General features: G+C 64.1%; 100 protein-coding genes and 1 pseudogene (1 of these 101 running past the window's edge). 44 read left to right on the top strand and 57 right to left on the bottom strand.

Translation table 11 applies throughout. The annotated features are described in order from the left end of the window. The 11 genes from YH64_RS00510 to YH64_RS00460 all read left to right on the top strand — a co-directional run. On the top strand, nucleotides 1–531 hold the end of the coding sequence (locus YH64_RS00510; RefSeq protein WP_046802577.1) for a polyhydroxyalkanoate depolymerase. 696 nt of this gene lie to the left of the window's left edge; 531 of the gene's 1,227 nt are visible here — the last part of the coding sequence; the start codon falls outside the window, past its left edge; the stop codon is at nucleotides 529–531. A gap of 112 nt (nucleotides 532–643) precedes the next feature. Beyond that, nucleotides 644–1,288, top strand: a complete 645-nt coding sequence (gene rsxB, locus YH64_RS00505) for an electron transport complex subunit RsxB (protein ID WP_046802576.1) — start codon at nucleotides 644–646, stop codon at nucleotides 1,286–1,288. Further along, entirely contained in the window at nucleotides 1,285–1,920 is a 636-nt protein-coding gene (nth, locus tag YH64_RS00500; RefSeq protein ID WP_046802575.1) for an endonuclease III, read from the top strand. The genes rsxB and nth overlap by 4 nt, the downstream gene beginning before the upstream one ends. 341 nt (nucleotides 1,921–2,261) lie before the next feature. Next, a complete protein-coding gene (locus tag YH64_RS00495) occupies nucleotides 2,262–3,035 on the top strand; it encodes an ABC transporter ATP-binding protein (protein WP_046802574.1) in 774 nt (257 codons plus the stop codon). After that, nucleotides 3,032–3,742 (top strand): ABC transporter ATP-binding protein, encoded by a 711-nt coding sequence (locus YH64_RS00490; RefSeq protein WP_006223796.1) that lies wholly within the window; start codon nucleotides 3,032–3,034, stop codon nucleotides 3,740–3,742. Before YH64_RS00495 ends, YH64_RS00490 begins: the two co-directional genes overlap by 4 nt. Nucleotides 3,743–3,803: 61 nt before the next feature. Continuing rightward, on the top strand, nucleotides 3,804–5,018 hold the full coding sequence (locus tag YH64_RS00485) for an ABC transporter substrate-binding protein (protein ID WP_046802573.1): 1,215 nt from the start codon (nucleotides 3,804–3,806) through the stop codon (nucleotides 5,016–5,018). 96 nt (nucleotides 5,019–5,114) lie between these two features. Continuing rightward, nucleotides 5,115–6,002, top strand: coding sequence for a branched-chain amino acid ABC transporter permease (locus tag YH64_RS00480; protein ID WP_046802572.1), 888 nt, complete (start codon nucleotides 5,115–5,117; stop codon nucleotides 6,000–6,002). Continuing rightward, on the top strand, nucleotides 5,999–6,982 hold the full coding sequence (locus YH64_RS00475) for a branched-chain amino acid ABC transporter permease (protein WP_046802571.1): 984 nt from the start codon (nucleotides 5,999–6,001) through the stop codon (nucleotides 6,980–6,982). The genes YH64_RS00480 and YH64_RS00475 overlap by 4 nt, the downstream gene beginning before the upstream one ends. Nucleotides 6,983–7,094: 112 nt before the next feature. Further along, nucleotides 7,095–8,138, top strand: a complete 1,044-nt coding sequence (locus YH64_RS00470) for an ABC transporter substrate-binding protein (protein WP_046802570.1) — start codon at nucleotides 7,095–7,097, stop codon at nucleotides 8,136–8,138. An 86-nt stretch (nucleotides 8,139–8,224) separates the two neighbouring features. Further along, on the top strand, nucleotides 8,225–9,070 hold the full coding sequence (locus tag YH64_RS00465) for a branched-chain amino acid aminotransferase (protein WP_046802569.1): 846 nt from the start codon (nucleotides 8,225–8,227) through the stop codon (nucleotides 9,068–9,070). 104 nt (nucleotides 9,071–9,174) lie between these two features. Beyond that, the gene (locus tag YH64_RS00460; protein ID WP_143215221.1) at nucleotides 9,175–11,331 is read left to right on the top strand and encodes a phosphocholine-specific phospholipase C; all 2,157 of its coding nucleotides are present in this window, start codon (nucleotides 9,175–9,177) and stop codon (nucleotides 11,329–11,331) included. A gap of 95 nt (nucleotides 11,332–11,426) precedes the next feature. Here YH64_RS00460 and YH64_RS00455 read toward each other — a convergent pair whose 3' ends face one another. The 5 genes from YH64_RS00455 to YH64_RS00435 form a co-directional block, all read right to left on the bottom strand. Next, on the bottom strand, nucleotides 11,427–12,188 hold the full coding sequence (locus YH64_RS00455) for an ABC transporter ATP-binding protein (protein WP_046802568.1): 762 nt from the start codon (nucleotides 12,186–12,188) through the stop codon (nucleotides 11,427–11,429). Further along, complete coding sequence (locus YH64_RS00450) at nucleotides 12,185–14,023, bottom strand: ATP-binding cassette domain-containing protein (RefSeq protein ID WP_052945917.1); 1,839 nt, start codon at nucleotides 14,021–14,023, stop codon at nucleotides 12,185–12,187. Before YH64_RS00450 ends, YH64_RS00455 begins: the two co-directional genes overlap by 4 nt. A 5-nt stretch (nucleotides 14,024–14,028) precedes the next feature. Continuing rightward, entirely contained in the window at nucleotides 14,029–15,066 is a 1,038-nt protein-coding gene (locus tag YH64_RS00445) for a branched-chain amino acid ABC transporter permease (protein WP_046802567.1), read from the bottom strand. A 166-nt stretch (nucleotides 15,067–15,232) separates the two neighbouring features. Further along, nucleotides 15,233–16,396, bottom strand: coding sequence for an ABC transporter substrate-binding protein (locus YH64_RS00440; RefSeq protein WP_046802566.1), 1,164 nt, complete (start codon nucleotides 16,394–16,396; stop codon nucleotides 15,233–15,235). 309 nt (nucleotides 16,397–16,705) lie between these two features. Next, a complete protein-coding gene (locus YH64_RS00435; RefSeq protein WP_104142990.1) occupies nucleotides 16,706–17,263 on the bottom strand; it encodes a biotin transporter BioY in 558 nt (185 codons plus the stop codon). Between YH64_RS00435 and YH64_RS30730 the strand changes: the two genes are divergently transcribed. Continuing rightward, entirely contained in the window at nucleotides 17,175–17,366 is a 192-nt protein-coding gene (locus YH64_RS30730; protein WP_143215200.1) for a pentapeptide repeat-containing protein, read from the top strand. The two genes, YH64_RS00435 and YH64_RS30730, sit on opposite strands and share 89 nt — an antisense overlap. On the opposite strand, the gene YH64_RS00425 is transcribed toward YH64_RS30730, so the two are convergent. Next, nucleotides 17,344–17,940, bottom strand: coding sequence for an energy-coupling factor transporter transmembrane protein EcfT (locus tag YH64_RS00425; protein WP_046802564.1), 597 nt, complete (start codon nucleotides 17,938–17,940; stop codon nucleotides 17,344–17,346). The two genes, YH64_RS30730 and YH64_RS00425, sit on opposite strands and share 23 nt — an antisense overlap. After that, nucleotides 17,937–18,614 (bottom strand): energy-coupling factor ABC transporter ATP-binding protein, encoded by a 678-nt coding sequence (locus YH64_RS00420; RefSeq protein ID WP_046802563.1) that lies wholly within the window; start codon nucleotides 18,612–18,614, stop codon nucleotides 17,937–17,939. Before YH64_RS00420 ends, YH64_RS00425 begins: the two co-directional genes overlap by 4 nt. Before the next feature lie 52 nt (nucleotides 18,615–18,666). Between YH64_RS00420 and msrB the strand changes: the two genes are divergently transcribed. From msrB to YH64_RS00400, 4 genes are all read left to right on the top strand, one after another. Then, on the top strand, nucleotides 18,667–19,065 hold the full coding sequence (msrB, locus tag YH64_RS00415) for a peptide-methionine (R)-S-oxide reductase MsrB (RefSeq protein WP_046802562.1): 399 nt from the start codon (nucleotides 18,667–18,669) through the stop codon (nucleotides 19,063–19,065). Then, nucleotides 19,066–19,641, top strand: a complete 576-nt coding sequence (locus tag YH64_RS00410) for a septation protein A (protein ID WP_046802561.1) — start codon at nucleotides 19,066–19,068, stop codon at nucleotides 19,639–19,641. It abuts the gene before it with no gap. An 81-nt stretch (nucleotides 19,642–19,722) separates the two neighbouring features. Beyond that, nucleotides 19,723–19,992, top strand: a complete 270-nt coding sequence (locus YH64_RS00405) for a BolA family transcriptional regulator (RefSeq protein WP_046802560.1) — start codon at nucleotides 19,723–19,725, stop codon at nucleotides 19,990–19,992. A gap of 17 nt (nucleotides 19,993–20,009) precedes the next feature. Next, nucleotides 20,010–20,786 carry a peptidylprolyl isomerase gene (locus tag YH64_RS00400; RefSeq protein WP_046802559.1) on the top strand — a complete coding sequence of 259 codons (777 nt, stop codon included), beginning with the start codon at nucleotides 20,010–20,012 and terminating at the stop codon, nucleotides 20,784–20,786. Nucleotides 20,787–20,860: 74 nt separating this feature from the next. Here the strand turns inward: YH64_RS00400 and ligA are convergent, their stop codons facing one another. Genes ligA through smc form a run of 3 tightly spaced genes read right to left on the bottom strand, consistent with a single transcriptional unit; the run spans nucleotide 20,861 to nucleotide 27,623 of the window. Next, a complete protein-coding gene (gene ligA, locus YH64_RS00395) occupies nucleotides 20,861–22,963 on the bottom strand; it encodes an NAD-dependent DNA ligase LigA (RefSeq protein ID WP_046802558.1) in 2,103 nt (700 codons plus the stop codon). Further along, the gene (locus YH64_RS00390) at nucleotides 22,964–24,043 is read right to left on the bottom strand and encodes a cell division protein ZipA C-terminal FtsZ-binding domain-containing protein (RefSeq protein ID WP_046802557.1); all 1,080 of its coding nucleotides are present in this window, start codon (nucleotides 24,041–24,043) and stop codon (nucleotides 22,964–22,966) included. A 46-nt stretch (nucleotides 24,044–24,089) separates the two neighbouring features. Continuing rightward, a complete protein-coding gene (smc, locus tag YH64_RS00385) occupies nucleotides 24,090–27,623 on the bottom strand; it encodes a chromosome segregation protein SMC (RefSeq protein ID WP_046802556.1) in 3,534 nt (1,177 codons plus the stop codon). 263 nt (nucleotides 27,624–27,886) lie between these two features. On the opposite strand from smc, the gene lplT reads away from it, so the two are divergent. Next, the gene (lplT, locus tag YH64_RS00380; protein WP_046802555.1) at nucleotides 27,887–29,203 is read left to right on the top strand and encodes a lysophospholipid transporter LplT; all 1,317 of its coding nucleotides are present in this window, start codon (nucleotides 27,887–27,889) and stop codon (nucleotides 29,201–29,203) included. A 152-nt stretch (nucleotides 29,204–29,355) separates the two neighbouring features. Here lplT and YH64_RS00375 read toward each other — a convergent pair whose 3' ends face one another. Both YH64_RS00375 and YH64_RS00370 read right to left on the bottom strand, forming a co-directional pair. After that, nucleotides 29,356–30,399, bottom strand: coding sequence for a uracil-DNA glycosylase (locus tag YH64_RS00375; RefSeq protein WP_046802554.1), 1,044 nt, complete (start codon nucleotides 30,397–30,399; stop codon nucleotides 29,356–29,358). Next, nucleotides 30,396–31,790 carry a bifunctional tRNA (adenosine(37)-N6)-threonylcarbamoyltransferase complex dimerization subunit type 1 TsaB/ribosomal protein alanine acetyltransferase RimI gene (locus tag YH64_RS00370; RefSeq protein WP_046802553.1) on the bottom strand — a complete coding sequence of 465 codons (1,395 nt, stop codon included), beginning with the start codon at nucleotides 31,788–31,790 and terminating at the stop codon, nucleotides 30,396–30,398. Before YH64_RS00370 ends, YH64_RS00375 begins: the two co-directional genes overlap by 4 nt. A 130-nt stretch (nucleotides 31,791–31,920) precedes the next feature. On the opposite strand from YH64_RS00370, the gene ompR reads away from it, so the two are divergent. The 4 genes from ompR (at nucleotide 31,921) to YH64_RS00350 (ending at nucleotide 35,285) form a co-directional block, all read left to right on the top strand. Next, nucleotides 31,921–32,655 (top strand): two-component system response regulator OmpR, encoded by a 735-nt coding sequence (ompR, locus tag YH64_RS00365; RefSeq protein WP_003813882.1) that lies wholly within the window; start codon nucleotides 31,921–31,923, stop codon nucleotides 32,653–32,655. A 34-nt stretch (nucleotides 32,656–32,689) separates the two neighbouring features. Beyond that, nucleotides 32,690–34,084, top strand: coding sequence for an ATP-binding protein (locus YH64_RS00360; protein WP_006217983.1), 1,395 nt, complete (start codon nucleotides 32,690–32,692; stop codon nucleotides 34,082–34,084). Nucleotides 34,085–34,143: 59 nt separating this feature from the next. Beyond that, complete coding sequence (locus YH64_RS00355) at nucleotides 34,144–34,692, top strand: peroxiredoxin (RefSeq protein WP_006217982.1); 549 nt, start codon at nucleotides 34,144–34,146, stop codon at nucleotides 34,690–34,692. Nucleotides 34,693–34,766: 74 nt separating this feature from the next. Further along, the gene (locus YH64_RS00350) at nucleotides 34,767–35,285 is read left to right on the top strand and encodes a carboxymuconolactone decarboxylase family protein (RefSeq protein ID WP_006223770.1); all 519 of its coding nucleotides are present in this window, start codon (nucleotides 34,767–34,769) and stop codon (nucleotides 35,283–35,285) included. 98 nt (nucleotides 35,286–35,383) lie between these two features. On the opposite strand, the gene YH64_RS00345 is transcribed toward YH64_RS00350, so the two are convergent. The 3 genes from YH64_RS00345 to ispD form a co-directional block, all read right to left on the bottom strand. Next, nucleotides 35,384–37,450: a DUF4344 domain-containing metallopeptidase gene (locus tag YH64_RS00345; RefSeq protein WP_255444051.1), complete on the bottom strand. Its 2,067-nt coding sequence runs from the start codon at nucleotides 37,448–37,450 to the stop codon at nucleotides 35,384–35,386. A gap of 205 nt (nucleotides 37,451–37,655) precedes the next feature. Next, nucleotides 37,656–38,147, bottom strand: a complete 492-nt coding sequence (ispF, locus tag YH64_RS00340; protein ID WP_046802551.1) for a 2-C-methyl-D-erythritol 2,4-cyclodiphosphate synthase — start codon at nucleotides 38,145–38,147, stop codon at nucleotides 37,656–37,658. Continuing rightward, nucleotides 38,144–38,827, bottom strand: a complete 684-nt coding sequence (gene ispD / locus YH64_RS00335; RefSeq protein WP_046802550.1) for a 2-C-methyl-D-erythritol 4-phosphate cytidylyltransferase — start codon at nucleotides 38,825–38,827, stop codon at nucleotides 38,144–38,146. The genes ispF and ispD overlap by 4 nt, the downstream gene beginning before the upstream one ends. A 29-nt stretch (nucleotides 38,828–38,856) precedes the next feature. Between ispD and mfd the strand changes: the two genes are divergently transcribed. Together mfd and serB are read left to right on the top strand one after the other, a co-directional pair. After that, entirely contained in the window at nucleotides 38,857–42,339 is a 3,483-nt protein-coding gene (gene mfd / locus YH64_RS00330) for a transcription-repair coupling factor (protein WP_185975316.1), read from the top strand. A 24-nt stretch (nucleotides 42,340–42,363) separates the two neighbouring features. Next, nucleotides 42,364–43,221 carry a phosphoserine phosphatase SerB gene (gene serB / locus YH64_RS00325; RefSeq protein WP_046802549.1) on the top strand — a complete coding sequence of 286 codons (858 nt, stop codon included), beginning with the start codon at nucleotides 42,364–42,366 and terminating at the stop codon, nucleotides 43,219–43,221. A 112-nt stretch (nucleotides 43,222–43,333) separates the two neighbouring features. Here the strand turns inward: serB and YH64_RS00320 are convergent, their stop codons facing one another. The 17 genes from YH64_RS00320 to YH64_RS00240 all read right to left on the bottom strand — a co-directional run bounded on the left by YH64_RS00320 (nucleotide 43,334) and on the right by YH64_RS00240 (nucleotide 62,334). Then, complete coding sequence (locus YH64_RS00320; protein ID WP_046802548.1) at nucleotides 43,334–45,610, bottom strand: TonB-dependent siderophore receptor; 2,277 nt, start codon at nucleotides 45,608–45,610, stop codon at nucleotides 43,334–43,336. 261 nt (nucleotides 45,611–45,871) lie between these two features. After that, nucleotides 45,872–46,201 (bottom strand): DUF2818 family protein, encoded by a 330-nt coding sequence (locus YH64_RS00315; protein WP_046802547.1) that lies wholly within the window; start codon nucleotides 46,199–46,201, stop codon nucleotides 45,872–45,874. Between the two features lie 13 nt (nucleotides 46,202–46,214). Then, on the bottom strand, nucleotides 46,215–47,699 hold the full coding sequence (gene nuoN, locus YH64_RS00310) for an NADH-quinone oxidoreductase subunit NuoN (RefSeq protein WP_046802546.1): 1,485 nt from the start codon (nucleotides 47,697–47,699) through the stop codon (nucleotides 46,215–46,217). 9 nt (nucleotides 47,700–47,708) lie between these two features. After that, a complete protein-coding gene (locus YH64_RS00305; protein WP_046802545.1) occupies nucleotides 47,709–49,211 on the bottom strand; it encodes an NADH-quinone oxidoreductase subunit M in 1,503 nt (500 codons plus the stop codon). Beyond that, nucleotides 49,208–51,250 carry an NADH-quinone oxidoreductase subunit L gene (gene nuoL, locus YH64_RS00300; RefSeq protein WP_046802544.1) on the bottom strand — a complete coding sequence of 681 codons (2,043 nt, stop codon included), beginning with the start codon at nucleotides 51,248–51,250 and terminating at the stop codon, nucleotides 49,208–49,210. The genes YH64_RS00305 and nuoL overlap by 4 nt, the downstream gene beginning before the upstream one ends. Before the next feature lie 17 nt (nucleotides 51,251–51,267). Next, entirely contained in the window at nucleotides 51,268–51,576 is a 309-nt protein-coding gene (gene nuoK, locus YH64_RS00295; RefSeq protein ID WP_006217969.1) for an NADH-quinone oxidoreductase subunit NuoK, read from the bottom strand. Continuing rightward, entirely contained in the window at nucleotides 51,573–52,229 is a 657-nt protein-coding gene (locus tag YH64_RS00290) for an NADH-quinone oxidoreductase subunit J (RefSeq protein WP_120154225.1), read from the bottom strand. Before YH64_RS00290 ends, nuoK begins: the two co-directional genes overlap by 4 nt. Nucleotides 52,230–52,246: 17 nt before the next feature. Beyond that, a complete protein-coding gene (nuoI, locus tag YH64_RS00285) occupies nucleotides 52,247–52,735 on the bottom strand; it encodes an NADH-quinone oxidoreductase subunit NuoI (protein WP_006217967.1) in 489 nt (162 codons plus the stop codon). A gap of 21 nt (nucleotides 52,736–52,756) precedes the next feature. Then, a complete protein-coding gene (gene nuoH, locus YH64_RS00280) occupies nucleotides 52,757–53,830 on the bottom strand; it encodes an NADH-quinone oxidoreductase subunit NuoH (RefSeq protein ID WP_046802542.1) in 1,074 nt (357 codons plus the stop codon). Beyond that, entirely contained in the window at nucleotides 53,830–56,157 is a 2,328-nt protein-coding gene (gene nuoG / locus YH64_RS00275) for an NADH-quinone oxidoreductase subunit NuoG (RefSeq protein ID WP_046802541.1), read from the bottom strand. Before nuoG ends, nuoH begins: the two co-directional genes overlap by 1 nt. A gap of 15 nt (nucleotides 56,158–56,172) precedes the next feature. Further along, on the bottom strand, nucleotides 56,173–57,540 hold the full coding sequence (gene nuoF, locus YH64_RS00270; protein ID WP_046802540.1) for an NADH-quinone oxidoreductase subunit NuoF: 1,368 nt from the start codon (nucleotides 57,538–57,540) through the stop codon (nucleotides 56,173–56,175). After that, a complete protein-coding gene (nuoE, locus tag YH64_RS00265; RefSeq protein WP_006217963.1) occupies nucleotides 57,537–58,031 on the bottom strand; it encodes an NADH-quinone oxidoreductase subunit NuoE in 495 nt (164 codons plus the stop codon). Before nuoE ends, nuoF begins: the two co-directional genes overlap by 4 nt. 47 nt (nucleotides 58,032–58,078) lie before the next feature. Further along, nucleotides 58,079–59,335: an NADH-quinone oxidoreductase subunit D gene (locus YH64_RS00260; RefSeq protein ID WP_046802539.1), complete on the bottom strand. Its 1,257-nt coding sequence runs from the start codon at nucleotides 59,333–59,335 to the stop codon at nucleotides 58,079–58,081. A gap of 3 nt (nucleotides 59,336–59,338) precedes the next feature. After that, on the bottom strand, nucleotides 59,339–59,965 hold the full coding sequence (locus tag YH64_RS00255; RefSeq protein ID WP_046802538.1) for an NADH-quinone oxidoreductase subunit C: 627 nt from the start codon (nucleotides 59,963–59,965) through the stop codon (nucleotides 59,339–59,341). A 75-nt stretch (nucleotides 59,966–60,040) separates the two neighbouring features. After that, a complete protein-coding gene (locus YH64_RS00250) occupies nucleotides 60,041–60,517 on the bottom strand; it encodes an NADH-quinone oxidoreductase subunit B family protein (RefSeq protein ID WP_006217960.1) in 477 nt (158 codons plus the stop codon). Between the two features lie 43 nt (nucleotides 60,518–60,560). Further along, on the bottom strand, nucleotides 60,561–60,920 hold the full coding sequence (locus tag YH64_RS00245; protein WP_006217959.1) for an NADH-quinone oxidoreductase subunit A: 360 nt from the start codon (nucleotides 60,918–60,920) through the stop codon (nucleotides 60,561–60,563). A 298-nt stretch (nucleotides 60,921–61,218) separates the two neighbouring features. Then, a complete protein-coding gene (locus YH64_RS00240) occupies nucleotides 61,219–62,334 on the bottom strand; it encodes a porin (protein ID WP_046802537.1) in 1,116 nt (371 codons plus the stop codon). A 472-nt stretch (nucleotides 62,335–62,806) separates the two neighbouring features. On the opposite strand from YH64_RS00240, the gene YH64_RS00235 reads away from it, so the two are divergent. The 3 genes and pseudogenes from YH64_RS00235 to YH64_RS00225 all read left to right on the top strand — a co-directional run. Then, complete coding sequence (locus tag YH64_RS00235) at nucleotides 62,807–63,439, top strand: TetR/AcrR family transcriptional regulator (protein WP_046802536.1); 633 nt, start codon at nucleotides 62,807–62,809, stop codon at nucleotides 63,437–63,439. Next, nucleotides 63,436–63,879 (top strand): PaaI family thioesterase, encoded by a 444-nt coding sequence (locus tag YH64_RS00230; RefSeq protein WP_046802535.1) that lies wholly within the window; start codon nucleotides 63,436–63,438, stop codon nucleotides 63,877–63,879. The genes YH64_RS00235 and YH64_RS00230 overlap by 4 nt, the downstream gene beginning before the upstream one ends. Beyond that, nucleotides 63,876–64,245: pseudogene (locus YH64_RS00225) on the top strand (NAD(P)-binding domain-containing protein); the annotation flags it as partial. The gene YH64_RS00230 and the pseudogene YH64_RS00225, both read left to right, overlap by 4 nt. Before the next feature lie 137 nt (nucleotides 64,246–64,382). Here YH64_RS00225 and YH64_RS00215 read toward each other — a convergent pair. The 12 genes from YH64_RS00215 to YH64_RS00160 all read right to left on the bottom strand — a co-directional run bounded on the left by YH64_RS00215 (nucleotide 64,383) and on the right by YH64_RS00160 (nucleotide 81,033). Further along, nucleotides 64,383–65,147 carry a phosphatase PAP2 family protein gene (locus tag YH64_RS00215; RefSeq protein ID WP_046802534.1) on the bottom strand — a complete coding sequence of 255 codons (765 nt, stop codon included), beginning with the start codon at nucleotides 65,145–65,147 and terminating at the stop codon, nucleotides 64,383–64,385. A gap of 7 nt (nucleotides 65,148–65,154) precedes the next feature. Then, nucleotides 65,155–65,955: a metallophosphoesterase gene (locus YH64_RS00210; protein WP_046802533.1), complete on the bottom strand. Its 801-nt coding sequence runs from the start codon at nucleotides 65,953–65,955 to the stop codon at nucleotides 65,155–65,157. After that, nucleotides 65,952–66,926, bottom strand: a complete 975-nt coding sequence (locus YH64_RS00205; RefSeq protein ID WP_046802850.1) for a diacylglycerol kinase family protein — start codon at nucleotides 66,924–66,926, stop codon at nucleotides 65,952–65,954. Before YH64_RS00205 ends, YH64_RS00210 begins: the two co-directional genes overlap by 4 nt. 98 nt (nucleotides 66,927–67,024) lie before the next feature. Next, nucleotides 67,025–68,824, bottom strand: a complete 1,800-nt coding sequence (locus YH64_RS00200) for a gamma-glutamyltransferase family protein (RefSeq protein ID WP_046802532.1) — start codon at nucleotides 68,822–68,824, stop codon at nucleotides 67,025–67,027. Nucleotides 68,825–68,908: 84 nt separating this feature from the next. Continuing rightward, nucleotides 68,909–70,411 carry an ABC transporter substrate-binding protein gene (locus YH64_RS00195; protein WP_046802531.1) on the bottom strand — a complete coding sequence of 501 codons (1,503 nt, stop codon included), beginning with the start codon at nucleotides 70,409–70,411 and terminating at the stop codon, nucleotides 68,909–68,911. A 129-nt stretch (nucleotides 70,412–70,540) separates the two neighbouring features. Continuing rightward, nucleotides 70,541–71,437, bottom strand: coding sequence for a LysR family transcriptional regulator (locus YH64_RS00190; RefSeq protein WP_046802530.1), 897 nt, complete (start codon nucleotides 71,435–71,437; stop codon nucleotides 70,541–70,543). Next, nucleotides 71,418–72,113 carry a metalloregulator ArsR/SmtB family transcription factor gene (locus YH64_RS00185; protein ID WP_046802529.1) on the bottom strand — a complete coding sequence of 232 codons (696 nt, stop codon included), beginning with the start codon at nucleotides 72,111–72,113 and terminating at the stop codon, nucleotides 71,418–71,420. The genes YH64_RS00190 and YH64_RS00185 overlap by 20 nt, the downstream gene beginning before the upstream one ends. Nucleotides 72,114–72,268: 155 nt before the next feature. Next, entirely contained in the window at nucleotides 72,269–73,795 is a 1,527-nt protein-coding gene (locus tag YH64_RS00180) for an efflux transporter outer membrane subunit (protein WP_082134314.1), read from the bottom strand. Nucleotides 73,796–73,805: 10 nt separating this feature from the next. Then, complete coding sequence (locus tag YH64_RS00175; protein WP_046802528.1) at nucleotides 73,806–76,907, bottom strand: MexW/MexI family multidrug efflux RND transporter permease subunit; 3,102 nt, start codon at nucleotides 76,905–76,907, stop codon at nucleotides 73,806–73,808. Then, nucleotides 76,904–78,031 carry an efflux RND transporter periplasmic adaptor subunit gene (locus tag YH64_RS00170; RefSeq protein ID WP_046802527.1) on the bottom strand — a complete coding sequence of 376 codons (1,128 nt, stop codon included), beginning with the start codon at nucleotides 78,029–78,031 and terminating at the stop codon, nucleotides 76,904–76,906. The genes YH64_RS00175 and YH64_RS00170 overlap by 4 nt, the downstream gene beginning before the upstream one ends. Before the next feature lie 201 nt (nucleotides 78,032–78,232). Further along, nucleotides 78,233–80,203 carry a choline BCCT transporter BetT gene (locus YH64_RS00165; RefSeq protein WP_046802526.1) on the bottom strand — a complete coding sequence of 657 codons (1,971 nt, stop codon included), beginning with the start codon at nucleotides 80,201–80,203 and terminating at the stop codon, nucleotides 78,233–78,235. A gap of 161 nt (nucleotides 80,204–80,364) precedes the next feature. Beyond that, the gene (locus YH64_RS00160) at nucleotides 80,365–81,033 is read right to left on the bottom strand and encodes a TetR/AcrR family transcriptional regulator (RefSeq protein WP_046802525.1); all 669 of its coding nucleotides are present in this window, start codon (nucleotides 81,031–81,033) and stop codon (nucleotides 80,365–80,367) included. A gap of 193 nt (nucleotides 81,034–81,226) precedes the next feature. Between YH64_RS00160 and YH64_RS00155 the strand changes: the two genes are divergently transcribed. The 5 genes from YH64_RS00155 (at nucleotide 81,227) to YH64_RS00135 (ending at nucleotide 90,119) form a co-directional block, all read left to right on the top strand. Further along, complete coding sequence (locus YH64_RS00155) at nucleotides 81,227–82,354, top strand: efflux RND transporter periplasmic adaptor subunit (RefSeq protein ID WP_046802524.1); 1,128 nt, start codon at nucleotides 81,227–81,229, stop codon at nucleotides 82,352–82,354. After that, nucleotides 82,351–85,515 carry an efflux RND transporter permease subunit gene (locus YH64_RS00150; RefSeq protein ID WP_046802523.1) on the top strand — a complete coding sequence of 1,055 codons (3,165 nt, stop codon included), beginning with the start codon at nucleotides 82,351–82,353 and terminating at the stop codon, nucleotides 85,513–85,515. Before YH64_RS00155 ends, YH64_RS00150 begins: the two co-directional genes overlap by 4 nt. Beyond that, on the top strand, nucleotides 85,515–87,050 hold the full coding sequence (locus tag YH64_RS00145) for an efflux transporter outer membrane subunit (protein ID WP_255444047.1): 1,536 nt from the start codon (nucleotides 85,515–85,517) through the stop codon (nucleotides 87,048–87,050). The genes YH64_RS00150 and YH64_RS00145 overlap by 1 nt, the downstream gene beginning before the upstream one ends. A 325-nt stretch (nucleotides 87,051–87,375) precedes the next feature. After that, nucleotides 87,376–88,512, top strand: coding sequence for a C45 family peptidase (locus tag YH64_RS00140; RefSeq protein WP_046802522.1), 1,137 nt, complete (start codon nucleotides 87,376–87,378; stop codon nucleotides 88,510–88,512). 35 nt (nucleotides 88,513–88,547) lie between these two features. Further along, nucleotides 88,548–90,119, top strand: a complete 1,572-nt coding sequence (locus YH64_RS00135; protein ID WP_046802521.1) for an ABC transporter substrate-binding protein — start codon at nucleotides 88,548–88,550, stop codon at nucleotides 90,117–90,119. A 100-nt stretch (nucleotides 90,120–90,219) separates the two neighbouring features. Here the strand turns inward: YH64_RS00135 and YH64_RS00130 are convergent, their stop codons facing one another. From YH64_RS00130 to YH64_RS00090, 9 genes are all read right to left on the bottom strand, one after another. Next, a complete protein-coding gene (locus YH64_RS00130; protein ID WP_046802520.1) occupies nucleotides 90,220–91,782 on the bottom strand; it encodes an ABC transporter substrate-binding protein in 1,563 nt (520 codons plus the stop codon). Nucleotides 91,783–91,984: 202 nt separating this feature from the next. After that, a complete protein-coding gene (locus YH64_RS00125) occupies nucleotides 91,985–92,605 on the bottom strand; it encodes a GntR family transcriptional regulator (protein ID WP_046802519.1) in 621 nt (206 codons plus the stop codon). A gap of 83 nt (nucleotides 92,606–92,688) precedes the next feature. Then, nucleotides 92,689–94,344 (bottom strand): ABC transporter ATP-binding protein, encoded by a 1,656-nt coding sequence (locus YH64_RS00120; RefSeq protein ID WP_046802518.1) that lies wholly within the window; start codon nucleotides 94,342–94,344, stop codon nucleotides 92,689–92,691. Continuing rightward, on the bottom strand, nucleotides 94,341–95,177 hold the full coding sequence (locus YH64_RS00115) for an ABC transporter permease (protein ID WP_046802517.1): 837 nt from the start codon (nucleotides 95,175–95,177) through the stop codon (nucleotides 94,341–94,343). The genes YH64_RS00120 and YH64_RS00115 overlap by 4 nt, the downstream gene beginning before the upstream one ends. Next, nucleotides 95,174–96,118, bottom strand: coding sequence for an ABC transporter permease (locus YH64_RS00110; protein ID WP_046802516.1), 945 nt, complete (start codon nucleotides 96,116–96,118; stop codon nucleotides 95,174–95,176). Before YH64_RS00110 ends, YH64_RS00115 begins: the two co-directional genes overlap by 4 nt. A 61-nt stretch (nucleotides 96,119–96,179) precedes the next feature. After that, nucleotides 96,180–97,049 carry a hydrolase gene (locus tag YH64_RS00105; RefSeq protein WP_046802515.1) on the bottom strand — a complete coding sequence of 290 codons (870 nt, stop codon included), beginning with the start codon at nucleotides 97,047–97,049 and terminating at the stop codon, nucleotides 96,180–96,182. 289 nt (nucleotides 97,050–97,338) lie between these two features. Next, a complete protein-coding gene (locus YH64_RS00100; protein WP_046802514.1) occupies nucleotides 97,339–98,256 on the bottom strand; it encodes a DUF808 domain-containing protein in 918 nt (305 codons plus the stop codon). 113 nt (nucleotides 98,257–98,369) lie between these two features. Continuing rightward, nucleotides 98,370–98,627, bottom strand: a complete 258-nt coding sequence (locus YH64_RS00095; protein WP_046802513.1) for a hypothetical protein — start codon at nucleotides 98,625–98,627, stop codon at nucleotides 98,370–98,372. Nucleotides 98,628–98,667: 40 nt separating this feature from the next. After that, nucleotides 98,668–98,871, bottom strand: a complete 204-nt coding sequence (locus tag YH64_RS00090; protein WP_006217928.1) for a cold-shock protein — start codon at nucleotides 98,869–98,871, stop codon at nucleotides 98,668–98,670. A gap of 478 nt (nucleotides 98,872–99,349) precedes the next feature. Between YH64_RS00090 and YH64_RS00085 the strand changes: the two genes are divergently transcribed. Beyond that, nucleotides 99,350–99,796, top strand: a complete 447-nt coding sequence (locus tag YH64_RS00085; RefSeq protein WP_046802512.1) for a hypothetical protein — start codon at nucleotides 99,350–99,352, stop codon at nucleotides 99,794–99,796. 38 nt (nucleotides 99,797–99,834) lie between these two features. On the opposite strand, the gene YH64_RS00080 is transcribed toward YH64_RS00085, so the two are convergent. Then, nucleotides 99,835–100,176 (bottom strand): hypothetical protein, encoded by a 342-nt coding sequence (locus YH64_RS00080; protein ID WP_046802511.1) that lies wholly within the window; start codon nucleotides 100,174–100,176, stop codon nucleotides 99,835–99,837. Nucleotides 100,177–100,295: 119 nt separating this feature from the next. On the opposite strand from YH64_RS00080, the gene YH64_RS00075 reads away from it, so the two are divergent. Then, nucleotides 100,296–100,478 carry a type II toxin-antitoxin system HicA family toxin gene (locus YH64_RS00075; protein WP_046802847.1) on the top strand — a complete coding sequence of 61 codons (183 nt, stop codon included), beginning with the start codon at nucleotides 100,296–100,298 and terminating at the stop codon, nucleotides 100,476–100,478. Nucleotides 100,479–100,537: 59 nt separating this feature from the next. Beyond that, the gene (locus YH64_RS00070) at nucleotides 100,538–100,930 is read left to right on the top strand and encodes a type II toxin-antitoxin system HicB family antitoxin (RefSeq protein WP_046802510.1); all 393 of its coding nucleotides are present in this window, start codon (nucleotides 100,538–100,540) and stop codon (nucleotides 100,928–100,930) included. A gap of 72 nt (nucleotides 100,931–101,002) precedes the next feature. Here the strand turns inward: YH64_RS00070 and YH64_RS00065 are convergent, their stop codons facing one another. Then, nucleotides 101,003–101,743 (bottom strand): SDR family oxidoreductase, encoded by a 741-nt coding sequence (locus YH64_RS00065; protein WP_046802509.1) that lies wholly within the window; start codon nucleotides 101,741–101,743, stop codon nucleotides 101,003–101,005. Nucleotides 101,744–101,779: 36 nt separating this feature from the next. Next, the gene (locus tag YH64_RS00060) at nucleotides 101,780–103,168 is read right to left on the bottom strand and encodes a CitMHS family transporter (RefSeq protein ID WP_255444075.1); all 1,389 of its coding nucleotides are present in this window, start codon (nucleotides 103,166–103,168) and stop codon (nucleotides 101,780–101,782) included. 142 nt (nucleotides 103,169–103,310) lie between these two features. On the opposite strand from YH64_RS00060, the gene YH64_RS00055 reads away from it, so the two are divergent. The 7 genes from YH64_RS00055 to YH64_RS00025 all read left to right on the top strand — a co-directional run bounded on the left by YH64_RS00055 (nucleotide 103,311) and on the right by YH64_RS00025 (nucleotide 110,826). Then, nucleotides 103,311–104,015, top strand: a complete 705-nt coding sequence (locus YH64_RS00055; RefSeq protein WP_046802507.1) for a response regulator transcription factor — start codon at nucleotides 103,311–103,313, stop codon at nucleotides 104,013–104,015. A gap of 2 nt (nucleotides 104,016–104,017) precedes the next feature. After that, entirely contained in the window at nucleotides 104,018–105,553 is a 1,536-nt protein-coding gene (locus YH64_RS00050; protein WP_052945916.1) for a sensor histidine kinase, read from the top strand. Next, nucleotides 105,546–106,643 (top strand): ABC transporter substrate-binding protein, encoded by a 1,098-nt coding sequence (locus tag YH64_RS00045; RefSeq protein WP_046802506.1) that lies wholly within the window; start codon nucleotides 105,546–105,548, stop codon nucleotides 106,641–106,643. Before YH64_RS00050 ends, YH64_RS00045 begins: the two co-directional genes overlap by 8 nt. Nucleotides 106,644–106,981: 338 nt before the next feature. After that, nucleotides 106,982–108,067, top strand: coding sequence for a LuxR C-terminal-related transcriptional regulator (locus YH64_RS00040; protein WP_046802505.1), 1,086 nt, complete (start codon nucleotides 106,982–106,984; stop codon nucleotides 108,065–108,067). A gap of 141 nt (nucleotides 108,068–108,208) precedes the next feature. After that, a complete protein-coding gene (locus YH64_RS00035) occupies nucleotides 108,209–108,529 on the top strand; it encodes a hypothetical protein (protein ID WP_046802504.1) in 321 nt (106 codons plus the stop codon). 175 nt (nucleotides 108,530–108,704) lie between these two features. Beyond that, a complete protein-coding gene (locus tag YH64_RS00030) occupies nucleotides 108,705–109,775 on the top strand; it encodes a YjgN family protein (RefSeq protein ID WP_082134313.1) in 1,071 nt (356 codons plus the stop codon). Nucleotides 109,776–109,827: 52 nt separating this feature from the next. After that, the gene (locus tag YH64_RS00025) at nucleotides 109,828–110,826 is read left to right on the top strand and encodes a M48 family metallopeptidase (RefSeq protein ID WP_052945914.1); all 999 of its coding nucleotides are present in this window, start codon (nucleotides 109,828–109,830) and stop codon (nucleotides 110,824–110,826) included. A gap of 3 nt (nucleotides 110,827–110,829) precedes the next feature. Here the strand turns inward: YH64_RS00025 and YH64_RS00020 are convergent, their stop codons facing one another. Further along, nucleotides 110,830–111,885, bottom strand: a complete 1,056-nt coding sequence (locus YH64_RS00020) for a hypothetical protein (RefSeq protein ID WP_046802502.1) — start codon at nucleotides 111,883–111,885, stop codon at nucleotides 110,830–110,832. Between the two features lie 247 nt (nucleotides 111,886–112,132). Here YH64_RS00020 and hxsB point away from each other — a divergent pair, with 247 nt between their 5' ends. The 3 genes from hxsB to hxsA form a co-directional block, all read left to right on the top strand. Further along, on the top strand, nucleotides 112,133–113,584 hold the full coding sequence (gene hxsB, locus YH64_RS00015; RefSeq protein ID WP_046802501.1) for a His-Xaa-Ser system radical SAM maturase HxsB: 1,452 nt from the start codon (nucleotides 112,133–112,135) through the stop codon (nucleotides 113,582–113,584). After that, on the top strand, nucleotides 113,581–114,708 hold the full coding sequence (hxsC, locus tag YH64_RS00010; RefSeq protein WP_221935886.1) for a His-Xaa-Ser system radical SAM maturase HxsC: 1,128 nt from the start codon (nucleotides 113,581–113,583) through the stop codon (nucleotides 114,706–114,708). Before hxsB ends, hxsC begins: the two co-directional genes overlap by 4 nt. Continuing rightward, on the top strand, nucleotides 114,705–115,343 hold a 639-nt coding region (gene hxsA, locus YH64_RS00005), incomplete at its 3' end, for a His-Xaa-Ser repeat protein HxsA (RefSeq protein ID WP_143215198.1). The genes hxsC and hxsA, both read left to right, overlap by 4 nt.

Below are 115,343 nucleotides of genomic sequence, written 5' to 3'. Positions count from 1 at the left end.
CAGGTGATCCACCCGGTGCCGCCGCGCTATCCGGGGGCCGGCCGCAAGGTCTACCCCGGCTTCCTGCAGCACGCCGGGTTCATGGCCATGAACCCCGATCGCCACATGAAGTCGCACTACGAGTTCTACCTGGACCTGCTGCGTGGCGATGACAGCGACGCCGAAGCGCATCGCCGCTTCTACGACGAATACAACGCCGTGCTGGACATGCCGGCCGAGTTCTACCTGGACACGATCAAGATGGTGTTCCAGGACTTCGCCTTGCCCAGCGGCACCTGGGAAGTGGACGGCCAGACCGTGCGCCCCGCCGATATCAAAAAGGTTGCCCTTTTCACCATCGAAGGCGAGCTTGACGATATTTCGGGCCAGGGCCAGACGCGCGCCGCCATCAAGCTGTGCAAGAACATTCCGGCCGAGCGCAAGTCACATTACACGGCGCCCAATTGCGGCCATTACGGCATTTTCTCGGGCCGCCGCTGGCGCGAAATGATCTGTCCTAAAATTGCCGAGTTCATCCGGCAATCGGCTTGACGACGGCAAGGCGCCGTCCTGCAACTGACGCGCGGGCCTGGCCCGCGCCTTCTCAAGCCTGATCCGTATTCCACGGGGCCCGAGTGGCCCCTTTTTCTTTTATTGGCCTTACATGTCCTGTCGTTCACTTGCCGACCGCATCGACGCCTTATTGCCGCAGACGCAATGCACCAAGTGCGGCTACGACGGCTGCCGGCCCTACGCCGACGCCATCGCGCAAGGCTCGGCGCCCATCAACCGCTGCCCACCGGGTGGCGACGACGGCATTGCCGAGCTGTCCGAACTGCTGCAAACCCCTGCCCTGCCGCTGGACCTTGAGCGCGGCGAACCCGGCCCGCTGCTGGTCGCGCGCATCGACGAGTCGCACTGCATCGGCTGTACGCTGTGCATCCAGGCCTGTCCCGTGGATGCCATCGTGGGCGCCAACAAGCACATGCACACCGTGCTGGCCGATTGGTGCACCGGCTGCGACCTGTGCGTGGCGCCTTGCCCGGTGGACTGCATTCAGATGGTGCCCGCCGGCCGCGCATGGACAAATGCCGACGCCGACATCAGCCGCCAACGGCATCGCAGCCATCTGGCGCGCGCCGAGCGCCTGGCCGCTGATAACGCGCGGCTGATGGCGCCGGAAGCGCCCGCCGCCACCAGCGCGCAGCCAGCCCCCGAGGACGACGCGCAAAGCCAGGACCGCAAGCGCTCCGCCATTGAATCCGCGCTGGCCCGCGCCCGGGCCCGCCGCAATCCAACGCAGTCATGAACGCAGCCAAACGCCGTGAGATCTTCGCCCGCCTGCAAGCGGCCAACCCCAACCCGACCACCGAACTGGAATACGACACGCCGTTCCAATTGTTGATTGCGGTGCTGTTGTCGGCGCAAGCGACCGACAAGTCGGTGAACATCGCCACGCGCAAGTTCTTTCCGCATTACGGCACGCCGCAAGCCTTGCTGGCGCTGGGCGAAGAAGGCCTGTCCGACTACATCAAGACCATCGGCCTGTATCGCACCAAAGCCAAGAACACGATTGCCACCTGTCGAATCTTGCTGGAGCATCACGGGGGCCAGGTGCCCACCACGCGCGAGGCGCTGGAATCACTGCCCGGCGTGGGCCGCAAGACGGCCAACGTGGTGCTCAACACCGCGTTCGGCCAGCCCACGATGGCGGTGGATACGCACATCTTCCGCGTGTCAAATCGCACCGGTATCGCGCCCGGAAAGAACGTGCTGGAAGTTGAAGAAAAGCTCGTCAAATTCATCCCGCGCGAATATATCCAGGACGCGCACCATTGGTTGATTCTGCATGGCCGCTACATCTGCGTGGCGCGCAAACCGAAATGCCCGCAATGCGGTATTTCGGACCTGTGCGAATTCAAGCAAAAGACGCCGGCCTGATGCGGCGCCGGGCGGTGCCGCCATGGGCGCCGCCTTCCCACGATTGCATGACGCGTTGATAACAATCAAAGCAAATTTGCTGCAACGCATTGCGTCGTAAAAAGGGTTTTCCCGCCTTGCGCGGCGTGTATTGTCGGCCTGCCGACAATTGCCCTTTCCGCACTGCAAAACCTATGTAAAACCCTCATGGAATTTTAATAAAGAGGTCCGCATACTCGCCGGCAACTCATCGGAAAACTACGAAAGATCCTTAGGATGTTCGATAGGTTTTCCGCCCTTCGGGGGCTTGGCGCAATGACGGCAGGCAGAGACCATATAAATACAACGCTGGTGCAGCGGACATGGATGACACAATCCTGGAGACAAAAGGCCTCACCAAGGAGTTCCGCGGATTCGTCGCGGTCAATGGGGTCGATTTGCGTATCAAGCGAGGCCAGATTCATGCCTTGATCGGGCCTAACGGCGCGGGCAAGACGACATGCTTCAACCTGCTTACCAAGTTCTTATCCCCCACGTCGGGAACCATCAAGTTCAACGGCATCGACATCACCGGCGAGCGCCCCGCGCAGATCGCCCGGCGCGGTGTGATCCGTTCGTTCCAGATATCGGCGGTGTTTCCTCACCTGACCGTGCTGGAGAACGTGCGCATCGGCTTGCAGCGCAAGACCGGGCTGTCGTTTCACTTCTGGCAAAGCGATAAGCGGCTGGCGTCCTTGAACGAGCCGGCGCGCGCGCTGCTCGAACAGGTGGACCTGGGCGCCTTCGCGGACGAGACCACGGTGAACCTGCCGTATGGCCGCAAGCGCGCGCTGGAAATCGCCACCACGCTGGCCATGGAACCCGAGCTGATGCTGTTGGACGAACCCACGCAGGGCATGGGCCACGAAGACGTCGACCGCGTCACTCAACTGATCAAACGCGTCAGCGCCGGCCGCACGATTCTGATGGTGGAACACAACATGAATGTCGTGTCCTCCATCGCCAACACCATCACCGTGCTGGCGCGCGGGTCGGTGCTGGCCGAAGGCACGTACGCCGAAGTCTCGCGCCATCCCGCCGTGATGCAAGCCTATATGGGCACCACCGACGGCGAACTCCAAGGAGCGCACGCATGAGCACCCCGGCACTTGAAATCTCGGGCTTGCAAGCCTGGTACGGGGAATCGCATATCCTGCACGGCGTGGATATGCGCGTGGGGCAAGGCGAAGTCGTCACGCTGCTGGGCCGCAACGGCGCCGGCCGCACGACTACGCTGCGGGCCATCCTGGGCCTGACCGGATCACGCAAGGGTTCGGTGCGCATACACGGCACCGAAGCCATCGACCTGCCGACCTACAAGATCGCGCACCTGGGCGTGGGTTACTGCCCCGAAGAGCGCGGAATTTTCGCCAGCCTGTCCTGCGAAGAAAACCTGCTGCTGCCGCCCGTCGTGGGCTCGCTGGGCGGGGGGATGTCGCTGGCCGAAATCTACGACATGTTCCCCAACCTGCAAGAGCGCCGGAATTCGCCGGGCACGCGCTTGTCGGGCGGTGAACAACAGATGCTGGCGGTGGCGCGCATCCTGCGCACCGGCGCCAACCTGCTGCTGCTGGACGAGATCTCGGAAGGCCTGGCCCCTGTCATCGTGCAGGCGCTGGCCCGCATGATCACGACGCTCAAGCAACGTGGCTACACCATCGTCATGGTGGAACAAAATTTCCGTTTCGCCGCGCCCTTGGCCGATCGCTTCTATGTGATGGAGCACGGTCAGATCGTCGAGCATTTCGAAGCCGCGGAACTTTCAGAAAAACAGGACACGCTCAACGAACTGTTGGGCGTCTAAAACAACCTGTCATCCGCCGGAACCCCGGCAACACAACACCGTAGGGAAGAGGAGTCATCCCATGAAGCTGCACACCATCACTGCTGCACTGGCCATGGCGGGCCTGGGATTTGCAGGGGCAACCGCCCACGCGCAAGGTATCTCCGACGATGTCATCCGCATCGGCTTCATCACCGACATGTCGGGCGTGTATTCCGACATCGACGGCAAGGCCGGTCTGGACGCGATCCGCATGGCGATCGAAGACGCCGGCGGCAGCATCAACGGCAAGAAGATCGAAGTGGTCTCGGCCGACCACCAGAACAAGGCCGACGTTGCCTCGGCGCGCGCACGCGAATGGTTCGACCAGCAGAAGGTCGACGTCATCGTCGCGGGCACCAATTCGGCCACCAGCCTGGCCATGGCGGCCGTGGCCGCTGAAAAGAAGAAGCCGTTCATCGCGGTGGGCGCGGGCGCGTCCGACCTGACGAACGCGCAATGTTCGCCCTACACCGTGCACTACGCCTACGACACCGTGGCGCTGGCGCGCGGTACCGGCTCGGCGGTGGTGAAGGACGGCGGCAAGAGCTGGTTCTTCCTGACGGCCGACTATGCCTTCGGCCACGCGCTGGAACGCGACACGATGGCGGTGGTGAAAGCCGCCGGCGGCGAGATCAAGGGCCAGGTGCGCGCACCGCTGGGCGCGTCTGACTTCTCGTCCTTCCTGTTGCAAGCGCAGGCGTCCAAGGCCCAGATCCTGGGCATGGCCAACGCCGGCGGCGACACCATCAACACCATCAAGGCCGCCAATGAATTCGGCGTGACCAAGACGATGAAGATGGCCGGGCTGCTGGTGTTCATCAACGACGTGCACTCGCTGGGCCTGCAAGCCACCCAAGGCATGTACCTGACCGACGGCTGGTACTGGGACCAATCCGACGCCTCGCGCTCCTGGTCCAAGAAGTTTGAAGCCAAGGTGGGCCGCAAGCCGTCGATGCTGCAAGCCGGTGACTACTCGTCGCTGTCGTTCTACCTGAACGCCGTCAAGGCCACCGGCACCGACGACGCCGACACCGTCATCAAGTGGATGAAGTCGAACAAGATCAACGACTTCTTCACCCAGGGCGGCTATGTGCGCGAAGACGGCCGCATGGTCCACGACATGTACCTGATGCAAGTGAAGACCCCGGCCGAATCCAAGGGCCCGTGGGACTACTACAAGGTCGTGGCCACGCTGCCCGGCGACGAGGTCTACACCAAGTTGTCCGAATCCACCTGCAAGCTGGTCAAGAAGTAATTCCGGCTCATGTGACCCCAGGGTGCGGCCCGGCGCGGGCCGTGGCCGCACCTTGAATTCGCTCACTTTTATCCGTACGCGCAGGATTTTCACAAGATGACTGACCTTTTCGGCATCCCTATACAGGCCTTGTTTGGCCAGCTATTACTGGGCCTGGTCAACGGTTCCTTCTATGCCATGTTGTCGCTCGGGCTTGCCGTTATCTTCGGGCTGCTGAACGTCATCAACTTCGCGCACGGCGCGCTCTACATGCTGGGCGCGTTCATCGCCTGGATGGGGCTGTCGTACCTGGGGTTGAACTACTGGGTCATGCTGATCCTGGCGCCGCTGGTCGTTGGGCTGTTCGGCATATTGATCGAAAAATTACTGCTCAAGCATCTGTACAAGCTTGATCACCTTTATGGGCTGCTGCTGACCTTCGGCCTGACGCTGTTGATCGAAGGCCTGTTCCGCAGCTTCTACGGCGTGTCGGGGCAACCCTATCCCACGCCCGATGCGCTGCGTGGCGCGACCAACCTGGGCTTCATGATTCTGCCCAACTATCGCGGCTGGGTAGTGGCGGCGTCGGTCGTGGTCTGCCTGGCAACCTGGTTCGTGATCGAACGCACCCGCCTGGGCGCTTTGCTGCGTGCCGGCACCGAAAATCCGCGCCTGGTCGAAGCCTTCGGCGTGAATGTGCCGCGCATGATTACGCTGACCTACGGCTTCGGCGTGGCGCTGGCCGGGTTTGCAGGCGTACTGGCCGCGCCGGTTTTGCAGATATCGCCGTTGATGGGGTCCAACCTCATCATTGTCGTGTTCGCCGTGGTCGTTATCGGCGGCATGGGGTCCATCATGGGCGCCATCGTCACCGGTCTGGGCCTGGGTGTGATTGAAGGACTGACCAAGGTGTTCTGGCCCGAAGCGTCCAGCACCGTGGTGTTCATCATCATGGCCATTGTTCTGTTGATCCGCCCGGCCGGGCTGTTCGGAAAAGAAAAATGAATCGTCAATTCCTGGGCTATGCGGTATTGGCCGTCGTGGTGGCCGCTCTTCCCTTTCTGGGGGTGTACCCGATCTTCGTCATGAAGATCATGTGCTACGCGCTGTTTGCCTGCGCATTCAACCTGCTGCTGGGCTTTACCGGACTCTTGTCGTTCGGGCACGCCGCCTTTCTGGGCAGCGCGGCCTACGCGGCCGGGCACGCGATGAAAGTCTGGGGCTTTCCCACCGAAATCGGCTTGCTGTTCGGGGTGGGCGTGGCGGCGCTGCTGGGGCTGGCGATGGGAGCCATCGCCATTCGCCGCAGCGGCATTTACTTCGCCATGATCACGCTGGCGCTGGCGCAGATGGTGTTCTTCTTCTTCCTGCAGGCCAAGTTCACGGGCGGTGAAGACGGCCTGCAAAGCGTGCCGCGCGGCACCTTGCTTGGAATGCTGGACTTGTCCAAGGACATCAACCTGTACTACGTGGTGATGGCCATTTTCGTCCTGGGTTACTTCATCATCTGGCGCACGGTGAACTCTCCATTCGGACAAGTGCTGCAAGCGCTGCGCGAGAACGAGCCACGCGCCATTTCGCTGGGCTATGACGTCGACCGCTTCAAGCTGCTGGCCTTCGTGCTGTCGGCCGCATTGGCCGGGCTGGCCGGGGCGACCAAGACGCTGGTGTTCGTATCGGCCACCCTGTCGGATGCCACCTGGCAGATGTCGGGGCTGGTCATCCTGATGACGCTCATCGGCGGCTTGGGCACCTTGACCGGACCGATCCTGGGCGCCTTCATCGTGGTGCTGCTGGAAAACAAGGTGGGCGACTTCGGCCAGATGATGGCCAACCTGACCGGCGTGGAATGGTTCCTGCGCCTGGGGGAATCGGTGACCATCGTGATCGGCCTGATCTTCGTTATCTGCGTGCTGGCGTTCCGGCGCGGCATCGTTGGCGAGGTCGGCGCGTTCATCGACAAGCGCCGCGCTGCCCGGGCCTGAATCCCGGCGGTGGGTTCTTCCTTCGGGGCCGCATCACGCGGCCCCGATTGCATTGGGCGTCGGCGCCGTGGCCCGTACAATAAAACGCACCCAACCCCACAGGTGCCTGACCATGCGCAATCTGCATCCGCTCGCCCCCGTTCTTGGCGCAATCTCGCTGGCCGCCGCGCTGGCCTCATCCATCATTGCCCCCGCTGCCAACGCCGCCCCCGACTCTGCCCCATCGGCCACTTGCGAAGTCGACCGCCCCATCCGCTTCAGCGGCTTGAACTGGGAGTCCAACCTGGTGCTGGCCGGCATTGAACGCTACGTGCTGGAACACGGTTATGGCTGCAAGACCACCGTCGAAATCGGCGAAACGCTACCCATGCTGGCCGCCCTGCAACGCGGCGATGTGGACGTCACGCCGGAAGTCTGGCCCGGCCAGATCGAAGGGGCCTGGAAAAAGGCCTTGGCCAGCGGCAAGGTGCTGGGCGTGGGCCACGTGTACGACGCGGGCGAAGGCTGGTACGTGCCGCGCTATACGGCCGAACGCCACCCGGACCTGAAGGCGGCATCCGACTTGGCGCGCTTCAAGGACGTCTTTGCCGACCCCGAAGACCCCGGCCGCGGCCGCATCTACGGGTGCCCGGCGGGCTGGGCCTGCGGCACGCTGAACGACAACCTGCTGCGCGCGCTGAAGCTGGACAAGGACTACGCGCTGTTCGCGCCCGGCTCGGGCGCCGCGCAAAAGGCGGCCATCGTGTCGGCCTACAAGCGCAAGCGCGACATCGTCTTCTATTACTGGACGCCCACCTCGCTGGTCGGTGCGCTGGACCTGGTCAAGCTGCAACTGCCCGCGTTCGACCAAGCCGCCTACACCTGCATGACGGACCCCAAGTGCACCAACCCCGTGGCCACCGAATTCAAGCCCAACCCGGTGGTGACCGGCGTTAACGCGGCCTTTGCCAAACAGGCGCCGAAGGTCACTGAATTCCTGACCAAGCTGACCGTGCCGGACGACGCCATCAACGCCACGCTGGGCTGGCTGGAAACCGAGGGCAAGGAACCCGAGGACGCGGCGCGCTATTTCCTGAAGCAGTACGGACCCGTGTGGCAGCAATGGGTGCCGGCCGACGTGGCCGAGCGCGTGCAGGCGTCTCTCGCGCGCGAATAAACGCCCGGTCGCGGCCGGCTCCTCATGTATCCTGACGTTTCGGCGCCGCTGCCGCGCCACCCCAATTCGAGTAAAGGAAGATAGACATGGACGCCCTGTATTGGCACAACGGTCACTGGACCACCGACAACCCCAAACTGCTGGGCCCGGCCGACCACGCCTTCTGGATGGCCAGCATGGTGTTTGACGGCGCCCGCGCGTTTCGCGGCCTGACGCCCGACCTGGACCTGCACTGCCAGCGCGTCGTGCGGTCGGCCGAAAAAATGCTGATGAAGCCCCAGATCAGCTGGGAAGAGATCCAGAAGCTGTGCCTGGAAGCCGTATCCCGGTTCCCGGCCGGCACCGAGCTCTACATCAAGCCGATGTTCTACTGCGCCGACGGTTTCCTCTTGCCTGACGCCGACAAGACGCAGTTCGTGCTGCACGTGTTCAAGGTGCCCATGCCCGGCGAGCAAGGCTTTTCGGCCTGCTTTTCCAGCTACGCCCGCTCTTGGCCGAACATGGCGCCCACCGACGCCAAGGCGTCCTGCCTGTATCCGAACGGCCAGCGCGCCATTCGCGAAGCCGCCGACAAGGGCTTTGACAACGCCATCATGCTGGACGGCGCGGGCAACATCGCTGAATTCGCCACCAGCAACCTGTGGATCGCCAAGGACGGCGTCGTGTCCACGCCGGTGGACAACGGCACCTTCCTGAACGGCATCACGCGCCGCCGCGTGCTGGCGCTGCTGAAGGCCGATGGCGTTGACGTGCAGGAACGCAGCCTGACCCGCGCCGACATCGAAGCCGCCGACGAAGTGTTCTCGTCCGGCAACTACGGCAAGGTCGTCCACGTGAACCGCGTCGAAGACCGTGCGCTGGAATACGGCCCCATGGCCCGCCGCGCGCACAAGCTGTACATGGACTACGCGGAAAGCACCGGCAGCAAATAAGCTCGCGCACATCTGGCGCCATCGCCATCGCCGTTGCCGTCAGCCAGATAAAAGGAAAGGCGCGTAGGCTATCGGGCTTCGGACCGTAAGGTGAGCCAATGCCCATACACAGCAGACGCGATTTCCTGCGCAATAGCGCGGCCCTTGCCGGGGCCGGCAGCGCCCTGGCCATGTTTCCCGCCGCGATCCGGCGCGCCCTGGCCATTCCGGCCAACCAGCGCACGGGCACGATCCACGATGTTGAACACATCGTGATCTTCATGCAGGAAAACCGGTCGTTCGACCACTACTTCGGCGCGCTTGCCGGCGTGCGCGGGTTTGGCGACCGTTTTCCGATTCCAGTGCCGGACAGCCCCGACTATCGGCATCGCACGGTCTGGGCGCAATACAACGACAAGCCCGACGAGGGCGCTCCGCGCACGGTGCTGCCCTATCGGCTGAATACGCAGGAAGCCTTCGAAACCGTGCGCGTAGCCAGCACGCCGCACACCTGGTCCAACGCGCAAGACGCCTGGGATGCCGGCCGCATGGGCCGCTGGCCCGCCGCCAAGAAAAACCATTCCATGGCGTACTACGAAGCGGCCGACATGCCGTTCCAGTACGCCATGGCGCGCGCCTTCACCGTTTGCGACGCCTATCACTGCTCGTTCACGGGCGGCACCAACACCAACCGGCTGTTTGTGTGGACAGGCACCAATGACGGCGCGGGGCGCGGCAACGGCCCGGCGTTGGGCAACGTCTATAACAAGCTGACGGGCGGGGACCCCGCCGGCGCCTACACCTGGACCACTTACCCGGAACGGCTCGAAGCGGCCGGTGTCAGTTGGCGCATCTACCAGGACATGGCCGACAACTATTCCCTGAACCCCACCGCCGGCTTCAAGGCGTATCGCGACGCCTATCACGGCGTGCCGGGATCGCTGGCCGCGCTGAAGGACAAGGCGCTGACCACTCGCGGCCTGGACCTGCTGCGCCAGGACGTGCTGGACGGAACGTTGCCGCAGGTGTCCTGGATCTGCGCCACCAAGGCCGGGTCCGAGCATCCCAGCCCGTCCAGCCCGGCGCAGGGCGCGGACTACACGGCGCGCGTGCTGGACGCGCTGACCGCCAACCCGGACGTCTGGAGCAAGACCGTCCTGTTGCTGATGTTCGACGAGAACGACGGCTTCTTCGACCACATGCCGCCCCCTGCCCCGCCATCGCGCGATGCCGGCGGCGCGCTGGCCGGTGCGTCCACGGTGGACACGCAGGGCGAATACCACGAGCACATCACGGGCGTGGAAAAGGACGACACCTCGGCGCACCTGCACGGCGTGTATGGGCTGGGGCCGCGCGTGCCGATGTACGTGCTGTCGCCGTGGACCAAGGGCGGCTGGGTCAACTCGCAGGTGTTCGACCACACCTCGGTGCTGCGCTTTGTTGAACAGCGCTTTGGCGTGGCCGAGCCGAACATTTCCGCATGGCGCCGGGCCGTGTGCGGCGACCTGACGTCCATTTTCGATTTCGCTACACCGAACAACAACGACGAGCTGCTGCGCGCCTTGCCGCCCACCGCCGAGCGCGCGGGGCAGGCATCCGCGCTGGCCGGCACGGTGGTCCCACCGGCGCCTGCGCAGCCCTCGCCGGCTCGCCAGCCGCCCGGCACGCGGCCGTCGCGCGCCCTGCCCTATGCGCTTCAGACTCACGCGCGTATCGATGGCGAAAGCGTCACCCTGGAATTCGACAATATCGGGATGGCGGGCGCGGTGCTGCACGTCTATGACCGCCTGCGCCTGGACGACGGGCCGCGTCGGTACACGGTGCAAGCGGGCAAGCGCCTGCAAGGTCGATGGCTGGCGGCGGAAGGCGACCGCCGCTACGACTTGTGGGTGTTGGGGCCTAACGGTTTCCACCGCCACTGCACGGGCCGCGCCGCGCCGAATGCGCCGCCCCCGCTGGAGGTCACGGCTGCCTACGCGGGAGCAGGTGCGGTGTTGCAGGTGTCGGTGCGCAACGCAGGCGCCGCGCCACGGGCATTTCGCATCGAAGCGAATGCCTATGATTTCCCGCGCAAGACGAGCGCCAACTTGGCGGCAGGCGAATCGGTCAGCCTGTCCTGGGACATGGGGGCAAGCGGGGGCTGGTACGACATTACGGTGCATGACGAAGACGATCCGTCTTTTACGCGCCGATTGGCGGGCCGCATCGAAACGGGTGCCCCGTCCACATCCGATCCCGCCATGGGGCAGGCGTTGATTCTGCATTGGAAGCCGGCGGCCTGACGGCGCGGTGCGGCGCGGTGCGGGACAAGCCCGCGCGCAAAAAAAACCGGGCGCCAGCCTGAGCCGGCGCCCGGTTTCATGTCGGCACAGGCCGACTATTCTTTCTCGGCGCCCTTGCCCAGGCCCAGATAACTTTCAATGACCTTCGGGTCGCCCGCCAGTTCACGTGCCGGGCCGTGCAGAATGACCTCGCCCGTTTCCAGCACGTAACCGTAGTCGGCCACTTGCAGCGCCGCGCGGGCGTTTTGTTCGACCAGCAAAATCGCCACGCCCGTTTCCCGCAAGCGCGCGATGATGTGGAAGATCTCGCGCACGATACGGGGCGCCAGGCCCAGGCTGGGCTCGTCCAGCATCAGCAGGTTGGGTTTGGCCATCAGTGCGCGGCCCACGGCCAGCATCTGACGTTCACCGCCCGACAGGGTGCCGGCCTGCTGGCCACGCCGCTCGCGCAGGCGCGGAAACAGGTCGAACACTTCGTTCAGCGTGTCGCGCCAACCGGCTTCGCGGGCGCGGTAACGACGGAAGCCGCCCAGCAGCAGGTTGTCTTCAACGGACATGGTGCCGAATAGTTCGCGACGCTCGGGCACCAGCGACATGCCGGCCGCCACGCGCTTTTCGACTTGCCAGCCGGACACATCGGCGCCCGCATAGTGCACGGTGCCGGCGGCATGGCCGGTGTGCGGCAGCGACCCCATCATCGCGTTCAGCATGGTGGACTTGCCCGCGCCGTTGGCGCCGATCACGGTCACGATGCTGCCGGCGGGCACGGTCAGCGACGCGCCGACCAATGCGCCAACCTTGCCATAACGGGCCGACAGATTGCTGACTTCCAGCACGGGCGATTGCGTCGCGCTCATTGCACACCTCCTGCCGAAACCGGCTTGGCCTGATCCGCTTCGGGCAGGTCGTCATCGATGCCGCCCAGATAGGCTTCCAGCACCGCCGGGTTCTTTTGCACGTCGGCCGGCACGCCTTCGGCCAGCTTGGTGCCGAAATCCATCACCACCAGGTGGTTGGTCAGGCGCATCACAAAATCCATATCGTGTTCGACCAGCAAAATGCTCATGCCTTCCGAGCGCAGTTGCTCCAGCACGCGCGCCAGGTCTTGTTTTTCCTTGTAGCGCAGGCCGGCGGCCGGCTCGTCCAGCAGCAGCAAGACCGGGTCGGACGCCAGCGCCCGCGCAATTTCCAGAATGCGTTGCTGGCCCAGCGCCAGGTTGCCCGCCTGTTCGTACAGGTATTCGCCCAGTCCCACGCGCTTGATCTGTTCGGCGGCTTCGTGCAGCAGCTGCGCTTCGCGGGCACGGTCCGAATGCAAGGCGCCGGCCAGCACGCCCACGTCAGAACGCAGGTGCGCGCCCAAGGCCACGTTCTCCAGCACCGTCATGCCCGGCAGCAATTGCACGTGCTGGAACGTGCGCCCCACGCCCAGCTTGGCGATCTCGCGCGCGGAACGATTGTCGATGCGCTGGCCCATGAACGTGACCTTGCCACGGGTCACGGGCAGCACGCCGCTGATCAGGTTGAACGTGGTGCTCTTGCCGGCGCCGTTGGGGCCGATCAGACCCATGATTTCGCCGGAACGGACCTTGAACGTAATGTCATTGACGGCAACCAGACCACCGAATTCCTTGCGGATGGCATCCACTTCCAACACCACCTGCCCGGCTTCAGGACGCATGCGGGTCGGCAGCGCTGGCGCCGGCGCGGGCGGCGCCAGATTGCGGCGCGAACCGTCCGCGCCGGTGATGCGGCTCCACCAGGTAGCCAGGATGGGCCAGAGGCCGTTGCGGGCGTATTGCAGCATCAGGATCAGCAGCACGCCAAAGACGATCATTTCAAAGTTGGCGTTGGTGTCCAGCAGCTTGGGCAGCCAATTTTGCAATTGGTCCTTCAGCACCAGGATGACGCCCGAGCCCAGCAAGGCGCCCCACACGTAGCCCGCACCACCGACCACCGCCATGAACAGGTATTCAATGCCGTAGTTCACGCCGAACGGGCTGGGGCTGACGGCGCGCTGCATGTGCGCGTAGAGCCAGCCCGAAATGCAGGCCAGCAAGGCCGCCCAGACGAAGATCACGACCTTGTACGCCGCCGTGTTCACGCCCATGGATTCGGCCATGCCCGCGCCGCTTTTCAGCGCCCGGATGGCACGGCCCGGCCGCGAATTGAGCAGGTTGCGGGTAGCCCACAACGCCAGCAGCACGAAGATCCAGATCAAGTAATAAATGTTGCGACCGCTGGCCAGCGACACGCCGAAGATGCTGATGGGTTCGATGCCGGCAATGCCGTCATGCTTGCCCAGCCAGTCGATATTGCCGAACAGGAAATACAGCGACAGGCCCCACGCGATGGTGCCCAGCGGCAGGTAGTGCCCCGACAGGCGCAACGTGATCGCGCCCAGCAGGTAGGCCACCACGGCGGTCAGCACCAGGCCTGCGGGCAAGGCCAGCCACGGCGACACGTCGTACTGCGTCGTCAGGAAAGCGGTGGTGTAGGCACCCAGGCCCACGAACGCGGCCTGGCCGAACGAAGTCAGCCCGCCCACGCCGGTCAGCAGCACCAGGCCCAGCACGACCAGGCTGGCAAGGCCGATGTAGTTAAGTTGCGTCACCCAGAATTCGGGCGTGACCGGCACCAAGGGCAGGCCCGCCAGGACGACGATGAAGACGGCAAGCAAAATGCGGTTCATGGCGTTTATTCCTCTTCGTCCACGTGATGGGTGCTGAACGAACGCCAGACCAGAACCGGGATAATCAAGGTAAAGACGATCACTTCTTTATAGGCGCTGGCCCAGAAGGACGAGAAAGATTCCAGCACGCCGACCAGCAGCGATCCGGCGGCGGCCACGGGGTAGCTGGCCAGGCCGCCGATGATGGCGCCCACGAAGCCCTTTAGTCCGATCAGGAAGCCGGTGTCGTAATAAACGGTGGTGATCGGGGCGATCAACATGCCGGACATGGCGCCGATGGCCGTGGCCAACGTGAAGGTCAGGCTGCCGGACATGGTGGTGCTGATGCCGACCAGGCGCGCGCCGCGGCGGTTCACGGCGGTGGCGCGCAACGCGCGGCCGTACAAGGTCTTGCCGAAGAACAACCACAGGGCGGCGATCAGCAATGCGCAGGTGGCGACAACGAACAGGCTTTGCGCGGACCAGGTCATGAAGCCCAGGTCGACTTGCCCGCTGACGAACGCCGGGGTGCGCCAGCCTTCGGCGCCAAAGAACACCAGCGCCAGGCCGGTCAGCGCGAAGTGCACCGCGACAGATACGATCAGCAGCACCAGCACGGTGGCTTCGGCCAAGGGTTGATAGACGATGCGATAGACCATGGGACCCATCGGGATCACCAGCAGCAGCGTCAGCAGCATGTTCAGCCACAACGAGTTGTCGGGGCCGATGTAGCTTTGGGTCACCCAGAACAGCGCCAGCGGCAGGACGATGCAGGTGACCAGCGTTTTGGGCAGGCCAGCGAAACTGCGGGTGCGCAAGGCGCGCACCAGTTCCATCGCCAGGCACAGGGCGCCCAGCAGCGGCAGCAGGTAGGCGGTGCCCGGCATCTTGCCGTCGACCAGCATGGCCAGGGTCAAGGCGCCGAACGCCACGAACTCACCCTGGGGAATGAAAATGACGCGCGTAACGGCAAACACCAGCACCAGCGCCATGCCCAGCAGGGCATAGATGGCGCCGTTGACGATACCGTCTTGCAGCAGGATCAGCGCAATTGAGGAATCCATCTAACAACCTTATTGATTCTTGGTGTTCCGGCCCCGCCCGGGACACTGATACGACACACCGGCCGGAAAGGCCGGTGCGAAGCATTGCTCGGGTGCCGCAAGACACACGCCAGCGGTTGGCGCGGCCTTGCAAGACACATCCGTGGATCGGGCAATCCGAAGGGAATTACAGGCCGGGCTGATAGACCCACTTGCCGCCTTCAACCTTGACGATGACGCGCGAACGCTCGTCAAAGCCGGCGTGGTCGGTGGGCGACATGTTGAACACGCCTTGCGAGGCGGCCAGGTCCTTCACGTTTTCCAGCGCATCGCGCATGGCGGCGCGGAACTCCGGCGTGCCGGGCTTGGCGCCCGTCTTCAGCGCCACGGGCACCGCGGCCACGACCAATTGGCCGGCGTCCCACATGTGGCCGCCAAACGTGTTGGTGGAGTTGGCGCCGTTGGCCTTCTCGTAGGTTTCAACATAAGCCAGGGCCGACTTCTTGACCGGGTTGGAATCGGGCAACTGGGCGGCGACCAGCAGCGGGCCGGCCGGCAGGAACATGCCGTCGCAGTCCTTGCCGCAAACGCGCAGCACGTCGTTGTTGGCGGCGCCGTGGGTTTGGTAGATGGTGCCGCCGTAGTTGCGGGCCTTCAGTTCCTTTTGCGGCAGCGCAGACGGGGTGCCGGCGCCGGCGATCAGGATGGCGTCCGGCTTGGCGCCGACCAGCTTGAGCACCTGACCCGTCACGCTGGTGTCGGTACGGCTGTATTTTTCGATGGCGACAATTTCAATGCCCTTGGCCTTGGCGGCCTTTTGCATCACGTCCAGCCAGCCGTCGCCGTAGGCGTCGGCAAAGCCGATGAAGCCCAGGGTCTTGACCTTGGACTTGGCCATGGCGTCGGCCAGGGCGCCGGCCATCAGCGCGTCGTTTTGCGGGGTCTTGAACACCCAGCGGCGCTTGTCGTCCACGGGTTCCACGATCTTGGCGCTGGCGGCCACGCTGATCATCGGCACCTTGGCTTCAGCGGCCACGTCGACCATGGCCAACGAGCCCGGCGTGACCGACGTGCCGATCAGCACGTCGACCTTGTCGTCGGTAGCCAGCTTGCGCGAGTTCTTCACGGCTTGCGTGGTGTCGGTGGCGTCATCCAGCACGATCCATTCGATCTTCTGGCCGGCCACTTCCTTGGGCAGCAATGCCACGGTATTGCGTTCGGGGATACCCAGCGACGCAGCGGGGCCGGTGCTGGACACCGTGACGCCGACCTTGACCTGCGCGCTTGCCAGGAGCGGCACGGCCAGGGCGAAAGCGGCAGCCGCCGCGGACAAGCCGAAGTGCTTGCGCATATTTTTTGTCTCCTGTGGTGGCTCTTATGTGCCTCGATCGAGGCGAAGCGAGCCTAGTTAAAGTTATACAGAAAAAAATATTATAGGGTTAAAACAGTATCAGATGACGTCACGCAACTACGGTAAATCCCTGATGTGCTATGGAAACCTTGTTTCAGCAAACGCATTCGTTAATGGCGAACTTGATGGCGAACTTGTACTAGAAAATCTTTCGGCGCGTCAGTTGGGGGATTCCCTTGTAATGGGCAGCATGCCCCAAAGCGCATCGCCAGCTGGTTACCTTACTGTCACGCCGCACTGACAAATCTGTCAGCGGCCCAACATCGGCCACACCCTTTCCACGCGCGAAGCCACCCAGGCGGCGATCACGACTTTGATCAGGTCGCCCGGCAGGAACACCGCCACGGCGGCGGCCGCCTTGGGCAGACCCATCTTGGTCACCGAGGCCAGCCACGGCACGCCAAACGCATAGACGACCACAATGCCGCCCACCCCGCAGGCCACGACATACGCGCCCAGCTTCGCCCAGTCGCGGTGGGCTCGGCCCACCAGCGTGCGGGTCAGCCAGCCGATGACAAATGCGCCCACCACCATGCCCACCAGAAAGCCGCCCGTGGGCCCCATGAACGCGCCCAATCCGCCACGACCGCCCGGCAGCACCGGCAGGCCGATCGCCGCCAGCAGCAGGTAAAGCAGGCAGGCCAGCGCGCCACGCACGGGGCCCAGCATGGCGCCCGCCAGCATGACGCCCAGCGTCTGCAAGGTGATCGGCACCGGAATGCCGGGCAGTGGTATCGGCGGGATCAGGCTCAGGACGACGATCAGCGCGGCAAACAGCGCAATCAGCACAGTGTTATGGGATTTCATGGCATTACCTATTGGGTGGGGTGGGTGCGCCCGGCTGAGGGGCGCCCGGCTGAGGGGCGCCCGGCTCAGGGGCGCCCGGCTCAGGGGCTGCGCGCGTCGATAGCTTCGGCCACTTCCTGGGCGCGCTTTAATGTCAGCACGATCAAGGGCACGATCAGGGCAACCGGATGGGCGCCCAGCCCCCGCGCCGCCTGGGCCTCGCGGATGTCTTGGAAATTGCGCCAGATTTCAGGCACGAACCGCAAGGTCAGCGCCAGTGCCAGCGCCACTTTGCCGGCGTCGACCAGCCCGATCCGCTCAAACGGCGTCAACGCCCGTTCGCAGACGGCGATCAGGTCCGACGTGCGCGTGGCCAGCGTGACGGCCAGCGCCAGCCCCACCATCGCGCCCACTCGCAGCACGACGGCCAGGGCGTCGATCAGCCCCTGGAATACGCCCGTGAACAGCGCCACGGCCAGCAGCACCCACAGCAGCCCGCGCACCTGGCGCCAGACGGCGGCGGCCGACACGCCCGTGGACCAGACCAGAATGGCCGAAACGGTAAACGCCGCGCCCAGCCACCGCGGGTCGCGCAGCATGAACAGCCCCGCCCCGGCGGCCACCAGCGCCACCAGCTTTACCCAGGCAGGCAGCCGGTGCAGTGGACTGCGGCCGGCGACGTAAAGAGGTTCGATCATGCGCAGTGCTCCCGGTACCAGCGCAAGGCCGGCGCGGGCGTGTCGTCGGCGGCAATGACACCATCGCGCACGACCAGCACCCGGTCAAAATCGTCCAGCAGGTCCAGGTCGTGGCTGACGACCACGGCATCATGGGGCAGCGCGGCAATCGCGTCTCGGACCCGGTTGCGGTTGCGCAGGTCCAGCTGTGTGGTGGGTTCGTCAAAGACGACCAGCGCCGGCGCCATGACCAGCACGGCCGCCAACGCCACCAGTTGGCGTTCGCCGCCCGACAGCGTGTGGCTGCTGCGGTCGGCCAGATGCCCGACCCCCAGCGCATTCAATTGGGCGTCGATGCGCGATTCACGCAGCGCCTTGTCCGGTTCCAGCCGCTTCAGCCCAAAGGCCAGGTCTTCGCGCACGATCGGGAAAACAATCTGGTTTTCGGGGTTCTGGAACACAAAGCCCACACGGCGGCGCACGGCTTTCAAATCGTACCGAGTGTCCAGCCCATCCACCCGAACACTGCCCGACGATGGCAGCACCAGCCCGTTCAGCAGGCGCGCAAGCGTGCTCTTGCCGGCGCCGTTGGGCCCGACGATGCCGATGCGGCGCTCGGCCAGCGTCGCGCTCACCCCGCGCAACACTTCCGCCTGGGGCGTGGCCACTACCGCCTGGTCAAACTCGATTAACATGGGGCGGGATTATGCCCGAACCATTTCGGGCATCGGGACTCCAAGAGCTGATATGGAAAAAGTACGCAAATCCGACGCCGAATGGCGCGCACAACTTTCCCCCGAAGAATACGTGGTCACCCGCGAAAAGGGTACCGAACGCGCATTCACCGGGCGTTACTGGAATACGACCACGCCGGGCATTTACCGCTGTGTGGGCTGTGGCACGGCCCTGTTCGCATCCGACACCAAATTCGACGCGGGCTGTGGCTGGCCCAGCTACTTCCAGCCGCTGGACCCCGAACTGGTGCGCGAAGAGCGCGACGTCAGCCACGGCATGGTCCGCACCGAAGTCCTGTGCAACGTATGCGATTCGCACCTGGGCCACGTCTTCCCCGACGGCCCGCCGCCCACCGGGCTGCGCTATTGCATCAATTCCCTGTCGATGACGTTTGAACCCATAGAAGACTGAATGAAGAAGTTTCTGTTCGACCTGTTTCCGCTGTTCCTGTTCTTCATTGCTTATCGGTACACGGACATCTTCATCGCCACGGGCGTCGCCATGGCGGCGGCCGTGCTGCAGATCGTGTGGCTCAAGCTCACGGGCCGCGCCACCGAGGCCATGCACTGGATCAACCTGACGGTCATCCTGGTCTTCGGCGGCGCCACCATCTGGTTGCACAGCGATGTCTTCATCAAGTGGAAGCCCACCGTGCTGTATTGGCTGTTTGGCGGTGCGCTGCTGATTTCCCGCTGGGTGTTCGGGCGCAATCTGATTCGTCGGCTGATGGAAAAGCAGATTCAACTGCCCGACGCCGCCTGGGACAAGCTGAACCTGGTCTGGGCAGCCTTCTTCCTGGTCGCCGGCGCGCTGAACCTGTATGTGGCGTTCTCCGGTCATTTCACCGAATCGCAATGGGTCAGCTTCAAGGCATTCGGCCTGATGGGCTTGATGGTCGTCTTCGTGATCGGCCAGTCGGTATGGCTGGGCAAGCATATCCAGACCGACGACACCGCCGGTTCCGGCACGCCGCCGGGCAAGCCCTGACGCGCCAGCCGGCCCGACCACACGGTCCAATCATAGGCGCGCCCACCCTCGTGGGCGCGTCGGAACTTTCATCAAGCCGCCATGTCCGACAACACCGATCGCATCACCCTGATCCGAGAGCGCCTGGCCGCCCTGGAACCTGTAACGCTGGACATCCTGGACGACTCGCATTTGCATGCCGGCCACGAAGGCAGTAAAAACGGCGCCGGCCACTATCGCGTCCATATCGTAGCGCCTTGCTTCACGGGGCTCTCCGCCGTGGCGCGACATAGGCTGGTGTATCATCATTTGCAAGATTTGATCCCCTATCCGATTCATGCGCTTGCGCTAGATGCCCAGGCTCCCAAATAGAAAGTAAAAGGATATTCATGAAACGCATCGTCATGCTGGCTGCGGCCTGCGTCATCGCCGTGCCCGCTTTCGCGCAAAACGTGGCCACCGTCAACGGTAAGGCCATTCCGCAAAAGAATTTGGATCAATTCGTCAAGCTGCTGGTCAGCCAGGGCGCGACCGATTCGCCGCAATTGCGCGAACAGGTCAAGCAAGAAATGATTAACCGCCAGATCTTCGTGCAAGCCGCCGAATCCAGCGGCATCGCCAAGCAAGCCGACGTTCAAACCGAAATCGAACTGGCCCGCCAGGGCATCCTGGTTCGCGCCCTGATGGCCGACTACCTGGCCAAGAACCCGGTTTCGGACGCCAAGGTCACCGCCGAATACGAGAAGATCAAGAAGGAACAAGCCGGCAAGATGGAATACAAGGTCCGTCATATCCTCGTCGAAGACGAGAAGACGGCCAATGACCTGTTGGCCCAGATCAAGAGCAACAAGAGCAAGTTCGACGATCTGGCCAAGAAGAACTCGAAGGACCCCGGCAGCGCCGAAAAGGGTGGCGATCTGGGTTGGGCTCCCCCGACCAACTACGTCCAGCCGTTCGCGCAAGCCGTGACTCAGTTGAAGAAGGGCGAACTGGTCGACAAGCCGGTCCAAACCCAATTCGGCTGGCACATCATCAAGGTTGAGGACACCCGCCCGGTGGAATTCCCGCCGCTGGATCAAGTGCGTCCGCAACTGGAAGAAATGCTGCGCCAGCAAACCCTGGCCGACTACCAGAAGCAACTGCGCGACAAGGCCAAGATTCAGTAAGCCTGCCCTGCGCCAAAATCAAAACTGCCCGCTATCGCGGGCAGTTTTTTTTGGGGCAGGACATTCCCTTTGGGCTAGGACATTCCCAATAGGGCTTTCAACGCATCTTCATCCAACACGGTCACGCCCAGTTCCTGCGCCTTGGTGAGTTTGCTGCCAGCCTCTTCGCCGGCCACCAGATAAGCGGTTTTCTTGGAGACCGAACCGCTGACCTTGCCGCCCGCGGCCTGGATGTGCATTGACGCTTCCTCGCGCGTCCAGTTGGGCAGGGTGCCGGTCAACACGAAAGTCTTGCCCGCCAGCGTCGTGCCTTGCGGCGCGGCGTCGGCCACAGGGTTGACCCCCTGCGCCTTCAATTGCTCGATGACGTCCCGGTTGTGCTGCTCGGCAAAGAAGCGGCGGATGGATGCCGCCACCACGGGGCCCACGTCCGGCACGGACGACAAGGCGTCTTCATCAGCGTCCATGATGGCGTCGATGCTGCCGAAATGCCGTGCCACGTCGCGCGCGGTGGTTTCACCCACGTGACGAATACCCAGCGCAAACAACAGGCGGTTCAAGCCCGGGGCGCGCGCCTTGTCGATGGCCGCCACCAGGTTATCGGCCGACTTCTGGCCCATGCGATCCAGGCCCACCAGCTCGAGCGGGCGCAGGCTGTACAGATCGGCCAAAGTCTTGACCCGGCCGCTGTCGACCAACTGGTCCACCAACTTTTCGCCCAGCCCTTCGATGTCCAGCGCCTTGCGGCTGGCCGCATGCCACAGCGTCTGCTTGCGCTGCGCGGCGCAGAACAGGCCGCCCGTACAGCGCGCAATGGTCTCGTCTTCCAGCCGTTCAATGGCCGAGCCGCAGACCGGGCAGGCCGTGGGCATGACGAATTCCTGGGCGTCGTCGGGCCGCTTTTCAAGCACAGGGCCCAGCACTTCGGGGATCACATCGCCCGCGCGGCGCACGATGACGGTGTCACCCTTGCGCACGTCCTTGCGGCGGATTTCGTCTTCGTTGTGCAGCGTCGCGTTGGTGACGGTCACGCCGCCCACGAACACGGGCTTCAGGCGTGCCACGGGCGTGATCGCGCCCGTGCGCCCAACCTGGACTTCAATATCCAGCAGCGTGGTGGTGGCTTCTTCGGCGGCAAATTTGTGCGCCAGCGCGAAGCGCGGCGCGCGCGCCACGAAGCCCAGCACTTTCTGCGCGGGCAGCGAATCTACTTTGTAGACCACGCCGTCGATGTCGTAAGGCAGGCCGGCACGCAGCTCGCCCACCTTGGCATAAAAGGCCATCAAGCCTTCGGCGCCCGTCGCGCGATGGTTGTGCTTCAAGTTGACCGGCAGGCCCAGCTCGTGCAGCCACGCCAACATGGCGCCATGCGACGCTTCGGGCAGTTGCGAGGCCTGACCGGCGCCGGCCGTGGCCTCGTCGAACAAGCCGCTTTGCTTGCCGGGCAGGCCCTGCACTTCGCCCCAGCCATACGCAAAGAAGCGCAGCGGCCGCTTGGCGGTGATGCGCGGGTCCAGCTGACGCAGGCTGCCGGCGGCGGCATTACGCGGGTTGACGAAGATCTTTTCGTCACGCTTGGCCTGCGCAGCGTTCAACTTTTCAAAGTCGGCGCGATTCATCAGCACCTCGCCGCGCACTTCCAGCACTTTCGGGGCGGACCCTTTCAGTTGCAGCGGAATGGCCTTGATGGTGCGGATGTTGGAGGTGACATCTTCGCCCGTCTGGCCGTCGCCGCGCGTGGCGGCCTGCACCAGACGGCCGTCCTCGTAACGCAGGCTGATCGCCAGCCCGTCCAACTTGAGCTCACAGAAATAATCGGCTTGCTGCGCCGGCCCCAGCAGGCCCGCGCCGCGCAACGTGTCCGTGACACGGCGGTCGAACGCCACCACTTCTTCTTCGGCAAAGGCGTTGTTCAGCGACAGCATCGGCACGGCATGGCGCACGCTGCCAAAGGAGGAGACAGGCGCCGCGCCCACGCGTTGCGTGGGCGATTCCGGGGTGATCAGTTCGGGATGCTCGGCCTCTAGGGCTTCAAGCTGCCGCATCAGCCCGTCGTACTCGGCATCCGAGACGGAGGGCTCGTCGTAGACGTAATAGCGGACGTTGTGCTGTTCCAGCTCGGCGCGCAGGCGCGCCGCGGTTTCCGCCGGGTTGACTTCACCAGACGCGCGGCTCATTTACGCAAACACCCGTTGAGCACGCTCGCTTCCGGCGGGCAGGCCCGCTTGTTCAAGCTGTTCGAACAGCACTTGGAGGCGTTCGTCGATAACCGTTTCGGAACCATCCGCCAGCGGCTTGCCCTGGTCATCGACCAGCTCGGCGCGCAGGCGGGCGGCCAGGTCGCGGCCCACGTCGACCATGCGGCCAAAGGCACGCGTATCGGCCGGCGCACAAGGCACGTCCAGCAGCAGGTACAGGCGTTCGACGCCACCCATGCCGGCGTCGAAGGCGGCGCCATCGGCGCGCGACAGCGTGAAGCGGGTCACGCCGTTTTCGGCGGGCCACGCCAGGCGATTGCCATCCGCCACGAAGCCCGTGTCGCGGGCCACGGACAGCACTTCGGCGGCAGGCTGGGCCGCGCCCAGCAGCAGCGTCAGGCCAACCTGGATATCCAGCGCGGCGCAGGTGTCGTCCAGGCGGGCGCCCTGCTCCAGCACGGCTTGCTGGTCGGGGCCTTCGATGGTGGCGTCGAAACGTTCGGCCATGTCCTGGGCGCGAGCCCAGGCTTGCGACCATTCAATGGCAGTCAGGGGGCCGCTGCGATTGGCCAGCAGCACCGCCAGTTGCATCGACGCATACGATTCGCCGGCATGCACGCGGGCACGATGGCGGCGCTGGTCGGTCTCGGCGAATACGCGCATCGGCTTGCGGCCTACGTGGCGCAGGCTTTGCATGTAAGGCAGCAGGTCGGCGCCACGCACGGGTTCGGCAAAATTGATTTCGATGACCACTTCGCAGGCGGGATCGGGTTCTTCCGTGTCGTCGGCGTCGCTACCCGGGTCCACCGGCGCGGGCTGGCCGGGTTGCGCGCGCGGCGCATCGCCGCCCATGCCGGGCTCGCGACGGCTCGCGCCCGCGGCAGTCGCCGATGCGGCTGCGCCGGCAGTGCCGGCGCCCAGCAACGGATCCTGTTCAGACGTGGGGAAATGGCTTTGCATCTTGCGCCGGACGCGCCGGTCCTGCCACCAGTTGAATCCCAACACCAGCAGTATCAGCAAGACGCCCAGGGCTATCAGCCCGATCTGCAAATCACTCATGTGTACATCCCGCGCCAGGAGGGCGGCGCCTTTCTAAATATGGGGTTTATGCCGCTTCGGAGGCCATCATTTGCACGGCCGAATCTATGTCTACCGCAACGATACGCGAAACCCCTTGCTCTTGCATGGTTACGCCGATCAGCTGCTTGGCCATCTGCATGGCGATCTTGTTGTGCGAAATAAATAGGAATTGGGTTTGCTCGCTCATGTTGGCGACCAGGTTTGCGTAGCGTTCGGTGTTGGCGTCGTCCAGCGGCGCGTCCACCTCGTCCAGCAGGCAGAACGGCGCCGGGTTCAGCTTGAACAACGCGAACACCAGCGCGGTCGCGGTCAGCGCTTTTTCGCCGCCGGACAAGAGGTGAATCGTGCTGTTGCGCTTGCCGGGCGGCTGGGCCATGACCTGCACGCCCGCGTCGAGAATTTCCTCGCCCGTCATGCTGAGCTTGGCTTCGCCCCCACCAAACAGCTTGGGGAACAGCTCGCCAAAGTGGCCGTTCACGATGTTGAAGGTTTCTTGCAGCAGCTCGCGCGTTTCGCGGTCGATCTTGCGGATCGCGTCTTCCAGGGTTTCGATGGCGGTCATCAAATCCTGGTGCTGGGAATCCAGGAAACCCTTGCGTTCGCGCGACGTGTTCAATTCGTCCAGCGCCGCCAGGTTGACCGAGCCCAACGATTCAATCTGGCGCGAGATCCTGCCCACTTCCTGTTGCAGCCAGCTGGCGCGGCGCCATTCTTCGGGGCGGGTGGCCAGGTCCTGGGCCAGCGCCTCGCGGTCGACTTCGCGGGCGTTCAGCTGTTCGGTGAACTGCTCTTCGGCCAAGCGCGCGGCCTGCTCTTGCAGCTGCAATTCCATGATGCGCGCACGGCGCGGTTCCAGCGTCTGTTCCTGCTGTTGCCGGTCTTCATCGGCGCCGCGCAACAGAGCGGCCAGGTTTTCCATTTCCTGGCGCGCGCGCGACAGCGCTTCTTCGCGCTCGGCACGGGCTTCCAGGGCATCTTGCAACCCGGCCTGCGACGCGGACGCGTCCAGCTCGGCCAGATCGCCCATCAGTTGTTCAAGCTCGACCGTGCCGCGCTGGCTTTGGTCGGCGGCCAATTGCTGGTTGCGTTGCAGGTCGGTAATGCGGACCTGAATGCCGCGTTCGGCAAATTCGGCTTCTTGCGCGGCACGCTCAAGCTCGCGCAGGCGCGTACGGGCGGCTTCGGCCTGGGCGGCCAGCGTTTCGCCGTCCATTTCAGCGTCGGCAAAGCGGGATTGGTGCTCGGCCAGTTCTTCGTCCAGCGTCTCGAAGCGGGCTTCGGCTTCTTCGCGGGTGGCGCGCAGGTCTTCTTCCTGGACCTTGATTTCTTCCAGATCCTGGCGCAGGCGCGAGGCCCGTTCGCCGGATTGCTCGGCCTGCTGTTGCAGCCGGGAATGTTCAAGCTGGATGTCGTGCACGCGGCGCGTGACCTCGGCCACGCGCGTGCGCGCCGGGGCGATGGCCTGCGAGACCTGCTGCCAGGCCGCTTCGGCGCGGGCAACCGCGGCACGCGCCTGGTCGGCGATCAGCTGCTGGGCCTTGATCTCGCGTTGCAGGTTTTCAATTTCCTGCTGGCGGGCCAACAGGCCGGCCTGTTCGGAATCCGGCGCGTAAAAGCGGACGCTATGGGCATCAATCAGGTGGCCGGCCTTGACCACGCAGGCGCTGCCGGCGGGCAAGGTCGCGCGCATGGCCAGAGCCTGCGTCACGTCGGTCGCGGTGTAGATGCCGGCCAGCCAGTCGTTCAGCAGCGTGCGCAGGTCCGGGTCGGTGATGCGCAGCAGGCTGGCCAGCGGCGTCAGGCCGGCCGGGGCGGCCGGCGCGGGCGCCGCGACGGGCAATTGATAGAAAGCCAGCCGGGCGGGCGGCGCGTCTTCGGCGAACGCGCGGGCCCAATCCAGATTGCGCACTTCCATGGACGCCATGCGCTCGCGCAGGGCGGATTCCAGGGCGGTTTCCCAGCCCGGCTCCACGTGCAGCTTTTGCCACAGGCGCGACAGCCCGGCCAATTCATGCTTGGCCAGCCAGGGTTCCAGCGCGCCCTGCTTCTGCACGTCTTCCTGCAGCTTCACCAGCGCGGACAGGCGGGCTTCCAGACGGGCCAGGTTCTGGGCGTCGGTCTGGGCGGCGGCCTGGGCGCGGCTGCGCTCGGCATCCGCTTCCGGCACGCGGCCTTCCAGCGTGGCCAGTTCTTCCTGGGCTTCTTGCAGCTGGTCTTCGCCGGCTACCCGGTCGCCGGCCAGTTGCTCCAGGCGGACGGGGTCTGGCGCATGCAGCTCGCGTAGCTCTTGTTGCAGGCGTTCGCGGCGCTGCTCCAGCACCTGCATCTGGCGGTCGGCGTCGCGCTGGGTCTGGGCGACCAGCGCCAGGTTCTGTTCGACCCGGGCCAGGGCGGCGCGCATTTCGTCGCGGCCCGAGGCGGCCTCGCGCACGCGCTGCTCGACGGCGGGCAACCCCGCCTGAGCGTCTTCGGCGGCGGCGCGCGCCTCTTCGGTGCGGGCGGCGGCGGTGGCCAGGTCGTCTTCGGCCTGGGCGATCTGTTCAGTGCAGTGCTCGCGCTGGCTGGTCCATTCCGCGATCTGCTGCTGCAACTGGTCGCGGCGCGATTGCAGACGGTTGCGCGAATCCACCACGTGGCGGATCTCGGCTTCCAGGCGGCTGACCTGCGCGTTGGCTTCGTACAGCGCGCCCTGGGCGGTGTGCACGGCGTCGCTGGCCGCGTAGTGGGCCTGACGGCGCGATTCCAGCGCCGCTTCGCCCGCCCGCAGGCCGGCGATGGCGGCTTCCAGCTCGTTTTGCGCCTGCGCCATTTCCTGGGCTTTCTTGGCGCGCTCTTCGCGAGCCCCGGTTTCCTTCAGGAACCACAGGGAATGCTGTTTCTTTTCGCCGTCGGCCTGAAGCTCGCGGTATCGCGTGGCGACTTCGGCCTGGGCTTCCAGCTTTTCAAGCTGGCTGTTCAGTTCGCGCAGAATGTCTTCCACGCGAGTCAGGTTTTCGCGCGTGTCCGACAGGCGGTTTTCGGTCTCGCGGCGGCGTTCCTTGTAGCGCGACACGCCGGCCGCTTCTTCCAGGAATACCCGCAGTTCTTCAGGGCGCGCCTCGATCAGGCGGTTGATCATGCCCTGCCCGATGATGGCGTAGCCACGCGCGCCCAGGCCGGTGCCCAGGAAGATGTCGTGGATGTCGCGGCGCCGGACCTGCTGGTTATTGACGAAATAGCTGCTGGTGCCGTCCCGGGTCAGGACCCGGCGCACGGCGATTTCGGCGTAGGTGCTCCATTGGCCCGCAGCCCGCCCTTCGCTGTTGTCGAACACCATTTCCACCGACGCACGGGCCGCTGGCTTGCGGTTGCCCGAGCCGTTGAAAATGACGTCCTGCATGGACTCGCCGCGCAGTTCCGAGGCCTTGGCCTCGCCCAGCACCCAGCGCACCGCATCGATGATGTTCGATTTCCCGCAGCCGTTCGGACCCACCACGCCAACCAGTTGACTGGGCACGGGAATCACGGTGGGATCGACGAAGGACTTGAAGCCGGCGAGTTTTAGCTGAGTAAGACGCACAGTACGATGACGACGGGGTGGGTTGACGAAAGGCGTTAACGGACCTGCCGCACAGATTGCAAACCGGCCCACGAAGGGCCGGCTCACATATGGGTCGTATGATACCGCAGGCAGTCTGTCGCTAAACGTCAGTAATGGTCAACCCACGGGCAAACGCGCAATGGTGCGCCTTCGGGCACCGGCTATACTCCCTGACACTTTTTGGCACGACACATAATTTTCACGCGGACTGGCCGGGCTCAGGCCAAAGAACGGGGACATTCTTGAAACGTGGTTTCTATCTGGTCATGGCCGCGCAGGCCTTCTCGTCATTGGCGGACAATGCGCTGTTCATCGCAGCCATCGCCTTGATACAGGAGCTGCACGGCCCCGACTGGTTGGCGCCCATGATGAAATGGTCGTTCGCGCTGGCCTACGTGGTGCTGGCGGCCTTTGTCGGCGCCCTGGCGGACTCTTTCCCCAAGGGCCGCGTGATGTTCTCCACTAACGCCCTGAAGGTGGCCGGCTGTCTGCTGATGTTCTCGTACGCCAGCATCGGCGTTGCCCCCGAATACCAGACCTACCTGGTCTGCGCCGCCTATGCCGTGGTCGGGATCGGCGCGGCGGCCTATTCCCCCGCCAAGTACGGCATCGTCACCGAAATGCTGCCGCCCCACATGCTGGTCAAGGGCAACAGCTGGATCGAAGGGCTGACGGTGTTTTCCATCATTCTGGGCACGGTGCTGGGCGGCCTGTTGATTTCGTCCTCGGTGTCGACCGCCCTGTTGAGCCATTCCTTCATCGGCAGCCTGGTGCACACCCCCGCCGAAGCCGCCATCCTGGTCATTGCGTTCGTCTACCTGCTGGCGGCGCTGTGCAACCTGATGATTCCGCGCACCCATGTGCGCTACCCGCCGCAGCAGAAAAACCCGGTGCGCCTGATCCGCACGTTCTGGGGCTACGTCTGCGTGCTGTGGAAAGACAAGCTGGGCCAGATTTCGCTGGCGGTCACCACCCTGTTCTGGGGCGCGGGCGCCACGCTCCAACTGATCGTTATCGAATGGGGCCGCAGCCACCTGGGCTATCAGCTGGACAAGGCGTCGATGCTGATGGGCGTGGCGGCGCTGGGTACCGTGGTCGGCTCGATCCTGGCCGGCCGCATCCCGCTGCGCCGCGCGCTGGCCGTGCTGCCGGTAGGCGCCGCCATGGGGCTGGTCGTGTTGCTGATGCCGCTGGTCTATTCGCCCTGGAGCGTCTACCTGCTGCTGCTGATCACGGGCGGGCTGGCCGGTTTCTTCGTGGTGCCGATGAATGCGCTGCTGCAACATCGCGGCCACGTGCTGCTGTCGGCGGGCCATTCCATCGCGGTGCAGAACTTCAATGAACAGCTCAACATCCTGCTGATGGTGGCGATGTACACGCTGCTGCTGTGGCTGCAACTGCCGATCAACATCATCATCGTGATTTTTGGCTCGGTGGTGGCGGTGCTGATGGTGGTGTTCATGCGCTGGAGCAAGCGCAACATGCAGGCCAACCCCGATCTGCACGACCAGATCGGGCAGGAAGGCCATGGGCGTGCGCTGGATTCGAATACCCACTAAGACGCCAAGCCGTTGATCGGAAACGAAAAACGGGCGATAAAGGCGGGCAATACAAGATGCGCAATACAGGACGCGCAATGCATGACGCGCAATGAAAAGCCGGGCCCAAGCCCGGCTTTTTATCGTCCGCCGCCAGCGGCAAGCCAGCGCGGTCAGATCTGGCGGGACGCCAGCTTAAGGTCTTGCCAGGCCCGCGCCTTTTCGGACGGGCTGCGCAGCAGGTACGCCGGGTGATAGCTGACGATCAGCGGAATCTGGCTGCCGTCCTCCGTCTTGAGCGTATGCACGCGGCCACGCAGGCTGCCGATGGTGGCGTCCGTACCCAGCAACGTCTGCGCGGCAAACCGGCCCAGGACCAGGATGCGCTCCGGCTTCAGCAAGGCGATCTGGCGCATCAGATACGGGCTGCAAGCGGCAATTTCCTCGGGCTTGGGATTGCGATTGCCCGGCGGGCGGCACTTGATGACGTTGGTGATGAAGACGTCGGTGTCGCGGCTCATGCCCACGGCGGCCAGCATGGCGTCCAGCAGTTGGCCGGAACGGCCGACAAACGGGTGGCCCTGCCGGTCTTCTTGCTCGCCCGGGGCCTCTCCCACGACCAGCCAGCGGGTAGGCGTTGCCCCATGGCCAAAGACCGCGTGGCGGCGCCCCTGGCACAGCCCGCAGGCCGTACACGCCACCACCTGCTCGCGCAGTTCGTCCAGATTGGCGTTTTTCACCGCCTCGGCCACGGGGATGCGAGGCGCTTCGACCGCTTCTTCTTCGGCCGTCTTGGGAACCGGACGCGGCGGCGGGCCGGTGCGGTTCAGGATGGAAGCGGGAATGCCCGGGCGTCCAGAACTGCGTTCGGTCGCGACGGCGGCCGGAGCAGCGACCGGCGCCGCAGTCGACACAGCAGACGAAGCAGCAGCCGATGCGGCAGCCGGCACCGCGGCGGGCGGCACGGCCGCCACCGGGGCCTGCACAGCGGCAGGCTGACCGGACACGTTGACATGCGCGGCGGGCGCATCCGAGGCACGGGCCGCCACGCCGGAATCCAACAAAACCGGTTTTGAAACAGGGGCTTGCGGCGCAACGGGCGCACGAGCATCGGCCGGAGCCGGGCGCAGCCACAGCCTTTCCATGCCAATTTCGCGCAGCCAGATGCGCTGAAGCGGATTGACGCGGGGCGCCACGGCGGGCGTCGGCACGGTCATGCGAGCACCTCCGGCGTGGCGTCAAAGCGTTTTTGCATGACCAGAGCGTCTTCGCGCGTGCCTTTTTCAGCGGGGTAGTACCCACGGCGCACACCGATCTGCAAATAACCGTGGTCGCGGTAAAAGCTGACGGCGGAGACGTTGGACGGGCGCACTTCCAGCAGCACGCCCTCCAGCCCCCGTTCCCGCGCCTGCGCCTCGCACCATTGCAGCAGGATGCCGCCCAGCCCTTGCCGATGCAGGTGTTTGGACACGGCGATGACGAGCAAGTGCGCGACGTCCGGCGCAAACATCAAAATGCAGAAGGCAGCGACTTTGCCGTCGCGGCGAAGTACCCAAGCGCCGTAGCCCGCCGCCAGTGCGTCAACGAAGTTGCCGCGCGTCCAGGGAAACGCCTGCACGTGGGCCTCCAGCGCGGCCACCTCGTCCAGGTCGTCGTGCGTCAAGGGCTGGGGTTGTTCGGCGGGCGCAAGGTGCCCGGAACGTTCCGCCACGCGGCCCTGCTGCGGCCGATCGGCGGGCTCTGGCTGTGCACCACGCTGCGATGAGTCGGTGAGCTGGGAGGGGTCGTTGCGCGGTGATTGCTTGGTCTCCGACGCCAGCGACGGCGCGGCTTTCGGGTTGCCGCCTTCGCCCCGCATGCGCTCGGCGGTGGTAAAGGCAACCTTGTCGCGCACATAAAGCGGCGCGGCCTCTTCCGGAGGCAGCGCTTCACCGCGCAGCCAGCCTTGTCGCGCCAGACGCGCCACGCTGGCGGCTTCGGGGCGCAACGCATCGGCCGCGCGCGCCCACCCATCCGGCGCAATCATGTCGGACGCGTAGGCATCCCAGGCGTCGCCCGCCAGCAGCGGGCGCAAAGCCTGGCCCGCGGAATCCGACCATTGGACAAGGTGATGCGCCGTCCAGGGCACGACCTCGGCAGCCGCGATCAACAGCGGGGCTTGCAGGACCTGCCAGGCGGACTCTTCGGCCCCCTGCGCGCCCAACGGGCGATAAACCGCCAGATAGACCTCGTTCATGCGCGCGTCCAGCGCCACCACGATGGCGTTGGCGGGCGTGGCCCCGGCCACCTGCGCGGCGACCGCCTGGTGGGACACGACAGGCAGCACCGGAATCCCCAGCCCCAGGCCCATGCCCTGGGCCACGCCGCAAGCGACACGCAGGCCGGTAAAGCCGCCCGGCCCCTGGCCAAACGCCACGGCGTGCAGGGCCGTGGGTGCAATGCCGGACTCGGCAAGCAGCTCGTTCGCCATCGGCAAGAGTCGTTCCGCATGCTCTTGGGACCCCTCGTGCTCGCGGGTAATCAACTGCAAACGGCCATCGACCGTTCGCAGTAAAGCCACCCCGCAACGGGACGAAGACGTTTCCAAAGCCAGCAGGTTTAGTTCCATAGGTGCAGATTGTACGAAATACGCGGCTCCGCCCCCGGTTGTAAGGGGGATTTCAACCATGGTTCGCAATGTGTAATATCTTGTGAACGCCCACTAGCCGCTGGTTCTTGTCACTGTTACATTTCCGGCCATGAATACGCAAAACACCACCCCCACCCGAAAAATCCTCGTCGTTGACGATGATCCGCGCTTGCGCGATTTGCTGCGCCGGTATTTGTCCGAGCAGGGATTCAACGTTTTCGTCGCCGAAGACGCCAAAGAGATGGGCAAACTCTGGCAACGCGAGCATTTTGACCTGCTCGTGCTGGATCTGATGCTGCCCGGCGAAGATGGTCTGTCCATCTGTCGTCGGCTGCGCGGTGGCCACGACAATACGCCCATCATCATGCTCACGGCCAAGGCGGAAGAAATCGACCGCATCGTGGGCCTTGAAATGGGCGCGGACGACTACCTGTCCAAACCGTTCAACCCCCGGGAACTGCTGGCACGGATCAACGCGATCCTACGCCGTCGCGGCACCGAAGAACATCCGGGCGCTCCCAGCCAGGAAAACGAGTCGATCGCTTTCGGCCCCTACGTGCTGAACTTGTCCACCCGTACGCTGACGCGCAACGGCGAACAAGTGCCGATCACCACCGGCGAATTCTCGGTGCTCAAGGTGTTTGCGCGCCATCCGAAGATTCCCCTGTCCCGCGACAAGCTCATGGAACTGGCTCGCGGCCGCGAATACGAAGCTTTCGATCGCAGCCTCGACGTGCAGATCTCGCGCCTGCGCAAACTGATCGAACCCAATCCGTCCAAGCCCGTGTTCATCCAGACCGTTTGGGGTCTCGGATACGTGTTTGTGCCGGACGGTGGTAGCTGATCGGCTCGCCCGCCCTGGGCAGGAGCGCAGCCTCGTGCCCCGCTTGCGCAGAACCTTCAGGAACCTGACTTCACGTTTGCGGCTCGGCTTGTTCGGCCGCACGTTCCTGCTGCTCGCAGCGCTGATGCTGGTCAGCCTGGGCGCGTGGCTACAAGTATTTTTCAGCATGGAGCTGGGACCGCGCGCCAATCAAATGGCGCAGCGGGTGATCACGGCCGTCAATATCACGCGCACGGCCCTGATCTACTCTCATAACGGCGAACGCAGCAAGCTGCTGCTGGACCTGGCCACCAACGAAGGCATTCAGGTCTACCCGCGCGAAGTCACCGACTTTGCCGAAGCCCTTCCCGACGACGACTACTGGCAGCGTGTGGCGCAGCATATCCGCACGCGCTTTGGCCCGGAAACGCAGATCGCCTGGGGCGTCAACCAGGTGCCCGGCTTCTGGGTCAGCTTCCAGATCGAAAAAGATCTGTACTGGCTGGTGTTCGAGCGAGAACAGATTGGCTTGACGGGTGGTATCGAATGGCTGGGATGGGGCGCCACGGCGTTGCTGCTTTCCCTTGTCGGTGCGGCGGTCAGCGTGGGGTTCGTGAACCGGCCCCTGTCCCGGCTTGCCCGCGCCGCGCAGGTGTTGTCGCGCGGCGAGACGCCCGCGCCACTGCCCGAACAGGGTCCTTTGGAAATCCGCGACCTGAACGCCTCGTTCAACCGCATGGCCAAAGACCTGCGGCAGGCCGAGGCCGACCGAGAGCTGATGCTGGCCGGGATCTCGCACGACCTGCGCACCCCGCTGGCCCGCATGCGCCTGGAAATCGAGCTTAGCGGCGTGTCGGAAGACGCCCGCCAGGCCATCGACGAAGACCTGGGCCAGATCGACCACAGCATCGGCCAACTGATGGAATATGCACGGCCCGCCGGCACCCTGCCGCAGCTGGCCACCGACATTTCCGCGGTACTGGCCGAGCTCTATGAACGTGAACGCAGCCACACCGCGTCGTTGGGCGGCGAACTGGAAGCGTCGCTGGAACCCGGGCTGCGTGCCCGGATCACGGCACTGGACCTGAAGCGGGTGGTCAGCAACCTGATCGAAAACGCGCGGCGCTATGGTCGGTCCAGCGACGGCATGGCGCACCTTGTCATGACGCTGCAAGCCGAAGGCGGCATGATCGTGATCGAAGTGTGCGACCGCGGACCGGGCATCGCGCCCGAAGACGTCGACCGGCTGCTGCGGCCTTTCTCGCGTGGCGAAGCGGCGCGTACCGGTGTCAGCGGCGCGGGCCTGGGTCTGGCCATTGTCGAACGCCTGCTCAAGCACGTGGGCGGCACGCTGCGCATGCTGCCTCGCGAAGGCGGCGGGCTGACCGCGCGCATAGAGTTGCCCAAAGCCAAGTTTAGGAATTATCAATTAGACAACGATAATCCATAGCGTAGAATTTATGGTTTAAGGCACTGCCTTATCTCCACCAACAACTACTGGGAGTAAACATGAAAACTGTTGGCGACAAACTCGAGCCCTTCAAGGTCACCGGCGTCAAGCCCGGCTTCAACCAGCACGAAGAGAATGGCGTGTCGGCGTTTGAAGACATCACCGAAAGCTCGTTCCCCGGCAAGTGGAAGGTGATCTACTTCTACCCGAAAGACTTCACGTTTGTGTGCCCGACCGAAATCGTCGGCTTCAACAAGCTGGCCAAGGATTTCGAAGACCGCGACGCCGTTCTGCTGGGCGGCTCCACCGACAACGAATTCGTCAAGCTGGCATGGCGCCGTGAGCACCCGGACCTGAACAAGCTGGGCCACTACCAATTCGGCGACACCACCGGTGCCCTGATCGACCAACTGGGCGTCCGCGAAAAGGGTGCTGGCGTTGCTCTGCGCGCCACGTTCATCGTTGACCCGGACAACACGATCCAGCACGTTTCGGTGAACAACTTGAACGTCGGCCGTAACCCGGAAGAAGTTCTGCGCTTGCTCGACGGTCTGCAAACCGACGAGCTCTGCCCGTGCAACCGTACGGTTGGCGGCGCTACGCTGTAATTTCCAGCCCGGCCCAGGGCCTGTACGCAGGCCCGGCGCCGGGCTTTACTTGCTCTAGATTATAGGTAAAAACTATGGAATTTCTTACGACCATTAAGGAACAGCTGCCGGATTGGGCCAAGGACATCCGCCTGAATCTGGACGCCGTCATCGCCCGTTCCACGCTGGCGCCTGAAGATGCCGTTGGCGCCGCCCTGTCCGCCGCTTACGCCGCGCGCAGCCCGGTGCTGGTCGAAGCCTTCAAGAGCGGCCTGTCGGAAGGCGACGCCAATGCCGCCCTGACGGCTTCCGCACTGATGGGCATGAACAACACCTGGTATCCCTACGTCGAAATGACGGGCGACGCCAACCTGAAGAGCCTGCCCGCGCAGCTGCGCATGAACGCCTACGCCACCCATGGCGGCGTCGAGAAAAAGCGCTTCGAACTGTTCGCGCTGGTTGCTTCGATCATCGGCAAGTGCCATTTCTGCGTGGCCTCGCACTATGAAAACCTGAAGAACGACGGCCTGTCGACCGAACAGCTGCGCGACGCCGGCCGTATCGCCGCCGTCGTCAACGCCGCCGCTCTGGCGCTGGCCGCCCAAGGCAAGTAAGCCTCGGTCTGAAGACGGAAAAAAAAGCCCGCCTGTGCGAACAGGCGGGCTTTTTATTGCCGCGCGCCAAGGTGATGGCGCCGACGGGGACTGCTCGATTAGTTCTGCGCCGGCTTCACGGGCGAGGTCGGCAAGCCGTTGGCCACCCAGGCTTCCAGGCCGCCGCGATACCAGTAGGCGTCCCAGCCCAAAGTGCCGACGCGCAACGCCGCGTTGTACGACGAACGGTCGTTCATGCCGGCGCCCATCAATACGATCGGCACGCCCCGGTTGCCGCCCGACTTCTTCATCAGCCAATCGTCCAGCGGACCTTGCAGGCTGTCCTTGACGCTGCCGTCCGACCCCGCGTCGGCCAGCGGATAGGCGATGGGCAAGGTGTCGCGCAGCCCGCTGCTGTCCACGATGATCAAATTCTTGTTGTTCTTAATCAGCTGGACCAAATCGCCGGTGGTGATGACCTTGGCGCGGTAGTGCTGGACCGGCGTGGGTCCCTTGTACGGCGCCGAGAACAGCAAGGTCGTGGCCGGCACGCCGCTGTCTTTCAATTCATCGAAACCGCCGGTCGGGGCGGCGGCGCCCTGCCCTTGGCCCGCCGGCGCCTGCTGCTGGCGGGCAGGCGGCGCCGAGCCGTCCTTGGCCACGATTTCACCGCCCACCGTGCCCATTTCGATGTCCGAAATCATCACGGCAATGTTCTCGATCAGCTCATAGCACATGGTGATCGAGCCTTCGCGCGGGCTGTACCAGGCGTTGAGCTTGCCGCAGTCCTTGAAGACCACGTTCACCGGCCGGGGCAGCACATACGTCTTGCCCAGCAGCTTGATGTTTTCGCCGATGGCGGCCGACAGGTTGTTCGCGAACAGGTTGCCGATCTTGCGCTTGGACGGTTCGAACACCACGTTCACCGGCGCGCCGGGCGCGTTGGCCGGTTGCTCGCCGTCCGGCGTCCAGGTACCGACGCGCGTGTACGGCGCCAGAATCTTGCGCCACGCGCGGTTCTGCTTGTTGAATTCGTCCGTGCAACGGGCCTTGGTGCGGTCTTCGAATCCGGTTTGTTGAACCACCGTTTCGAACACAGCGGGGTTGCCGCCGTACATGATGCAAAGCATGTTGCGGAAGCGCTTCAGGTCGCCCGTGTGTTCGTCCTGCCATGCCGAGGGCGCCTGGCCGCGGCTTTCCGACAGTTTGCCGCTGTAATACCACTGCAGCGCGGCGTAGGTGGCCGCTTCGCGCGCCATGCGGTCCACGTCCTTGCTGCCCGACGGGTACATCGTGGGTTCCACGATCTGCAACGCCGCGTAAATATCCACCGCATCCTCTTCGGCGCCGGTGGACGGCAATTGCAGTTCGCCGATCAGCGCGTGGCCGAACTCGTGCATGAAGATGCTTTTCATCAAGCCGATATACACGGCGACGATGCGTTCGGTATCGCCACCGAAACGGGGATACGGACCCGAGCCCGGCAAGCCGGAATTATTGCCGCCCGGCGACGGCGCAGCCTGTGGCGTATTGACGCGCGGCGGTGTGTTCTGCGGGCTGGCGCCCGTGGCGCCCCCGCGCGGGGGCAGGCCCGCGGGCGGCGGGTTGGCCGCGCCACCGCCACGAGGCGGCAAGCCGGTGGACGGCGGTGCCGCCGGCGGCTGCTTGGACCCTTGATTGGTCGTGATGGAAAAATCCGCGATGCCGAACGTGCCGACGTCATACGCCATGATGCCGATATCCGCGCCCAGCGCCGACACGTCCGCCACGTCGCCGATCTTCTGGCCGTTCACGATGAAGCGCGCGGCGCCCGGCACCTCGACCACCTTGATGCGATCCGACCCGTCCAGCTTGGCGACATTCGGCACAGAGCCGAAATCACGGCGGTTCTGCCCTTCCAGGCAAAACAGCTTCGTGTTTTTGTCGGCCATGATTTCAAGCAGGCACAGGCTCTTGGTGGCGCGATTGTTCATCACAACGCCGATGGACGCCTTGGGATTCTGCGAATTGACGACCACATTGACGTCGGTGATGCGGCCGGCGTCCGGCGCGGGGCCTGCCGTGACGTACAGCGTTTGCTCACTGCCCGGCGTGCCCTTGTTCTGCAAGGTGAACCAGCCGTCTTGCAAGCCCGCCGTCCAACCCTGCAACAGCTGCTGTCGGACCCCGCCAGCCAGCGGACCCAACTGCTGTTCAAACTCCGCGTGCGCGGGCGCACATACTGCGGCAAGGGCTAAAAGCAGGGCTGCGCCACGTAGATGCATCCGAATATCTCATGTGATCCGATTTAGATAGCGCGCAGAATATTCCGAATCATATGGACCCGCTTATTTATTTGTTAAAGATGTATGCCAAAGTAAATGACGCCCTTGCAAGGGGCCGGCACACGCCTCAACTGTCGACACGCGCCAACAACGCCACCACGGTCGCCGCGATGCCTTCCTTGCGGCCCAGGTAGCCCAGGCCCTCGTTGGTCTTGGCCTTGATGTTCACGTCGGCTTCGGGCAGACCGGTGTCGGCGGCAATGTTCTTCACCATGGCAGGCGCGTGCGGGCCGATCTTGGGCGCCTGCGCGTGCAACGTCGCATCGATGTTGACGGGCGCCCAGCCCGCCGCGCGCACACGCGCCATCGCTTCGCGCAGCAGCACGCGGCTATCCGCGCCCTTGAAGGCCGGGTCCGTATCCGGAAAATGCCGGCCGATATCGCCCAAGCCCGCCGCGCCCAGCAGCGCATCGGTGATGGCGTGCAACAGCACGTCCGCATCGGAATGGCCCAGCAGGCCGTGCGTGTGCGGGATCGTCACGCCGCCGATGATCAGCGGCCGGCCGGCCACCAGCGCGTGCACGTCAAAGCCCTGCCCGACGCGAAAAGGAATGCTCATAGCCATTTTTCCATCAGTTCAAAATCATCCGGCCAAGTCACCTTGAAGTTGCGCAAGGCACCGGGGACCAGCAGCGGCGCATAGCCGGCGGCCTCCAGGGCCGAGGCCTCGTCGGTGACCGTGACGCCATTTACAGAGGCCGCCGTCAGCGCATCGCGCAGCACGCCGGCCCGAAACATTTGCGGGGTCTGCGCCAGCCACAACCCATTGCGATCCAGCGTGCGTTCGACCCGGTCGCGCCCGCCCTTGACGGTGTCGGCGACCGGTAACGCCAACAAGCCGCCCACGGGGTCGGCCAGGCAGGCGTCAATCAGGCGGCGCAAGGCGGCCTGGGGCAGCCCGGGCCGCGCTGCGTCGTGCACCAGCACCCAGGCGTCGTCGGCCACGCCGCTTTCGGCCAAGGCGCCCGCCACGGTGTCGGCTCGCGTAGCGCCGCCGCAGGCCCGCCACACCGTGCGCGGCAAGCCGGCCAGCGCCGCGTCGACCCAGCCGTCGCCGGGCGTCACGGCCACGCGTACCTGCGATACGCGCTCATCGGCCAGCAGCGCACTCACCGCATGGCGCAACATGGGCTGTCCGGCCAATGGACGGTATTGCTTGGGAACGGGTTCGACGCCGGGCTGGCTGGCGCGGGCGCCAACGCCCGCTGCGGGAACGATCGCAATGATTGAGTCAGACATGGTGCGGTGATTTTATAATCTTCCGCTTGATGCCTGCTTCCACCCTGATGCCCACCGCCACTTCCCCCGTCACCGCCGCGCCGCCCGTCCCCGCGACCGCCCCTACTTTGTCCGCGCTGAAACCCGGCGCGCGCTATGCGCAGCCCCGGCCGCCCGGCTCCGGCGACGCCTGGTTGCTGGCAGACCTGGCCCGGCAGGCACAGGCGCCGCTGGTCATCCTGACGGCCGAACCGGTAGAGGCCCAGCGGCTGGCCGAAGAAATCCAGCTGTTTGCCCCCGACCTGCGCGTGCGCCAGCTGCCCGACTGGGAAACCCTGCCCTACGACGCGTTTTCGCCCCACCAGGACTTGATTTCCCAGCGCTTGCATACCCTGCATTCGCTGATGATGAAAACGGTGGACGTGCTGACGGTGCCGATCACCACCGCGCTGTATCGGCTGGCGCCGCCCTCGTTCCTGGCGGCCTACACGTTTTCGTTCAAGCAGAAAGACAAGCTGAACGAAGCCGCCTTGCGCGCGCAACTGACGCTGGCCAACTACAACCACGTCACCCAGGTCACGGCGCCGGGCGAATTCTGCCTGCGCGGCGGGCTGATCGACCTGTTCCCGATGGGGTCGGTGGTGCCCTACCGGCTGGACCTGTTCGATGACGAAATCGAAACCATCCGCAGCTTCGACGTGGACACGCAGCGCAGCCTATACCCCGTGCGCGAAGTGCAGTTGCTGCCCGGGCGCGAATTCCCGATGGACGAAGATTCGCGGACCCGCTTTCGCGCGCGCTTCCGGGAAGTGTTCGAAGGCGACCCGTCGCGCGCCCTGCCCTACAAGGACATCGGCAACGGCATCCCGTTCGCTGGCGTCGAATACTACCTGCCGCTGTTCTTCGAAGAAACCGCCACGCTGTTCGACTACCTGACCACGGGCACGGTCACCGTCACCGTCGGCGATATCGATGACGCCATCCAGCGCTTCAACCAGGACACGTCCAGCCGCTACGGCTTCTTGAAGAGCGATCGCGAGCGCCCCGTCCTGCCGCCTTCGGCTCTGTTCCTGGATAGCGAAACGCTGTACACCCGCTTGAAGGAATTCCGCCGTCTGTCGTTGACCGCCGGCGACCCGCACCCGGACTTTCGCGCCGTGCCCGATGTGAGCGTGGCGCGCCGTTCCGACGACCCCATCGCCAAACTTCGTGCCCTGGTGCAAACGCGTCAGACCCGGGTGCTGCTGTGCGCCGACTCCGCCGGCCGGCGCGAAACGCTGGTGCAGATGCTGAACGAGTTCGGCGTTACGCCCGATGCGCAGCCCGACACCATCGAAGCGTTCCTGGCGTCCGACGCCAACTTCGGCATCGTGGCCGCGCCGCTGGCCACGGGCTTCGGCCTGCCCCAGGCGAATCTGGCCTTCCTGACCGAAAACGACCTGTACCCGGGCCACGCCGGCACGGGGCGCCGCGGCAAGCGCGACCAGGAACGGGCCAGCAACGTCGAAGCCATGGTGCGCGACCTGTCCGAACTGCGCGCCGGCGACCCCGTCGTCCACGCCCAGCACGGCATCGGCCGCTATCACGGGCTGGTCAACATGGACATGGGCGAAGGCGAGATGGAATTCCTGCATCTTGAATACGCCAACGGCAGCACACTGTACGTGCCCGTATCGCAGCTGCACGTGATCGCCCGCTACAGCGGCGCCGATCCCGATGCGGCGCCGCTGCACCAGCTGGGTTCGGGCCAGTGGGACAAGGCCCGCCGCAAGGCCGCCAAGCAGGTGCGCGACACGGCCGCCGAGCTGCTGGCGCTGTATGCGCAGCGCGCCGCGCGCGAGGGCTTTGCGTTCAACTTGCCGCTGAACGACTATCAGGCCTTCGCCGAAGGCTTCGGCTTTGAAGAAACCGTTGACCAGGCCGCCGCCATCGAAGCCGTGATTGCCGACATGACGTCGGGCCGCCCGATGGACCGGCTGGTGTGCGGCGACGTCGGTTTCGGCAAAACGGAAGTTGCCTTGCGCGCCGCCTTCCTGGCCGTGGCCAACGGCAAGCAGGTCGCCCTGCTCTGCCCGACCACGCTGCTGGCCGAACAGCACGCACAGACGTTTTCCGACCGCTTCGCCGATTGGCCGGTGCGCGTCGTCGAGCTGTCGCGTTTCCGTTCCGGCAAGGAAGTGGCGGCCGCCGTCGAAGGCATCAACGACGGCCGCGTCGACATCGTGATAGGCACGCACAAGATCCTGTCCAAGGACGTGAAGTTCAAACGCCTGGGCCTGGTCATCATCGACGAAGAGCACCGTTTTGGCGTCCGGCAGAAAGAAGCGCTGAAGGCGCTGCGAGCCGAAGTCGACGTGCTGACGCTGACGGCCACGCCGATTCCGCGCACGCTGGGCATGTCGCTGGAGGGCATCCGGGACTTCTCCGTGATCGCCACCGCGCCCCAGAAGCGCCTGGCCATCAAGACGTTCGTGCGCCGGGAAGACGGCAGCACGCTGCGCGAAGCGCTGCTGCGCGAGCTCAAGCGCGGCGGCCAGTGCTACTTCCTGCATAACGAAGTGGAAACCATCCACAACCGGCGCGCCCGGCTGGAAGAACTGGTGCCCGAAGCACGCATCGCGGTCGCGCACGGGCAGATGCCCGAGCGCGAGCTGGAACAGGTAATGAAGGGCTTCTACCAGCAGCGCTACAACGTGCTGCTGTGCACCACCATCATCGAAACGGGCATTGACGTGCCCAGCGCCAACACCATCGTCATCCACCGCGCCGACCGCTTCGGGCTGGCGCAGCTGCATCAGCTGCGTGGGCGCGTCGGGCGTTCGCACCACCAGGCCTACGCCTACCTGCTGACGCCGGGCGAAGACGCCATCACCACCAACGCAAAGAAGCGCCTGGAAGCGATTCAGGCCATGGAGGAACTGGGTTCCGGTTTCTACCTGGCCATGCACGACCTGGAAATCCGCGGCACCGGCGAAGTGCTGGGCGATTCGCAGTCGGGCAACATTCAGGAAGTGGGCTTCTCGATGTACAACGAGATGCTCAACGAAGCCGTGCGCGCGCTGCGCGTGGGCGAAGAGCCCGACCTGGACGCGCCGTTCAACCTGGCGTGCGAAGTCAACCTGCACGCCCCGGCCCTGCTGCCGTCCGACTATTGCGCCGACGTGCATGCGCGCCTGGGCATCTACAAGCGCCTGGCCCACGCGGCCGATGAAGACGACCTGATCCACATCCAGGAAGAACTGATCGACCGCTTCGGCAAGCTGCCCGAAGCCGCGCAAACGCTGCTGACGACGCATCGCCTGCGTCTGGCGGCGCAACCGCTGGGCATCATCAAGATCGACGCCAGCGAGACGCAGGCACTGATTCAGTTCGGCCCCAAGACCAGCGTTGACCCCGCGCGCATCATTGAACTGGTGCAGCGCCAACGCAACATCAAACTGGCAGGACAGGATAAATTGCGCGTTGAGATCAAAGCCGCGCAGATCCCCGCCCGCTCAGACGCCATCCGCGCCGTGCTGCGTGCCTTGAAGTAATTCCCCGGACCCTTCCTTTTTCTTATGACCACCCATCACTTAGTCGTCCAATCCCCCGCCCTGACCGTCGAACACGCGGAACAGCTGGCCGCGTTGGCCCAGGCCCAGGGCGTGGCGCGCATCAGCAACACCGCCGCCCGCCTGCTGGACGTGCAGCACGATGCGCTGACCCGCGCCGAAGTGGTGGCCTGGGCCGACCGCAACGGTGTCGACGCGGCGTTCCTGCCCGCCGGGCTGAAACTGTCGCAGTGCAAAGTGCTGGCGATGGACATGGACTCCACGCTGATCAACATCGAATGCATCGACGAGATCGCCGGTGTGGTGGGCGTCAAAGACAAGGTGTCGGAAATTACCGAAGCCGCCATGCGCGGCGAAATCAAGGACTTCGCGGAAAGCCTGCGCCGCCGCGTCGCGCTGCTCAAGGGCGTGCCGGCCGCAGCGCTGGAACAGGTCTATGTGGAAAAGCTGCGCCTGAACCCGGGCGCGGAACGCCTGGTTTCCACGGCGCAAGCCGCGGGCATCAAGGTCCTGCTGGTTTCGGGTGGCTTCACCTTCTTCACCGATCGCCTGCGCGAACGCTTGAACCTGGACAGCGCCCACGCCAACACGCTGGAAATCGACAACGGCGTGCTGACGGGCCACGTGCTGGGCGACATCCTGGACGCCCAGGCCAAGGCCGTCTACCTGCGCGAATTCGCGCGCACGCACGGCGCCACCAAAGACCAGATCATCGCCATTGGCGATGGCGCAAACGACCTGCTGATGCTAGGCGCCGCGGGCTTCCCGGTGGCCTATCACGCCAAGCCGGTCGTGCGCGAGCAGACGCGCTTTGCCTTGAACGTCACGGGGCTGGATGGGGTGTTGAACTGGTTTGAAAGCTGATCGGGTCAGAAGCCGATCGCGCCGTAGCGCCAGGCAGCAAAAAAATAGCCACCTTCCGAGGTGGCTATTTTTCATCCCAGCGTCTGATTTTGGCGTTTGATTTCGCCTCTGATCAGTAACGCATCTTCAGCGTCAGCAACGCCGCGCGCCCCGTACCCAGCGCCGCATAGTGCGCCGCGTAGGCCTTGGTGTAGTACGTTTCATCGAACAGGTTCAGCACGTTCAGCTGCGCCGAATAGTGTTCGTTGAATTCGTACGCTGCCATGGCGTCAAAGCGCCAGTACGACGGCACCCAGCGCGCCTTGGGCGTGCCGTCCGCGTTGCGGGTGACATCCGAATTGCCGTAGACCTTGTCCACGTAATAGGCGCCGCCGCCCACCGTCAGCTTGGGCAGCACCTTGTAGGTGGTCCACAGGCTGAAGGCGTTGCGCGGGGTGTTGGGCAGGTCCTGGCCGACGGCGCCGCTGTTGTAAGCGCCCTTGGTCATTTCGCTGTCCATGAAGGTATAGCCGCCGAACACGTTCCATCGGGGCGTGATGTTGCCCGAGAAGCCCAGTTCGATGCCGCGCACCTTGGCCTCGCCCACCTGCGCGACTTCGGTGGCCGACACGGCCACGCTGGTGTTCTTGCGGGTGTCGTGGAAAGCCGCTGCCGACAAGGTCAGCCGGTCGTCGAAGACCTGCCACTTGGTGCCCACTTCCACGGTGCGGCTCTTTTCGGGTTCAAGCGACGAATTGCTGATCGACGTGGCATCGCTGATCGCGCCGGCCGCAATGGCCGATGGCGTGGACGAGGTGCCGTAGGTGGCGTAGATGGTGCCGTTGGGCACGGGCTTGTACGCCAGGCCGACCTGATAGTTGAACAGGCTGTCGTCGCGGCTGGTGCTGTAGAAGTCCGGGGTGCCGGCCGGGTCGTTGCGGCCGGCGGCGATGTTGCTGCCGCTGGTGCGGTAGTTGTCCCAGCGCGCGCCCAGGCTGGCCTGCCACTGTTCGTTGAACTTGATGGTGTCGAAGCCGTACAGGGCCAGCGTGTCGGTGTTGTAGCGGGCGGGGTTGTTGTTGCGGTTCAGCTTGCCCGGATAGTCGGTCCCCGGGTCCGGGTCCCACAACGACGCGCACAACGCCGGGTTGGCGTAGGTGTTGCGGCCATTGGTGGTGGCGGTCACGCAGTTGCTGCCGCCGGCGGGCACGCCCGACTCGGTGTAGCCGTCTTTGTTCTGCTTGATGTTGCTGTATTCGAAGCCCAGGTCGAACGAATGCTTGAGGCTGCCCGTCTCGAATTCACCCGTCAGGTCGGTCTGGTTGGCGAAGCTCTTGGTGACGTAGTAACCCGACTTCAAGGCACGGTACACCAGCCCATTGGGCACATTGCCCTTGCTGTCGTCCGGGTTGGTGGCGGCGAAGTCCGTCGTGCCACGGCCATAGCGGGTCACGTTGCGCAGTTGCAGCTTGTCGGAAAAATCATGCTGGAAGTCCACGGTGGCCACGTCGTCGCGCGTCTTCATGAAGTCGCGCCCGGTCAGGCCGTAGAACGACTTGCGGCTGACGCCCATGGTCTCCGTCACCGGCTGCCCCGTCTTGGGGTCATACGGGATGGAGTAGTCCGGCATGCTGTCGTCTTGATAGTGGTAGTAGCTAAGCGTGATGCGCGTCGGCGTACCCACGCCCAGCATCAAGGACGGTGCCACGCCCCAGCGTTCGAAATCCACGGCATTGTCGCGGCCGGCCACATCGCCCTTGTTGCCCATCACGTTCAAGCGGAACGCGGCCTTATCGGCCAGGCGCCAGTTGCTGTCGATGGTGGCGCGATAGTTGTTGTCGGTGCCGATCTGCGCGGTGGCTTCAGTGAAGTCCGTCACCTTGGGCGCCTTGCTGACCATGTTGATGCTGCCGCCCGCGCCGCCCCGGCCCGAATACACCGAGTCCGGGCCCTTGATGACTTCCACCTGCTCCAGGTTGAAGGTGTCGCGCACCTGCGTGCTGCTGTCGCGGATGCCGTCCAGGAACAGGCTGCCCGCGGAATTCTGACCACGGATAATGGGCAAGTCGCCGCCCGGACGGCCGCCTTCGCCAGCGCCGAACGTGATGCCCGGCGAATTGCGCAGCACGTCTTGCAGCGTCGATGCGGCCTGGTCCTGGATCACCTGCTTGGGCACCACCTGCACGGTGCGCGGCGTGTCGAGCAGCGGCGCCGTCATTTTGGGCGACGGCACCGTGCTGGTCTGGTACGAAGACCCTTCGCCCTCCACCCGAACCGGCGAAAGCTGCGTCACCCCGGAATCCGCGGACTGCGCGGCGGCGTACGGGCTGATGAACAGGGCGGGCGCCGCAATGGCCGCGGCAAGCGAGGTAGCGAGCGTATTCAGCGAATACGAATCTTGGGGCTTCAAACCAGCTTCTCCAGAATGTGAATAGCAACGATTCTTGTTTTTTTACAGGTTGCGATTTTGATCCTGGCGGCTGAATGACACCTGAATGAAAGCTGAGTGGCGCGCGAAAAGATGAAAAAACAACAGTGACGGCACATAGGGGGACACGGTCGCCGCCGGCCGCCATAGCCTCTCCAAGCCGCGAGGCCCGAAGGGTGAAGAGTTTCAAGCACCCAAAAGAAAAACGCCCCGTAGGGCGTTTTCAAGGCACTGGCGGGGCTTTTACACCCGCAAGCGAGGGTGACGCTTGAACAAATAGCGGTACACAAAGCCTGGATAGGCCAGCACCAGATACAGGCTAAGGGTAATCGCGTAGAACTCCCACGTCTGGGCAAACCGATTGCCCAGCGTGGACTCGAAGGCGAAACCCAAGGCGCCAACCAGCGCGTAGAACACCAGCACTTCAACCAGACGCATCCAGAACGGCTTGACCGTCACCGCCCCGCCCTGCTTGAAGGGCAAGACGGCGAACACGCGTTCGGTCAGGAACGGCAGGTTGGCGCTGACCAAAGCCAGCGCGATCAACAGCCATACCGCCAGCGTCTGGTTCATGGCCGGGTTCCGCTTACAGGCTCAGCGACGAACGAATCGCCTGCACGCACAGCGCCATCAGACCGCCGGGCAGCAGGCCCAGCAGCAGCATCATGGCGCCGTTGATGGACAGCAGACCGCGCTGGCCAACCGTGGCGACGATCGGGGCAACATCAGCCACCGGCTCGTCGAAGTACACGACCTTGACGACACGCAGGTAGTAGAACGCACCGATCAGCGAGAACAGCACGGCCACCACGGCCAGCGTCACGTGGCCGGCGCTGATCAGCGCTTGCAACACGGCCAGCTTGGCGTAGAAGCCCACCAGCGGCGGAATGCCGGCCAGCGAGAACATCAGCAGCAGCACGATGAAAGCGTGCCACGGGCTGCGGCGGTTCAGGCCCTTCAGGTCGTCGATGTGCTCGCACTCGAAACCCTGGCGCGACAGCAACAGCACGATGCCGAAGCTGGCCAGCGTGGTCAGCACGTAGGTCAGCATGTAGAACAGCGACGCGCCATAGGCGGCGGACGACAGTTCCGGCTTGCCCGCGACCGATCCCGACATCAGGCCCAGGAGCACGAAGCCCATGTGCGAAATGGTCGAGTAAGCCAGCATGCGCTTGAAGTTGGTCTGCACAATGGCGGTAAGGTTACCGATAGCCAGCGACAGCACCGCCAGGATCATCAGCATCGGCTGCCAGTCGGCGGCCAGGCCATGCAGGCCATCCACCAGCAGGCGCAGCGTGATGGCGAAGGCGGCCAGCTTGGGCGCACCGCCCAGGATCAGCGTGACGGCGGTCGGCGAACCTTGGTAGACGTCCGGCACCCACATGTGGAACGGCACGGCGCCCAGCTTGAACGCCAGGCCCGACACCAGGAACACGATGCCGAACACCAGCGCCATCTTCTCGGCCTTGCCGGCGGCGATGACCTTGGACACTTCGGCCAGGTCCAGGTGACCCGTGGCGCCGTAGACCATCGACATGCCGTACAGCAGGAAGCCCGATGCCAGCGCGCCCAGCACGAAGTACTTCATGGCGGCTTCGGTGGCTACGACGTCATCGCGGCGCAGCGCGATCAACGCGTACAGCGCCAGCGACATCAGTTCCAGGCCCAGGTAGATGGAAATCAGGTTCCCGGAGGAAATCATGACCATCTGACCCAGCAGCGCGAACAACGTCAGGACGTAGAGCTCGCCGCCCTTGAGCATGTCACGCACTTGCGCATAGACGCGGCCGTACACCAGCGTGGCGCCCACGGCGATGTAGGACGCGATCTTCAGCAGGTGTGACAGTTCGTCGGTGACGTACAGGCCATTGAAGGTTGCGCCCGCAACGCCGTTCTTCCATTGCACGGCCGACACAACGGTCAGCACGCCCAATACCAGCATGGTCAGCAGGAACGTCGGCTTGCGCTCGGGGTGATTGCTGACCGCGTCGACGAGCAGGATAGCCAGGCCGGAAACCAGCAGAAGGATTTCCGGCGCCGCCAGGGCGAAATCGATTTGGGATTGCATCATTGTCTTGTCTTACAGTTTCGAGACGGCAACGTGTTGCAGCAGGGCCTCGACCGACACGTGCATGACGTCGGTAAAGGGCTTGGGATAGATCCCCATGTACAACACGGCGATCGCCATCACGCCAAGAATCACAAATTCGCGGCGGTTGATATCGGTCAGCTCGCGGACGTGGTCGTTGGCGATGTCGCCCAGGACCACACGCTTGACCATCCACAGCGAATACGAAGCACCCAGGATCAGGGCGGTAGCCGCCAACAGGCCGATCCAGAAGTTGTGTTCGACGGCGCCCATGATCACCATGAACTCGCCGACGAAACCGCTGGTGGCCGGCAGGCCGCTATTGGCCATCGAGAACAGGATGAAGAACGTCGCGAAGCGCGGCATCACGTTGACCACGCCGCCGTAATCGGCGATGCGGCGCGAGTGCATGCGGTCATAGAGCACGCCGATACACATGAACATGGCGCCCGACACGAAGCCGTGGGAGATCATCTGCACGATGGCGCCTTCGACGCCGGCCGTGTTGAAGATGAAGAAGCCCAGCGTCACGAAACCCATGTGGGCCACGGACGAATAAGCCACCAGCTTTTTCATGTCTTCCTGGATGATCGCGACCAGGCCGATGTAGATCACCGCGATGAGCGACAGCGTGATCATCAGGCCCGCCAGGCTGTGCGAGGCGTCGGGCGTGATCGGCAGCGAGAAGCGCAGGAAGCCATAGGCACCCAGCTTCAGCATGATCGCGGCCAGCACGATGGAGCCGCCCGTGGGCGCTTCCACGTGAGCATCCGGCAACCACGTGTGCACGGGCCACATCGGCACCTTCACCGCGAACGCCGCCAGCAGCGCCACGAAGATCAGGATCTGCGGGGTCTGGCCAAGCTTGACCTGGTGCCAGGTCAGGATGTCGAACGAACCGCCCGATGCGTGCCACAGGTAGATGAACGCGATCAGGGTCAGCAGCGAACCCATCAGCGTGTACAGGAAAAACTTGAATGCCGCATACACGCGGTTCGGTCCGCCCCAGACGCCGATGATGATGTACATCGGAATCAGCGTGGCTTCGAAGAACACGTAGAACAGCATGCCGTCCAGCGCGGCGAACACGCCCACCATCAGACCCGACAGGATCAGGAAGGCGGCCATGTACTGCGACACGCGACTGGTGATGACTTCCCAGCCGGCCAGCACCACGATGATGGTGATGAACGCGGTCAGGAGGACGAACCACAGCGAAATGCCGTCGATGCCCAGGTGGTAATTGACGTTGAAGGCTTCGATCCACGAGGCCTTTTCCACGAACTGCATGGCGGCCGTGGTGTTGTCAAAACCGGTGTAGAGCGGAATCGTGACGAGGAAGCCGGCAAAGGCGCCGACCAGCGACAGGCCGCGCGTCAGACCGGGACGGTCGTCACGGCCCACCGCCAGCACCAGCAGGCCGAATACGATCGGGACAAAGATCGCAAGCGTGAGCCAGGGGAAAGTGTTGGATGCCATCTCGCTTGCCATCATTGGGGAATCAGCACAAAGAAAGTCACCAGCGCCATGATGCCGATGATCATCGCGAACGCGTAGTGATAGATGAAGCCGGATTGCAGGTGGCGGCTGACCGCAGCCACCCAACCCACGACGCGGGCGCTACCGTTGACCAGCAGGCCATCGATGATGCCGCGGTCGCCGGTATTCCACAGGCCACGGCCCAGGGCGCGCAGGCCGCGAGCGATGATCTGCTCGTTGACCCAATCCACGTAGTACTTGTTCTCAAGCACCTTGTTGACGCCGGACAGGCTGGACTTGATCGCGGCCGGAACCTTGGGATTGATCAGGTAGCAGTACCAGGCAATGACGAAACCGGCAACGACCAGCCAGAACGGCAGCGTCTGGAAGGCATGCAGGCCATAGGCGACCCAGCCGTGCCATTCTTCTTGCAACTCGTGCATGGCCGGATGCTGCGGCAGCACCGTGATCACGCCGTTGAAGAACTTGCCGAACAGCATTGGGTCAACCGCCCAGGCGCCAACCAGCACCGACGGAATCGCCAGCAGGATCAGCGGCAGCGTCACCACCCAGGGCGACTCATGCGGCTTGCCGCCATGATGGCCGTGACCGTGGTCGTCGTGACCGTGGTCGTCATGCCCATGCGCGTCGTGGCCATGGCCGTGACCGTGGTCGGTGGTGTCAAAGCGTTCCTTGCCGTGGAAGACCAGGAAGTACACGCGGAACGAGTAAAGCGAGGTCACGAACACACCGATCAGCACGGCGTAGTACGCGAAGCTTGCGCCCCAGACGTTGGCGTGGCCAGCGGCTTCGATGATGTTCTCCTTCGAGTAGAAACCCGAGAAGAACGGCGTGCCGACCAGGGCCAGCGTGCCAAGCAGGAACGTGATCCAGGTGATGGGCATGTACTTGCGCAGGCCGCCCATGTTGCGGATGTCCTGGTCGTGGTGCATGCCGATGATGACCGAACCGGCGCCCAGGAACAGCAGTGCCTTGAAGAACGCGTGCGTCATCAGGTGGAAAATGGCCACCGAGTAGGCCGAGGCGCCCAGCGCGACGGTCATGTAGCCCAGCTGCGACAGCGTGGAATACGCGACAACGCGCTTGATGTCCGTCTGGATGATGCCCAGGATGCCCAGGAACAGCGCGCCGATGGCGCCGATCACGATGATGAACGACAGCGCCACGTCCGACAGTTCGAACAGGGGCGAGAAGCGCGCCACCATGAAGATACCGGCCGTCACCATGGTGGCGGCGTGGATCAGCGCGGAGATCGGGGTCGGGCCTTCCATCGAGTCAGGCAGCCAGGCGTGCAGCGGAACCTGGGCCGATTTGCCCATGGCGCCGATGAACAGGCAGATACACGCGACCGTCAGCAGCATCCAGTCGGAACCCGGCAGGGTCATCGTGGCCAGCTTGTCGGCTTGGGCGAAGACGTCGCCGTAGTGCATCGTGCCGGCGTACGCGAACAACAGGCCGATACCCAGCACGAAGCCGAAGTCGCCGACGCGGTTGATCAGAAATGCCTTCATGTTGGCGAAGATAGCCGTCGGGCGGGTGTACCAGAAACCGATCAGCAGGTACGACACCAGGCCCACCGCTTCCCAGCCGAAGAACAGCTGCACCATGTTGTTCGACATCACCAGCATCAGCATGGAGAACGTGAACAGCGAGATGTACGAGAAGAAGCGCTGGTAGCCGGGGTCATCGGCCATGTAGCCGATGGTGTAGATGTGCACCATCAGCGATACGGACGTGACCACGACCATCATCATGGCCGACAGCGGATCGATCAGGAAGCCGATTTCCAGCTTGGTCTGGCCGATCAGGCTCCAGGTGTAGACCGCGCCGTCAAAGCGCAGGCCGTTGAGCACGTCGCCCAACACCACCACCGAACCGATGGCGGAGATAAGTACGCCAAGAATGGTGATGACGTGGGACGCGCGGCGGCCGATGGGACGGCCCAGGAAGCCGGTGCCGAAAAGGCCCGCGAGAATTGCTCCGGCCAGCGGTGCCAGCGCGATGAGCAAGTAGAGATTGGGTGAGCTAGACATTTTCTTCCAATACCCCGTCAGCCCTTCAGGCGATCGAGTTCGTCAACGTTGATCGTGTTCAGGTTGCGGAACAGCAGCACCAAAATGGCCAGGCCGATCGCCGCTTCAGCGGCGGCCACGGTCAGGATGAAGAACACGAACACCTGGCCGGCGGTATCGCCGAACCAGCTGGAGAACGCCACGAAGTTCATGTTGACGGCCAGGAGCACGAGCTCGATGGACATCAAGAGAATGATCAGGTTGCGGCGGTTCAGGAAGATGCCGAAGATCCCGATGGCGAACAGGATCGCCCCAAGGATCAGATAGTGAGCCAGCGTCAGCGTCATTGTTTTTCTCCTTCGGGCGCAGCGGCGGCGGCGGACGTTCCGTCACGCTTGGCCTGGGCACGCTCGCTTTGGGCGGGCATGTTGACCATGCGGAAGCGGTCCTTCGAACGGACGCGCACGGCGGCTACCGGGTCGTTGTACTTCACGTCGCGGCGGCGGCGCAGGGTCAGCGCAATCGCGGCGACCATACCCACCAGCAGCAGCGCGGCGCCCACTTCAATGGCGTAGACGTACTGCGTGTACATGACTTCGCCAAGCGCGCGAGCGTTGTTGTAGTCGCCGGCAACCGGGGCTTGCGGACCCGAACCATACCAGGTGGAACCCAGCACGAACGACATTTCCAGCACCAGCACCAGACCGATCACCAGGCCCAGCGGCAGGTAGGTCTTCATGCCCTGGCGCATGGTGTCCATGCGGATGTCCAGCATCATCACGACGAACAGGAAGAGCACCATCACGGCGCCCACGTACACCAGGACCAGCAGCAACGCCAGGAACTCGGCGCCCAGCAGCATCCACAGCATGGCTGCGTTGGAGAATGCCAGGATCAGGTGAAGTACGGCGGTGACCGGGCTGCGCGCGGTGATCACGCGGAACGCCGCGATCACCAGCACGGCGGCCAGTATGTAGAAAAGGACAGTGGTAAAAGTCATGGATCAGACCCTGGGCTTCAACGGTAAGGAGCGTCGTCGGCCCGGCGGCGGGCGATGTCGGCTTCGTAGCGGTCGCCCACGGCGAGCAGCATGTCTTTGGTGAAATACAGGTCGCCGCGCTTTTCACCGTGGTATTCGTGGATATGGGTTTCCACGATCGAGTCCACGGGGCAGCTTTCCTCACAGAAGCCGCAGAAAATGCACTTGGTCAGATCGATGTCGTAACGCGTGGTGCGGCGGGTGCCGTCCTCGCGCTGGTCCGATTCGATGGTGATCGCCAAGGCCGGGCACACGGCTTCACACAGCTTGCACGCAATGCAGCGCTCTTCCCCGTTGGGGTAGCGGCGCAACGCGTGCAGGCCGCGGAATCGCGCCGACGTCGGCGTTTTTTCCTGCGGGTAACGCAAGGTGACCTTGCGCTTGAAAAAGTACTTGCCCGTCAGGCGCATGCCCTTGAGCAACTCGGTCAGCATCAGGCTGCCGAAGAAATCTTTGATCGCTTCCATATCCTGCCTCTGCCTGGCGGCTTAGCGCCAAATGTTCCAGGGCGTCTGCATCCAGATCGCCACCACGACCAGCCAAACGCCGGTCAGCGGGATGAAGATTTTCCAACCCAAACGCATGATCTGGTCATAGCGGTAGCGCGGGAACGAAGCGCGGAACCACACAAACAACGAGACCACAACGAACGTCTTCAGACCGAGCCAGATCCAACCCGGAATCCAGGTCAGCGGCGCGATGTCGATCGGGGAAGCCCAGCCGCCCAGGAACATGATCGACGCCATGCAGGACAGCAGGATCATGTTGGCGTATTCACCCAGGAAGAACAGGGCGAAAGCCATACCCGAGTACTCGACCATGTGGCCGGCCACGATTTCCGATTCGCCTTCGACGACGTCGAACGGGTGACGGTTGGTTTCAGCCACGATCGCCACGACGTAGATCACGAACAGCGGCAACAGCGGCAACCAGTTCCAGGACATGAACGTCAGGCCCTTGTCGGCAAACCAGCCGCGGTTCTGAACGTTGACGATCTCGGACATGTTCAGGCTGCCCGACACCAGCAGCACCGTGACAAGCACGAAGCCGATGGCCAGTTCGTAGGACAGCATCTGTGCCGAAGCGCGCAGCGCGCCCAGGAACGCGTACTTGGAGTTCGACGCCCAGCCCGCCACGATCACGCCATACACGCCGATCGACGTAATAGCCATGATGTACAGCAGGCCGGCGTTGACGTTGGCCAGCACGACATCAGGACCAAAAGGAATCACGGCCCAGGCAGCCAGCGCGGGCATCAGCGTGACCACGGGGGCCACGACGAACAGCACCTTGTTGGCTTCGCTGGGAACGATGACTTCCTTGGTCAGCAGCTTGAACACGTCGGCAAACGGCTGCAACAGCCCCCTGAACCCGACACGGTTCGGACCCACGCGCACATGCATGGCGCCAATCATCTTGCGTTCCCAGTACGTCAGGTACGCAACGCACAGAATGATCGGCACGGCGATGATCACAATCTTGATGAGGGTCCAGAGGACCATCCAAACCGTCGGGCCCAGCAATTGCTGCCCGTGGCTCTCAAGAACATTAAGCCATTCCATCAGGCACGCTCCACGCTGAGTTGACCGAATGCGCCACCCAGGGCTGCGGTGTTTTCAAAGGCCGCGGAGATGCGCACGGCGCGGTCGGCCACGGCATCGTCCTGCACGGTTTCGAGTTCGACGGCGCCTTCGGCACCGGCCACACGCACTTTGACTCCGGCCGTCAGCCCGAGGCTGGCGAGCGTACGGCCGTTCATGGCGGCGGCGGGCTTGCGGGATGCGGGGGCCGCTTGCAGCGGTTCCGAGCGACGGACCATGGCGTCGGTGCGGTAGATCGGCACATCGGCCACGCGTTCCAGGCCGGTCAGCGGTTGGCCCAGGCCCAGCGGCGCCTTGACGTCGTTGGACAAACGGCCTTCGATGCCGCCGGCCAGCGCGGCATCGCGCACCGATTCCGACGTTTCATCGTCAAAGCCGGCCAGATGCAGCACGTTGCCCAGCACGCGCAGGACCTTCCAGCCCGGACGCGTCTGGCCCATCGGTGCAACCGTGCCCTTGAAGCTTTGGGCCAGGCCTTGCGCGTTGACGAAGGTGCCCGACGTTTCGGTGAACGGCGACACCGGCAACATGACGTCGGCCCATTCGGCGGCTGCCGAACGGTACGGCGTCAAGGCCACGGCGAACTGCGCGCCGCGCAGCGCGGCGATGGCTTGCTGGCCGTTATCGGCGTCCAGCAGCGGTTCGGCGTGCAACACGATGTAGGCCTTGAGCGGCTCGGCCAGCATGGCAGCGGCGGTCTTGCCGCCCTTGCCCGGAACAGCGCCGGCCAGGTAACCGCCGACGGTGTTGCCGCCAGAGGTCAGGAAGCCGAACTTGCCACCGGCCAGGTTCGCCACGGCGCGGCCGTTGGCGGCCAGCGTCGTCGCTTGCGCACTGGCCACGGCCATGTTGCCCAGCAGCACGGCGGTGTTGGCGCCGGAAGCCAGGCTGGCGGCGATGAGCTTGGCGTTTTCGCCCGGGGTGACCGAGGCGAATTCGGCCGGCACGGCTTGTTCCTTGGCTTGCGCCAGGGCAACGGCCACTTCGGCCAGCGCGCGCGGCAGCTCGGACGGCGCCACGGTGATGCGGGCGGCGACGGGCAGCAGGGGATCGTCAGCGGCGCTGTCGACCATCAGGATCTGCGTGCCGCGCTTGGCGGCCTGGCGCAGGCGTTGCGCCATCAGCGGGTGGTCCTTGCGCAGGAACGAGCCGACGACCAGGACGCGGTCCAGATTGTCGAGTTCAGCGATGGGCATGCCCAGCCACGGCGCACCGGTCAACGCGGCGTCAAAGGCCGGGTCGGTCTGGCGCAGGCGGAAGTCGATGTTCTCGGAACCCAGCGCGCGGACCAGGCGGCCCAGCAACGCATATTCTTCCGTGGTGGCGTATTCGGAAGCCAAGGCTCCGATCTGGCCGGCGCCGAAGCTGTCGCGAACGCGCGACAGGCCTTGCGCCACGGCTTGCAGCGCGTCGGCCCACGAGGCTTCCTGCCACTTGCCGTCGGTGCCCTTGATCATCGGGGCGGTCAGGCGGTCGTCGCTGTTCAGGCCTTCGTACGAGAAGCGGTCGCGGTCGCTGATCCAGCATTCGTTGACGGCGTCGTCTTCGAAAGGAACCACGCGCATGACGCGGTCGCCCTTGACCTGAACCACCAGGTTGGCGCCCAGGCTGTCGTGCGGGCTGACCGAACGGCGGCGGGCCAATTCCCAGGTACGCGCGCTGTAGCGGAAAGGCTTGGAGGTCAGCGCGCCCACCGGACAGATGTCGATCATGTTGCCCGAGAGCTCGGACTCGATCGAGCGGCCGACGAACGTCGTGATCTCGGAGTGTTCGCCACGGCCCAGCATGCCCAATTCCATGACGCCGGCAATTTCCTGGCCGAAGCGCACGCAGCGGGTGCAGTGGATGCAGCGGGTCATTTCCTCGGCGGAAACCAGCGGACCCAGGTCCTTGTGGAACACGACGCGCTTTTCCTCTTGGTACCGCGAGGAAGAGCCACCGTAGCCCACGGCCAGATCCTGCAACTGGCATTCGCCGCCCTGATCGCAGATCGGGCAGTCGAGGGGGTGATTGATGAGCAAGAATTCCATCACCGACTTCTGAGCGGCGCGAGCCTTTTCAGAGCAGGTGTGGACGACCATGCCGTTGGTCACGGGCGTGGCGCAGGCGGGCAGCGCCTTGGGCGCTTTTTCCACTTCAACCAGGCACATCCGGCAGTTGGCCGCGATGGACAGTTTCTTGTGGTAGCAGAAATGCGGCACGTAAAGCCCGACTTTCTGAGCGGCATGCATGACCATGCTGCCTTCGGGCACTTCGACCTGATTGCCGTCGACGGTTAGTTCAACCATTGCTGTTCCTGAGACCTACAGATATTGCGGGACCACACAAGACTTATGCTCGATGTGGTGCGCGAATTCGTCGCGAAAATGCTTGAGGAAGCCACGGACGGGCATGGCGGCGGCGTCACCCAGGGCGCAGATGGTGCGGCCCATGATGTTGCCTGCCACGTTGTCCAGCAAGTCCAGATCTTCCGGACGGCCGTGACCGTTTTCGATGCGATGCACCATGCGGTAGAGCCAGCCGGTGCCTTCGCGGCACGGCGTGCACTGGCCGCAGCTTTCCTCGAAATAGAAGTACGACAGACGCAGCAGCGACTTCACCATGCAACGCGTTTCGTCCATGACGATCACAGCGCCGGAGCCAAGCATCGAGCCGGCCTTGGCGATGGAGTCATAGTCCATCGTGCATTCCATGATGATGTCGGCCGGCAGCACCGGGGCGCTGGACCCGCCAGGGATCACCGCCTTCAGTTTCTTGCCGCCGCGCATGCCGCCCGCCAGTTCAAGCAGCGTCGAGAACGGGGTGCCCAGCGGGATCTCGTAGTTGCCGGGGCGTTCGACGTCGCCGGTGATCGAGAACAGCTTGGTGCCGCCGTTGTTCGGCTTGCCGACTTCCAGGTAGGCCTGGCCGCTGTTACGGATGATCCACGGCACGGCCGCGAACGTTTCCGTGTTGTTGATCGTGGTGGGCTTGCCGTACAGGCCGAAGCTGGCCGGGAACGGCGGCTTGAAGCGCGGTTGGCCCTTCTTGCCTTCCAGCGATTCCAGCAGCGCGGTTTCTTCGCCACAGATGTAGGCGCCGTAACCGTGGAACGCATGCAGCTGAAAGCTGTAGTCCGAACCCAGGATCTTGTCGCCCAGGAAGCCGGCGGCGCGCGCCTCTTCCAGCGCTTCTTCAAAGCGTTCGTACACTTCGAAGATTTCGCCGTGGATGTAGTTGTAGCCGACGCTGATGCCCATGGCGTAGGCCGCGATCGCCATGCCTTCAATCACGATGTGCGGATTGAAGCGCAGGATGTCGCGGTCCTTGAACGTGCCGGGCTCGCCTTCGTCCGAGTTGCAGACGAGGTACTTCTGGCCGGGGAACGCACGCGGCATGAAGCTCCACTTCAGGCCGGTCGGGAAACCCGCGCCGCCACGGCCGCGCAGGCCCGATGCCTTGACTTCGGCGATCACGTCCTCCGGCTTCATGCCGGTGGTCAGGATCTTCTTCAGGGCTTCGTAGCCGCCGCGCTTGACGTAGTCTTCGAGGCGCCAGTTGGCGCCGTCGACGTCGGCCATGATCTGCGGCTTGATGTGCCGGCCATGCAGGCACATCGAATTGGACAGGTCGTTCAGCGGGTTGGGATCAAGCCCTTGCGCGAACTGCTTGTACAGGTCGGGCGCGTTCATGCCGACTCTCCTTGGACCTTGAGGGCCGCGACCAGCGCATCCAGCTTCTCGTCCGTCATGCGCACGCACATATGCTTGTTGTTCACGATCAGCACGGGGGAATCGCCGCAAGCGCCCATGCATTCGCCTTCAACCAGCGTGAACTGGCCGTCGGCGGTGGTTTGACGGTAGTCGACACCCAGCTTGCGCTTGAGGTATTCGCCGGCACGGTCGCCATCGCGCAAGGCACAGGGCAGGTTCGTGCAGACGGCGATCTTGTTCTTGCCGACGGGCTTGACGTCGAACATGTTGTAGAACGTGGCGACTTCCTGCACCGCAATGGGCGGGACGCCAATGTAATTGGCCACATCTTCAATGGTTTCGGTAGCCAACCAGCCCTTCTCTTCTTGCGCGATGGCAAGCGAGGCCATGATGGCGGACTGCCGCTGGTCGGCCGGGAACTTCGCGAGTTCTCGGTCGATTTTCTGGTAGGCCTGTTCGGAAAGCAGCATAGTTTGAATCCGGGTTATGCGGGCGTGCTCGTGACTGTCTGGGCGGATCAGCGATCGATCTCGCCGAAAACGATGTCCTGCGTACCAATGATGGTGACGGCGTCGGCGATCATGTGACCGCGCGACATTTCATCCAACGATTGCAGGTGGACAAAGCCGGGGGCCCGAATCTTCAGGCGGTAAGGCTTGTTGGCGCCGTCCGACACCAGATAGATGCCGAACTCGCCCTTGGGATGCTCCACCGAGGCATACGCCTCGCCCGGGGGCACGTGGAAACCTTCGGTGAAGAGCTTGAAGTGGTGAATCAGCTCTTCCATGTTGGTCTTCATGGCGGTGCGCTTGGGCGGGGCGATCTTGTGATTCTCGATCATGACCGGGCCCGGGTTGTTGCGCAGCCACTCCACGCACTGGCGGATGATGCGGTTACTTTCACGCATTTCAGCGATGCGGACCAGATAGCGGTCGTAGCAGTCGCCGTTGACACCCACGGGGATGTCGAAATCGAGCAGATCGTAGACTTCGTAGGGCTGCGTCTTGCGCAAGTCCCAGGCGACGCCGGAGCCGCGCAGCATCGGGCCGGTAAAGCCCAGCGCCTTGGCACGGTCAGGGTCGACCACGCCGATGCCCACCAGGCGCTGCTTCCAGATACGGTTGTCCGTCAGCAGCGTTTCGTACTCGTCGACGCAGCCCGGGAAGCGGTTGGTGAAGTCTTCGATGAAGTCCAGCAGCGAGCCCGAACGCGCGTCATTCATGATGCGCATTTCTTTGTCGCCACGGTATTTGCTGGTGTCGCCGTACTGCGGCATCGTGTCCGGCAAATCGCGGTAGACGCCGCCCGGACGATAGTAGGCCGCGTGCATGCGCGCGCCCGAGACCGCTTCGTAGCAGTCCATCAGGTCTTCGCGTTCACGGAAGGCGTACAGGAACACCGCCATCGCGCCCACGTCCAGCGCGTGCGAACCCAGCGACATCAGGTGGTTCAGCAGACGGGTGATTTCGTCGAACATCACACGGATGTACTGCGCGCGCAGCGGGGCTTCAACGCCCAGCAGCTTTTCGATGGCCATGACGTAGGCGTGCTCGTTGCACATCATGGACACGTAGTCCAGGCGGTCCATGTAGGGCAGCGCCTGGATATAGGTCTTGTGCTCGGCCAGCTTTTCAGTGGCGCGATGCAGCAGGCCGATGTGCGGGTCGGCGCGCTGGATGACTTCGCCGTCCAGCTCAAGCACCAGGCGCAACACACCGTGCGCGGCCGGATGCTGAGGACCGAAGTTAAGCGTGTAGTTCTTGATTTCTGCCATGATTTAACGCCCCAAGCCGTAGGAGTCTTCGCGGACCACGCGCGGAGTGATCTCGCGCGGATCGATCGTGACCGGCTGGTAAATGACGCGACGTTGTTCGGGGTCGTAACGCATTTCGACGGTACCGGACAGCGGGAAGTCCTTGCGGAACGGATGGCCGATGAAGCCGTAGTCGGTCAGGATGCGGCGCAGGTCGGGGTGACCTTCGAAGACGATGCCGTACAGGTCGAACGCTTCGCGCTCGAACCAGCCCACGGCCGGCCAGCATTCCATCAGCGACGCCACGATCGGGAATTCGTCATCGGCGGCCCAGGTACGTACACGCAGGCGCCAATTGTGTTCGATCGACAGCAGGTGGATCACCACGGCGAAACGCGCGCGGTGCACCTTGGCGCTGGGTTCCTCGGGCAGCTGGCGCGTGCCGTTGCCCCAGGTCAGGTAGTCGACGCCACAGAGGTCGATACAGGTTTCAAAGCGCAGGCCGGCTTCGGTGCGCAGCTTGTTGCAGACCGAGAACCATTGCTGCGCGGGCACTTCGAGCGTGAGCTCGCCCAACGCCTCGGTCAGCGCAATATCGGCGCCAAGGGTGGTCTGCAAATTGTTTTTCAGGGTTTCGAGCCTGGTCATCATCTTGTACGCTTAGGTGAACCGATACGCTGGTATCGCAGGGCCGGCGGCAAGGACTGCCGCGGACGGGGCGAGAGATCAGCGCGCAATCGTGTTGGTCAGGCGGATCTTGTTCTGCATTTGCAGCAAGCCGTAGACCAGCGCCTCGGCCGTGGGCGGGCAGCCCGGCACGTAGACGTCTACCGGTACGATGCGGTCGCAGCCACGAACCACCGAATACGAGTAGTGGTAGTAGCCGCCGCCATTGGCACAGGAGCCCATGGACACGACCCAACGCGGCTCGGGCATCTGGTCGTAAACCTTGCGCAGCGCCGGCGCCATCTTGTTGCACAGCGTGCCAGCAACGATCATCAGATCGGACTGACGCGGACTGGGACGGAAGATGATGCCGAACTGGTCCAGGTCATAGCGGGCTGCGCCCGCGTGCATCATCTCAACCGCGCAACAGGCCAGACCGAAGGTCATGGGCCACATGGAGCCGGTCTTCGCCCAATTAAGGAACTTGTCGGCGCTGGTTGTGATGAACCCTTGCTTGAGAATGCCGTCTATAGCCATATTCGTCTCTGATAGCGTGCGGTGAAGAAAAACCCGTGGGGGTTTATTCCCAGTCCAGCGCGCCCTTTTTCCATTCGTAGATGAAGCCGACGGTCAACACGGCTAGGAAAACCATGACCGTCCAGAAACCGACGAGTCCGACTGTGCCTTGGGCGATGGCCCACGGGAACAGGAACGCGATTTCCAGGTCGAAAAGAATGAACAAAATCGCCACCAGGTAGTAGCGCACGTCAAACTTCATGCGGGCGTCTTCGAACGCTTCGAAGCCGCACTCATAGGGCGACAGCTTCTCAGCGTAGGGACGCCGCGGGCCAAGGAGGGAGCCGGCCGTTAGAAGCGCGAACCCGATAAGGGTGGCCACTACGATAAACAGCAGGACGGGAAAATACTGTTGCAGGTTCATTCAGGCGTCCGTCAAATGCGCAAACCTTAGGATTGTAGCATTCGCGTGGTTACTTCCGGCTGAACTCTGTAGCTTGAATAACAGGTGAAAGACTGCATTCCTCAAATGGAACAATCGCAGTTTTCGAGAACAGAACGACAAGGATACAGGACTTGGCCGACACGCACGCGCGAAATAAAAAAAAGCTCTTGAAGACATGAAAAAAGCCACCCCGAAGGGTGGCTTTTATACGAACGGGCCGAAGCCCGTTCGCTTGCTTACGCACTAAATCCAGGCAGGGTTTGCACCCTGCGTTGGATTAGAAGCGGTGGCGAACGCCCACGCCCACGGCGGTCGACTTGACACCGTCGATGAAGGCGTAGTTCTTGGCGTACGAACCGTAAGCGTACAGGTTGGTACGCTTGGACAGGTCGTAGGTGTAACCCAGCGAGTACACGTTGGTGGTGGCATCGTCATTAGTCAACTTGTCGTTCGACGGGTCAACACGCTGCCACGAACCGAACAGGCTGCTTGCGCCGCCGATCGGGGCGGACAGGCCGACCATGTACGAGTTGGCCTTGAAGCCGTCAGCGAAAGCGTTAGCACCGAAGTTCACGCTGCCGAGGTTGGTGTCGACGCCTTGACCAGCGAACCAGCCGTCGGTCGTGCGAGCGTAGGCCAAAGCCAGCTTCACAACTTCGAAGTCGTACGAACCGCCGATGGCGTACTGACGCGGGGTGGCGTCAACCGAAGCCGACGACAGCTTGTTCGAGGCGTTCAGTTGGTCGTACGTCAGGGCGACGTTCAGGGGGCCGTTGACGTAGCGCAGACCGGTCGTGATGGCGCGGGTGTTGTCGGCGGTCTTGAAGCCGGTTTGCGAAGCGTTGGTGTCGTTCACGTTGAACGAGTAGCCGACGCCGAACTGGAAGCCGCTGAACGACGGGGTCTGATACATGACCATGTTGTCGTAGCGGTTCGTGTTGGCGGCGCTCAGAGCCACGCCGATGTTAGCTTGACCGAAGCCAGCGCCGAACGGGTCGATCGAGCCGAAGTACTTCGACGCGATGTTGGTTTGGCGACCGAAGTCCAGTTGACCCCAGCTGTCGCTGGCCAGACCGACGGTGGCTTGACGACCGAACAGGCGGCCGCCTTGAGCGGAGTTGCCGTTACCGGAGTTGAAACCCGATTCCAGTTGGAAAACAGCGCGCAGGCCGTCACCCAGGTCTTCCGAACCACGCAGACCCCAGCGCGAACCGTTCTGGACGCCGTTGATCATGCCGAAACGGCTGCCGTTCGCCGCATCGTTCGGGGCGCCGCTGATCTTGTTGTAGCCGAGGCCCGTGTCGATGATGCCGTACAGGGTGACAGACGTTTCTGCCTGGGCGACACCGGCAAAACCGGCGAGCAGGGCGGCAGCGAGCAGAGTCTTTTTCATTTAAGAAATCTCCGTTGATTTGAGTGACAAGAGCAGCAATCCAGCAAACCAGCCTGCCGCCCCCCTAACTCCGCGAAGGGAAGTTGACGCTATTGCATCAAAAATCGAGGGGACTGGCTATGGTCGGCATCAGAAAAGTGCAGGTTTGCGACACCCCTGTTGGGATCTTGCAACATCGCGAGGATGTCGCTCCAGTGGTGTTAGGGCTAACCCGAGCCCAAACGGGTAAGCACGTATCCATGCGACTTTCAGCCCTGCCCCTAATTATTCGGGGCGTTTTCCCGGCGGTCTTTCAGGCACCTTTCGCATCCCACTGCATCGGCTTTGTACACGGATATCGGTTTTCCCCCAATGAACGGACGTCGTATCGACCGCCGGCACGTTCAATTTCAATAACATTGTTATTACTAAAAATCGTCGATATTATTCCCCCACCGTCTCCCCCACCCTTTCCCGCTTTTTTCTTCTGCCCATGCCCGTCTCCCCTTCCGACCATCCGGAACGCAATGAACGCAACGAGCGCAACGAGCGCCTGAACGCGCTGCGGCGACAGATGGTCCTGGATGCCGCGCAGCGCGTCTTCGCGCGCGACGGCCTGGAAAAGACCACGATCCGGGCAATTGCGAAGGAAGCCGGCTGCACCACCGGCGCGATTTACCCCTGGTTTGCCGGCAAGGAAGCGCTTTATGGCGAACTGCTGGACGAGTCGCTGCTGGGCCTGCACGAACATCTGGCTGACGCGGCGGCCTGGCCCGCTTCCGGGGCGGCGCGCAAGACCATTCACGCCTTTTTCGAGTACTACGCCCAGCGGCCGACGGATTTTTCGCTGGGCCTGTACCTGTTCCAGGGGCTGGGGCCGCGCGGCCTGGGCAGGGACATGGACGAAAAGCTCAACGCCCGGCTGCGCCAATGCGTGGACCATATCGGCGCCGCGCTGGCGCGTACCAAGTCCTGGGACCCTGCCACCGTGGCGGTCGAACAGATGAACGTGTTCACCTATCTGATGGGACTGCTGCTGTTGCAGCACACGCATCGCCTGAAATCGCTAGGCCAGCAGGCCGACGCCCTGCTGGACCACTATTGCCTTGCCCTGGAGCAACGATGACCGCCGCCCTACCCGCCACGGACGCCGACGCGCCGCTGATCAGCCTGGCCGACTTTCACATCCTGCTGGCCGACCAGCATCCCTTTTCGCTGCTGTTGGGCATAGACGTCGTGCGCATCGGGCGGGGCACCGCGCGCGCCGTGCTGCCGGCCCGCGAGGCGCACCAGCGGCTGGGCGGCATCGTGGCCGGGCCTATGCTGATGGGGCTGGCCGATCTGGCCATGTACGCCGCCGTGGTCGGCGCCACGGGCCAGACGCACGCGGTCACGGCAAGCCTGACCATCAATTTCCTGCGCAAAAGCCCCGCCGGCGCCATTCATGCCGATGCACGGCTGCTGAAGGTGGGCAGATTGTCCGCCGGCGAAGTCGTCCTGACCGGCGAAGGCTCGGCCGAACCCGTGGCCCATATCGTGAGCACGTGGTCCGTGCCCAAGCCATGAACCTGCGTATCAGCATCGTGGGCATGGGCGACACCGGCACCCTGGCCGCCCGGCGCTTGCTGGAGGCCGAGCCCGACATCGCGCTGACCGTGTACGACCTGGACCCGGAACGCTGCGAACCTTTTCGCGGCTCGGCGACGTTGGCCACTTCCGCGCGCGAAGCCTTGGCGGAATCGGACACGATTGTGCTGGCCCTGCCGCGCGAACGGGAGATTGACCGCACGCTGGAACGCTTCAGTGATGGCGCGGTGACCGCGCCGATCCGGGGCAAGCTGATCGTGGACCTGGCGCCGCCCCCGCCGGAACGCGCGCACCGGTTGGATCGCGCGGTCGCCCTGGCCGGCGGCCGCTATACCAGCATCCCGGGGTTGGTCATCGACGATGCCGGCAGCATGGCGGGCGGTATTGCTGGCGGTATTGCTGGCGGTATTGCTGGCGGTATTGCTGGCGGTATTGCTGGCGGTATTGCCGGCAATCCGGCAGGCAACGCGCAGCGCCGGCTGCTACGCCTCTTGTTGTGCCCGGCCTGATCGGCAATAGCGTTCGGCCAGGGCTACGCACAGCGCCAGCCACGCCAGCGTGACGGCAAAGCCTGCCACCACGTCGCTGGCGAAATGCACTTGCAGCAAGATGCGGCTAAGGCCGATGGCCATGATCAGCGCACCCGCCGCCGCCACGCACGGCCAGCGCCACTGGGCCGGCGCCAAGCGCCACACCAGGTAGCAGGCGGTGCCGTAGACCGCCATCGCCGCCGACGCATGGCCGCTGGGAAAGCTCCAGCCCGCCGCTGCCGCGAAGCCGTGATCGTGCACCGGCCGCACGCGTTCAAAGCTGTGCTTGAGCACCCAATTCAGCGCGCCGCCCAAGCCCGTGGCAAGCGCGCAGAACACGGCCAGGCGCCACCACCCTGTCCATAGCAGGTAAAGCGTCATCAACACGCTGAGCACGGTCAGGAAATTGCGGTCGCCCAGATACGTGAACCACGACAGCAGCCACAGCAGCGACGCGTTCATCGACATGCTCAATGCCTCGGCCAATGCGCCATCGAAGGCCACCACATCGCCCTGGCTATGCACTGCCCACGCCAGCACTCCAAAGATGGCCAACGCCAACATCACGCCTGCCGCGATGGCGCCGCGCCGGGTGTTGGTCGGCCGGCCCGCCACGATACGGACCGTGAACAGCGCCAAGGCGCCCGTCAATAACGGCAACGCAATAAACAATTCCAGGGCATGGGCCGCAGCCCATTGCGCGTACGAATCTGTCATGGCGCGGTCACCGCTCGACCGTGCTGACCAGCGTCTTGTCGACCGGTGCGAACACGTGGGTGGCCTCGGCATAGTCCCAGCGTTCGACATGGCACATCTGCTGGTCGCCCTCGCCTTCTCGCGTGATCACGTTGACGGAATTGGGCACGCTGCCACGCACCCGGCTTGAGCATGCCGTGCCCGCCTGCACGATCCAGCCCGCCGGCTTGCCCGCCGCCGACAGCGGCAGCACATAAGGCAAGTGAATATGCCCGCCCAATACCAGATCGATACCCGACTGCGCCCAGGCCGCCAGCGCGCGTTCGCGCCCGTTAAGCAGGTTGGACAGGTCGGATTCCACCTTGGCGCGCACCGGATGATGCGCGACGACCACCCGCAATTGCCCGGGGCGCGCCTGCCGCAGCCGCTGCGCCACGCGCGCGATCTGCGCGTCAGAAATCTCGCCGTCCTTGTGGCGGCGCGGCCGCGTGGTGTTTACGCCGATAGCCAACAGGCCGGCGTTTTCGAACACTGGCTCCAGCACCGCGCCCAGCGCCCGCTTGTAGTTGCCGTAAGGATTCAGCGCGCGTGCAAACACGTTGATCAGCGGTATGTCGTGGTTGCCCGGCACGGCCAGCACGGGCAGCGACAGGCGTTCGATGAACTTGCGCGCCGCCGCGAATTGCCCGCGTCGCGCGCGCTGCGTGATATCGCCGCTTAGCACGACCAGGTCCGGGTTCAGCGAGCGCGCCAGGTCCAGCGCGGCCTCGACGACAGGTTTGCGCTCGGTGCCGAAATGCGTGTCGGACAGTTGCAATATCCGCGTCATGAGCGATCCAGGTATTGCGAGTCCGCGGGCACCACCAGCGGCAGCCTGTCGTCAGCCACCTTGAATTCCAGCGGGGTGTTCATCCAGGAAATCTCGCCGTCCATCGCGACCTTGACTCGATGGCGCCCCCGGATGCGCACCGTCATGCGATGAAAGCCGAAGCTGATGACGTGCTCGGCCTCGCCCAGGCGGCTGAAAAGGCCACGCACCAGCAGGCCGTAAAGCGCCAGCGTGCCGACCGGTTTCACCGTCATGGCCACCAGCCGGTCACGATCCAGATCCTGGGATTCGATGCCGACGTGTTCCAGCTGCAACTTGTTGTTGCCCACCACCAGCGTCGGTGTGCGCAGGTCGCTTACCTGGCCCTTTTCTTCCAGTTGCAGCCGCAATTGGCGCGGCGCTCGCAGCAGGGTCACCACGCCCGACCACAACGCCACCAGCCGGCTGCGGCCAAAGCGCTGCTTGTAGGCCTCGCGGTCTTCCAACAGCGTGGGATACAGCCCCAGGCTGGCGTTGACAAGGAACAGCCGGCCGTTCAGCTGGCCGACGCGTACCGGCTCGATATGGCCTTGCAGAAAGCCGCGCAGCGCAACGTCGGTGTCTTGCGAGATACCGTAGGCACGGCCGAAGTAATTGAACGTGCCTTGCGGCAGGATGCCGAACGGCACGCCCTTGCCCAGCACGGTGGCGGCCACCGCGTTCAGCGTGCCGTCGCCGCCGGCCGCGATGACGACGCCTTGCTCGTCTTGCGCGCGCTTGACGGCCGACTGCGCCGTTTCGGTAAGGCGGGTGGGGTCGTCCACCGGCATCAGCGTGTAACGCCTGCCCGCTTCATCAAGAATGCCGCGGATAGTGTCTTGCAGGACCTGCGCGTCGCCGCGCCCCGATCCTGTATTGAGGACGATGAATAGCGGCTCTTGTCCCGTCAGGGATTGCGCTTCGGTGCCTGGGCGCTGGTCGGATGAAGTCATGGGAGAAAGATAGCCCATGCCGGTAAAACGCCGCAAGGCGGCATGCACGCCCGGTCCGAATCAACGGGCCTCGCGCGGCCGGGCCCGTTCCCCCAGGATCAACGGCCGATGGCGTACGCCTGCATCAGGCGCGGCGTTGCGGCTGCATGTAGCAGCCCGTCTTCATCGCGCGAGGCCGCCGTCAAGCGGCCAACCGACCACTCCGGCAATTCCTCGATTTGATGACCGCGTTGACGCAGGCCGTCGATCACGTCGGCGCCAAAGCTTGCCTCCAGCGCCAGATGGCCCGGCTTGCGATCACGCGGATAAAACGATGTCGGGAAGTGCATGGTGTGCGACATCGGCAGGTCGATGGCCTCCTGCAGATTCAGCCCATGATGCACGTGACGCAGGAAGAACAGCAACTGCCATTGTTCCTGCTGATCCCCGCCCGGCGTGCCGAAGGCCAGGTACGGCTTGCCATCGCGCAGCGCCAAAGACGGCGTCAGCGTCGTGCGCGGGCGCTTGCCCGGCGCCAGCGTGCCCGGCAAGCCCTCTTCCAGCCAGAACATCTGCGCGCGCGTGTTCAGGCCAAAGCCCAGTTCGGGTATCACCGGCGACGACTGGAACCAGCCACCCGACGGCGTGGCCGAAATCATGTTGCCCCAGCGATCGATCACATCCACATGCGTCGTGTCGCCGCGCTTGGCCGATGCGCGCATATCGGCCAGCGTGGGCTCGTTGGTGGCGCTGCCAGGCGCGGACACCGGGGACAGGCGTTCCAGCGTGTCCATCACGCGCGCCACCTGCGCTTCGAAGCCAGGCACCTGGCCGGGCAAGAGATCGTGCGAGGCGGTCTCGCCGATCAATGCGCGGCGCTCGTCGTTGTAGGCGTCCGACAGCAGGTGCGCCAGCGGCACGTCGATGAAAGCCGGGTCGCCGTAATAGGCTTCGCGGTCGGCGAAAGCCAGCTTCATCGCCTCGGTAACGCGGTGGATGAATTCAACGCTGTTCGGCCCCACGCCCGCCAGGTCCATGTTCTTCAACAACGCCAGCGTTTGCAGGAATACCGGGCCCTGGCTCCAGGCGCCGGCCTTGGCGACCGTGTAGCCGTGGTAGTCGTAGGTCAGCGGCGTGTCGTAGCTGGCCGACCAGCCGGCCAGATCGTCGGCCGTGATGACGCCTCGGTGCGTCGCGCCGCTTTCGTCCATGACGTCGGTATTGCGCGCGAATCGGTCGATTTCCTCGGCGATGAAGCCCCGGTAGAAGGCGTCCCGCGCCGCCTCGATCTGGCGTTCACGGTCAGCGCCCACGCTCTCCGCCTCTTTCAGCACGCGTGTCCACGTGCGCGCCAAGGCCGGATTGCGAAACAGCTTGCGCGCTTCGGGCACCTTGCCGCCGGGCACGTAGACGGCCGCGGTAGTGGGCCAATGGGTTTCAAAGAAATCCTTGAGGCCCGCGATGGTGTTGGAGATGCGCGGCATCAGCGCATGGCCGTGCTCGGCGTAATAGATGGCCGGTTCCAGCACATCGCGCACGCGCATCGTGCCGTGGTCGCGCAGCAGCAGCATCCAGGCGTCGAATGCGCCCGGGATCACGGTGGCCAACAGGCCGTTGCCCGGAATCAGCTTCAGCCCTTCGGCGCGGTATCGCTCAAGCGTGGCCGCCGCCGGCGTCGTGCCCTGCCCGCACAGCACTTCCAGCTTGCCCGTGCGCGCCGAATAGAAGATGGCCGGCACTTCGCCGGCGGGGCCGACCAGATGCGGCTCAACCACTTGCAGCACGAAGGCCGACGCCGCGCAGGCGTCGAACGCGTTGCCGCCGCGTTCCAGCAGCGACATGCCGGCCGCGCTGGCCAGCCAATGGGTAGAGGTCACGACACCAAAGGTGCCAAGGATTTCCGGGCGAGTCGTAAACATGATGCTTCCTGTAGCGGCGGCGCACGCCGCCCGCAAGTAAGAAAAACGGGATCCGATTCCGGATCCCGTCGTTGGCCGCCCGGCTTACTTCTTGGCGACGGTCACGCCCTTCAGGCGGATCAGGCCATCGGGGTAAGGCACAAAGCCTTCAACCTTCTTTTGCACGCCGAAGGTCCACGGCAGATAGAACAGGTAAACGATGGGGCGCTGGTCCTGCATGCTGGTCAGCACCTGGTCGTACAGCGCGCGGCGCTTGGCCGTGTCGGCCTCGCCGCGCGCATCGTTCAGCAGCTTGTCCACGCCTGCGTCGCAGAACTTGCCGTCGTTCAGGTTGCCCTTGCAGCTGACGTATTGATGGATATTGCCGCTGGGATCGACCCGGCCCGACCAACCGCTTTGACCCACTTCAAAGTCGCCGCGCGCCAGCGACGATTGCAACGACGCGAATTCCACCGGGCGCAGCGTAATGTCGAAACCGGCTTCGGCACCCATGGCCTGCACCAGTTCGAACACTTGCTGCATGGTCGTATTGTTGCCGAAGGTGATTTCGAACTTCACGCGGTCATAGCCGGCTTCCTTCAACAACGCCTGCGCCTTCTTCGGGTCGCGGCCCTTGTGTTCGAAAGCGGTGTTGTAGGCAAAGCTGGCGGGCGGGAACGGCTGGTAGGCGGGTTGGAACATGCCTTCACCGATCACCTGGTTCAGCACGTCGCGGTCAATGGCCAGGTCCAGCGCCTGACGCACGCGCTTGTCCTTGGCCAGCGGGTTGTTGGCGCGCGCGCCGTTGCCCAGGTTGACCGAGATCGACTGGAAGCCCAGGCCCGTCACCGGCGCCAGGCGCAGGTTGCCGTCGTCCTTGACCGCCTTGGCGTCGCTGGGCGCCACGCGTTCGATGATGTCCAGGTCACCGGCGCGCAGATTGTTCAGGCGCACGGTGTTGTCGGGGATCGGCGTGTAGACCAGACGGTCGAAATGGAAGTTGGCGGCGTCCCAGTACTTGGGAAATTTCTCCAGCACGATGCGGTCGTTCTGCACGCGCTCCTTGAATTGATACGGGCCGGAACACACCGGCTTGCTGCCAGGATCCTTGTCGAAACTGGCCGGCGACATCATCATGCCCGCGCGGTCCGACAGCTGCGACAGCAGCGAGGCATCCGGCTCGGACAGGGTCAGCACCACGGTGTTGGCATCGGGCGCGTCCACGCTGGCGACGGTGGCCAGTTCGCTCTTGCGGTTGCTGTCCGGCAGCGTGCGGGCGCGGTCCAGGTTGGCCTTGACCGCCGCGGCATTGACCGGCGTGCCGTCATGGAACACGGCATCGGTGCGCAGCTTGAACGTCAGCGTTTTGTTGTCCGGGCCGATCGTCCAAGACTGCGCCAACTGGGGCACGATCTTCAGGTCGGGGGTGATGTCGACCAGCTTGTCGCACAGCGAGGCAAAGACGATGCGGCCCACGAAGGTGCGCGCACGCACCGGGTCCAGCACGTCCGGGTCGTCTTGCAGACCGATACGCAGGGTGGACTGGGCTTGCGCCAGACCGCTGGCCAGCATTCCCGCCATGGCCATGGCGAGGCAAAGTTTACGCATGAGTGTTCTCCGTCGTTGCATCTGTGGAATTCTGCGCCAGGCGCGCGGCGATTGTATAGAGCGGCGGCTGTCTGGCTGCTAAACACGCCCCATGACCGGCCGCCTCGCGGACGCCGGGTGACTGGGCAATCAAGGCAGGCGGCAAGGTGCGGAAAAGTCCACCGCCGCCGTCACGGACTCGCGCAACCGGGCAACCAGCGGCCGCGCGTCGTCGCGCCGGTACTGGAACGAATACGGCAAGGCGGCCGGTTCGGGGTCGCCTTGCAGCACGCGCAAGCTGCCTTCCGCTTGCAGGGCCTGGGCCCAGTGTTCGGGTATCAGCCCTACCCCGGTGCCTTCGATCAGCAGGCCGACAATGGCCCCCCAGTTGTTGCAGCACAGCCGTTCGCCCGCGGCATCGCGCCCGGCCAGCCAGTCATCGATGATGCGGGTCGTGCCCGCGCCGGCCGGCAACGTCACCAGCGGCAGGCGGGCCAGCAGCGCGGGCGTCATGCGGGTGTCCGAGCCCAAGGCGGCGGGCGCCGCCGCCCAGGCAAAGCGGGCCTGGCCGATCGGAGTCGAGGCGATATTCGCTCGCGAAGACCGGCCGGCGATGACGGCAAAATCCAGCTCGCCATCGGCCACGCGCTGCTCCAGCACCTGCCCGATGTCCACATACGGCTCCAGCACCAGGTCGGGATAGGCGGCCCGCACCACGCCGATCAGGCGTGGCAGCCAGGTCAGGGCGGTCAATTCGCCCACGCCGAAGCGGCAGCGGCCGCGCAGCCCGGGTGTTTCCGCCATGGACGCCCGCACCTGGTCGGCGGCGGCCAGCAATTCCCGCGCCTGCGGCACAAGGCGCTGGCCGGCGTCGGTCAGCGCGGCCTTATGGCCGCTGCGGTCAAACAACGGCCGGCCCAGCGCGTCCTCAAGTTCGGTGATGCGTTTGGATAGCGACGACACCGACAGGTGCAGCCGTTCAGCGGCCACGGCAAAGCTGGCGCAGGTAGCGGCCCAGTAGAACGCTTCAAGTTGCTTGAGAGTCATGCGCGGATTGTAGGGCGGGCCCTTGCTGGCGCACGCGGTAGGCGCAGCGGCGCGCGCCGCTCAGGATATGTTCTTCGCGATCCACCTGCACGTCCGTGCCCAGCACTTTCCGAAACAGATCCAGCTCGCTGCGGCAAAAGCCCATACAGGCCTTGGCCGCCGAACAGATCGGACAGTGGTTTTCGATAAACAGGAAGTCGGCGCCGTCCTTGCGCAATTCGGCCATATAGCCTTCGGACGAGCGCACCTGCACCAGGCGGTCCAGACGGGATGGCAGGTCGTGCGCGCCCGCCATCGCGCGTTGGTAGCCTTCCAACATGGAGGCCTCGCGCGCCTGGATCAGCTTGTCCACGCCGTCCTCGCCGAACACCTGGCGCACGGCCCCGATCATCTGCACCGTCATTTCGGCGTGCGTGTCGGGAAAGCGGCCATGGCCGGCATCGGTCAGGAACCAGATCTGGGTAGGCCGGCCGCGCCCGGCGCTGTGGCTTTCGGAGTCGACCAGCCCGTCTGCATGCAGCCGCGTCATTTGCTGACGCACTGCTTCGGCGGTCACATCCATGGCCTTGGCGATGACCGCAACCGACTGCGGGCCGCGCGTCTTCAAGGTCATCAACACGCGGTCCGCCGGCTGATGCGGCATCCACGTGACGGGGTGGGACGGGCTGTCGGACATGACGATAACGATACTCCGGGCGTAAGGTTCCTATGGTGCCATGAACTTGGCGGCCCATCAGCGGGTTGCGTCAGCGCCGGCCTTCAGCGCCCGCCTCGGAAGCCAACCTCCGGCGCCAAATTCAGCGCCTCAGGTCAGCGCCTCAGGTCATCGCCTCACATCGCCGCCTCCGCCTCCCAGCCGCCTCCCAGCGCCTTGTACAGCGCCACCAGACGGGTATAGGAATCCGTTTCAGCAACCGCCACGGCGTCCTGGGCGCGCAAAAGCGTACGCTGCGCGTCCAGCACCGTCAAATACGGCGCACTCCCCTCGCGATAGCGCAGCTGCGCCAGTTCCGCCGCGCGCCGGCTGTGCGCCGCCGCCTGCGCCAGATTGCCCAAGCGCTGTTGGGTCTGGCCAAACTCGGTCAGCGCCGACTCCAGTTCTTGCACCGCTTGAAGCACCGTTTGCTGGTAGCGCGCCACCACCCCGTCGGCACGGGCGACGGCCGCGCGCTGTCTGGCCAGCGCCGTCGGCAGGTGCAAGGCCGGCCAGTTCACGCCCGATGCCACGCTGAACGCCCGGCTGGACGTCGCGCCGAAATCGGCACCACGCAACGCCACAAAACCCAGGAACCCGCCCAGGTCGATGCGGGGATAAAGCTCCGCCGTGGCCACTCCTATGTCTGCATTGGCGGCGGCCATATTGCGCTCGGCAGCGGCAACGTCCGGCCGACGCGACAGCAGCGCCGCCACGTCCCCGATGGGCAGGCGCGTTGCCAACGGGGTCGGCGGCTTGCCGGCACCCAGTTCAGCCAGTTCTACCGGCCGCAGCCCAGCCAATACCGCCAGCCGATACTGCGCCAGCCGCTTGGCCGTGACTTGCACGGGTACGCTGGCCTGCACGGTTTCCAGTTCGGCCCGCGCGCTGGCCAGATCGCCCTCGTCGCCCCGCCCGGCTTGCACCAGCGCCTGGGTCACACGCAGGCTGTCGCGCTGGCTTTCCAGGTTGGCGCGCGCCACGGCCAGGCGCTGCTCGGCGCCGCGCAGTTCGAAGTAATTGCGGGCGACCTCGGCCGCCACCACGATGCGCGTCTGGGCCAGATCCGCCGCCTGCGCCTGGCTGCGCGCCGCCGCGCCGTCGGCCGCTTGGCGTAGCCGCCCCCACAGGTCCAGTTCCCAGGTGGCGTCAAAACCGGCCCGATAACTTTGGGCCAGGTTGCGCTGGCCGGCCGTGCCCGCGTTGGCCTGCGACAGGCTGCGTTCATAGCGCCCGTCCAGCGTCACGGCGGGCAAGCGATCCAGTTCTTTTTCGTCCAGCACGGCGCGCGACTCCGCCAGGCGAGACTGGGCGATCCGGATGTCGTGATTACGGTTCAAGGCCAAGTCCACCAACTGGTCCAGCTGGGGGTCTTGCAGTTGCCTCCACCAGTCGCGTTGCAGCGCGTCGGAGGAAAACAGCGCCTGCTCGGGGCTGGCCAGCACCACCGGCGCGTCCTGTGGGCGTTGGTAGTCGGGGCCCACGGCGCAGCCGGCCAACGCCAGCGCCAGTGCCAGTGTCAGCGCCAGCAGCGTTGACCGCAGCACGGCGGCCGCGCGGCGCGGACGTTCGAGTCCAAAGACGAAGGCGTGGCGAATCGCGCGTTCGGGGCCGGCACCGAGGGCCGGGCGGCGCAGCGGTGCGGATGCGGAAACTTCAATCATGGTTGGCTCCTTAATGCGAGATGGCAGCGCGGCCGTCTTCGGCTTGCGCCATGGCCAGTTCCCGCGCGCGCGGCGTGTCGCTGGCGGCGCGGTGGTCACGCGCGAGCACGGTGTAGACGGTGGGCAGCACGAACAACGTGAACAACGTGCCCACCAGCAATCCCACCACGATGACCAGGCCCAGGCTGTAACGGCTGTGCGCGCCCGCCCCCGTGGCGAACAGCAACGGGATCAGCCCCATCACCATCGCCGCCGTCGTCATCAGGATGGGACGCAAGCGGATGCGGGCGGCCTGCTCCATTGCCGCGCGCCGATCCAGCCCGTGGCTGACCTGCATTTCGTTGGCGAATTCCACCATCAGGATGCCGTGCTTGCTGATCAGGCCGATCAGCGTCACCAGCCCGATCTGCGTATAGATGTTCACGGTGGCCATGCCCAGCGCCAGCGGAATCAGCGCGCCGCAGATCGACATCGGCACGCTGACCAGGATGATGAATGGGTCGCGCAGGCTTTCGTACTGCGCGGCCAGCACCAGATAGATGACGATGATGGCGAACAGGAACGTAATCATCAGTGCCGACCCTTCCTGGCTGAACTGGCGCGCATCCGATTGCCAGTCATAGCTGAAGCCGGCGGGCAGGTTTTTTGCCTGCTCCGACAGGAATGTCACCGCGTCGCCCATGGTGACGCCGGGCATCGGGATGGCCTGGAACGTGGCGGCGTTCAACTGGTTGAACTGCGTCAGCGAATTGGGCTCCACGCCCATGGAAACCGACACCAGGTTCGACAGGGGCACCTGCGCGCCGCTGGCGCTTTTGACGTGGAACTGCGCCAAGGCCTGTGGCGACATACGCAGATCGCGACGGCTTTGCGGAATGACGTCATACGAGCGCCCGTCCATGCCGAAGCGGTTGACATAGTTTTCGCCCACCAGCACCGCCAGCGTATCGCCGATGTCTTTCATGGTGACGCCCAGGCTGTTGGCCTTGGCGCGGTCCACCGTCAGTTGCACCACCGGGTTGTTGTAGTCCAGGTCGCTGTCCACCACCATGAACAGCCCGCTGGCCCGCGCGGCCTGCTTCAAGCTTTCCATGGCCTCGTAGACGACGCGGTAATCGGCCGCGCTCATCAGCACCATCTGCACGGGCAGGCCGCCGGTGGACCCGGGCAACGACGGCAACTGGAACGCAAAGATGTTGCTGCCTTCTACCTGATTGGCCAGCGATTGCATGTCGGCCTGGATGGCATCGGCGTTGCGCTTGCGGTCTTGCCAGTCCACGAAGTCCACACCGCCGATGCTGTTGGACACGCCGTCCGACCCGTTGATCAGCCAGCGCCCTTTTTGCTCGGGCACGGTCTTCATCACGTCGTCCCACTTCTTGCCGAACTTTTCTACGTAGTCGATATTGGCGTGCTGCGGCGACTTGATGGCGGTCAGCACGGTGGATTGGTCTTCGACCGGCGCCAGCTCGCGCTGCGCGGCGTTGTACAGGAACGGCAGGCTGACGAGCACCGCCACGGCGATCAGCCCCGTCACCCAACGATGCCGCAACGACACGTCCAGCACGCGCCCATAGGCCTTGCCCAGCCGGCCGAACATCCGCTCGGCGTTGCGCGCCATCTTGCCTTCCGACACGTCGCGGTTCAGCAGGAACGAACTCATGACGGGCGACAAGGTCAGCGCAATGACGCCGGACACCACCACCGCGCCGGCCAGCGTAAAGGCAAACTCCTTGAACAGCGACCCGGTCAGCCCGCCCATCAGCCCGATGGGCGCATACACGGCAGCCAGCGTGATGGTCATGGCGATCACCGGCCCGGCAACTTCTCGCGCGCCGATCAACGCCGCGCGCACGGGCGATTTTCCTTCTTCGATGTGTCGATGCACGTTTTCCACAACCACGATGGCGTCGTCCACCACCAGCCCAATGGCCAGCACCATCGCCAGCAAGGTCAGCAGGTTCACGCTGAAGCCGAACAGCGCCATGATCGCCGCCCCGCCCAGCATGGAAAGCGGGATGGTGACCACGGGGATCAGCACCGCGCGCAACGAGCCCAGGCAAAGAAAGATCACCACCACGACAATGGCGATGGCTTCCAGCAGCGTCTGCATCACGCCATCGATCGACGCGCTGATAAAGCGGGCCAGCTCAAACGGCACTTGCACGCTGGTGCCCGGCGGCAGGTTCTGCTTGATGTTGGGCAACAGTTCCTGCAAGCGCTTGACGATGACCAGCGGGTTACCCACAGGCGTGGCGTTCAGGCCGAAGTAGACGGCGGGTTCGCCGTCCATCAAGCCGCTGGAATCGGTGGATGCCGCGCCCAATTCCACGGTGGCCACGTCGCCCAGCCGCACGATGGCGTCGCCGTCGCGCTTGACGACCAGGTCGCGAAATTGCGCCACATTGACCAGGTCGGTATTGACCTGGATGTTGGACACCACGTACAGGCCCTTGGCCTGGCCCGGCGCGGCCTGCACGTTGTTATCGCGCAGCGCCTGCGCCAGTTCGCCCGCCGAGATACCGCGCGCGGCCATGCGGTCCGGGTCCAGCCAGACGCGCATGGCCAGCTTTTGGCCACCATACAGTTCCACGCTGGCCACGCCGTCAATCGAGGACAGCTGCGGCTGCACCACGCGCGACAAATAATCGGTCAATGCCGCCAGCGACAGCGTCGAACTGGCAAACCCCACATAGGCGACGGCGGTCGCCTCGCCCGCCGACTTGACCAGCACGGGGTCGTACACGTCCTGCGGCAGCCGGTACTTCACCTCGTTGACCTTGGCCATCACCTCAGTCATGGCTTTGTTGGAATCGGCGTTCAACTTCATCCGCACCGTGATCACGCTGCGGCCCTGGGTGGACGAGGACGACAGGTAGTCGATGCCTTCCACCGTAGCGACTGATTGCGCGATGGGCTGCGTGACGAAGCCTTGCATCAGGTCGGGCGAGGCGCCCGGGTATTGGGTGGTGATGGTGATGGTGGTGCTTTCGGTCAGCGGGTACTGCCGCACCGGCAGGCCGCTTAACGCCTTGATGCCCAGCAACAGGATCAGCGTGCTGACCACCAGCGCCAGCACGGGCCGGCGCACGAAAAGATCGGTAAATGTCATGATGCCTCCGCCGGTGCGCCCAACGCGACGGTGTCTGTGCCGGTCACGTCAACGGCCGCGCCGTTGTGCAGGCGAAGCTGGCCCGACGTCACTACCTGATCGCCCGCGTTCAGGCCTTCAGTGACAACGACCCGGCCATGCAGGCGCTCGGCCGTCTTGACGTAGGCTTGCCGCACCGTGGCGGGCGTGTCGGGCGCGGCGGCCGCGCCCGGCTTGGGCGGCGTCAGCACGTAGACCGAATCGCCGTAAGCGCTGTAGCTGATGGCCGTTTCCGGCACCGTGATCACATTCGGCCGGTCGGGCAAACGGATGCGGCCGTGCGCGAACATGCCGGCGGCCAGCGCGCCATCGGCATTGGACAAGGTCGCCTGCACGCGCACGGTGCGCGATCCGGTGTCCACCTGCGGTTCCACGGTGGTGACCTGACCGGGAAATTGCCGGTCGGCATACGCATCCACCGTCACCGTCACCGTCTGGCCGGCGCGCACGGCGCCCAGCGCCTGTTCGGGCAGGGTGATATTTGCGTACAGCGTGGAAGCGTCGGTCAGCGACACCAGCGGATCGCCGGCGCGGGCGAACTGGCCCAGATGCACGCGGCGCACGCCCAACATGCCGTCGAACGGCGCCTTGACGCGCTTTTGCTCGATCAGCGCCTGTACGCGCCGGATATCGGCGGCGGCCTGGTCGTAATCCGCCTGCGCCTGATCCAGCTGTTCACGCGTGGCCGCCTGTTGCGGCAGTAGCCGGCGCGTGCGTTCCAACAAGGCGCGCGCATTGCGGGCCTGCGCCTCCAGCCGCGCCAGCTCGCCGCGTTCCGGCGCGTCGTTCATCTGCACCAGCAGTTGGCCGGCCTTCACCGTTTGGCCTGCCGTGAAAAGAATCTGCGTGACCCGGCCATCCACTTCGGCGGGCACCTGCACCTGGCGCGTGGCCTCTAACGAGCCGATGCCGGTCAGCGCCATCGGAAAGTCCGCCTGCACAGCGGGCGCCACCGCAACCTTGGCCGGCGCCATCGCCCACCCGCCCTGCTGCGGCGCGCGGCCCGCCTTCCACGCCCACCCACCTGCCAACGCCCCCGCCAGCACAAGGGCCCCTACGGCCCAGGCTCCAGATTTCGCCTTCATGATCTTCTCTTTATTTATCCAAGAATAAGCTTGGATAATCCTTGATTCGCCCCATTTCGTCAAAGTGGACATTGCAATACGCCGCATAGCGCGCCGCTATCGACCTTCAGCGGCGGCACAGGGGCGAAAAAAAACCGCCAGACAAGGCTGGCGGTTTTCAGGGTTGGCGTGTCGGCCGGGCGGTAGGCGGCCGGCCGACGGTCAGGTACGGACCATGTGCAGGTAATGGCGATGGCGTTCGTACTGGTCCAGGATGTCGCCGATGACGGCGTCGCGGCTCCAGCCCATGATGTCGTAGTCCTGCCCGCCTTCGCGCAGGTGGACTTCGGCGCGGAAGTACTTGCGTTCTTCTTCGTCGGCCGCTTCGTCGGGCGTCAGGCTGGGGCGCACGAACGCCTCGGGCTGCACGGCATACGAGAAGTCCAGGTGCTCGCCGTGCGAGACCTCAAGAATGGCGCTGCCGTCGGCCTCGACTTCGCGCACTTCTACCGCATAGCCCTGCTTGCGCAGTTCCTCGGCCACGTCGTCCAGCGCGGGCCGCACCACGTCGCTGATAAAGCGCTGCACGTGCGAGCGGCGCGGCATCATCACCATGTTGCGCAGCCGACGTTCCCACGATTGGCCGCCACGCGCGGGGCGCGACAAGGTCAAGGACTGATAGCGAATGCCGCGCTTGGTGGCGTCCAGTTTCAGCGCCTTGAACAGCCCCCACAGGGACAGCAGCAAGATGATCGAAAACGGCAGCGCGCTGGCGATGGTGGCCGTCTGCAAGGCGGTCAGCCCGTCGGCGAGCAACAGCGCGATGGCAACCGCGCCCATCAGCACCGACCAGAAAATACGCTGCCACACGGGCGTGCGGTCCGACCCGCCCGAGGCCAGCAGGTCAACCACCAGCGCGCCCGAGTCGGCGGAGGTTACGAAAAACACCGCAACCATCGCAATGGCCACCACCGACAGCACGCTGCTCCAGGGCAGATGTTCCAGGAAGGCGAACAGGGCCAGCGACGAATCGGCTTCGACCACCTCGGCCAGGCCCTGCACCTTGTCCACCAGGATCATGTGGATGGCCGTGTCGCCAAACACCGTCATCCAGAACAGGGTGAACCCCGCCGGCACAAGCAGCACGCCGGTGACGAATTCGCGGATGGTGCGCCCGCGCGAGATGCGCGCGATGAACAGGCCCACGAACGGCGACCACGCAATCCACCAGCCCCAGTAGAACAAGGTCCAGCCACCAATCCAGTCGGTGGGCTCGTAGGCATACAGGTTGAAGGTCTTGTTGACGATGTCGGACAGGTACGCGCCCGTGTTCTGCACGAAGGTCTGGAACAGAAACACGGTGGGGCCGACCACCAGCACGAACAGCAGCAGCACGGCCGCCAGCACCAGATTGGTCTCGGACAGGATGCGGATGCCCTTGTCCAGACCGCTGGCCACCGACAGCGTGGCCAGGCCGCAAGTGACGACGATGAGGATGATCTGCGTCGTCACCCCGACCGGGACGCCGAACAGGTGGTTCAGCCCGCTGTTGATCTGCGCCACGCCCAGGCCCAGCGACGTCGCCACGCCCAGCACCGTGCCGATGATGGCGAAGATGTCGACGGCATGGCCGATGGGGCCGTGGATGCGGTTGCCGATCAGCGGATACAGGGCCGAACGCAGCGTCAGCGGCAGCCCATGGCGGTAGCTGAAGAACGCCAGGATCAGCGCCACCACCGCATAGATCGCCCACGCATGCAGGCCCCAATGGAAGAACGTGATCTTCATGGCCTCGCGCGCGGCGATGGCCGTGCCGCCCTCGCCGACCGGCGGCGACACGAAGTGCATCACCGGTTCGGCAACTCCGAAGAACATCAGGCCAATGCCCATGCCCGCGGAAAACAGCATCGCAAACCAGGTGAAATTGCGGTAGTCGGGCTCGCTATGGTCCGGCCCGAGCTTAATGTCGCCGTAGCGGCTCAAGGCCAGGAACACCACGGCCAGCAAGATGATGGCCACGACCAGGATGTAGAACCAGCTGACGTTGCCCAGGATCCAGCCCTGCACGGATTCAAAAAGGCTTTGCGCACGCTCGGGCGCAAGAATCGCGAATCCGACCAACAACAGCGTGAAGATCGCCGCCGGGAAGAACACCGGGCGGTTGATGGTGGATGGTCGGGTTTCTGAAGACATGCAGCAGCTCCTTTCGCCCAGGGTTGCGAATTTCGGCGCCGGCCCCCTCAGCCCGACCGTTGCGCCGCGGTTATTACTATCACGGCCGGCATGCGGCTGACAATGTGTATCGGCGATCTGTATCGGTGATTCGTGGCCGCAATGCAGCGGCCAGGGCAAGGCTATCCGACCGAAGTTGGCGCCCCGGGCGGCAAGGCGGCGGGCGCCGCGTCGGGTTGCGAGTCACCAAACACCACCCGGCGGAAAAAACCGGCCAGCACGGCCTCGGTCATTTCCAGGCTCACGCCTTGCGGATCAAAGGCGTAGCTAAATTGCATGCCGTCCGACAGGGCCAGCAGCCCGATCGCCAATTGTTCGGCCGGCATGGGCAGCGGAGTGCCCACATGCGCGGAAAACTGGCGGACGTATTCCGTGGTGGCCGCGCGCAATTCGCGCAGGCAATCGGTAAAACCCACACGGAAATCGGGGTCGCGCGCGGCCTGCAGCTTGCCTTCCATCCAGAGCAGGAAGCAATCGTTTTCGCGGTGGTGGGTGCTGTAGTACTGGACGACGCTGGCTTCCATCTGCTGGCGCGTTTCGCCTTCTTCGAAGATGGCGCGCATGTCGGCCATCACTTTTTCGTGATCGCGCCTGAGCAATTGCAGGAAAAGTTCGGTCTTGCTGCCGAAATTGGAATAGAAGGCGCCGCGCGTGTACCCCGCCAGTTCGGCGATGTCCTCGACGCTGGCGGCCACGAAGCCCTTGGTAAGGAATACCGATTGCGCAGCGTCCAGCAGACGCTGACGCGTCTGGTCTCTGCTTTGCTCTCGGGTTAAGCGCACTTTTGACATGGCGGGAGTTTAGCACCGGCCACGATTTCAAATACAGTCTTGTATCCGAATACATATGCGCATTAGAATTCAGCCCGTATCGAGTTTGACTCGCCGATGCCTTCCCCTTTTTCGCCCCTATCGCGCCGCGAGGTATTTCGTGAATTTTCCTGGCTCCAGCCCACAACCGTCGGCGCGCCCCCTTGCCGCAACCGTGACAACGCCCGCTCCGTCCCCATGGACTCGCCGCATCACGCTGCCCGCGCTACTGGCGCTGGCGCTGGCCCTCTCGGCCTGCGGCCGCAAAGAAGAACCGGCCCCGGCGCCGCGTCCCGTGGTCGCCATGCCGACGCAGGCGGATGAACGGCTGCCGGCGTGGACGTTGCCGGGCGAAGTGCAGGCGCGCTACAGCACGCCGCTTTCCTTCCGCGTAGGCGGCAAGATCATCGAGCGGCAGGTTCGGCTGGGCGATAGCGTCGTGCCCGGCCAGGTCGTCGCCAAGCTCGACCCGGCCGACGCCACCAAGAACGCCGCGGCCGCCAAGGCCCAGTTGTCGGCCGCTCAGCATCAACTGGACTACGCCCGCCAACAGTTGGACCGCGACCGCGCCCAAGCGCGCGAAAACCTCATTGCCGCCACCCAGCTGGAACAGACCCGCAACGCCTACGCCTCGGCCCTGGCCCAACGCGATCAGGCCGCCCAGCAGGCGGCGCTGTCGGCCGACCAGCTCAAGTACACGACGCTGCAGGCCGACCATGCGGGCGTCATCACCGCCGAACAGGCCGACACCGGGCAGAACGTGGCGGCCGGCACTCCCGTCTACCAGCTGGCCTGGGCGGGCGACATCGATGCCATTTGCGACGTGCCGGAAAGCGTACTGGCCGGTTTGACGATCGGCCAACGCGCCAACGTGACGCTGGGCCCGCTGCCCGGCCAGAACTTCACGGCCACGCTGCGCGAGATCGCGCCGGCCGCCGACCCGCAAAGCCGCACTTACCGCGTCAAGCTCACGCTGGAATCGCCGTCGCCGCAAGTGCGGCTGGGCATGACGGCCAACATCAGCTTCGACAATCACGGCGCGGCCGACCAGGCCACCTACACCGTGCCCGCCACCGCGCTATTCCATGACGGCAAGGACCCCGCCGTATGGATCGTCAAACCCAAGGAAGACACGCTGGAGCTGCGCCGCGTACAGGTGTTGCGCTTTGACGCGCGCACCGTAACGCTGACCGGCGGCGTGTCGGCGGGTGAACGCGTGGTCTGGCAAGGCGTGCACACCGTGACCGCCGGTGAAAAGGTGCGCCCCGTGGCGCCCCTGCACGCCGAGGACTTCGCATCATGAGCGCACCCGCCGAAGATCCCGGCCACGACCACAAAGAAGGCAAGTTCAACCTGTCGGCCTGGGCGCTGCGCCACCAGCCGCTGGTCATTTTCCTGATCACGCTGGTCACGCTGTTTGGCGTGCTGTCGTATTCCAAGCTGGCCCAGTCCGAAGACCCCCCCTTCACGTTCCGCGTGATGGTCATCAAGACCTTATGGCCGGGCGCGACCGCCAAGCAGGTGCAGGAACAAGTCACCGACCGCATCGGCAAGAAGCTACAGGAGACCGCCAACACGGACTTTCTCCGCAGCTATTCCCGCCCCGGTGAATCGCTGATCTTCTACACCATGAAAGACTCGGCGCCCGCCAACACGGTGGCCGACCAGTGGTATCAGGTGCGCAAGAAGGTCGGCGATATCCAGGCCACGTTGCCGCAAGGCGTGCAAGGCCCGTTCTTCAACGACGAATTCGGCGACGTCTATACCAACATCTACACGCTGCATGGCGACGGCTTTTCGCCCGCGCAACTGCACGATTACGCCGACAATCTGCGCACCGTGCTGCTGCGCGTGCCGGGCGTGGCCAAGGTCGATTACTTTGCCGACCAGGCTGAACACGTGTATGTCGAAATCTCCAATACACAGCTAAGCCGTCTGGGCGTGACGCCTCAGCAGATCGCGCAGGCCATCAACACGCAAAACGCGGTGTCCAGCGCCGGCACCCTGACCACGGCCGACGACCGCATCTTCGTGCGGCCGACGGGACAGTTCGAAAACAGCCGCGCGCTGGCCGACACGCTGATCCGCGTCAACGACAAGTCGATCCGCCTGGGCGACATCGCCACCATCCATCGCGGCTATGACGACCCGCCCACCGAGCAGATGCGCTTTAACGGCAACCCCGTGCTGGGCATCGGCATCACCATGCAACCGGGCCAGGACGTGGTGCGCCTGGGCGAAGCGCTGGACAAGACCTTTGACAAGCTCAAGGCGCAATTGCCCGCCGGCCTGACGCTGACGGAAGTGTCCAGCATGCCGGACGCGGTATCGGATTCCGTTGACGAATTCCTGCGTTCGGTGGCAGAAGCGGTTGCCATCGTGCTGATCGTCAGCCTGGTGTCGCTGGGCCTGCGCACCGGCATGGTCGTCGTGATTTCCATCCCGGTGGTGCTGGCCATCACCGCGCTGTTCATGGACATGTTCGGCATCGGCCTGCACAAGGTGTCGCTGGGCACCTTGGTGCTGGCGCTGGGCCTGTTGGTGGACGACGCCATCATCGCCGTGGAAATGATGGCGGTGAAGCTGGAACAGGGCTGGAGCCGCGCGCGCGCCGCCGCCTTCGCCTACACCAGCACCGCGTTTCCCATGCTGACCGGCACGCTGGTCACCGTGGCCGGCTTTCTGCCGATTGCGCTGGCCAAGTCCAGCACCGGCGAATACACGCGGTCCATTTTCCAGGTGTCGGCCATTGCGCTGATCACTTCGTGGTTTGCCGCGGTGGTGCTGATTCCGCTTCTGGGCTATCGGCTGCTGCCCGAGCGCAAGCGCGAAGCCCATCAGCCGCACGACCACGAACACGATATCTACAACACCCGCTTCTATCAGCGTCTGCGCGGTTGGGTGGCGTGGTGCGTGGACCGCCGCTTCTGGGTGCTGGCGGGCACGGTGGTGATCTTCGTCGTGGCGATGGCGGGGTTCAAGCTTGTGCCCCAGCAGTTCTTTCCCAGCTCGGACCGTACCGAGCTGATGGTGGACGTGCGGCTGCAAGAGGGTGCGTCGTTCGCGGCCACGCTGCGCCAGGTCGAACGGTTGGAGAAAGCGCTGGAAGGCCGGCCCGAGATCGACCATTCGGTCAGCTTCGTGGGCACCGGCGCGCCGCGCTTCTACCTGCCGCTGGATCAGCAACTGCCCACGCCGAACTTCGGGCAGCTGGTCATCACCGCGCACTCGGTAGAAGAGCGCGAACAGCTGGCCCAGTGGCTTGAGCCCATGCTGCGTGAAAAATTCCCGGCCATACGCACCCGCCTGTCGCGCCTGGAAAACGGCCCGCCCGTCGGCTATCAGGTGCAGTTCCGCGTCAGTGGCGACAAGATCTCGGAAGTGCGCGCGGTGGCGGAAAAGGTCGCCGCCGAAGTGCGCGCCGACACGCGCTCGGTGAACGTGCAATTTGATTGGGACGAACCCTCGGAACGCTCGGTGCGATTCGACATCGACCAGCAAAAAGCGCGCGAGCTGGGTATCAGCGCCAGCGATGTGTCCGACTTTTTGGCGATGACGCTGTCGGGCTACACCGTGACGCAATACCGCGAACGCGACAAGCTGATCAATGTCAGCCTGCGCGCGCCGAAAGAAGAACGCGTGGACCCCGCCCGCATCGCCACGTTGGCCATGCCCACGCCCAATGGCCCCGTGCCCTTGGGCAGCCTGGGCCAGGTGCACTACGACCTGGAATACGGCGTCATCTGGGAACGCGACCGCCAGCCCACCATTACGGTGCAGGCGGATGTGACCAGCGGCGCGCAAGGCATCGACGTCACCCACGCCATCGACAAGAAGCTGGACGCCATCCGCGCGGACCTGCCGGTGGGCTACCGCATTGAAGTGGGCGGCCCGGTCGAGGAAAGCGGCAAGGGTCAATCGTCCATCAACGCGCAAATGCCGCTGATGGCGGTGGCGGTGCTGACGCTGTTGATGGTGCAGCTGCAAAGCTTCTCGCGCGTGCTGATGGTGGTGTTGACCGCGCCGCTGGGGCTGATCGGCGTGGTGGCGGCGTTGCTGCTGTTCGGCAAACCATTCGGCTTCGTGGCCATGCTGGGCGTCATTGCGATGTTCGGCATCATCATGCGCAACTCGGTGATTTTGGTGGACCAGATCGAGCAGGACATCCTGAACGGCCACAAGCGCGTGGACGCCATCGTGGGCGCCACCGCGCGGCGTTTCCGCCCCATCGTGCTGACCGCCGCCGCCGCCGTGCTGGCGTTGATTCCCCTGCTGCGCAGCAACTTCTTCGGCCCGATGGCCACGGCCTTGATGGGCGGCATTACCAGCGCCACGGTGCTGACGCTGTTCTTCCTGCCGGCCTTGTACGCGGCATGGTTCCGCGTGCGCCATGACGAGCGCGACGAGCCCGAAGGCGTGCCGCCCGGCGCCAACGCGGCCGATACGCTGCAACGAGGAGCCTGATGATGAAGCCCCATCCCACACGTTATTCCAGGCTGCCGCCGGCGCGGCCCTTGTTTCGGCCCTTGTTGCGGCCCTTGTTGCGGCCCCTGTTGCGGCCCCTGTTGCCGGCTCTGTCGCTGGCCTTGAGCGCCTGCGCGTTCGCCCCGGACAGCAAGCCCCCGGCAACCGCCTCGCCCCCGCAATACGGCGTAGAAGCCCCGCCCCCGCAGGGCGCCACGGCCCAGGGCGTCGCACAGCAATTCGAACAGGGCGCGCGGCCCGTGCCCGAGTGGTGGAAGCGCTATGGTTCCGACGCGCTGAACGCCCTGGTGCAGGAAGGGCTGGCCAACAGCCCGAACCTTGCCGCCGCGGAACGCAACCTGGCTGGCGCGCGCGAACAACTGCGCGCGCAGGTCAATTCATCACTGCTGCCGTCGGTGGACGCGGGCGCAAGCGGCACGCGCAACCGCGCCCTGACCATGCCCGATCTGCCCGAGTCCACGGCGCTCTACAACGTGTTCACCGGCCAGATCCAGGCCACTTACGACCTGGACCTGTTCGGCGCGGCGCGTTTCGCCAACGCGTCCCTGGCGGCGCAGGTTGAGCAGCAGGCGTTCCGGCTGGAATCGGCCCGGCGGTCGCTGGCCGGCAATATCGTCACCGGCGCCATCACGTCGGCCTCGCTGGCCGAACGCGTGGCGCTGACCGAAAAGCAGGTGGTGCTGCTGCGGCAAGTGGCGCGCGATACGCAGCGCCGCTACGAATTGGGCTCCGCTTCGCAAAACGATGCGCTGGACGCCGACCAGGACGCTGCCACGCTGGAAGCCTCGCTGCCCGGCCTGCGCGCGCAATGGCAGGCCACGCGCCACGCGCTGGCCGTGCTGTTGGGCCGCCGCCCGGACCAGGCGCCGGACGACCTGGCATTCAGCACGCTGGCCGTGCCGCCGCAGGTGCCGGTGGTGGTGCCGTCCGAGCTATTGGCATCGCGCCCCGACATCCTGGTGGCGGACGCCGTGGTGCAGGCCGCGTCGGCCGACGTGGGCGTGGCCACCGCACAGCTGTTCCCCAGCCTGTCGTTGTCCGCGTCGATGGGCAAGGGCGGCTTCAGCTGGCCGGCCGCGCTGTCCGGCGCGGGGTCGATCTGGGCGATTGGCGCGTCCTTGACGCAGCCCATTTTCCACGGCGGCGCCTTGCTGGCCGAGCGCCGCGCCGCTAAAGAACGCTACGAAGCGGCGGTGCTGCAATACAAGCAAACGGTACTGACGGCGTTCCAGGACGTGGCCGACACCCTGGCGCGTCTGGACGCGGACGGACAGGCACTGGCCTCGGCCGAGGCCTCGCGGCGCGCGGCCGAACAGTCTTACCGCAACACGGCCAGCCGCGTGCGCCTGGGTGCGCTGGCGCCCTATACCGAATACGCGGCCGAACAGCATTACGTGGCCGCGCGCCTGCGCGAACTGGAATACGCCAACGCCCGGCTGACGGAGACAGCGGCGCTGTTCCAGGCCATGGGGTCGCCCACCCGCGCGCCGGAGGTGGCTGCCGGCCAACTCTGAACTGCTTGCTGTTGAACGGACGACGCTGGCCCCCGCGATGGATTCGCGGGGGCTTTTTCATGCCGGTTCGCGCGAGCGTCCCTGCTGTGGCACTTGCTGTGGCACTCGCTGTGGCACCCGCCGTGGCACTCGCTGTGGCCCCCCTGTGGCACCCGCCGTGGCAAGCCCTTTGCCAACCGTCGCGCCGTGGGGATCTTCGCCCGCATTGGGTAAACCCTGAGCAATATTGGCGCCAAAATAAGCTAACATTTTTGCAGCTTGCTTCCCTGCCTTTTTCCCCTTCCACCTCCCCGACCCCACGGCGCGCGGCGCCGCCTCCCCGTCCATGACCCAGATTCCCCAATTTCCTTTCGTATCGGTTTCCGGCACTCCCGAGGCCCGCGGCCGTTCCTACGGCCAGCAAGCTGCCGCGCGCGTGCGCAAAAGCGCCGCCATGTACGGCCAGACGCTGGTCGACCTGGGCTACGACGCCATGGCGCGCACCGAGCTCATCGCCCATTTCGCGCGCGAGATCGAAGCCTTTGCGCCGCACTATCTGGAAGAGATGCGTGGCATCGCCGCGGGCGCCGACGTGCCGTTCGAAGACATCGTGATGGTCAACGCGCGCACGGAAGTGGTGGCCAAGGCGCGCGCCGAAAAGAAGAAAGCGGCCGAACTGGAACCCGGCGACGGCTGCACCGGCGCGCTGATCCTGCCCACGCGTTCGGCCAACGGCAACCTGATCCATGGGCAGAATTGGGACTGGCGCGCGGAATGCGCCGAAACTGCCATCGTGCTGCGCGTGCGCAGCGACAACGGCCCGGACATCCTGACGTTCGTCGAAGCCGGTGGCCTGGCCCGCAGCGGCTTGAACAGCGCGGGCGTTTCCATTACCGCCAACTATCTGGAGTCCGACCGCGACTTCCGCCAACTGGGCGTGCCGCTGTCGCTAATTCGTCGCAAGGTGCTGGAGCAGCAGCATTTCGCGCTGGCGATCAAGGCCGTGGCCACAACCGCCAAGTCCTGCTCGAACAACATCATGCTGGGCATGGCGGCTGGGTTTGGCGTGGACTACGAATGCACCACCGATGAAGCCTTCCCCATCTATCCGGGCAGCGACGACCTGATCGTGCACGCCAACCACTGGGTCAGCGAAGTGGCCTTGTCCAAGCTGCGCGACACCGGCCGCGCCAGCACGCCCGAAAGCGCGTACCGCGACTGGCGCGTACGCCGCCTGCTGAACGGGAAAACGGACTTGACGCGCGAGGACCTCAAGCGCGCGCTGTTCGATGATTTTGGCGCGCCCTATTCCGTGTGCCGCCCGCCGCGCCCCGGCAGCCACGACAATCTTTCCGCCACGGTCGCCATGGTGGTCATGGAGCCGGCCGTCGGCCTGATGGAAGTGGCGCCCCTGCCCGCGCTGAATCGCACGTTTACGCGCTATAGCCTGACCGCCGAACCCGAACTGCTGGCCGCCGCCTGATCCTTGGCGCGCCGGCGCAACCGAAGGAAGTTCCAATGAAAAACCCCAATTTTGGCGCCGCGGTTGCGCTGGCGCTTGCCGGGCTGTCCGGCGCCGCCGGCCCCGTCAGCGCGCAGCCCGCCCCGCCGCTGCGCATTTCGATGACCGCCGACATCCGTTCCACCGAACCCGGCGTCAACCGCGACAGCAACAGCGACGCGGTCGTCATGCATATTGTTGAAGGGCTGGTGGCCTATGGCGAAGATGCCGAGGTGCGTCCGCTGCTGGCCAAATCGGTGGACATCAGCCCCGACGGCAAGACCTACACATTTACCTTGCGCGATGGCGTGACGTTTCACAACGGCAAGCCGATGACATCGGCCGACGTGCTCTGGAGCTGGCAGCACTACAACGCCGCGAATTCCGGCTGGCGCTGCGCCAGCGAATTCGATGGGCGCGGCAGCGTCAAGGTCACCCGCGTCGAGGCGCCCGATGCGCGTACCGTTGTCTATCACCTGGACAAGCCCACCAGCCTGTTCCTGGCATCGCTGGCGCGCATCGACTGCGGCGGCACCGGCATACTTTCGCGAGATTCAGTGGGCGCGGACGGCGCCTGGATCAAACCCATCGGCACCGGCCCTTTCGAGCTGGCCGAATGGAAGCGCGGCGAATACATCCGCCTGACCAGGTTCGCCGGCTACGCCAACCTGGACGGCAAGCGCGACGGCTACACCGGGTCCAAGCGCCCCCTGGTGGACGAAGTGCGCTTCATGATCGTGCCCGACGACTCCACCGCCAAAGCCGCCCTGCAACGCGGCAACATCGACATCATTGAAGACGTCTCCAACAACGACGTGCCGGTGCTGCAAAACACCCCGAACGTGAAGGTGGCCTACGCCCCGGTGATGAGCATGACGGCGCTGTTGTTGCAGACCAAAGACCCGGTGCTGGCCAACCCCAAGTTACGCCTGGCGCTGGCCCATGCCATCGACTACAAACAGCTGGCGGCCGCCGTCACCGAAGGCCTGGCGCAGCCCAACAATTCCATCGTGCCGCTGGTGTCGCCTTACTACGATGCCGCGCAAAAGCAGGGGTGGGACTACGATCCGGCCCGGGCGGCCAAGCTGTTGCAAGAGGCCGGCTACAAGGGGCAGCCGCTGACGATCCTGACCACCAAGCGCTATCCGCAGTCGTATAACTCGGCCGTGATCGTGCAGGCGATGCTGCAAGCCGTGGGCGTCAATGCGCAGTTGTCCGTTGTTGAATGGGCCACGCAGCTGGACCGCTATAACGCGGGCACCTACCAGATGATGACGTTCCCGTATTCGGCGCGCCTGGACGCGGCATTGAACTACGAGATGGTGACGGGCGACAAGGCCAAGCAGCCGCGCAAAGTGTGGGACAACGCCGACGCCCTGAAGCTGGTGGAAGCCGCCTCGGTGGATTCCGACCGGGCCAAGCGACAGGCTTCATTTGATCAGCTGCACAAGCTGTTCCTGGCCGATGTGCCCAGCATCCCGCTCTACAACGGCCTGGACATCGGCGCGTTTCGCAGCAACATCAAGGGCTACCAGCCTTGGGCGGTGAAGAAGCCGCGCGCGTGGGAAGTCGAACGCGTCGGGCCGTAACGCTACGCACGGATGGGGCGGCGCAGCAAGGCCGTAGCGCCGCGCCGCCTGCCCGTTATCAGGGGCCTACGCCCTTAATGGGCGCCGGCCCCTGCCCCGCTTACTTGGCGCCGACCACCTTGGTCTCCCAGGCGCGCGGCTTGCCTTCCCATACCGAGAACCCCTCGACGCGCTTATTCGTTGCCCACGCGTCGGCGCCGTTATACAGCATCAGCATCGGCGTCTGTTCCAGCATCAACGCATGCAGCTGATCGAACATCGCCTGCCGCTTGCCCGGGTCGGACTCCAGGAAACTTTCGTCGATCAACTTCTGCGCCGCCGGGTCATCCCAGACCTTGCGCGGCTGCTTGGTCTTGTCGCCCGAGAACTGCTCGAAGCTTAACGAGGGGTCCAACCGCGACGAAAACGAGAACGAGCTGATCTGGTATTTGCCGGTGTTGTAGCGGTCCAGCTGCGTTGCCCATTCCAGCACTTCGATCTTGGCGTTGATACCCACCGACTGCATCATCGCCTGCGCGATCACCGCCACCTGGTAGCTGGGCACGTGGGCGCGCTTGTTGGCATAGATCACCACCGGCTCGCCCTTGTAGCCCGCTTCTTTCAGCAGCTGCTGCGCCCGCGCCGGGTCGTACTTGTAGCCCTTCTTCTCGGCGTCCTTGTAGTAGGCCGAGCCCGCGTAGACCGCGGAATTGTTCAATTGGCCCAGCCCTTCCGACGCGGCCGCCACCACCTGCGGAATGTCCAGCGAAGCGGCAATCGCCTGCCGCATCTTCACGTTCTTGAGCACCGGGTCCTGCGTCTGGAACAACAACACGTGCTTGACGGCGTCATGCGGGCTGAACACGGTCAGCGTCTTCACGCTTTTCAGTTCGCCGACGTCGGTGTTGGTGATCTGGCTGGCGTCAATGGCGCCGGACATCAGCCCGGCCTTGGACGTGGACGGGTCCGGCACCACCAGGAACTTCACCTCGTCCACCAGCGGGCGCTTTGATCCCACGTACCCATCCGGCTTCTCGCCCGAGGGCGACACGTAGTCCTTGAACGCGCTCAGCAGCGTGTATTCGCCGCGCTTCCATTCCTTGAACATGTACGGGCCGGTGCCGATCGGCTTGACCCACGTGCCGTCCGCCGCCACCGAGTCCCTGGAAATAATGGCGGTCATGCCGCAGTCCGTGCGCGCCAGGGAATCCAGGAACACCGCCGACTTGCGGTCCACCTTCATCACCACGGTCTTCGCATCCGGCGCGGTTACGTCGGTGACCTTCAGGCCATTGCGGCCGTCGAAGTCGCTGCGGCAGCGCCAGTCCGTCTTGGCATCCATGTAGCGCTGCCAGCTCCACAGCACATCCGCCGAGGTCAGCGGGGCGCCGTTATGGAATTTGACGCCGTCGCGCAATGTGAACGTATAGGTCAGCCCGTCCGGCGACAAATCGACCGATTTGGCCAGCAAGGGGCCAACGGTGCCGTCTTCGCGGTAGCCGACCAGCCCTTCAACAATATTGAGCACCACGCCGTCGGTCGTGTTGTCGCGGTTGACACCCGGATTGGTCGAGCGGATGTCGGCCGGTTGCGCGATGGTCAACACGGCGGCGTGGACCGGAACGGCGGTGGCGCCAAGCGCCAGGGACAGCGCGAGCGCTCTGGGTACGAAATGGTGGTGCATGCAGAAGACTCCCCGGCGTGCGGCGCAGATGTCACGCGTATTTTTGGCGCCAAAATAATCTGCTAATTATGGCGGCTCTGGCTTGTGCCGCCATACGGGGTATCCCTGAAGCAAAGCCACGGGCAAAAAAAATGGCGGCCCCTTCGCATAAAGGGCCGCCGCGATTCACGCCGCCGCAAGCAAATAGTTCAGCAGACAGCGATCAAGAAATATCCTGCCCGACGTGTTGCGAGATGATTTTCTGCAACCGCTTCACATCGCGCGCTTCCAGCGCATCCACCATGTCGAAGTGTTCACGCGCCGAGATTTCGATGCGCGATCGCGTCACCCATTCCTTGGCCGGCGCAGCGGGGCCACGCGCCCGCGTGTCCTGGATCAACGCGGCCAGTTCGCGATTGCGGCACATGTCGTACATGGCCGCGTGAAATGCCAGGTTGACCTCGTACTGTTCCAACAAGGTGCCGTCTTGCAGCAGCTTGGCGAAACGTTCGGCCAGCGCGCGCAGCGCGCGCACCTTGGCGGCGGTGACGTTCGGCATCAAGTCCGCAGCCGCGCCGCTTTCCAGCAGTATGCGGATATCGCGGATCTGGTGATGCACGTCCGGGTCCATCGCGTAGACGTGATAGCCCCGATTCGGGATGTGCGCAATCAGCCGCTTGGCAGCCAATTGGTCCAGCGCCCGCCGTACGTCCAAACGCTTGGCGTCATAGCGCTCTTGCAGGTCGATCTGTTTCAACCAGGCGCCAGGACCATACACGCCCGACTGAATATCATGGGCAATACGGTCGACCAGGCCGGGTTGCGTCGCTGCCGTTTTCGGCATGGACCACTCCCGTCTATCAATTCCAAAGCGCGTATTTTAGGCGTAAGTCCTTGCAGGGAAAGCGGGGAGTTCCCCGCGCGCCATCAGGCGATGGCGCGCATGGGTTCCTGCCCGTCCAGACGCCACCGCAGCCGCACGCCGCCGCTTTCGGTTGATTCCAGGGCGGGAATGGCTTGCAACAGGCTGCGCGTGTAGTCCTCTTGCGGGCGGTCGAAGACCGCGTCGCGCGAGCCTTGCTCCACAATCGCCCCGTTGCGCATGACCACCACGCGATCCGCCACCTGTTCCACCACGCCCAGGTCGTGGCTGATGAACAGACACGAAAACCCGTGGCGTTCCTGCAAATCGGCAAACAGGTCCAGCACCTGCGCACGCACCGTCACGTCCAGCGCCGACACGGGTTCATCGGCAATCACGAACGCCGGCCGGCGCACGATAGCGCGGGCAATGGCCACGCGCTGGCGCTGGCCGCCCGACATTTCGTGCGGAAAGCGCTTGGCGTATTCCGACCCCAGGCCCACTTCGGCCAGCACCTCGTCCACGCGGCGGCGCTTGTCCGCCGCCGACAGGTCGCCCACCATGCGCAGGCCCTCGCCCACCAGCTGGCCGATGGTCATGCGCGGGTCCAGCGACGAATACGGGTCCTGGAACACCATCTGGCAGTTCAGGCGATAGTCGCGCCATGCCGCCGAGCGGCGATCCACCGGCTGGTTGCGAAACAGGATCTGGCCGGACGTAGGCGCAAGCAGCCCGGCAATGGCGCGGCCCAAGGTGGTCTTGCCCGAGCCCGATCCGCCCACCACGGCCACCACTTCGCGCGGCTTGACGTGCAGGTCGATGCCGTCCAGCGCGCGCTTGGCGCCGGTGCGCGAGAACAGGCGCTGATGGCCCGCGTAGTCCACCACCAGGTTCCTGACTTCAACAATGGGCGTTTCCTGCGTCAGCTTGCGGGCCGGCAGGCGGCGCGGCATGGCGTCCAGCAACTTGCGCGTGTAGGGGTGCCGCGGGCGTTCCAGGATGCTCGCGGTCGTGCCGGCTTCCAGCACTTTGCCGTGCTGCATGACAACCATGCGTTCGGTGTAGCGCGCCACCATCGGCAGGTCGTGGCTGATCATCAGCACCGCCGTGTTGTGTTCGCGGGTCAGGTCCACCATCAGTTCCAGCACGTCGCGCTGCACCACGGCGTCCAGCGCGGTGGTGGGCTCGTCGGCAATCAGCAGCGCCGGCTCCAGCAACATTACCGAGGCCAGCATCATGCGCTGGCGCATGCCGCCGGAAAACTCGTGCGGCCAAGCGTCCATCGCCCCTTTGGGGTCGCTGATGCCCACGCGGCGCAGCATTTCAAGAATGCGCTCGCGGCGTTGCGCGGGCGACATCGCGCGGCGATGCAGTTTCAAGCCTTCGTCCAGTTGCCGGCCGATGGGCATGGACGGGTTCAGCGACGTCATGGGTTCCTGGAACACCATGCCGATGCGGGCGCCGCGCAGCTTGCGCAGCACTGCCGCGTCGACCTGGGTGACGTCCACGCCTTCGAACAGGATGGCGCCGCCCGCTACCACCAGCGGCGCGGGCGTCAGGCCCATGATGGCGCGCGCGGCTTGCGTCTTGCCGCTGCCCGACTCGCCCACGATGCCGACCATTTCGCCGGGCGCGACGTCAAACGACACCCCGCTGACGATCTCGCGGCCGCCCTGCCCGACCGTCAGCGTCAGGTTCGATACGGATACCAGTGCGCTCATTGCACGCCCCTCATGCGGGGGTCGAGACGGTCTCGCACCGCGTCGCCCAACAGGTTGATGCCCAGCAGCGCCAGCGCGATGGCCAGGCCGGGAAGAATGGACAGATAGGACGCCTGCGCCATGAACGGGCGCGCGGCGGCCAGCATATTGCCCCAGGTGGGCGCGGGCGGCGGCACCCCCAGGCCCAGGAAGGACAGCGCGCTTTCGGCCAGGATCACCCAGCCGAACATCGACGTGGCCAGCACCGTCAGGGGCGCCACGCAGTTGGGCAGCACGTGTCGGAACATCGTATAGAGCTCGGAATTGCCCAGCACGCGGGACGATTCGATGAACTCTTTTTCACGCAGCGACAACACCGTGCCGCGCACGATGCGCGTTACCGACGGCGTGTACGCCAGGCCCAGCGCCAGGATGATGCCGTACTTGTTCGCGCCCACCACGGCCAGCAGCCCCAGCGCCAGCAACAGGCCGGGAAAGGCCAGCAGCGCATTGTTGAAGGCCATGATGATGCGGTCGGTCCAGCCGCGCACAAAGCCGGTCAACGTGCCGATGGCGGTGCCCACGACGATGGCGAAGGTCACCGTCAACAGGCTGATCCACACACTGCTTGATGCGCCGGCCAACAAGCGTGAGAGCTCGTCGCGGCCGAACTCGTCGGTGCCCAGCAGGAAGTCGCCGCCGGGCGGCTTCAGGCGCGAGAGGAAGTTGATCTTCAGCGGGTCATGCGGCGTCCAGAAAGTGCCCATCAGCGCCGCGACGATCATCGCCCCGACGATCAGGCCACCCAGGAGCGCGTTGGCGGGAATTCGCCTTTTCGGAATTCGCGTTTTCATTCGGCGGTTACTCTCGGGTCGAAGAGGGGATAGCACAGGTCGATCAGCAGGTTCACCACCACGTAGACCACGCCCACGAACAACAAACAGCCCTGGATGACGGGGTAGTCGCGCGCAAAGATGGAGTCGACCAGCAGACGCCCCAGCCCGGGGATGGTGAATACCGTTTCCACCACGGCGATGCCGCCCAGCAGATTGCCCAGCACCAGGCCGATCAGCGTCCAGGTCGGGCCGAACGCGTTGCGAAACGCGTGGCGCATCAGCACGGCGGATTCGGACAGCCCCTTGGCGCGCGCGTGGGTGATGTAGTCCAGCCGCAGCACTTCCAGCGTGCTGGCGCGCGCCATGCGCATCAGCACACCGATCTCGTGCAAAAACAAGGTCAGGATCGGCATGGCCAGGTACAGCAGGCCGGCCTTCCAGTCTTCCCCGATCGACACATAGCCCACCACGGGCAGCCACTGCAATTTCAGGCCGAAGAAGATCAACAGCAGCAGGCCGAGCCAGAACGTCGGGATCGACACCAGCAGCGTGGCCGAGCCCACCAGGAACAGGTCGGGCCATTTGTTCTGCTTCCAGGCGGCGATCATGCCGGCCGGCACCGCGACCAGTGCGGCGAATACCACGGCCACCAGCACCACGCGGCCGCTGATCAGGAAGCGGTCCCACACCAGCGCCAGCACGGGCTGGCCGGTGTTGATGGACGCCCCCAGGTCACCGTGCAGCATGTTGCCGAACCAGATGCCGAACTGGGTCAGCCAGGTCTGGTCCAGGCCCAGCCGCGCCCGCAGGTCCGCCAGCGCGGCCGGCGTTGCCAGGTCGCCCAGCAGTAGTTGGGCGGGGTCGCCCGGGATCAGCCGGATCATCGCGAACACCGCCACCGCCACGATCAGCAGGGTCGGCACAGCCATGACAATTCGGGATAGCGCGAAACGCAGCATGGCCCTCTCCTATTCCTGGACGCGACGGCGCGGGCAGCCAAGGCGCCCGGCTTGCGCGATTTCAGTTTTCTGCATTGCGCCGCTTGCGCAGCGCGCGCGCCAGAAAATCCTGCACGTGGCCGACACACTTCAGGCCGTCGTGCGGCACGTTGTCCACCAGGTCCAACACGGCTTTCACACCGGCCGATTCGAATGAGCGGCGCAGCGATTCCAGCCGTTCGGGGCGCGTCTTGCCGGCGTCATTGGCGCCGGCCATGAAGAACTTGCCCCCTTCGCGGTGCGTGATTTCCCACGTTTCCAGGTCCGCCTTGCCGACAATCATGTGCACCGCCACCTGCTTGAGCGCTTCGATGTCCACACCCTTGCCAAAGCGCGTCTCGGCATCGCGCACGCCCACCCACCAGTCCTGGCTGGGGTCCAGCAGCGTCACCGAGCCCGGTGCGCCAATCGACACGGCCCACAGGCGTTCGGGATGCAGGTAGGCAAAGCGGTTCACGAATTGGCCGCCGCCGGAATAGCCGAACAGGCCGAACTTGTCGAAGCGCATGCCGAACTTCTCGCCCACTTCGGCCACCATGTCCAACAGGATCTGGTCGTAGCGGATGTCGCCTTCACGCAGTTGCTTGAAGCCGTCGCGGTTACCGTCGCCCAGCGGTCCCACCGGAAATAACGGGCACAGCACGATGCAGTCGTTCCAGCGCGCGAACTCCGAGAAGGCGTCGCGGTATTCCACAAAGGCGCGGCCCGTGCCGTGCATGATGACGACGAGTTCCATGGGGTGCTTGGCCGTGTCGATATGCGGCGGCACGTACATGCAATAGGAAAAACGCGGGTCGGTGCGCGCGGCGAACACCGTGCTGTGGCCCAGGTCGTAGATGGCCCGAGCCATGGCGGCGTCGGGAGTCAGAGCGATAGCTGCGTTGGACTGCATGATTTCCTCATCTCCATGGCCGCTATACGCGGGCGCATGGTGGCTGCCAGATCGAAATAATGATCACATAAATTGGCGCCAATTTTAGGAGGATGCGGTTCAAGGCAACAAGGCAGGGGATTCCCTAGGCTTGGGAGATGGCGCGCGGGTTTGCAATCCCGGCGATCGCGCGGGTGGCGACTGGCGACTGGCGACTGGCGACTGGCGACTGGCGGCTGGCGGCTGGCGCGTGGCACGCGGCGGCAGCGCGGGCGCCACGCGCCCGGCACGCTGCCTTCGCCGCGTCAGGTCAGTGCTTTTTGAAGATCCGCTTGACGGCGGTGACCACGCCCAGCACCACGGCGCCGGCCACCACGCCAAACAGTGCGTTCAGCACGGTGGACGTCAGCGCCTGCACCATGGCGCCCCCGCCGACAGCGGCCGCGGCGTGTTCGACGGCCGCGTGCACGGGGGGAATGCCGTGCGTGAGAATGGCGCCGCCCACCATGAACATGGCCGCGGTGCCTACCACCGACAAGGTCTTCATCAGATACGGCGCCGCGCCGACGATGCCGCGCCCCAGCCATGCCACGGCTTGCGCGCGCTTTTGGCTCAGGTGCAGGCCCAGGTCGTCCAGCTTGACGATGCCGGCCACCAGGCCATAGACGCCTATCGTCATGGCGATGGCAATGATCGACAACACGGCCACCTGGCGCGTGAAGTCGGCGCCGGCCACCGCGCCCAGGCTGATCACGATGATTTCCGCCGACAGGATGAAGTCGGTTCGCACCGCGCCCTTGATCTTGCTGCGTTCGAACGCCACCATATCCACCGACTCGTCCTGCAAGGCCTGGGCACGCGCGGCGTGGCTGCCTTCGTCGGACTCGTCATGCGGCAGAAACTTGTGCGCCAGTTTTTCAACGCCCTCAAAGCAGAGAAATGCGCCACCCAGCATCAGCAGCGGCGTGACCAACCACGGCACGAACGCGCTGATCAGCAGCGCCGACGGCACCAGGATCAGCTTGTTGATGAACGATCCCTTGGCCACTGCCCACACCACAGGCAGTTCCCGGTTGACCGGCACGCCGGTTACTTGCTGAGCGTTCAGCGCCAGGTCGTCGCCCAGCACGCCGGCGGTTTTCTTGGCCGCCACCTTGGTCATCACCGACACGTCATCCAGAATGGTGGCGATGTCATCGAACAATGCGAAGAAACTGCTACCGGCCATCAAGCATCCCCTGTGCTTTTTAGGTGTTCAGAGTTTACAGGCGGCCGTACAAATGAAAAGGCCGCCCATTGGGGCGGCCGGTCGGCAAGCGGGCAGCGTCGCACTGCGGGGAATCAAGATGGCCGGGCATGGGCGTCAACGACAAGCCGTCCGTGGTTGATCGCCGCATCCACCGCCATGCCGGGGCTGGATACAAACCCGCCCGATTCAAACAGCGGTACGGCGTGATGTTCGTTGAGCTGGTCGCGGTCAGCGGCCAATTCCACTGCCACGGTAGCCGTAAATGCCGGGCTGCCGGTGCCGCCAACGACGATCCGCGACACGTTCGCGGTAAGCCGATAGCCCTTGTAAACCATATTATTGTGAAACATATAACCCCCTAATTGGAAAAAAGGCCCAATGGGCCTTTATTCACAGAGCGCGGATTTGAGTGGCGTGGGGGCCTTTGGCGCCCTGTGCGGTCACGTAGCTGACGCGCTGGTTTTCAACCAGCACTTTGTGTCCGTCGCTCACGATTTCCGAGAAGTGTGCAAATAAATCCTTGCCGCCGTTCTCGGGCATGATGAAGCCAAATCCTTTTGCGTCGTTAAACCACTTCACGATTCCGGTTTCCATAATCTCATTCCTTTAAATGCGGGCACTGCCCGCGAAGATGAGCCTATCAAGGAAAGGACAGCGAACAATGTAGCGCCACGTGGGCAGCAAGACCGGACGAAAATCACGATGCTCGAAAAGCTTCAATCCCACTATGGGTGCAGCGGTCGGCAAAGTCAATTAGCGTTTCCAATTACTGGATTCATCCCGCGCGCGTTGAATAATGCTCGATTAACGACAAAATGATGCCAACGGTTAGCCGCGTATTAAGCGGCTTTTTCCCCCATGGGCACAGCGGCAAATACGCGTGAACGATAAAGCGCGTATGCTCGCGCCATGGTGCTTTGAACGTGCGTTGCCTCGCCGTATCGCCATACAGGAGTATGGCCTTGCGTCATCATTGCCCGCGCACCGCGCACATTTGCTCGCCTGCGGAATTTTCCGCGTGCAAAATCGCCACCGGCTCAGCTCGCACAATTGTGCGAATCGTGAATCCCGCGTGAGCGCCATCAAAAAGTCGATCGCCCGATTCGCCAACGCCTTCGTCAAGCTGCTTCCGTCCGCGCCGCCGCCCCGGGGCAACCCTCCGCAGCGCGACGGCCAGCGCAATGTGGCTCGCGACCATGCCGCGGTGTCCTCGCCGTGGCGCATCTACCGGATCTATGCACGCCCCGGGCATCTGCTGATGCGCAACGAACAAGGCCGCATTCTTGATCTGGGCGTCATGAAGGGCGAAGAGCCCAACCTGACTTACCGCCTGTTCGCGCGCGACCTGCAAGGCAAGGGTTTCGCCACGCGCACGCTGCTGCTGGACGACATCGCGCGCCGCATCGAAGCCGGCGAAGTCAGCACGGAACTCTTGGACCTGTCCGACTGGGACCAGCCACCGGGCGCCGACCTGGACCGAGGCACCCACACCGACGTGTCGATGAAGTTGGGCCGCTAGGCCGCCAGGCCGGCACGCGCCCTGCCCGGCGCGCCCGCTTATTTCTTCAGCTGCGCTTCCACGCACATATTGATGACGCCGTTGACCAGCTTTTCGATGCGGTCACGCTCGGGACCTTTTTCGTCCGTGACCAGCATGCGGTCATACGCGGTGTAGTCCTTGATCGGCACCGACTTCTGCAAACCGTCCAGCACGCAGCTGCAATACGTTGCCGAACGCGCGTCCACATCCGGCAGCGCCCCGGCGCTTTTCTTGAAGCCTTCCACGCACGAGCTATACGTCACAAGGCGTATGCCTTCGGGGTACTCGTTCTTCTTGCCGCAACCGGCAAGCCCCGCCAATACCACAACCCCCGCCACTGCCCACCCCATACGCCGCATGAACCGCCCCTGTTGAACTATTGAACGGCGTGCATTTTGGCATAGGGCTGTCATTACACCAGGACCTGTTTGTCCCTGTTGGCGACCTTTTCAACTTTCCGATGTGTATGGTACGCATCATGGACAGCCGCGAAACCATCAGACAGCTCCGCCTGGCGGGTTGGGTCTACCGCAACGCGAGAGGCTTGCAACACATTTATGTCCACCCGCCAAAGCCCGGACATATCAGCGTGCCCCATCCGAAAAAGGATTTGGGAATCGGCTTGGTCGCCAAGCTGCTGACGCAGGCAGGACTGAAGTAGACCGCTCGCGGCGCTACGGCTGGCGCCTTTGGTTTCTTCAAGGTTTACCAAGGAAACTCATGAAATACCCCATCGCCATAGAGCCCGGCAGCGACACGCAAGCGTGGGGCGTGGTCGTACCGGATCTGCCTGGCTGCTATTCCGCATCCGACACGGGCATTGACGATGCCATCGAAAATGCCAAAGAAGCGATAGCGCTCTGGATCGAAACAGCGCTGGACACTGGCGCCGCCGTGCCACCGCCAGGAAGCATCGCGGCTCATCAAGCCAATCCGGAATTCACCGGGTGGGTCTGGGCCATAGTCGACATCGACCCCGCCGTGATGGACGACACGATCGAACGCGTCAATATCACGCTGCCGCGCCGCATCCTGGCCAGAATCGATGCGAAGGCGCGCGCCGCCGGCGAAAGCCGATCGGGCTACATCGCGCAGCTGGCCTTGACGCACTAAGCCCGGTCACGCCCGGGCCAGACTTGCAAGCTGGCCCGACCGGGGCTGTCCGGCGCGCGGGCCAACGTCAACTCAACTCATATAAACGCCGCCGTTGATGGCGTAGTTGGCGCCCGTTACGAAGGCGGCCTCGTCCGAGGCCAGCCAGGCGCACAGGCCCGCCAGGTCCTGCGCGGTGCCAAGCCGGCCGACGGGCACGCTTTCGATGATGCGGTCCAGTAGCGCCGGGGGAAATGCCTTGACGGTGTCGTCGGCGATGAAGCCGGGCGACACCAGGTTTACCGTCACGCCGCGCGCCGCCACTTCCTGGGCCAGCGATCGCGTGAAGCCGATCACCGCGCCTTTGGCGGTGGCAGTGTTGATTTGCCCGATCTGGCCTTTTTCCGCGGCGACCGAGCCGATGTTGATGACGCGCCCCCAGCCCCGGTCCGCCATGCTGTCGACCACCTGCTTGGTGCTGTTGAACAGCGTGTCCAGGTTGCTGCGCAAAACGGCTGCCCAGTCGGCATAGCTCATCTGGCGAAAGCGCATGTCCAGCATCGAGCCGGCGTTGTTGACCAGCACGTCGATCTCGCCGACCTCACGCCGCACCTTGGCAAACGCCGTTTCGGTGGATGCCCAGTCCGTGGCGTCGCCCACGGACGCCACGAAGTCATACCCCAGGGACTTCTGCTCTTTCAACCAGCTATCGCGGCGTGATGAACGCGGTCCGCAGCCGGCCACCACGCGGTGTCCGGCGCGATGCAGCGCCTGGCAGATCGCGGTGCCCGTGTGGCCCATTCCGCTGGTGACATAAGCGATACGCAAAGCCATGACCTTCCTTTATCAACGTGCGGCGTGCGCCGCGAATCAGCCGACCGATCCCATCAACGGGAACAGGCCGAACGCCAGGGCGGCAGCCAGCATCACCATGCAGACCAGGGTGGCCCACTTCAACGCATAGCGCTGGTGATCGCCGAATTCCACGCCCGCCAGGCCCACCAGCAGGTAGGTGGACGGCACCAGCGGGCTAAGCAAATGCACCGGCTGGCCAATGAGGGACGCGCGCGCCATTTCCACTGCCGAAATGCCATAGCCCTGCGCGGCTTCGCTCAGGATGGGCAGCACGCCGAAGTAGAAGGCATCGTTCGACATGAAAAACGTGAACGGCAGGCTGACCAGCGCGGTAATGCCCGCCAGATAGGGGCCCATCGCGTCCGGGATCACGGACAGCAGGCTGCGGGACATGGCTTCCACCATGCCCGTGCCGGACAGGATCCCCGTGAAGATCCCCGCCGCGAAAATCAGCGACACCACCGACAGCACATTGCCCGCGTGCTGCGCAACGCGGCGGCGCTGCTCGGCCAGGTTCGGATAGTTGATGATCAGCGCAATCGCAAACGCAATCATGAACAGCACCGGCAGCGGCAGGATGTTCATCACCAGGCTGACCATCAGCGCCAGCGTCAACCCGGCGTTCACCCACAGCAGCTTGGGGCGGCGCAGGTCGTGATCGACTTCGATCTCGGGCAGATTCTTGGGGCCGTCCTCGTCATAGCCGGCATGCAGCGAGGCGCCGTCCGGCAGCGACAGCACGCCCAGGCGGCGCCGTTCTTTCAGACCCAGGAAGAACGCCAGCATCAGCAGCGACACGATGGCCACGCCCATCACCGGCACCAGCGGAATGAAGATATCGCCCGCGTCCACGTGCAACGCGCTGGCGGCGCGCGCCGTCGGCCCGCCCCACGGCGTCAGGTTCATGATGCCGCTGGCCAGCATCGCCAGGCAGGTCATGGACAACGCGTTCATCTTCAGGCGGCGGTACAGGGGCAACATCGACGCCACCACGATCATGTAGGTGGTCGAGCCGTCGCCGTCCAGCGAAATCACCAGCGCCAGCACCGTGGTGCCCACCACGATTTTCAACGGGTCGCCCTTCACGGCGCGCAGGATGCGGCCGACGATGGGGTCGAACAGCCCCGCATCGATCATCACCCCGAAGTACAGGATGGCAAACATCAGCATCACGCCGGTGGGCGCGATCTTGCGGATACCGTCCAGCATCATCTTGTCGATGCCGGCGCCAAAGCCGCCCAGCAACGCAAAAATAATAGGGACGAGGATAAGGGCGACCAACGGCGACAGGCGCTTGGTCATGATCAGCGTCATGAACGTGATCACCATGCCGAAGCCAAGCAGGGTCAGAAGCATGAGGGGGTATCTCCGACTAGTCGTTGTTATGTTTGACGCTGCCTCCAGCAAGGGAAGCAGGAGCCGAAGACTAGGAATAAAAGCTGTCTGGAACCTGTCGTTTTTGGAAATCCGGCGCCCTGTTTCAACCCGACCCCCAACCCCCGCGAAGCCCGAAAATCGGTCGGCTCCGGGCAGCTACAATCGGCCGATGCGCATCCTGGTAATCGAAGACGACGAGGATCTGGCCGACGCCCTTGTCCGCCGGTTGCGCCGTCTTGGCCACGCCGTGGACCTGCAACGCGACGGGCTTAGCGCCGATGGCGTGCTGCAATACGAAACCTTCGATCTCGTCATCCTGGACATCGGCCTGCCGCGCATGTCGGGCTTTGACATCCTGCACCGGCTGCGCGACCGTGGCAGCAAGACGCCGGTATTGGCGTTGACCGCCCGCATCGACATCGAAGACCGGGTTCACGCCCTGGATACCGGCGCCGACGACTACCTGGCCAAGCCGTTTGATTTCCGCGAACTGGAAGCCCGCTGCCGTGCCCTGCTGCGCCGCCCCATTGCGCAGGCCACGGGTGTGCAGCGCTTTGGCGAGCTTGTCATCGACAGCGCCGCGCGCCACGTGTCGCTGGCCGGACAGCGCATCGACCTGCCCAAGCGCGAATACAGCCTGCTGGAGATCCTGTTGGCCGGAATGAACCGCGCCGTCAGCAAAACAGAAATCGCCAACAAGCTGTTCGCCTTCGATGACGATGCGGCGCCCAACGCCATTGAGGTCTACATCGCCCGCCTGCGCCGCAAGCTGGAAGGGTCGCCGCTACGCATCGAAACGCAGCGCGGCACGGGTTACCTGCTGACCTCGACAACGCCGCCGGACAGCCCCTCGCCCAGCTCGCAGCAGGACTGACCGTGCAGCCTGGCCGCATTTCAGTCCGCCGCCGCCTGCTCGCCATGCTGCTGGGCTTGTTTGCCGTCGGCCTGGCCGCACTGTATCTGCTGGTGCGCGGCTACGCCCAGCAAACCGCCGACACCACTTACGATCAACTGCTGCGCGCCTCGGTCCTGTCCATGGCCGACAGCCTGCAACTGGTGCAGGGCGAATGGCAGATGGACATGCCCTATGCCGCCCTGGCCTTGCTGGAGCAGGCCCCGCGCGACCGGGTGTTCTATCGCGTTGCGACCGGCGCCGGGTCCCTGGTTTCCGGTTATGCCGACCTGCCCGCCGCGCCCGAGCGTACCGAGGCGGCCGATACACCGCAGCTGTACACGTCCCGCTACCAGGGTGAGCCCGTGCGCGTCGCGTGGATGGAACGCAAGATCGCCGGCCCGCGCAACGCCGAGGCCGCCGTGATTCAGGTGGCGCAAACGCGCGAAGCGCGCAACGCATTGGCCGACAGCATCTTGTGGCAGGGCACGCTGGCGCTGATCGGGTTCACCGGTGCGGCGCTGGCGCTGGCCTATTGGGGGCTACGGCGTTCCTTGTCGCCCATCCAGCGCATCGAACGGGAACTGGCCGCGCGCAGCGCGTCCGACCTGCATCCCATCGCGGCGCCCGTGCCCGAAGAACTGGACACGCTGGTGCAATCGCTGGACAGCTTCATGGCGCGCCTGTCCGACAACCTGGACACGCTGCGCCTGTTCATCGCCGAAGCCGCACACCAGCTGCGCACGCCGCTTGCCGCGCTACACGCCCAAATGGAAGTGGCACTGGACGAAGAAGACCCAGGCGAGCAACGCCGCAGCCTGCTGGCGGTGCTGCGCAACGCCGAAAAGCTGTCGCGGCTGGTCAACCAGCTGCTTAGCGACGCCAGCGTCATCCACCGCAGCAACGTCAAGCAGTTCCAGCCCGTGGACCTGGCCGAGCTGCTGCGCCAAGCGACTTACGACACCGTGCCGCAAGCCGATCCCATTCCCGATGTGCGCCTGCACCTGCCTGCCGCCGGCGCAAGCCCGGCACCACGCGTCCCGGGCGACAGCCTGATGCTGCGCGAAGCCTTCAAGAACCTGATCGACAACGCGCTGCGCCACGGATCGGTTGGCAAGGGGGATGCCGGCGTAGCGCGGGGCGAGGAGGGGGACGGGAGCATCGACGTATCCAAAGACGGCCGCATCGACAGCCGCATCGAAGGCCACATCGACAGCCGCATAGAAAGCCGCATCGAAGACTCCGCCCACGACCACATCGACATCACGCTGGACCAACATGGCAGCGGCTGGCGCGTCACCGTTGCCGACCACGGGCCGGGCATCCCACCCGCCCTGGCCAACACCGCTTTCGAACGTTTCGCCCGCGGCCCCAACCCCCGCACGCCCGGCGCGGGGCTGGGCCTGTCCATCGTCAAACGCGTCGTCGACATCCATCAGGGCACGCTAAGCCTCAGCAACCGCGTGGGCGGCGGCCTGGAGGCGGTGATCGTCTTGCCGGCGGAGCGTCGCGATGCGTAACGCACGTGCCTGGCACTGGGCAAAAAGCCTGTTTAGCGCGGCCGCCCTGCTGCTGCTCTGCGGGGCTCATGCCGCCACGCAGGCCGCCGAAGTCAGCCGCGACGGCCTTACGCTGGGGCCGGCCGACAGCAGGCAGGTGCTGGTGCTGCACGCGTCAAACAGCGTGCAGGTCTTCAAGGGCGTGCTGGAAGACTTCAGCCAGATGAACCCTGGCATCCGGCTGGAATACACCGAGCTATCCACGCAGCAGCTTTACCAGGACACGGTGGATCGCGCCAAAGAAGACGCCTTGACCAAGCGTGGCCCCGATCTGATCATCAGCAGCGCGATGGATTTGCAGACCAAGCTTGTGAACGACGGCTACGCCCAAGCCCATGTCTCGCCGCACACCCGCGCCCTGCCCGCCTGGGCGAACTGGCGCGACGAGGTGTTCAGCATTGGCACCGATCCCATCGTCATGGTCTACAACACCGACAAGCTGGATGCCGCGCGCGCACCGCACACGCGCCGCGAGCTGCTGTCCCTGTTGCAAGCGCCCGACCGGCCGTTGGCGCAAAGCATATCGACGTACGACGTGCAAGGCAGCGGCATCGGCTATCTGGCCGCCACGCAGGACACGCGGCTGGACAGCATGGCGGGCGCACTGCTGGCCGCGTTCGGCCGCAACGGCGTCACTACGCATCAGTCCACCGAAGACGCGCTGGACAAGCTGGAGCGCGGCGAGGTCACGCTGGCGTACAACCTGTTGGAATCCTATACGCGCCACCGCATCGACCAGGGCGCCAGGCTTGCCATCATCTACCCGCAGGACTACACGCTGATGCTGTCGCGGTCGGCCATCATTCCCAAACAGGCGCCGCGCGGTGACCTGGGTGCGTTGCTGCTGGATTACCTGCTATCGCCGCGTGGGCAGGAGATGCTGGCCAAGCAATCCGGCATGCGGCCCGTCAACGCGTCGGTCATCGCCGAAGCGGGCGTGCGCCCCATGGCGCTGGGCGTCGGGCTGCTGGTGTACCTGGATGCGCTGAAAAAACGCCACTTCCTGGATCTCTGGCGCGCGGCCATCCTCGCGCCCACCGACGCGCGCTGAACGCCTGGTGATGGAACTGACCCGGTGCGCTTGCACCGTTGGCGCGGGCATGCCGTCGCCACGGCCACGCAGGCACATGGAATTTGCCCACTATCGCAAATTCGCGAGCATAATTTCCGTTGGGGCCAACGGCATCCGCCTGCTTTCTCCAACGCCGTCCCCGCACTGATCCGGTTTCCGCCAGCGCATCGCCGCTGCGCGATGGCAAGGCAGCACCGTACCGGCTCCCGTAGCCGCGCCCGTTTTCGCACCTTTAGCCGCACCCGTAGCCGCGCCGCGCAGCCGCCCCCTGGTGGTACGCAGCAACGCCTTTGCGATTCAGCCCCGTTGGAGACACCATGGTCGAGCATCAGCTAGCCTTCACGCGCGCGATGGACGCCGTACAACACCTGGCCGATCCCAATCCCCCCTGGCAAGACATTCTGCGCACCGCGCGCGATCTGGTAGGCGCGGACAGCGGCACATTGATCGTCTTTGACGCGCGCAACCATCTTTCAAACCTGTCCGCGATCGGTTTCTCGGACGCCTGCTTTGCCGACTACCAGGGGCACTACTACCGTCACGACGTGCTGGAGCGCGATTCGCGTCACGCCCCGGCCGGTACCTGGCTGGACACCGCGCGCATGTATAGCCGTTCGCAGCTACAACGCACCGAGTTTTACGCCGACTTCATGCTCAAGCACCGCATGGCGCAAATCCTGTCGCTGATCGTCGAATCCAACGCCGTGCTGCACGCATCGATCGGGTTCCAGCGTTCCACGGTTGACCCCAAGGCCAGCGAACGCTTGCAGTCCGGCAATTTCGGCCAATATTTCCGCACCCTGCAAAGCCAGTTGGGTCAACGGGAAAAAGCGTTGTCCATTGGTTGGAAGTCAGTGGAAAGCGCGTTCTCGGAAGTCAACGAGGCGGTGCTGCTCATCAACCAGGACGGCATGGTGAACAAGATGTCGGCGCTTGCCCGGCAACTGCTGGACGAGGCGCGCGGCTGGCGGGTCCAGGGCGGCAAGCTGCGCCACGCCGATTCCAAATGCCAGCGTCTGTTCGACGCCCACTGCGCCGCGGCGTTTCGCGATGGCCATTCCCGCTCGCTGGCCACCACCACGGGCTGGGGCGAATTTCATTGGATGGACATCAGCGTCGCGCCCGAGTCATTGAGCCTGATCGGCGGCCGCCTGCTGCTGGCCCGCCTGCGCCGCAAAAGCGCGTTCGCCATGCCGGACGTCGACAAGCTGGAATCCGTGTTCGGCATCACCCACGCCGAAGCCGCCGTGCTGGCGGGCCTGGCCGCCGGCCACAGCGTCGAAGAAATCGCCACGCTGCGTCAGTCCTCGGTGCTGACGGTGCGCAAGCAGGTCGCGTCCCTGCTCAACAAGATGGAATGCAGCCGGCAGGCGGAACTCGTCAGGCTGGCTTCACTGCTGTAACGCGCCCCGCCCGCCCGGTAGCCGTCCGGTCGGCCCGAGCAGGCGTAATCAATCTTGGGTATGCGGTGGGCACCCATGCGGCCCTACGATGAGTCCGAAGCCATGAGAGGGAGGGGTCGCTCTCGTTATTAAGGATTCATCATGAAGACGATTCATTTGTTAAGCGCCCTTGCCCCCACCGCCTTGATCGTGGCCACGCTGCTATCCGGCCCCGCCCACGCCCAGCAGGCAGTTGCGCCCACCACCGCCACGCCGGGACCCAATATCGCCCTGACCCGCGACGACGTCATGCGGGACCTGGCCGCGTGGCGCGAATCCGGCGTCGAAAGAAACTGGAATAGCGACAACACGCCGGACATCAACAGCCCGGAATACATCGCCAGCTACAGGAAGTACGTGGACATGGTGCACCCGAGCCATGCCGTGCCGCCCATGCAGTCGCAGAGTACGGGCAAGTGGTAGGGCTCTTGACGGCTCTTGACGGCACGGCCGCCGGTCGCCAGTCGCACGACGCCGGCCCGGTGCCGTCGGCGCGCCGCCATCGATAGTTGAGCAATTTCAGAATCATCAGATGTACCCGGAGATTTTCGTTCGATAGGATCCGAGCCTTATCGGATTCCATCCCCCGGAGAACGCGATGATTCAGCATGGCCCGGTACCTGTCTTCCCAACGGACGGACCTGAGGTTAGTCCTTTGCACGCCCCCCCTGCCCTGCAGCCCATGCCTGTAGAGTTTCAGGGTACGGCTAGAGAGTTCTTTGGCATCTGGATCGTCAACCTCTTGTTAACGGTTGTCACCCTGGGCATCTGGTCTGCCTGGGCAAAAGTCCGCACCAAACGGTGGTTCCTCGGCAATACAAGCATCGACGGCCATGCTTTCGACTACCACGCCAGCCCATTGCAAATATTGCAAGGGCGCATCATTGCGTTCATCGTAATCGGCGTCATGAGCGCAATCAGCTACTTCGCCCCAAGTCTCTTCCCGGTACTTTGGCTGATCTGGATGATGGCAATGCCCGCCGCCATCAATGCCGGCCTGCGCTTTAACGCGCACATGACCTCATGGCGCAACGTCAGATTTGAATTCCAGGGCAGCTACGGCCGCGCGCTAGTGCTGTTCATGTTGATGCCCATCCTCGTCATGCTGTCTTTGGGGCTGCTGGCGCCGTTCTATTCGAAGATGCTGGGCAAGTATCTTTTTGAAGGCTATCGCTTTGGTGGCGCGCGGTTCACCACGCAACCCAAGGTATCCACGATGTACGGCGGCCTGATCCGTAGCGCGGTGCTGTTCTTCGTCGCCCTGATGCCTGGGCTGCTGGCAATCGTTCTTTGGGGGCCTGAGGGCCTTCCACTGGCTGCGATGGACATTTATGTTGCGCTGTTTATTACGTCGGTCCATTACGGCGTTTACGTGCGCAACGAGTTGCTTACGCAAACCACCATCGATGGCGGACACCGGCTACAGAGTCAGGTAGACCCGGCCGTCTATACCTGGATCGTCGCTTCCGGACTCGTCGCCACCGCCGCGTCGCTGACGCTGGCCTATCCCTGGGCGCGCGTGCGCCAACATCGTTATCTGATGAAATGCACCACCCTGCATGCCGCATCCGGCCTTGAAAATTTCGTTTCCGAGCAACGTGCTTCGCCAGACAGTTTCGGCGGAGAACTCAGCGAATTTGAAGGCTTCGGCAGCGTTGCATCGCTCTAAGCCATTCCGTTTGCATGGGCGGCTTTTTGCGGCAGGCGCATCCGCCTGCCGCATGGCTACGTTATCGGTACCCGAGCATGGGCCGGTCTGCCTGGACGACGGCGAAACGCGCCGTGATCTGCCCAAGAGTGCGCTAAGTTGGTCAAGCCGAATCGGCTCGACGTCGCGTCGCGCCACGCTACCCGACGGGTCCGTCTTCGAAACCAGCGACAACGATCAGGTCGACCGTCTGGTGCGCAGCCGTGGCGGTGCTTTTGTCATTCCGCTGTCCCGACTGGAACGCTTGCGCCCTGCACTGCTATCGCTCGTCGTGGTTGCCACGTTTGCTTTCTTCATCAGCCTGCGCTGGACGCTGCCGTGGCTTGGCGACACCGCCGCCGCGTTTCTGCCTCAGGCGGTCGAAGCGCATATCGGCGTGAACACCCTGAAAACCTTGGACCGCATAGCCTTCCACCCTTCTGAACTGCCGGCCCCGACACGGCAGGCAGTTCTTGCCGTGTTCGACAAGTTGAAGACGCATGCCAACGCGCCGGAAAACCTTAGCTTGGCGTTTCGACGCGGCGGTTCGCTGGTGGGCGCCAACGCCCTCGCCCTGCCGGGCGGCCATGTGATTATCACGGACGAACTCGTCGCGCTCGCGGAGTCGCCCGAGGCGCTGGCGGGCGTCTTGGCCCACGAGATCGGCCACGTCGAACATCGGCATGGCGTCCGGCAATTAGGTCGCGTCATGGGCCTATCAGCCGTCGTCCTGTTAATGACGGGCGACGCCAGCAGCATGGCGAACGATGTCGGCGTGTTCGGCGCGGGCTTGCTTGAACTTTCGTTCTCGCGCGGCTTCGAACGGGAAGCTGACACGCGCGGCGTCGTGCTGATGCGGCAGGCCGGCAAAGACCCGGAATCATTGGCCGTTCTTCTGGAACGCCTGCAGGGTCTTACCGAGGCTGGCGACATGATTCCCGCATGGCTTTCATCGCACCCGTCAACCCCAGAGCGTGTCCGACGCATCCGGCAGCAGGCCGCGGAGCAAAACGTCGACCCAAGGCCGCGATGACGCTCAAGCCAGGTAAGACGCGACTTCTTCCGTCGTCAAATACCGCTTGAACGTCATCGACGGCGCTTGCGCGTCGTGAATGGCGCCGTTGAAGCCGGACCAGTTTCGCTTTGTGCCTTCGTCCGTTTCCAGTGCGATCAGCACGGGCCTGCCGTGCCGGGCCATGTTGTGACGCAAGGCCGCTTCGCCCCAGGCCCACAGCATGGGCTGAGTCAGTTCGCCGTTGGTGTAGGCGCCGGCTTGCAGCCATTGAAAATCCGCCGAGTCCCGGTCCATGTCTGGCTGACGAGCAGGAATGTCGCGTTTGACTTGCAGGGCTTGTGCATGCTCGCCAATCAGGATTTGCAGCAAGGTGAACGCGTGAAAGCTATTGTTGACGCCATGCGCTCGCGCCACGAATCCGGTTTTTGACGTGGGCAAGACCACCACAAGCTCGTCGACATAACTGATTTGCGACGCCAGCCACAAAAAGTGCAGCTCTTCAAACGGAAAACTGTCGTTGGTCGTGGCCATGGGATGCAGCAGCGCCATCAGGCTGGTGTCCGCGATAAATGCTTCATGGTTGCGCTGACTGCGCATCAGCATCGCCATCATCGGCAGGACAAGCACGTCAACGGCCTGCTGCAAGGATTCCACTTCCCAACGCGTGTCCAACGGCACGGCGGCCAGCTCCGCCTGCGCGTCAACCCACGCCTTGCGGTCGGCCTGGTCCACCTCTTCGTCGTCCTCGTCCACTTCCTGCGCGCAATAGGGCCGCAGCGTGCGCAACCACTGGCGAAGCAGCGCATGCAGGCTGTCGAACAGAATGGCCGGATCGGCGCCATCCTCAACCATGGATCCGCATAGCAGGGCCAGGGCCGACGCCCGGTTCGGGTGCAGGTCGGGGAGAAGCGTGGCGCACGCCAACAGGTTCGCTGACGTGTAAGCCGGGTCCTGGCTCTGCGCATAGAAGGCGCGGACTTCGGAGTGGTCGAAGAACTGCTCCAGGGTGTCCAGGTCGTCGGCGGATTGGACGGGCACGGAAAGGACGCTGGCGAGATCGGCGAAAGGGGTCGGCATTGAAGGATGGCCGTTCAGAATTTGGGAAAGGAATTCGATTCCAAGCATAGCTTTAACGCGCAGCTTACTCGGCAGTTTAACGAGACGCATACCTGTCGATTCAAATTCCGCCCTGCAGCGCATGGGCGGCGGAATATGCCCACGGCTACGCCCAGGTAGCACACGTTATTTTTTGGAATAGAATTGTTTAATAATGTTTCCAGACATCCGAACATCCCCGTTTCGGAAGCCGCAATAGGAGAGGCGCGTGAATGCGTACGCCGTGGAAAGGTTGCCTTTCCAGATCAGGCAGATCGAAGACGATTGGCTTGCTGTGAGCAGTGCGGGGGATCATCTTTTCCTCAGCGCAGAACATGCCCGACTGCTCTCGGAGGGGCGCGTATCAGAGCTGCCCTTGCTACTCCAGGCCGATCTAAAGGCTGGTCACTTCATCGCGAACCGCGACCGGCCGGGCACTCGCAGACTATTGGCTTCTCGTCGTGCCGCGCGACGCGAAACTGTATCGGCTGGCCCTAGTCTTCACATATTTGTGCCAACTCTGCAATGCGCTCATTCCTGCCAATATTGCCAAGTTAGCCGCTCGCTGTCAGATACCAAGCACACCATCAGTCAGGACGCGCTCATAACGGCATGCGACGGCATCTTTGAGAGTCAGGCGAAGGCCCTGACTGTTGAATTCCAGGGCGGCGACCCCCTTCTCCGCTTCGATCTAGTTAAATTGGCAATCTTGCGCATCCAAGAGCGCAATCGCACTGCGGGCCGACAGATAAGGTTCGTAATCGCATCGACGCTTCACCAACTCGACGCCGAGATGTGCGATTTCCTGCAAAAACACGACGTGTTTCTATCCACCAGTATTGACGGCCCCGCTTCCTTACATAACAGAAATCGCCCGATACCAGGAAAGAACTCCTATGAACGCACGGTCGCGGGGATCGAGCTGGCTCGAAATAGGCTTGGCCCGCATGCGGTCTCAGCCTTGATGACAACGACAAAGGCGTCGCTGGCACACCCGGAAGCCATTGTTGACGAGTATGTCCGCCTTGGATTTAGCGAGATATTTATTCGACCTCTCAGTAGCTATGGCTTCGCAAAACGCAACCAACTTCTGCTCGGTTATCGGCCAGGCCAGTTCTATGAATTTTACGAAAGAGCGCTAAGTCGCGTACTGCACTGGAACCAGCAAGGCGTGGAACTGCGAGAGGTATATGCATCCATCATTTTGAACAAAATTCTCTCGCCGTTTGACGCGGGGTACGTGGATCTTCAGAGCCCCACCGGGGCTGGGCAAAGCGTACTCGTCTACAACTATGACGGCTACGTCTACCCTAGCGATGAAGCACGCATGCTGGCGGAGAGTGGCGATGCGTCATTGCGACTAGGGAAAATTGGCGCAAGCTTTCTCGCCCTGCAACGTTCTGCCGTACAACAACGCTTGATCGCGGCCAGCATGGTGGATGACATCGAAGACTGCCGTAACTGCGCATATCAAGCTTTCTGTGCACCCAACCCTGTGGATGCGCAGGCGCAGTTTTCCCGCATGGATGTTCCTGCCGTCGATACCGAACACTGCCAGCGTCATCAGTGGCTGTTCGACTATTTTTTTTCCGCACTGAAAGACGGGGAACCGGACCGTATAGACCTTTTTCACTCCTGGGCTCGGCCCGCTGCCTCAGAGGAGTTGCAATGCGCAGGATGAAAGCGACCTTCGGCAGTGCCGTGGCGGACGCGCAGGTCTGGCGCGTAATTGACCTCGACATCCTCCCGACGCAATGGCAGCCGGATCTATGGTTTTTAGTCCCAGTGACTACCTCCGCGCAACGCCAATTAGTCGAAAACTTCCGCTCGGGAGGTTTAACCAATGTGGAGTGGATCGACGCCAGCGGCCTTGAGGCGAACGACGTAGTCGCAGTCAATACCAAGCGTTGCGAGGTTGAGGTGCTCTATCGTCAGTCAGATACTCACCACAGCCTACAGCTGACCAACCGCTGCAACAGCAACTGTTTAATGTGCTCGCAACCGCCGACGCCCCAGGACGATGCGTGGATGGCCGCCGAAGCGTTGGAGGCGATTCGTCACCTACCGTTTTCTCCAAGCGTTCTAGGCTTAAGCGGCGGGGAACCGCTATTGCTCGGTGCACATCTACGGACGGTGCTGGACGCCATCGCGCGTACTCATCCGCAGACCCGCGTCGAATTGCTGACAAACGGACGACTACTTGCCCACACGGCTTTAGCCAATGTGCTTCTGGAGAATTTAAATACCTCCGTGACGTGGCTTGTACCGCTGTACGGACACGCGGATTTCCTACACGACTTTGTCGTTCAGGCACCGGGGGCTTTTGAAGAAACCATTGCTGGGTTGCTAAACCTTCAGTCCAATCGCCAACCGATCCAGCTGCGAATAGTGTTGATTCGCCCTGTATTGGAGATATTGCCAGCGTTGTGCAGCTTTATCGGGCGAAACCTACCCTTCGTCAAAGAGGTTGCATTAATGGCGTGCGAACCGATCGGTTTCGCGCTCGCAAATCGCGAATTTTGCGAAGTGGACCTGCTGGACTGGCAAGGGATTCTAGAGCAGGCCGCCCGCCTACTGTCTCGCCATTCGGTGCCATTTCTTTTTATGAACACTCCCCTCTGCTCGTTGCCTACGGCCTTGCACGGATTTGCACATCGAAGCATTTCGGACTGGAAGAACGTCTACACGCCCGCCTGCGATCCGTGCGAGGTGAAATCAAGTTGCTCCGGGTTCTTCAAATGGCACGAGAGTGGTTGGAAACCCGCTAGAGCAGTTCACGCAATTAAAGAGGAATATGCAGCATGAGTCGCTTCATCAAAAGTCTTAGCATGTTCGTCGCCGGGCTCACTGCATTCTCCGGAAAGCCTGCCAGCGCCACGCCACCAGCGGAAAGGCTCGCTCTGGATGCGCTTAATGAACCGCAGGCAGTACCGTTGCGACCGCTCAACTATGGCTACGAAAACCTATTTGCGGGGCATAGATCCCATTCAAGCCACCGCTCGCACTCCAGTCACCGTTCGCACTATTCAGGATCCAGCGGAAGGGGATCGACCTACTCCGCGCCGGCAAGCACGCCTGCATCACCATCCCCGCTGCACAGCCCGTCGGGTTCATCGGGGGCTAAGAGTTCGGCGCCCGGCAGTGCAGGGAGTTCTTTGGATACGCCTTTATCCGGGGCGAAAGTGGCGCCTACCGGGTCCAATGCGAAAAACGGGAATTCGAAGACCGATAACGTGGATCTAAGCCGCGAAGAGAAGCTGAAGCTGCAAGTCATGAGGGTGCAAATGAAACTGACCTCGCTCCAGCTATATAGCGGCCCCATCAATGGCGTAATGGGGCCGGCTACCGCGACAGCAATCAAGCATTTTCAAACTCTTAAGTCGCTTCCTCCTAGCGGCCTGATGTCCACTGAAACGATGAACGCCTTAGGAATAACGGTT

The organism is Achromobacter sp. LC458 (assembly GCF_001005835.2).
GTDB classification, from domain to species: Bacteria; Pseudomonadota; Gammaproteobacteria; order Burkholderiales; family Burkholderiaceae_B; genus Achromobacter; species Achromobacter spanius_B.
Note: the sequence above shows the minus strand (reverse complement) of the source record. Positions and strands in the feature narration are given on the sequence as shown.

Coding starts and splice junctions, on each gene's coding strand:
- ompR (WP_003813882.1), top strand. CDS start 31,921: ATGAATACGCAAAACACCACCCCCACCCGAAAAATCCTCGTCGTTGAC.
- YH64_RS00425 (WP_046802564.1), bottom strand. CDS start 17,940: ATGATCGAACCTCTTTACGTCGCCGGCCGCAGTCCACTGCACCGGCTG.
- YH64_RS00405 (WP_046802560.1), top strand. CDS start 19,723: ATGTCCGACAACACCGATCGCATCACCCTGATCCGAGAGCGCCTGGCC.
- YH64_RS00200 (WP_046802532.1), bottom strand. CDS start 68,824: ATGTTTACGACTCGCCCGGAAATCCTTGGCACCTTTGGTGTCGTGACC.
- nth (WP_046802575.1), top strand. CDS start 1,285: ATGAACGCAGCCAAACGCCGTGAGATCTTCGCCCGCCTGCAAGCGGCC.
- YH64_RS00475 (WP_046802571.1), top strand. CDS start 5,999: ATGAATCGTCAATTCCTGGGCTATGCGGTATTGGCCGTCGTGGTGGCC.
- YH64_RS00150 (WP_046802523.1), top strand. CDS start 82,351: ATGAGCGCACCCGCCGAAGATCCCGGCCACGACCACAAAGAAGGCAAG.
- nuoF (WP_046802540.1), bottom strand. CDS start 57,540: ATGAACGCGCCCGACCTGTACAAGCAGTTCGCGCAAGGGCTTGATCCC.
- nuoH (WP_046802542.1), bottom strand. CDS start 53,830: ATGGAATGGCTTAATGTTCTTGAGAGCCACGGGCAGCAATTGCTGGGC.
- YH64_RS00410 (WP_046802561.1), top strand. CDS start 19,066: ATGAAGAAGTTTCTGTTCGACCTGTTTCCGCTGTTCCTGTTCTTCATT.
- YH64_RS00140 (WP_046802522.1), top strand. CDS start 87,376: ATGACCCAGATTCCCCAATTTCCTTTCGTATCGGTTTCCGGCACTCCC.
- YH64_RS00455 (WP_046802568.1), bottom strand. CDS start 12,188: ATGAGCGCGACGCAATCGCCCGTGCTGGAAGTCAGCAATCTGTCGGCC.
- rsxB (WP_046802576.1), top strand. CDS start 644: ATGTCCTGTCGTTCACTTGCCGACCGCATCGACGCCTTATTGCCGCAG.
- YH64_RS00305 (WP_046802545.1), bottom strand. CDS start 49,211: ATGATGGCAAGCGAGATGGCATCCAACACTTTCCCCTGGCTCACGCTT.
- YH64_RS00185 (WP_046802529.1), bottom strand. CDS start 72,113: ATGTCCGACAGCCCGTCCCACCCCGTCACGTGGATGCCGCATCAGCCG.
- YH64_RS00210 (WP_046802533.1), bottom strand. CDS start 65,955: ATGACGCGGATATTGCAACTGTCCGACACGCATTTCGGCACCGAGCGC.
- nuoK (WP_006217969.1), bottom strand. CDS start 51,576: ATGACGCTGACGCTGGCTCACTATCTGATCCTTGGGGCGATCCTGTTC.
- YH64_RS00130 (WP_046802520.1), bottom strand. CDS start 91,782: ATGCACCACCATTTCGTACCCAGAGCGCTCGCGCTGTCCCTGGCGCTT.
- YH64_RS00255 (WP_046802538.1), bottom strand. CDS start 59,965: ATGATGACCAGGCTCGAAACCCTGAAAAACAATTTGCAGACCACCCTT.
- YH64_RS00125 (WP_046802519.1), bottom strand. CDS start 92,605: ATGCCGAAAACGGCAGCGACGCAACCCGGCCTGGTCGACCGTATTGCC.
- YH64_RS00040 (WP_046802505.1), top strand. CDS start 106,982: ATGGTCGAGCATCAGCTAGCCTTCACGCGCGCGATGGACGCCGTACAA.
- YH64_RS00115 (WP_046802517.1), bottom strand. CDS start 95,177: ATGAAAACGCGAATTCCGAAAAGGCGAATTCCCGCCAACGCGCTCCTG.
- nuoN (WP_046802546.1), bottom strand. CDS start 47,699: ATGATGCAATCCCAAATCGATTTCGCCCTGGCGGCGCCGGAAATCCTT.
- YH64_RS00435 (WP_104142990.1), bottom strand. CDS start 17,263: ATGAAATCCCATAACACTGTGCTGATTGCGCTGTTTGCCGCGCTGATC.
- nuoL (WP_046802544.1), bottom strand. CDS start 51,250: ATGTCTAGCTCACCCAATCTCTACTTGCTCATCGCGCTGGCACCGCTG.
- YH64_RS00420 (WP_046802563.1), bottom strand. CDS start 18,614: ATGTTAATCGAGTTTGACCAGGCGGTAGTGGCCACGCCCCAGGCGGAA.
- YH64_RS00470 (WP_046802570.1), top strand. CDS start 7,095: ATGCGCAATCTGCATCCGCTCGCCCCCGTTCTTGGCGCAATCTCGCTG.
- nuoG (WP_046802541.1), bottom strand. CDS start 56,157: ATGGTTGAACTAACCGTCGACGGCAATCAGGTCGAAGTGCCCGAAGGC.
- YH64_RS00250 (WP_006217960.1), bottom strand. CDS start 60,517: ATGGCTATAGACGGCATTCTCAAGCAAGGGTTCATCACAACCAGCGCC.
- YH64_RS00175 (WP_046802528.1), bottom strand. CDS start 76,907: ATGACATTTACCGATCTTTTCGTGCGCCGGCCCGTGCTGGCGCTGGTG.
- YH64_RS00375 (WP_046802554.1), bottom strand. CDS start 30,399: ATGACCGTGCCGACGCCCGCCGTGGCGCCCCGCGTCAATCCGCTTCAG.
- YH64_RS00065 (WP_046802509.1), bottom strand. CDS start 101,743: ATGGCTTTGCGTATCGCTTATGTCACCAGCGGAATGGGCCACACGGGC.
- YH64_RS00180 (WP_082134314.1), bottom strand. CDS start 73,795: ATGATTGAAGTTTCCGCATCCGCACCGCTGCGCCGCCCGGCCCTCGGT.
- nuoE (WP_006217963.1), bottom strand. CDS start 58,031: ATGCTGCTTTCCGAACAGGCCTACCAGAAAATCGACCGAGAACTCGCG.
- YH64_RS00480 (WP_046802572.1), top strand. CDS start 5,115: ATGACTGACCTTTTCGGCATCCCTATACAGGCCTTGTTTGGCCAGCTA.
- YH64_RS00105 (WP_046802515.1), bottom strand. CDS start 97,049: ATGCAGTCCAACGCAGCTATCGCTCTGACTCCCGACGCCGCCATGGCT.
- ispF (WP_046802551.1), bottom strand. CDS start 38,147: ATGAGCATTCCTTTTCGCGTCGGGCAGGGCTTTGACGTGCACGCGCTG.
- YH64_RS00055 (WP_046802507.1), top strand. CDS start 103,311: ATGCGCATCCTGGTAATCGAAGACGACGAGGATCTGGCCGACGCCCTT.
- YH64_RS00315 (WP_046802547.1), bottom strand. CDS start 46,201: ATGAACCAGACGCTGGCGGTATGGCTGTTGATCGCGCTGGCTTTGGTC.
- YH64_RS00230 (WP_046802535.1), top strand. CDS start 63,436: ATGACCGCCGCCCTACCCGCCACGGACGCCGACGCGCCGCTGATCAGC.
- YH64_RS00465 (WP_046802569.1), top strand. CDS start 8,225: ATGGACGCCCTGTATTGGCACAACGGTCACTGGACCACCGACAACCCC.
- hxsC (WP_221935886.1), top strand. CDS start 113,581: ATGAAAGCGACCTTCGGCAGTGCCGTGGCGGACGCGCAGGTCTGGCGC.
- YH64_RS00445 (WP_046802567.1), bottom strand. CDS start 15,066: ATGGATTCCTCAATTGCGCTGATCCTGCTGCAAGACGGTATCGTCAAC.
- YH64_RS00080 (WP_046802511.1), bottom strand. CDS start 100,176: ATGCGGCGTATGGGGTGGGCAGTGGCGGGGGTTGTGGTATTGGCGGGG.
- YH64_RS00355 (WP_006217982.1), top strand. CDS start 34,144: ATGAAAACTGTTGGCGACAAACTCGAGCCCTTCAAGGTCACCGGCGTC.
- YH64_RS00245 (WP_006217959.1), bottom strand. CDS start 60,920: ATGAACCTGCAACAGTATTTTCCCGTCCTGCTGTTTATCGTAGTGGCC.
- YH64_RS00290 (WP_120154225.1), bottom strand. CDS start 52,229: ATGACTTTTACCACTGTCCTTTTCTACATACTGGCCGCCGTGCTGGTG.
- YH64_RS00070 (WP_046802510.1), top strand. CDS start 100,538: ATGAAATACCCCATCGCCATAGAGCCCGGCAGCGACACGCAAGCGTGG.
- YH64_RS00135 (WP_046802521.1), top strand. CDS start 88,548: ATGAAAAACCCCAATTTTGGCGCCGCGGTTGCGCTGGCGCTTGCCGGG.
- YH64_RS00370 (WP_046802553.1), bottom strand. CDS start 31,790: ATGGAACTAAACCTGCTGGCTTTGGAAACGTCTTCGTCCCGTTGCGGG.
- YH64_RS00400 (WP_046802559.1), top strand. CDS start 20,010: ATGAAACGCATCGTCATGCTGGCTGCGGCCTGCGTCATCGCCGTGCCC.
- YH64_RS00440 (WP_046802566.1), bottom strand. CDS start 16,396: ATGCGCAAGCACTTCGGCTTGTCCGCGGCGGCTGCCGCTTTCGCCCTG.
- YH64_RS00045 (WP_046802506.1), top strand. CDS start 105,546: ATGCGTAACGCACGTGCCTGGCACTGGGCAAAAAGCCTGTTTAGCGCG.
- YH64_RS00075 (WP_046802847.1), top strand. CDS start 100,296: ATGGACAGCCGCGAAACCATCAGACAGCTCCGCCTGGCGGGTTGGGTC.
- YH64_RS00020 (WP_046802502.1), bottom strand. CDS start 111,885: ATGCCGACCCCTTTCGCCGATCTCGCCAGCGTCCTTTCCGTGCCCGTC.
- YH64_RS00110 (WP_046802516.1), bottom strand. CDS start 96,118: ATGCTGCGTTTCGCGCTATCCCGAATTGTCATGGCTGTGCCGACCCTG.
- YH64_RS00165 (WP_046802526.1), bottom strand. CDS start 80,203: ATGTCTTCAGAAACCCGACCATCCACCATCAACCGCCCGGTGTTCTTC.
- YH64_RS00240 (WP_046802537.1), bottom strand. CDS start 62,334: ATGAAAAAGACTCTGCTCGCTGCCGCCCTGCTCGCCGGTTTTGCCGGT.
- YH64_RS00190 (WP_046802530.1), bottom strand. CDS start 71,437: ATGACTCTCAAGCAACTTGAAGCGTTCTACTGGGCCGCTACCTGCGCC.
- YH64_RS00145 (WP_255444047.1), top strand. CDS start 85,515: ATGATGAAGCCCCATCCCACACGTTATTCCAGGCTGCCGCCGGCGCGG.
- YH64_RS00035 (WP_046802504.1), top strand. CDS start 108,209: ATGAAGACGATTCATTTGTTAAGCGCCCTTGCCCCCACCGCCTTGATC.
- YH64_RS00195 (WP_046802531.1), bottom strand. CDS start 70,411: ATGCGTAAACTTTGCCTCGCCATGGCCATGGCGGGAATGCTGGCCAGC.
- nuoI (WP_006217967.1), bottom strand. CDS start 52,735: ATGGAAGCGATCAAAGATTTCTTCGGCAGCCTGATGCTGACCGAGTTG.
- YH64_RS00090 (WP_006217928.1), bottom strand. CDS start 98,871: ATGGAAACCGGAATCGTGAAGTGGTTTAACGACGCAAAAGGATTTGGC.
- YH64_RS00390 (WP_046802557.1), bottom strand. CDS start 24,043: ATGAGTGATTTGCAGATCGGGCTGATAGCCCTGGGCGTCTTGCTGATA.
- YH64_RS00170 (WP_046802527.1), bottom strand. CDS start 78,031: ATGAAGGCGAAATCTGGAGCCTGGGCCGTAGGGGCCCTTGTGCTGGCG.
- YH64_RS00120 (WP_046802518.1), bottom strand. CDS start 94,344: ATGAGCGCACTGGTATCCGTATCGAACCTGACGCTGACGGTCGGGCAG.
- YH64_RS00235 (WP_046802536.1), top strand. CDS start 62,807: ATGCCCGTCTCCCCTTCCGACCATCCGGAACGCAATGAACGCAACGAG.
- YH64_RS00025 (WP_052945914.1), top strand. CDS start 109,828: ATGGCTACGTTATCGGTACCCGAGCATGGGCCGGTCTGCCTGGACGAC.
- YH64_RS00490 (WP_006223796.1), top strand. CDS start 3,032: ATGAGCACCCCGGCACTTGAAATCTCGGGCTTGCAAGCCTGGTACGGG.
- YH64_RS00260 (WP_046802539.1), bottom strand. CDS start 59,335: ATGGCAGAAATCAAGAACTACACGCTTAACTTCGGTCCTCAGCATCCG.
- YH64_RS00350 (WP_006223770.1), top strand. CDS start 34,767: ATGGAATTTCTTACGACCATTAAGGAACAGCTGCCGGATTGGGCCAAG.
- YH64_RS00215 (WP_046802534.1), bottom strand. CDS start 65,147: ATGACAGATTCGTACGCGCAATGGGCTGCGGCCCATGCCCTGGAATTG.
- YH64_RS00095 (WP_046802513.1), bottom strand. CDS start 98,627: ATGTTTCACAATAATATGGTTTACAAGGGCTATCGGCTTACCGCGAAC.
- mfd (WP_185975316.1), top strand. CDS start 38,857: ATGCCTGCTTCCACCCTGATGCCCACCGCCACTTCCCCCGTCACCGCC.
- YH64_RS00100 (WP_046802514.1), bottom strand. CDS start 98,256: ATGGCCGGTAGCAGTTTCTTCGCATTGTTCGATGACATCGCCACCATT.
- YH64_RS00030 (WP_082134313.1), top strand. CDS start 108,705: ATGATTCAGCATGGCCCGGTACCTGTCTTCCCAACGGACGGACCTGAG.
- ligA (WP_046802558.1), bottom strand. CDS start 22,963: ATGAGCCGCGCGTCTGGTGAAGTCAACCCGGCGGAAACCGCGGCGCGC.
- msrB (WP_046802562.1), top strand. CDS start 18,667: ATGGAAAAAGTACGCAAATCCGACGCCGAATGGCGCGCACAACTTTCC.
- YH64_RS00495 (WP_046802574.1), top strand. CDS start 2,262: ATGGATGACACAATCCTGGAGACAAAAGGCCTCACCAAGGAGTTCCGC.
- ispD (WP_046802550.1), bottom strand. CDS start 38,827: ATGTCTGACTCAATCATTGCGATCGTTCCCGCAGCGGGCGTTGGCGCC.
- YH64_RS00485 (WP_046802573.1), top strand. CDS start 3,804: ATGAAGCTGCACACCATCACTGCTGCACTGGCCATGGCGGGCCTGGGA.
- YH64_RS00450 (WP_052945917.1), bottom strand. CDS start 14,023: ATGAACCGCATTTTGCTTGCCGTCTTCATCGTCGTCCTGGCGGGCCTG.
- YH64_RS30730 (WP_143215200.1), top strand. CDS start 17,175: ATGCCGGGCAGTGGTATCGGCGGGATCAGGCTCAGGACGACGATCAGC.
- serB (WP_046802549.1), top strand. CDS start 42,364: ATGACCACCCATCACTTAGTCGTCCAATCCCCCGCCCTGACCGTCGAA.
- YH64_RS00160 (WP_046802525.1), bottom strand. CDS start 81,033: ATGTCAAAAGTGCGCTTAACCCGAGAGCAAAGCAGAGACCAGACGCGT.
- YH64_RS00205 (WP_046802850.1), bottom strand. CDS start 66,926: ATGACTTCATCCGACCAGCGCCCAGGCACCGAAGCGCAATCCCTGACG.